The sequence below is a fragment of the Rhodococcus sp. JVH1 genome, from assembly GCF_000280725.2.
In the GTDB taxonomy this organism is placed as follows: Bacteria; Actinomycetota; Actinomycetes; order Mycobacteriales; family Mycobacteriaceae; genus Rhodococcus_F; species Rhodococcus_F jostii_A.
In genome coordinates this window covers 7,852,264-7,965,543 of record NZ_CP166289.1, presented here as the reverse complement: position 1 = coordinate 7,965,543, position 113,280 = coordinate 7,852,264, and the positions used below count along the sequence as shown (strand labels likewise).

Sequence of the window (113,280 nt, the reverse complement as noted above, 5' to 3'; positions counted from 1 at the left end):
ACCGGAAAGTCCACGCTGTCGCGCAAGTTGGCTGACGTCACCGGATCCGTCGTCATCTCCAGCGACCACGTCCGCAAGGAACTCGACGGCCTCGATCCGCATTCCCGTCAAGTGGCCGGATTCGGTGAGGGCTTGTACAGCGGCACCATGACCGACCGCACCTACGCCGAGGTGCTGCGGCGCGCTCGCGACCATCTCACGGCGGGAAGGTCGGTCGTGCTGGATGCGTCGTGGACACAACCGATGCGCCGGGAGCGCGCTGCGCTCGTCGCTTCCTGCACCCACAGCGATCTCGTCGAACTCGAGTGCAGGGCACCACGCGCCATGGCGATCGCGAGAATCGGGAGCCGTCCAACCGGCGACTCGGACGCCACCCCCGCCGTGTACGACGCGATGGCCGCGAGTGCCGCGGCGTGGCCCTCGGCCACCGCGGTCGACACGGACACGGCCGCCGGGGACAGCGTGCAGACGGCGGAGCGGATCTGGCATTCCACGTCGGGGTGGCGAGATGAGTAGTCACAGCTACCGTTCGCCGGTAACGGTTTGCCCGACGACAGGAGAGCCCATGCCCGACATCGTGACGTTGACGATGAATCCTGCGCTCGACATCACCACGAGCACGAACCGGGTGGTGCCGACCGACAAGGTGCGCTGCGGCGCGCCTCGCCGAGATCCCGGCGGCGGCGGACTGAACGTGGCCCGGGTACTGCACGTTCTCGGAACTCCCGCGACGGCGGTGTTTCCTTCGGGCGGCCATACAGGCCGGGCCCTCGAGGATCTCGTGGCCACCGAGGGCGTCGAGATCCGGAGTCTGACGATCCGCGGTTCCACACGGGAGAGCCTGACGATCAACGAGAACGAGACGGGTCTGCAGTACCGTTTCGTCCTGCCGGGACCAACAGTGACCGCAAGGGAACAGGTGGCCTGTCTCGACCTGGTCATCGAGGTCGCGTCGGGCGCCGACTATGTGGTGGTGAGCGGAAGTCTGCCACCGGGTGTGCCCGCCGATTTCTACCAGCAGGTGGCAGACGTCGTCGGCGACCTCGGTGCGCGAGTCATCGTCGATACGTCCGGTCCGGCCCTGAGACAACTTCGGGGTGGTGTGTTTCTCGTCAAACCGAGCATTCGCGAACTCCGGGACTGGACGGGGCGGGAGTTGTCGGCGATCGACGACCAGGTGGCAGCGGCTCGGGAAGTCATCGACCGGGGGGTCTCCCAGATCGTCGTCCTCTCGCTCGGTGCCGATGGCGCTCTGCTGGTCACACGGGACCGCGACGAGTATTTCCCGTCGGTCCAAGTCCCGGTGGTCAGCGGTGTCGGTGCAGGCGACAGCATGGTCGCCGGTGTGGTGTGCGGCCTGGCACACGGTCGTTCGTTGAGCGACTCGGTGCGGTACGGGATCGCCGCGGGGGCGGCCATGCTGCAGACACCGGGCACCGCCCTGTGCCGGCGACCCGACGTCGAGCGGTTCTATCAACTGCTCACCGACGGATCCGCCGCGGGCACCATCGTCGGATAGTCAGGCGTGTGCGAGATGGAGACCGGCCGCGCTCAGTTCCGCGTAGTTCGGATCGCATCGTGAACCATCCAGCGCGAGTTGACAGTACACGGCGTCGTAAGCTCGTGGGTCACCTGTCGAGGCGATGGGACTGGTGCGACGCTCCAGCATGGTAGTGCCGGGCCATCTCGACTGGATCGCCTCGGCGAGCTGCGCCCCGTCGATATCGGCGACGATGAGCGGACCGCCCTCCCCCACGACTACAACCTGACGGGCGTCGGGCAGCTGCCACACGGCGACCGGCAGCACCGTGTCGGTGCCACCAGGACCGTGCACGGTGACGGAGTCGCCGGTGCTGCTGATCAGTGTCGCGACGGGTTCGCTCATCGGGTTCCTCCTCGCCGGTCCCCATCCGCGGACGTTCGCAGGTCTGACCTCGCTCGGTCGAGCAGGATCCTGCGTTCCGCAGCCGCGATGTTGTGGCGCGTAATGGCGGCGACGTCCGGTGCCACGGACACCGAGGTGATGCCTTTGCGTACGAGATGTTCCGCCAGAGCGGGGTTGGTCGACACTGCCTGCCCGCACAGGGAGGTGGTGAGCCCGGCACGTGTGGCACGCTCGATGATGACGTCGATGGCGTCGAGTACGGCCGGGTCCATGGTGTCGAACAGGTCCCGGCAGATCTCGGAATCCCGATCGACTCCCAGCACGAGTTGGGTGAGGTCGTTGGTACCGATGGAGACGCCATCGATGCCGAGGGCCGCGTACTCCGGAATCCAATACGCGACGGAGGGGACCTCCGCCATGATCCATCGGTGCATGCGGTGATCGGCGCCCAGTGGATGGGAGTCGAGGTCCGCGAGGCACTGTGCGAGCTCCCACCGGGTGCGGACGAACGGGATCATCAGATGCACATTCGGGTACCGCTTCCTGACGGTGAACAGCACGTCGAGATCGAGACGGAATAGTTCGGGTTCGCGCACGTAGCGGAAGCAGCCGCGGTAGCCGATCATCGGGTTGTCTTCGTGAGGCTCCACATCGCCGCCGGAAAGGTTGGCGAATTCGTTGGTGCGTAGATCGATCGCCCGGTAGATGACGGGGCGCGGCGTGAACGCGGCGGCGATGCGTTCGACCGCCGCCGCCATCTCGGCCACGTACTCGTCGCGGCGTCCCTGCGCGATCATCGCTGCCGGGTGTGTCCCACCCAGCGCGTCCATGATCATGAACTCGGCGCGAAGCAACCCCACTCCGTCGACGTCGGAAGCGGCCACACGGTCGGCGGCGTCCGGTGTGGCGAGGTTGACGTACACGGAGGTGGCCGTCACCTCCCGTGCGGACCCCGCACTCGTCCGCTCCGTCGCCGGTCGCGGTGAGGAAACGGCACCCTTCGCCGACGACTCCGGTGCAGAGGCGGATACCGCTCCGTCGTAGACCACCCCCGAATCACCGTCGACCGTGACGATCGCCCCCTCCACCAGTTCGGTGGTGGCGGTCCGGGTACCGACGACCACGGGACGTCCCAGCTCGCGACCGACGATGGCGGCGTGACAGGTGATCCCGCCGCCGTCCGTGACGATCGCCGCCGCACGGCGCAGCACGGGAAGCCAGTCGGGGCGTGTCATGGGTGCGACGAGTATCTCTCCGTCGGACAACCGGTGAGCGTCGGACACGGACCGCAGGATGCGGACGCGGCCAGTCGCGGTTCCGGGGCCTGCGCCGAGCCCGTGGACGAGGGCCTTGCTCGTCGATTCGCGGTGGTCCTCCGTGCGAGCCCGGGGCTGTCCCAGAGTCGTGATGGGGCGCGTCTGGACGATCCACAACCGATTTGCGGCGAACGCGAATTCGAGGTCCTGGGGGACGTGATAGTGGTCTTCGACAGCGACGGCGAGCAACGCCAATCGTTCGAGTTGCTGGTCGGTGAGAACGCGACGGCCTCGTGCCGTGGCGGGAATCTCTACCGAATGCTCCCCTTCGTCATCCGCGGTGATGGAGAAGGACTGTGACCCGATGTGGGCGTCGATCACTGCGAATCCCGACTTCGCCACCACATAGGTGTCCGGCTCCACCTGGCCTCCCACCACGACCTCGCCCAGTCCGGTCGCGGCTTCGACGACGATGCGATCGCGTGCGCCGGTTCTGGGATCTGCGGTGAAGACCACGCCCGACTGGTCGGCGTCCACCATCAACTGGACGACGACCGCGATCGACGGCTCGTCGGTCACTCCCTGAACGCTGCGATAGGTGAGTGCGCGCTCGGACCACAGCGACGCCCAGCATTTGCCGATTGCCTCGATCAGCGCGTCGTCACCGGCCACTCCGACGAAGCTGTCGTGGATACCTGCGAACGAGGTGTCGGCCGCGTCTTCGGCGGGGGCGGATGAGCGGACCGCGACCCTCGGCGCCCCCGCGCCGAGCTCACGATACGCAGCGAGAATTTCCGCTCGCAGGGCAGCGGGCATCGGAACGCCGAGTACGGTCGACCGCAACTCGTGCGACGCTGCGGTGAGGGTGTTGTCGTCGGTCCCGGCTTTCGGCAACCCGTGCTCCCGAAGGGTATCGCGCACTCCCGCCTCGTCCATCGCCCCCAGGTAGCCTTCCGCGGTGACGGCAAATCCGGGTGGGACCGGATAGCGGGCGCGCGTCAGCTCACCGAGATTGGCCGCCTTGCCCCCTACCGATGGTGCGTCCGCCAATCCGAGTTGATCGATCGGCTTGACCCAACGGTGTTCGACCACCGTCTGTTGCACGTTCATGAGGTCTCCTCGTCGTCATGATCCAGCGAACACCGTCGACTTCGGACCGCACAGGGTCCAAAGTCACCGCCACTTCGCGCGGGGCCGAAATACCCTGTCGAACTCTGGTCTGCGGCTCGATGATGGGACGTAACCTCGACCGACAGGAGGCACCGTCGTGACGCGCTCGGCCGTCATCCGGCAGTCCCTCGGCGGCGCGGTGCTGATTGCGGTACATGTGATCCTGACCAAACCGCTGCGCCGGCGTCGCACGACGTGGGGCGCGACCGCTGTGGAGGCCGCGGCAACGCTGCTCGGAGACGAGCTGATCGCCGACCCCGCGTGGGGTTACACGCACGCCGTGACGGTCGATGCGCCCCCGGAGCTGGTGTGGCCCTGGATCGTCCAGCTGGGACAGGGGCGCGGAGGCTTCTACAGCTACGTCGGACTCGAGAACCTCATCGGCTGCCGCGTGCGCAACACCGAGAAGGTTCTTCCCGACTACCAGACCCTCGACACAGGCGACGAGGTGCGGCTGCACCCGAAGGCGCCGCCGATGACTGTGGCGTCGGTCGAAACGAACGCACGCCTGGTCCTGTATGCCCGCGACCCCCGCACCGGTGACGCCTTCAGCTGGGCGTTTCATCTCCTTCCCGACCAGGCTGGCCGCACCCGGTTGATCGAGCGGGGCCGCAGTTCCTGCGGCCCCGGACTCGCCAGCCGTCTGTTCTTCGGTCCGCTGCTGACGGAGCCGATCGGCTTCGTCATGAGCCGGAAGATGCTTCTCACGATCCGAGCGCTCGCATCGGCCACCGGTACCGAAGCTGCACGGCCGACCTGAAGCGAACACTCGCCGCACCCATCTGGAGGAGAACCTCGTGAGAACAGGTGCAAACCCGACATCTCCCGGCACGGATCGCAGCACTCCACTTCCGCCGCCCATCTCCCTCGGTGGGGCCGCGACGAGCGACAGCGACAGTGTCCTTCGCGAGGTGGCTTCTTCACTTCACGGATTGACCTCGGCCGACGCCGAGCGGCGGCTGGGTCTGTGCGGACCGAACACCGTGCGAACCTTTCGCGTCAACGCACTCGCCGTCCTCGGACGCCAACTTCGCAGCGCCCTGCTGCTCCTGCTCGCGGCGACGGCCGTCGCGTCCTACTTCCTGGGCGACCACAACGATGCCGTCATCATCGGAACGATTCTGGCGGCGAGCATCGGGGTGGGGTTCGCCAACGAATATCGCGCCGAACGCGCAACGGCGGCACTCCATTCACGCATGCGGCACACCGCGGTGGTTCTCCGAGACGGCACCCCGAGCCGGGTGGACGTCATCACCCTGGTGCCGGGTGACGTGGTGCGGCTCGTGCTCGGCGAGGTCGTTCCCGCCGATCTGCGGCTCCTGAGCGCGGTGAACCTCGAGTGCGATGAGAGCGTACTCACCGGCGAGTCCGAACCGGCCGCGAAGTCGACTGCTCCCGTCCCGGCCTCACGCTCCCTGGCGGACTGGTCGAACTGCGCGTTCATGGGGACCGTCGTGCACGCCGGGACGGGTACCGGGGTGGTCGTCGCCACCGGGGCCGACGCCGAATTCGGGCGCATCGCAGTGGGACTCGGTGAGCGTGAGCCGGAAACCGAGTTCCAGACGGGTCTGCGGCGGTTCTCCGTCCTCCTACTTCAGGTCGCGGTCGCCCTGACCACGATGATCATGGTCATCAATCTGTCGTTGCACCGCTCGCTCATCGACTCGCTGCTGTTCTCGCTCGCGATCGCGGTGGGGGTGACCCCACAACTGCTCCCCGCTGTGGTGAGCACGGCGCTCGCCGAGGGGTCCCGCCGGCTCGCCAAGCGAAAGGTGCTGGTCAAACGGCTGGTGTGCATCGAGGATCTCGGTGATATCGATGTTCTCGTCACCGACAAGACCGGCACCCTCACCGATGGCCGGATCGGCTTCGTCGCTGCCCTGGATTCACGCGGCGCCCCGTGCCCGGACGCCCTTCTGCACGGGCTGCTCGCCACTGAGGTCGAGGAGGCCGGAACCGACCATCTGGGTACGAACCCCTTGGACACCGCACTCTGGGCGGCTGCGGGGGCCGCCGGGTCTGTGGCCGATGCGTACACGAGGGTGGCGAGCTGTCCTTTCGACCACCAGCGGCGGATGTCGTCGACACTGGTGTGTGCACCGAGCGGTCGGCGAATGGCTCTGGCAGTCTGAAGTGGTTCTGGCCCACTTTCCGTGATGGTTTCTGAGTGTGTCAGTGGCTGAGGAGTATTCGTTTGCGTAGGAGGTCGAATCCGGCGCGTCCGTACATCTGTCGTTTGAGCATTTTGATTCTATTTACGTTGCCCTCGACAGCACCGGAGTTGTAGGGCAGGGTCAGCCCGTTGAGGACGGCGGCGTGGTCGCGTTCGATTCCCCGGACAAATCGGTGCAGGTGCGGCAGATCGTCCGATGCGGCGGCCGTCATCCAGGAGCCCAGACGGTCGCCGTGGCGGCCGGTCAGCATCTCGGCGAACGAGGTGACGTGCGCGGCGGTGGTCTCGAGGTGCTGGCAGCTGGCGAGGACTTGTTTGAGTCCGAGTTGCTCGTCGTCGGTGAGGTTGTCGGGATGGTGCAGCATCCACGAGGTGATGGTCCGAACTTTCGGGATCTTCGGTGTGGCCGGCGGGGCGGCACCGACGTCGCGGAACGGGCGGAGGTAGTCGCGGACGGTGGCGTAGCTGCCGCGATAGCCCACGGCCCGGATCTCGTCGAAGAGGGTGAGGGCGGTCGTGCATCCGTCGTTCCATCGCTCGTGCAGGTGCTCGGTGAATTCGTCTAACACGGTGCGCCGGCCTGCCCGCGGTGTGGCCAGCAGTTCGTCGACGCTGCCGGCGCGGTAGTACCGGCGCACGGTTTCCTTGGCGAGTCCGAGCTCCCGCTGGATCGGTTTGATCCCCTTGCCCTGGGCTTTGAGCGCGGCGACGGCCTCGTAGCGGCGCTTGGTGCGGGCGACGAGGACGGATTGTTCTCGGCGTGCGGTGTGCGCCTGTTCGGCGGCCCGCCGGAGGTCCTCCGCGGCGGTGCGTTCGATGATGGGTTCGAGGTCGACTGCGGCGTTGGCGCGGAGGCAACCGTGATGGGCGGCAACGGTTTTCTCCACGGCTTCGGCCAGGTTGTGCCATAGGTGCCAGCGGTCGGCGACCTCGATCGCGTCGGGGGCTCCGGTGCGCGCCCCTTCGGCGTACGCGCCGGCGCGATCGCGGCACACCACGGTCGTGCCCGGGTGTGCGGTCAGCCAGTCGGCGAAGGTGTCGGCCTTCCGGTCGGCGAGGACGTCGACGGGCCGGTGGGTGGCCATGTCGATCAGGACGGTGCCATATCGGTGCCGTCGGCGCAGGGCGAAGTCGTCGACACCGAGGACCTCCACCGTTGCCGCCGGCGGGTCCGGAAGCGCACGGACAAGTCGTAGCAGGGTGCTGCGTCCGACGTGCACGCCCAGTGCTGTCGCCAGTCGGGCTCCGGCGCGGCCGGCCAGCGCCAGCCCGATCCTTTCGAGGGTTCCCCGCAGCAGTGGGGTGCGTCGCGCATATCGCGTGGTCACACCGTCGATCTGCTCGGCGAAGGTGCGGCGCTCGCAGTCGGCGGTCAAACACAGGAAGCGCCGTACCCGCAGGACGAGGCGACTCGGCCGATTCCCGATCGCGGTGTCGGCCACCGTGCGTTCGTATCGGCTGTGCACCCGATCGGAGGTGTCACCGCAGGCCGGGCAGGACGCCGACACCGACAGTGCGGATGCGCGAATGCTCACCCCGCCCCCAGCGACGTCGATTGAATCGATCGCCACACCCACCAGGTGGGGAATCAAAACACGCAGGTCACAACAGCTTCCAGAACACCGGCAAGATCATCTCCCGCGCATTCCACGTCTCACCGGCACGACACGCCGCCACGATGGACCATCACGGAAAGTGGGCCAGAACCAGATCGAGTTGACAGAGCCACGGCGAATGATCGTCGTGAAGGGCGCACCGGAAAGCGTGCTCGACCGTTGTATGGCCCTCGATTCCTCCGCGCAGGTCACGCTGAACACCCTGTTCACCGAGGGAAGTCGCGTCGTCGCCGTCGCGACCAAGGGTGCGGACGAGGACGACCGGCTCGACGTCGATCACGAGAACGCGCTGATCCTCACGGGTTTCCTGGTGTTCCTGGACCGCCCCAAGGCCTCCGCCGCAGCGTCATTGCGGCGGCTCGCCGAACTGGGTATCACCGTGAAGGTGGCGACGGGTGACAACCCGCGAGTGGCCGAGAAGATCTGCGGAGAACTCGGTGTGGTGTCCGGCGGCAGCGTGACAGGTCCGGAATTGGACGCTCTCGACGAGAAGGCGTTCAGTGCGACCGCCGCGCGGAGCACAGCGTTCGCCCGAGTCTCCCCGGAACAGAAGGCGCGCCTCGTCGCTACCCTGCGCACGCACGGTCGGGCAGTGGGATTCGTCGGTGACGGCGTGAACGATGCGCTGGCCCTGCACGCTGCGGACGTCGGCATCTCGGTCGATTCCGCCACCGACGTGGCCAAGGACGCCGCGGACGTGATCCTGCTCGAGAAGGACCTCGGGGTGCTCGCCGACGGCGTCGTGGAAGGGCGCCGCACCTTCACCAACACCATCAAGTACGTCCTGATGAGCACATCGAGCAACTTCGGAAACATGTTCAGCGCTGCCGCAGCCTCTGCTGTGCTGAAGTTCTTGCCGATGCTGCCGGGGCAGATCCTTCTCAACAATCTGCTGTACGACACGAGCCAACTCGCAATCCCCAGCGATCGTGTCGATCCGGAGCAGTTGCACGCGCCGTCACATTGGGACATAGCGTTCATCCGACGTTTCATGTTGTTCTTCGGGCCGATCAGTTCACTGTTCGACTTCGTGACGTTCGCGATCATGCTGGGTGTGTTCCACGCCGGCCCGGAGTTGTTCCGCACAGGGTGGTTCGTCGAGTCGCTCGCCACTCAGACACTGATCGTCTTCGCGATCCGGACGCGGCGGATCCCCTTTCTGCGCAGCCGCCCGAGTCCGGGTCTGGTGGCGACCGTCGCCGGGGTCCTCGCCGCCGGTATCGCGGTTCCCCTGTCGCCCTGGGCCACGAGTCTCGGATTCGTTGCTCTTCCGGTCGGGTTCTTCCTCGTCCTGGTCGCCCTGGTTGCCGGGTATCTGGTGTTGATCGAATTCGGGAAGCGGATCTTCTACTCCGAGCCGATTCGGCACGCACCGCCGCCGCGATGGCGCGACCATCGGCACCGCGTACATCGGCGCGCGGCACGGTTCAGCTCGGCCGGTCCCGTCACCGCTGCTCCGGGGTCCCCGTCGGGCATCGACCGCACACGTGACGAGTGAGCGCGCCGGGTCGGACCTCGGGCGCGGACGCTGCCGGTAACAGAGGCCTTTTGATCCTTGTCGCCGAGTCTGCCGCCGGACGAGCATCGAGAGCAGGCCGCCTACCCAGAACCGGCGACACCGAAGACGGGGAGTCCTCATGAGTGAAGACAACGCGCTGGTCCTGGTCGCCGGCTATCAGGACCGCGACCGTGCACGTGAGGACTTCGACGCGCTCACCGGTCAGGTGCGCGGCAAGCAGATCACGCTTCGGGGTGCAGTCCTGGTAACGAAGGACCCGGACGGGAACCTCACCGTGATCGACACGGGCGACCATCTGGGCCGTAAAGGCGCCGGCTGGGGTGCGGGCGTCGGCCTGGTGGTGGGGTTGTTCGCTCCGCCGATGCTGGCTGCAGCCGCCGTCGGCGCCGGTGCCGGCGCGCTGGCAGGCAAGTTCGCCTCACACCGCATCAAGAGCGGCCTCGAGACCAAGATCGGTGAGGCGCTGGCCTCCGGGACATGCGTGGTGATCGCGGTCCTGCCGTCGGGCAGCCGGCTGCCGGTGGAGCAGGCGCTCGGCGGCGCCCCCCTGAAGTCGGTCGCGGAATTGGATGGTTCGAGCCTGAGGGACCTCGAGGCGTCCCTGGCCGCGGCGATGGGGAAGTTCGATCCGGATCGCACGCGGCTACCGATCCCCAACCGAACCTTCGGGGGCACCATTGGCCGCACGGTGCAGGACTCCGTACCGGATTGGACGATCGTGCCCGGGCCGAAGCCACCGGACGGTGCTCCGAACGTGCTGATCGTGCTGATCGACGACGCCGGTTTCGGTGGCCCGGACACCTTCGGCGGTGCGATCCGCACCCCCACCTTGAGCCGGGTTCAGCAAAAGGGATTGACCTACAATCGCTTTCACGTGACCGCGGTGTGCTCGCCCACCCGGGCGGGGCTTCTCACCGGCCGCAACCACCACCGCGTGGGATTCGGCTCGATTGCCGAGTACCCGGGCCCCTTCCCCGGATACACGGCCGTGCGGCCGAGAAGCTGCACCGCACTCCCCCGGATTCTCAGCGAGAACGGGTACGTGACCGGCGGGTTCGGCAAGTGGCACCTCACCCCGGACAACGTGCAGGGCGCCGCCGGACCCTTCGACAACTGGCCGCAGGGGTGGGGCTTCGACCATTGGTGGGGCTTCCTCAGTGGTGCGGCCGGACAATACGATCCGATCGTCACCCAGGACAACTCGATCCTCGGCGTCCCCCAGGGCAAAGACGGTCACGGCTACTACTTCCCCGACGACCTCACCGACAAGGCGGTGGAGTGGCTCCACGGTGTCCGGGCTCAGGACCCACAGAAACCGTGGTTCATGTACTACTCCACCGGGTGCAGCCACGCCCCGCACCATGTGGCCAAGGAATGGGCGGACAAATACAAGGGGCAATTCGACGACGGCTGGGACACCTACCGCGAGACGACGCTCGAGCGTCAGAAGGTGCTCGGGATCGTTCCCGCGGACACCGAACTGACCGAGCGACCGGACCTGTTTCCCGCCTGGGATACGTTGTCCGACTCCCAGAAGAAGCTTTATGCCCGACAGATGGAGGTGTTCGCCGGGTACTCCGAGAACGCCGACTGGAACGTCGGGCGGCTGCTCGACTCGATCGAGGACATGGGCGACCTCGACAACACGCTCGTCTTCTACATCTGGGGTGACAACGGCGCCAGCATGGAAGGCACGATCACCGGCTCCTTCAACGAGATGACCTTCCTCAACGGGGTGGTACTCGACGCCGAACACCAGTTGAAGCTGATCGACGAATACGGTGGGATCGAGGCGCTCGGCGGCGACCACACCGCTCCGCACTTCGCCGCCGCCTGGGCGCACGCGAACAACACCCCGTTCCAGTGGGGTAAGCAGATGGCCAGCCACCTCGGCGGCGACCGCGACCCGATGGTGATCGCGTGGCCGAACCGGATCACCCCCGACTCACAGGTGCGGGGGCAGTTCACCCACTGCATCGACATCACCCCCACCGTCCTCGCCGCGATAGGGCTGCCCGAACCGACCACCGTCGACGGGATCGACCAGGAACCCATGGACGGAACGAGCTTTCTCCCCACATTCGCCGACGCCGACGCCCCCGAACAGCACACGGTGCAGTACTTCGAGATGTTCGGCAGCCGCGCGATCTATCAGGACGGCTGGTGGGCGTGCACCCGCCTGGACAAGGCTCCCTGGGACTTCTCCCCGGAGACCATCAAACGGTTCGCACCGGGTGTCTACAACCCGGACGACGATGTCTGGGAGCTCTACTACCTGCCCGACGACTTCTCCCAGGCCCACAACGTCGCCGCCGATCACCCCGACAGACTGGAGGAGTTGAAGCAGCTGTGGTGGCGTGAGGCGGAACGCAACCGGGCACTCCCCCTGCTCGGGGGAATGTCGATCTTCTTCGGCCTGCTGCCGCCGATGCCGACGACCACCCGATTCACCTTCAAGGGCGACGTCCAGAACGTGCAGCGCGGCATGGTGCCTCGTGTGGCGGGACGCTCGTACGCCATCGAAGCGAACGTTCACGTACCCGATGACGGCGCCGAGGGTGTCATCGTTGCCAACGCCGACTTCATCGGCGGCTTCGCACTGTGGGTCGACGGCACCGGCATACTCCACCACACGTATTCCTTCCTCGGTGTGGAGACCTACAGGCAGGCGTCCGAGCGGAAGATTCCGACCGGTGACGTCACCGTGAAGATGCTGTTCGAGACCGATGAGCCCAAACAGGGCAGCGGTGGTCACGTGTCCTTGTGGGCGAACGACGAACTGATCGGGGAAGGTGACATGCCCCGGACGGTGCCCGTGGCCTTCAGTTCGTACGCGGGAATGGACGTGGGCCGCGACAACGGCCTGGTCGTCGACCGCAATTACGAGGACAAGGCCCCGTACCGGTTCACCGGAACCGTCCACGAGGTCGTGTTCGATCTCCAACCGGCAAACCACGAGGCCGAACTCGCGCTGCACGAGCACGCGGCGATGCAGGGTGTCGGGCACGGCGCGGCCGGCTGACCCGACGATGCCTTTGCCCGGGCGACGATGCCTTTGCCCGGGCTCAGGGGTGTTCGCTGTACAGGGCGGCGCCGGCGGTGACCCCTGCACCCACGGCGATGATCAGGACACGGTTCCCGGCCGGGATACCACCCGTCCGGCGGTCCAGGGCCGCCACGAGGGACGCGGTATGCATCCGTTCGTCATCCGCGACCACGATCCGCGGCACGGGGACACCCAGGTGCTCGGCGAGCGCCGCGCGGAACTTCGGCCGGGCGGGAGCGGCCACGATCAGATCGACATCGGCGAGCTCGAGGGAGGATGCCTCCAGGCATTCCCGCGCCGCCTGCGCTCCGGCGGTCGCGAATCGCTCGTCCATCGAATCCGACTCCCGGAATCGCAGTACGTTCCGGGAATCCTCGAGTCCGACGGTGGCACAGAAGCTTTCACCGGCGTCGGAGCAATTCACCCAATGGACGGGCCCCAGGCCGAATTCGTCGTCGGTCCAGCGGCAGAGGATGGCTCCACCCGTCGGCGCAAACGGAAAGTGCTCGCTCATCCCACGTCCGGGATCGGCATCACTGGCAACCACCAGCGCCCAGTCGATCGTGTGCGACCGCAGGAATCCGTCGACGATCTGCAGACCGTTGAGAGCCCCACAGGATCCGTTTGCGACATCGAAGGAAAAGGTCCCGTGCGTGTCGTCGTGGGGGTCCTCCGGGTGGGCACCGATATCTTCCTGGATGAGCGCCGCGAGGGCGGGCTCTCCCAGATTCCGGTCGCGGTACAATCCGACGTTGACGAGCAGGTCCAGGTCGTCGGCATTCCGACCGGCCCGTTCGAGGCAGGTCTGGGCGGCCGACACCGCGAGATGCAATGCACTGTGGCGGGTACGCCAGCCGCCTCGTGTGACGTCGAGCCGATCAATGACTGTGCCCATAGCGTGCCACCAATTCCTCGTCCAGGGTCAGCAGAACGACGCCGATCTCCAAACCCGATGCGAGGGCGATCAACGCCACGGTCTCACCCGCTCGGATGCGGCCTGCTTCGAGTTCCTCGACCAGCGCGACGGTGTGGGTCGTCGAGGCCGTATTTCCGTAGCGGTCGACGGTGATGACCGCGTCGTGCCGTGGAGAATCGCCCAGCGTGGCGGTCACCTCGGCCATCCCTTTGCGGATCGCTCGCGCCGAGGTTTGGTGTGTGATCACGTGATCGATGTCGTGGAGGGAGATCCCGGCGGCGTCGAGCACCTCGTGCAACAACAGCGGGGTGTCCGCGATCGCCGCCCGCTGGATCCCCCGCGAGTTGGTGAACATTCGGGCGCCGGGGTCGTCGCCCTTCGGGTACGCGAGACAGAGCCGACTGTAGTCGGCGACGGTGGTGAATCCGGCCAAACCGATTCCCGCCGATCCGGCAGGGGCACGTTCGAGGAGCAGCGCGGCCCCGGCGTCGCCGAGCGTGAGGCACGCAAGCTCCTTGCTCATGATGTTCCGGATGTGCTGGGCAGCATTCTGTCCGAGCTGCGAAATGTACTCACCACTGACGACAAGTGCCCGTTCGACGATTCCCTGACGGATCCAGTTGTTCATCACCGTCACACCGGTCAACATGCCGGCGCACGCGTTCGAGAGATCGAAGGTCATCGCCCCCGGCGCGCCGATCGCCTGGGCGACCGCACTACTCATCGTCGGTTCGAGCCATTGGGTGAGACCACCGTGAAACTTGGTGATGCTGCAGCTGACCACTACATCGATCGACGCGGCGTCCCGGTTCGACCGTTCCAGGCAATCCAGTGCCGCCGAGATCGCCAGTGTGTAGGAGTCTTCGTCCCCCACCGATACCCGGCGCTCGCGGATCCCGGTGAGCCGCTCGAGGTCGATGTGAGTCGAGTGACGGGTGGTCGACATCAGGTCCGTGGTCGTGAGATGTGTCGTGGGTAGATGCCGGCCGGCCCCGGCGAGACGCGTAGCGAACGGCATTCGCCGGTCGTCGTTCTCGGTCTCCATGACCAGCCAACGCTTGACCATTCTTCCCACCTCCGTGCTCACTCCACAATCGCGCATCGGCGATGTCGTCACCAGGGCATTTGGACCCTTCCGGGGGATCGTTCGAACCAGCACCGAGGAATGCGACGAGGTGAGGTCCTAGGACCCTTGTCCTGTGACAGTGGCACGCCGACGCTGAGGGACGAGGAGAGGAGTCGTCATGCAGGCACGACACGTCATGAGCAGCCCGGTCACCACGGTGGACCGATCCACCTCGGTGGACGAATGCCTTCGGTTGGTCGGAAGTTCGGGCTTCACGGTGCTTCCGGTCGTCGACGAACGGAAGCATCTCGTGGGCATCGTGTCCGAGGGTGATCTGCTCCGTGCACGATTCCGTGAGCTGGGCGGGGCGGACCGCGGGACCGACCCGCAGCCTGACGAGATGTCCGCAGGCGACGTCATGGCCAGTCCCGTGGTGGCGATGACGGCCGACGCGGAGGTCAGCGAACTCGCATCCGCCATGCTTCGATCTCGGCTGCGCGGCATCCCCATCGTCCACGATCACGACATCCTCGGGATCGTCACCCGTCCCGATCTCATCGCCGTCCTCACGACCGACGACGCTCAGGTCGCAAAGGAAGTGCAGCACCGCCTCGACGTCTACGGTGGAGCCGGCCGATGGCGCGTAGACGTCGCCCACGGCTCCGCCTCGATCTATGGTGTCACGCCTCACGACCCGGAACGAAATGTCATCGCCGCACTGGCCGATACCGTGCCGGGCATCGCCGAGGTGCATTTCCCGCCCGAGTAGCCGAACCTCGATGTCACACCGATCCTCGTTTTCTCCGGGCAGGAGCTGGCAATGCAGGCAAGGTATCTCGACGCCGGAGATCTGCGATGGCCATGGGTCGCGGCCGCCGCCGTCGTGGGCTTCGCCGCGTTGTCGATGACATCTCCCCTCACCGTCCTCGGGGGTGCAGCCGCGGTCGTCTTCATAGGACTCGGCGTCTTCCGTAATCCGCACCATCGGGTCGTCGGCGCCGCGATCGTGTCGGTCGGCGTCGGACTGATGGCCCCGGGCTTGCCCGCCCTACTTCTCCACGGTGTGAACTCGCTGTGAGCTCCGCTCCGCGATTCGGAGACTTTGTGCCCTGTCGAGACGGTCACGCGGCGGCACATTCTCTACGTGGCCGGCACGAACGAACAGAGACGAGGAATCGACATGACGACAGATTCACCGATCGTCGTGGGTGTGGACGGATCGGCGCAATCGCTCGACGCCGTCCGCTGGGCCGCCGACGCGGCCGTCCACCATCGGGCCCCGCTACTGCTGGTGTCGTCCCTCCTCACGGCGCCCGGAACGTTCGGCGACGCCGTCAACCTGTCCGCAGGCGCATTCAGCGGCGTGGAATATACGGGTACCCAGAGGCTTGCCACGGCAGCCGAACTCGCCCGGCGGAGCGTGCCCGGCAACCACCTCACCCTCCGGACGTCGCTGCGTCACGGCTCGGCCGTGCGGGCCCTGCTCGACGCCGCCGAGTCGGCTCGCATGCTGGTCGTCGGTTCCCGTGGCCTCGGAGAGTTCACCGGCGGACTGGTCGGATCGGTCAGCTCCGCGGCGGCCAGTCATGCAGCGTGCCCGGTGGCGGTGATCCGCGGAATGCCAGAAATGGACGCGCCGCCGTTGGACGGCCCGGTGGTGGTCGGGGTCGATGGTTCACCGAACAGCGAACCTGCCATCGCGGCCGCCTTCGAGGAAGCCTCTCTGCGCGGCGTCGACCTCGTGGCGGTGCACGCGTGGAGCGACTTCAGCCTGTTGACCGTTACCCCCGCCGATCTCAGCGACAACGAACTTCCCTGGTCGGCAATCGAAACCGCTGAACGGGCGGTCCTGTCGGAGAGACTTGCCGGATGGAAGGACAAATATCCGGACGTGTCCGTCCGCAAAGTTGTCGTCCGAGATCGACCGGTTCACCACCTGCTCCAGCAAGCGCGGGAATCGCAGTTGGTGGTGACCGGCAGCCGGGGGCGTGGTGGGTTCGCCTCACTGTTGCTCGGTTCGACCAGCCGGGCGCTTCTGCACTCCATCACCTGCCCACTGCTGATCGTGCGCCGATGACATAGGTCGGTGTGTCCACTGACAGGAACGACGTCGGTCCTGTCGCCTGTCGGCGCCCGATTGCAACGCCGGTTCGTCGGAAGGAAGGAGCTGTCATGCAAGCGCAACAGATCATGAGTAGCCCGGTTACCACTGTGACTCGATCGACCCCGGTCGACGAATGCCTCCGCATCATTGCGAGTTCGGGGTTCACCGTCCTGCCGGTCGTCGACGAGTCGCATCACCTGGTGGGCATCGTCTCCGAGGGCGATCTGCTCCGCGAAAAATTCAATAGGCTCCCCAGAGCCGATGTCACGGCGGCCGAGACGATGACCAGCCCGGTCGTCGCTATGACAGCGGACACCGACGTCAGCAACCTCGCTTCTGCGATGCTGCGCTCAGGTCTGCGCGGGATCCCCATCGTCCACGAACACGACGTCATCGGAATCGTCACCCGGCGTGATCTTCTCGAGATCCTGACGATGGACGACACGAACATAGCGAAGGAAGTGCAACACCGCCTGGATGTGTATGCGGGATCGCGGCGGTGGACGGTGCGGATCGCAGACGGCAAGGTGACGATTGCCGGGCTCGCGCTCGACGATCCGGAACGGGGGGTAGTGACTGCCCTGGCCGAGACCGTGCCGGGCGTCGCAGACGTTCAGCTCACCCAGTCCTGATAGACATCAGGACTTTCGGGGGCGGGTCCGGAGAGTCCGCTGCTCGATGTGCGGTTTCCCGCCAATGGCGTCTTGGAGCGCGGAAATGCGTCGCCGCTCGTGACTGTCCTCCTCGTTCTTCGCGGCGGCCGTCACCACATGCGCATCTGGGCCGGGGAACACGAGCGCCTCGTGATCGTCCCGTATCCACCTGACAAGGTACGGCGGTGCGCCGTCGGCGCGGCGGACCTCGACGATGTGCCCGACCTCGTCCGGGCTGTCGACGACCGTGCCTTTCACCACCAGCCAGTCCCCTGGTTCTGCATGCATGTCGATCTCCATTCGTCGCGATCCGACACGGGCGACCCGTGCGTGTGTCGTAGTTCGGTTGTTGTGGTCCGTGCGATTTCCGTGACGTTGCTTTCGAGGCGGGTGAGGTAGTGGGGGCCGACCCCCTTCAGAGTCCACTCGCCCTCGGGTGGTGACGGTAGGGCCGAGGGTCCTCGGTTTGGACTCGCACCACACCTGTCACCACCCGCTCCGCAGATCGGAGAGGTCAGTCCGGCGGATCGTCGACATGAGCGTCGACAGTCGCGGCCATAACTTCGCCGAAGTACGTGCTCGACGAGGCACGGCGGGCGATTTCGCTCCGAGCCGAATGTGCGAGACAAGGGTTGGGCCGCCGACCGCAGTCTGCGAATTGAGGACCGTCGGCCCTACTGTCACCACCCGAAGACGAGTGGACTCGAAGACGCCAGCAACCACGCCCGAATCCTCTGGAGTCAACCATGAGCATTCTGTCCCCCCGCCCACACCAGGCCCTGCTCCCGTCCCTGCCGGACTGGTCCGACCTGATGGCCAGATTCGAGGCGATGCCCCCCTGGACCTCCCTCGAAGGCCACATGATCCGCGTCGAGGAACACCTCGACAAGGGCCGCTACACCCTACGCGCCGAACTCCCCGGAGTCGACCCCGACAAAGACGTCGACATCAGCGTCCGCGACGGACAAATGACGATCAAAGCCGAACGCACCGAACAACACAAGGAAGGCGCCCGATCCGAATTCCACTACGGCAGCTTCTACCGATCCATGCCCCTGCCCACCGGCGCCAAGGAAGACGACATCGACGCCACCTACACCGACGGCATCCTGACCGTCACGATGCCCGTCACCGAATCCCCGACACCGGAAAAACACGTCGAAATCACGAAAACCACCCCCACCAGCGAAAAGACCACCTGACCGCCGGTTCGAACCCTCCCGGGCCCCATCGAGGACAGCATGCCCAAGACGATCATCCCCGTCATCGGAGCCCTGTGGCTTGCCCTCGCCGCGATCGGCGCCTGGAGCACCATCGCCTTCGCGATCGCCGCGCCGGTCGCCGTCCTCCTGGGCACGTACCTGCCGGCCAATGCCGTCACCGGTCCGGAGACCGCTGAACCCCCGGACCCCCGCTCATCGAACGTTCTGTATTGCAACCATTTTGGAGACCATCCGCCATGACCACAGCAAGCGACATCATGCACACCGGTGCGACCTGCATCGGCGAACACGACACCCTCACCACCGCTGCGCAACGCATGCGCGAACTCGACGTCGGGGCCCTGCCGATCTGTGGTGACGACGACCGCCTCCACGGCATCATCACCGACCGGGACATCGTCCTCAAATGCGTCGCCGCCGGCACAGATCCCAACACGATGACCGCCGGCGACCTCGCCCAGGGCAGCACCTACCACGTCGACGCTGCAGCCACCGTCGAACAAGTCGTCACCGTCATGGAAGAACACCAGATCCGCCGCCTCCCCGTCCTCGACGACCACCGCCTCGTCGGCATGATCAGCGAAGCCGACATCGCCCGCCACCTCCCCGAACACGCCGTCGGCGCGTTCGTCGAAGCCATCTGCGCCCCGAAAGCACTCCCCAGCCACTGAAACCCCTCTCGATGAGGAGGGCCCACAACAGCCCTCCCCCACGCCGGGCAGCCGAACAACTCAACGCTCAGGAACGCCGTGGCGCCATTCAGTGATCAGACGAATACGCCGTGGCAATCGGTCTCTACCTGCCCTCCGGCGGGAGTTCTTTGCCGCCGGGGGTGTCGGCGGCCCCGACGATCTGATCGACCCGCTCGTGGAAGATCCGCCAGCGTCGCTCGTTCTCGTGCGTGAGCACCGCGCTGTGAGCCGCGAGATGCGCGGCAAAATCGAGCATTTCCGAGGCAGAGAACAGATACCGCGGAACGACACGGTGCGCGGTGAGGTCCGCACGCAGGGCGGCCGGGGTGAAGTCGGCCCGCCCGAGGATCGCGACCGCGCGGTCGAGGTTGCGGGCGATGAGTTCGGCCATCGACGCGCACTGCCAGTCGTTGCTCACGATGCGGTGCCGTTCGGCCAGTGCCTTCAATGCCCGTGAGTTGCGTTGCAACCGGATCACGTCGTGAAATGGTGATTCGGAATAGAACTTCTCGTGTTCCCGGTGAAACCGTGCGAGGTTGCGCACCGTGAGCAGCAGCTGGTCTCGCTCCGTCTGCATTGTTCGAGCGTGGCATAGCGCGACGAGACATCGCCGGCGAATCGGAGAACTCTCGCATCGTCCGGGGTAATTCTCCTCGCGAGTGGATCAGCCCCGGTGCGGTGACGCCGCGAGTGACCGCAGCGTCTGTTCCATTCCGCGGGCGACCACGTCGACCTCGGGGCATACGGCACCGTCACCGACAACCGTGATCGTGAACTGCCCCGCATAGGAGAACGCGCCGGCACCCACCGAGATGTTTCCCATCAGGGCCACTACCGGGATGATTTCGCGCACGGCGGCCCCGAAGAGGTAGAGGGGGACGGGCGGGCCGGGCACGTCGGCGACGTACGTGTTCATCATTCGTTGCCGAGACAGCAGAGTCAGGGCAATCCACCGGACGGTCCGGCCGCCGACCACGGCCCCGCGGCGCGGACGGACACCCCGCTTACGGGTGTCGGTGTCGGCGGCTATCGACGCCAGTCGGCGGACGGGGTCGTCGATCCAGAGCGGGAGCGGCACGATCATCTGCCCAAGCAGATTCCCGCGCGCCGGCCCCGGCAGCTCCCGATGCAGCGACACGGGCACGACCGCACGCAACTCGAGGTTGTCGACCGGTTCCCCTCGACTGCGTAACAGTTCACGCAGGCCACCGGCGAAGACGGCAAGCAGCACATCGTTGACCTTCACATCGTGCCGATCGGAGATCCTCCGCATCGTTGCGAGTTCGGTTCGTACGATGGCAAACTCACGAGCAGCACCGATCGGCCGATTCAGGCTGCATCGCGGCGCCCGTCCCCCGGCGACCATCTCCCGCACCGATGCCCACGCACGCCGGGTACGACACACAATCGTCGCCGGCCGTGTGCACGCCGTCAGCACGCGAGCCGCCGCGGCCCGGCGACGCCGGAGGTTGTCGACGATCAGCTCGTTCGCCGCCGGCACCGGGGCCGGCATCCACGGCTCGACCCGAGGAGCCGGACCGTCGGGCGCAGAGTCGAACAGTGCACCGAGCATTGCCACCCCGGCCGGGCCGTCGGCGATCACGTGGTGGACCCGGAGATAGACCGCGGTCCGGCCGCCCGCCAGGCCGGGTACGAACCACATCTCCCACAGCGGCCGGGAGCGGTCGAGCGGACGCCGACGCAACTCCTCGACCACCTCGAGTAGCCGCGCCTCGTCAGCGCGATGCACCGGCGGGACGGCACACACGTGGTCTCGAACATCGAAGGCTGCCGCATCCACCCACAGTGGCCGTCCCAGACCCCAGCGAGGCACGTAGACCACCTGCCGCAGACGCGGCGCCAGTTGCAACCGCGCCTCGATCGATGTCCGGACATCGCCGAGTACGATCCGCCCGTCCGTGTCGACGAGGTCACAGGCGTCGAGCAGGGCCACGAGACCGATTTCCTGCGACCACCCGGCCTCGTCCGGCCACAGAGTCATCACGTCCTGTGCGGTCAACCGCTCCATGAGCCTCACCCCATCAGTGCAGGAACGTCGATCCCGGACCGACCACGACTACCACGGCCTCGCGAGGTGTCGTCCTTCCACCAGTGTCGATCCGGGAGTGCGCGGGAAAATAGGGTCACAGGTCAACGCCCACAGTCGTCACTCGATGACCATCGGCCCTAATCGTGAGCTCCCAACCGGCGAACACTGAAAACGGAATGCCCCGGGCCGTCAGAGCAACTCGGGCAGGCGGTCGAGGAGACGACTATGCAGCCTACTGTCCCCGATGACGATCTCATTCGGATAGCCGTCGGCCTTGCCTGCCGAGCGCCGTCGGTACACAACACCCAACCGTGGCGGTGGCGCTATGACGGTGGTGTGCTCGATTTGTCTGCCGATTCCCACCGCCGACTCGCCTCGGCGGACCCGTCGGAGCGGCAACTGGTGGTCAGCTGTGGAGCGGCCCTGCATCATCTGGGCACCGCATTGACCGCGCTGGGCTGGTTGGCCGACATACGCCGCCTACCCGACCAGGCGAGCCCGTCCCATGTCGCCCAGATCCGGTTCCACCATTGCACCCGGAGCCCGCAGTCGCACGATCTCGATCTGCTCTCCGCGATTCGGCGCCGCTATTCGGATCGGGGCCCGTTTGATCCGGTCGATCCGAAAACACTGTCACCGGCCTCGCTGAAGGACATAGTTCGCCGGCACGGCGTTCACCTGACGGTATTGCCGCACAGCGCCCGACCAGTGCTTGCGGCCGCCACCGAGCTCACCGCCGCCTCCCGGCAGCTCGACCCCACTTACCAAACCGAACTCTACTGGTGGGCAGGACATTCCCTGCCCGAGGACGGAATCCCGACAGAGGCACTGGCCACCGCAGACAATCAGGCCCGCGTCGACATCGGGCGCCGATTCCCCATCGGCTCCGACAGCGGTTCCATCCTCCATCCCGACCAAGCGACGGTGCTCGTCCTCAGCACCGACGGCGACGACCGTGGAGCGTGGGTGCGCACCGGCGAAGCCCTGTCGGCCGTACTGCTCGACGCCACGGCCACCGGACACGCAACATGCCCGCTGACCCACATGACCGAGTTTCCGCAGAGTCGAAGAATGATCGGCAGCCTGCTGCCGGACTCGGGTCTACCGCAAGTCCTGATTCGAATCGGTTCGACCGACACGCAGGATCCTCCACGACAGACACCCCGCCGCCCGATCGACTCGGTTCTCACCATCGTCCCGCGACCCGGTCACCGTTGCTGACGCGGTTCGCAGTTCGGGCCAGGTGGGCGACTCCCACACCGCGCGCGGGTCGCGCAGCCGGGACAGTACCCCTGAACCCGGGAAGCGCCGGGGCATGGCCCGCATCCAGAGGCGGGCCGAATCAGTGACCTATTGCCCTGTGCAGCGGGGACACCTGCACGTAATCCTTGCGGGGGTGGAGCACCGTATCGCTGATAACCGTCGGTGGCCGGCCCCAGCCGTCCACGCGTCGATCTGAAAGATGCCGTCCTGGCGATGAGCAGTATCCGATTACCGAACTTCCGGCGCCGCCCGAGGGCCGACGCGACCATCGGACGACCATCGGGCACCGGATCAGCGTGGGTGGCGGCCAGCGCCGCCGTCCTCGTGGCGGGCTGTGTCGCGCTCGCCGCGGTGCTGATCTGACCCACCCGCGGTGGTGCCTCGCGCACCGCCCCGACCTGAGGCCTGAACATATGAGCAACCATCCGATACACCGGCTCGACCGACTCCTGCCACCCCTGCGATCGATCAGTAGCGAGGAGATCAAGACTCGCATCGACGCGATGCTCGCCGCCTCCGGTACCCCACGACGGTCGGAGCCGAGAGGCGACAGGCGACGCCGGAACCCGGCGACCGCGGAGGATTACCTCGAGCAACTTCCCACTCTCGTGTTGTTGCGACGGCTACCGGTGCCCGCTCTCGCGGTGGACAGGCATGGTGTGATCTCGCATGCGAATCGGGCGCTGGAGCGGATGCTGGGTTACGGCGAGGGCGGGCTCGGTGGTGGTTCGGTCGCGGATTTCGTTGATCCGCAGTCGTCGCCGAACGGTGCCGAGGCGGTGGCCATCCTGCACGACTTCGCCGGGAAGGTGATCGAACTCGCGAATCAGGACGGGTTCGTCGTTCGTGCACTGGTGAGCAGATCGGTACTGCTCCGGCACGACGATCCGATCACGCTGGTGTGCTTCGAGGACGTCACCGAACGACTGTGGGACGGCGGTCGGGCTCGCGCATTCGATTGAACGCCGGTGCACCTGGGACACCCCTCACGCGAGCGCGACAGCTGCTGGTACGCCGCACCGCCGCTACGAGTAACTCACCCGCGGCCTAGAGGTGACGGGTGACCCTACCGGCCCACCTTCCCTCCGAGGTTCACTCGAATCGTGAGAGCCGTGCGATACAAGCAAGGGCACCGGACCCGGATGCTGGGAGCGAGTGCATAAGAGACTGGATGTCGTCGCTGCCTCGGCAGGACAGCGTCGTGTCGTTCGACACCCGCGCGCTTCGGCCGGAAGCCAGATCGAATACGAGGAGCCTCGCATGGCGAATCACGTAAACCTCACTTTTCACGGTGCTGCGAAGACAGTGACCGGCTCATGCATGGAGATCGAGTCGGAGGGCACGCGCATCCTGGTGGACTGCGGCCTGTTTCAGGGATCGCGCACCCTCGAGACCTTGAACTTCGGTGCCTTCACCTTCGCGCCGGACAAGATCGATGCAGTCGTTCTCACCCACGCGCACATCGATCATTGCGGCCTGTTACCCAAGTTGGTGGCGCAAGGCTTCGAAGGGCCGATCTTCTGCACCGACCAAACCTCCGACCTGCTGCAATACATGCTCGCCGACGCCGGGCGTATCCAGGAGTTCGAGGCGCAACACCGAAACCAACGACGCGATCGTGCTGGCGAGGCGACAATTGCCCCGCTCTACACCGAACACGATGGGCTCACGGCGTGGCGGCAGACCCGTCCTGTGCCATCGAAGGAATGGTTCGAGCCCGCCGCAGGCTTTCGAGCGCGGCTGTGGAATGCCGGTCATATTCTGGGCGCAACATCGGCGGAGGTCGACGCCGGGGGCGTGCGCCTGCTCTGTTCCGGTGATCTCGGCCCCCAGAACAAGGCGTTTCACGCCGATCCGGCGGGTCCTTCAACGTTGGACTACGTCATCTGTGAATCGACGTACGGGAGCCGAACCCGTGTGCGACTGAGCATCGACCAGCGACGTGACCTGTTGGAACAGGAGGTCAACAAGGCCATTTCGCGTGGTGGAAATCTCGTGATCCCTGCCTTCGCGCTGGAACGAACGCAGGAACTGCTGCTCGACATTACGTATCTCGCCGACGCGAACCGCATCCCTGACGTTCCGGTCTTCGTCGACTCACCGCTGGCCAACCGCGCGACCAGCGTCTTCGCCAGGCATGCAGGCGAACTCGAGGATCTCGGCGGCAAGGACACCTTCCACCATCCCGCGATCCACTATGTCGACGATGCTTCCGTCTCGATGCGGATCAATAGCATGTCGGGGGTCATCATCATCGCGGCCTCGGGAATGTGCGAGGCGGGACGCATCCGCCATCACCTCGCGCACAATCTGCATCGCCGGGATTCGACGATACTGTTCGTCGGATTCCAGGCCCAAGGCTCGCTGGGACGCGTCATCCTCGAAGGCGCGCGGCACGTGAAAATTTCCGGCACCGACGTCGATGTGCGAGCCCATATTCGGCGGATCGACAGCTATTCCGCCCACGCAGATCAGGCCGAACTGCTGGACTGGATCAAGGGGCGGAAGCCTATCTCGGGCAGCCTGTTCCTGACCCACGGTGAACCGGGGGCAATCTCGGCGCTGACCGAACTGGCGTCGGCGGACGACCCTTCCCTTTCGATCATCACCCCGGACATCGGGGAGAGCTACCAGCTGCGGTCCGGCACCCCCGCGAAGCTGATCGGTACCGCCCGCACGGATGCTGCGCAACTGATCGGGCGCGATTGGCAGAACGACTACGCCGACTTTGCGGTGAGCCTCAAGCGTCGACTCGCCCAGATCCCGGATGCGATGAACCGCCAGAAGGCCGTCGCGGAAATGCGCAAAGTTCTGGAACGGTACGGAATGTGAGGACCTTCTCCTCTACGGCGCCGATCACGGGTGCGGCGACGATGGTGGGTACCGGATGATCCGTGCGATCCCGAGGAGACATCATGACCGTTCGCCGCCCGATCGTCGTCGGAGTCGACGGATCGGAGTCGTCCTCGCAGGCCGTGGCGTGGGCGGCGCACGAAGCCGTGTTGCGGAGTGCACCGCTGACATTGGTGACCACCAGGTACGTCCCCGGCGCCTACGGTGCGCCGATCGGGGTGCCTGCCAGTTTTTTCGAGGAGGAGGAACTGGAAGGCAAGAAACGGCTCGTCCGGGCCGAGGAGGTGGCCGTCCGGGCCGTGCCGGGGCACACCCTCAAGGTCGACACGGCGTTCTGCATGGGCGCGCCCTCCGGTGAGCTGATCGAGCGGTCGAAGTCTGCCTTGATGGTGGTCGTCGGTGCGAACCGACACGGAATCCTCGACCGGGCGGTGCCGGGATCGGTCAGTGCGGCGGTCGTGACGCACGCGCACGCACCCGTCGCTGTCGTGCGGGGCCTGCCGCACACCGAGATCAACGACGTTTCGGGGCCCGTCGTGGTCGGTGTCGACGGCTCGGCGAACAGCGAGCCGGCGATCTCGGCGGCGTTCGAAGAGGCGGCATTGCGGCAGGTCGAACTTGTCGCGGTTCACGCCTGGTCGGATATCGACCTGTACGCCCCGTTCCCCAGCGACGTCGACTGGGCGCAGGTCGAAAGCCACGAGCGGGCGATACTGTCCGAGAGCCTGGCCGGTCGCGCCGAGGACTTCCCCGACGTGCAGGTCCGTCCGGTTGTGATCATGGACCAACCTGCTCAGAATCTGCGTGAGCAGGCCGAGCGGGCGCAACTCCTGGTGGTCGGGAGCCGTGGGCGAGGTGGATTCGCGAGCATGCTGCTGGGTTCGACCAGCAGAGCGTTGCTGCACACCGTCACGTGCCCCCTGCTCGTCGTCCGTTCAGTGCTCCCGAGTTCCGCGACGTAGACCTGCCGGTGTCCGCGCGGGCCCGACGGCAGAGGTCGGACGACCTGGCAGGCGAAGCGCGGGATCAGCGCGCCACAATCCGGGTCGAAACTGGATGGTTCGCAGGGATTCTGGAGGAAGGTGGTGCCGATGACCGAGCAGGGAGAGACGCACCGATACAGCTTGCTTCACTCGGCGATGGACGAATTGCTGGAGGGAACACGCGCCGTGCCCCGCCTCATGGGAACAATGTGAGGCGAGGCGGTCAGCGCAATACCTGGCCCGTCGCGGTGCCGGTGACCCGGATGCTGGAGTCGCTCCAGAAGTTGGTCGAGCTGGACCCATCAGTGGTCCCGTCTGCGTCAATCGCTGATCCAGACACCACACGCGGATGCACCGGAACCCGGCTTGCCGGAGAACTGATCACGGCCGATGTTCGGGGCCAGAGGCGGTGGTCGGACCAGCAGCTACGTTCAGAGACGGCCTTTTCGGATGGCCCGGCCTGCGGTTCCTTCTTGCGGAATGTCGGGAAGGTCGGGGTGCAACTCCCGGTGTGAGATCAGTTCGAGGTCGAAGTGCACCGCGGCCCCGTGATCGTGCAGTGCGTCGGTCCAGCCCTGTTCGGTGATGATCGCGAGCATGAGGGTGTTCTCCGCGAGGATCTCGGCCGTCAGGTGTGCCACACCGTGGAAGTAGGCGGCGATCCCGAGTTGCCGGACCAGCGTGGTACCGATGCCGTGTTGTTGTTCGTGCCGGGCCACGATGAGTGCAATTTCGGCGCTGATGTGTCCGGGAGTGGTGTCGGTGACGACGTAGTTGGCGACGCCGACGAGTTCGTGAGCTTCGAAGGCGCCGAGCGCGAGATGCGCGTAATCCTGTCGGCAGAGCTGGGTGGCGAACTCGCCGAGGTGTTTCGGGCGCGGGGCGAAGAAACGCAGGTGGGCGGACATCTGCTGGTGCAGTCGCACGACCGCGTCACGGTCGCCTGGGCCGAGGGTGCGGATGGTGACGCCGGGGATCGCGGTCTCAGTCGCTGACGTGGGTGCCGTCCTGGTATACGCGGTCGGCCCGCGTGTCGGCCGGGCCGAGGGCGGCCGCGGTGGGCAGACCATTGTCGGGCAGGGGCTGTGGTGGAACAGATGCGGGCTCACGGATTCTCCGGTCACAGCTACTGCGCGCCTTCGGCCATGGGTACCGATGACCACCAGCTGCGCATCCGCAGCCCGTTCGATCAGCGCCTGACGTGGCGGGGTGGATACGACGGCGGCGGTGACGGCCACGTCGGGGAACGCCCGACGTGCCGCGGACAGGATGTCCTCGACAGGCGTCGCCCTTTCGGCGGGGTGCTCCCGTCCCGTACCCGGCTCTGTGACATGGTCGGTGGATTGCGCGTATACGGCGATCAGCGGGGCGGCGAACAGGTGGGCGTATTCGAACGCTGTGAGTGCAGCTTCGGCGCTGTCGGCGTCGTCGTCGATACCGAGGACCACCGGGCGCCGATCGGGCAGCTGTCCGGGTTGTCCCCGCCAGACAGTGACAGGGCAGGAGGTGTGTCCGGTGACAGTGCCGGCCCGAGAGGTCGCTGCCAGAACGTCGGTGGTTCCGACGTCGGGATGCCCGAGTACCACCATCCGCGCGCCCTGTGCTGCGGTTGCCAATGCATCTGCGAGGGGCTCCTCCACCAGTCCACCGCTCACGTCGACATCGGGAAACCGTTGGCGGACGGACGCAATCGCGTCGTCGACGACACCTGTCGCGCTCGCATACGGTGCACCGACGATCGGGGGTGGTGACAGTAGGGCCGACGGTCCTCAATTCGAGGACTCACGTCGATGTCTGTCCGCGGATTCGGGTTCTATCGTTGCGTACTGCGGCGCAGGGGTGACAACGTGGACGCGAGGTGGGTGGTGAACCATTCGCGGGCCAGTACTGCAGCCCGTTCGAGGGTGCCGGGTTCTTCGAACAGGTGGGTGGCACCGGGCACGATCTCGATCCGGCACGTGCCCGGGATCACGGCCTGCGCGCGGCGATTGAGGTCGAGGACGGTTTCGTCGCGGGAGCCGACGATCAACAGCGTGGGGGTGCGAACCTCGGTCAGACGCTCACCGGCGAGGTCGGCTCGACCACCGCGGGAGACGATCGCCTTGATATCGACGTGGGAGTCGGAGCCCGCACGCAGTGCTGCTGCGGCGCCGGTGCTGGCCCCGAAGTACCCGACCGGCAGACCGGCGGTACCCGGTTGCGTCGTCAGCCAGCGGGTGACCTCGACCAACCGCTCGGCGAGCAGGTCGATGTCGAACACCAGGGCCCGGTCGCCTTCTTCGACGGGGGTGAGTAGGTCGAACAACAGGGTGGCGAGTCCGGCCCGATTCAGCACGTCGGCGACGTAGCGGTTGCGGGGGCTGTGCCGGCTGCTGCCGCTGCCGTGGGCGAACACGACCATCCCGATGGGGTTTTCCGGAACGACGAGGTGCCCGGCAAGCCGGACCCGGCCCACGTCGACCTCGATGTCGTCGTCGCGAATCGGCGGATCGCCGCCGGTGTCCGGTGCCGTCACGGCGGGTTCCCGGAAGCCGCTGCGTGCACGCTGCAATAGTTCGGTCACGTCGTCGTCGGTGATCTCGGAAAACTCGTAGTAACCCTGTCCGACCGCGGACAATCCTTTCGGGGTCTGCATGCACACGACCTCGTCGGCGTCCTCGGCGAGGTCGTCGATTCGGCGCGGTGACCCGATCGGGACTGCGACGACAACCCGCGCGGCACCCTGCGCGCGCGCGACCTGGCACGCGGCGCGCGCGGTCGCACCGGTCGCCACGCCGTCGTCGACGATCAACGCAATCCGTCCCCCCAGCGGGATCCGGCCGAACTTCCCCCGCAATCGTTCAGCGCGGTGACGAAGCTCCGCCGACTGGGTGCGTTCGACGGCGGCGATGTCGGTGACGGTCAGACCGACCCGACTCACGACTTCGGTGTTGATCACCCGTACGCCGCCTTCGCCGATCGCGCCGAAGGCCAGTTCGGGCTGGTATGGGACACCGAGCTTGCGGACCACGATCACGTCGAGAGGGGCGTGCAATGACTTCGCGACCTCGAATGCGACCGGCACTCCCCCTCGGGGTAATCCCAGCACCACGACGTCGCGTCCGCGAAACTCGCGCAGGCGTCTGACCAGGCGCCGTCCCGCATCAGCACGATCGGCGAATCCCATCAGAACCTCCTCGGGCCCGGAACATTCTCAGGCCTGTTCCGAACCTACTTCCGTCCGATCCAGGCATTCCAGGGCCATTGGTCGCCAATCGCCGGTCCTCAGCCGGCGCCCGGAGATGCCACCACTTCACGTCGAGCGTGCCGAAGACGCTCCGACCAGTTCCAGCCACTCGGCGGCCCCCTGAGTGCCGGAGCCGCTCCGAAACCCGACGTATCCGTCTGGTCGAACGATCACGATGCCCGTACCCGACCAGCTGCGAATTCGGTGGACCCGCAGCCGTCCGTCAGGCGCCGGCGGCATTCCCCACTGCGTGTCCCGATGCAGGAGCACATGCACTGCCGGCGTCGCGATCAGGTCGTGCAGACGTTGCCGGCCGCCGTCGACGGCCACCTCCTCGTCCGGGATCCGCTCACCGGCCGGGGCGGCGACACCGGAATCGCCGGACCCCTCGACCGACAGTGGACCGTGCCGATAGTGCCGGCGAAGCTGGGCGAGCACTCGTACCGCGTGCGCGACGAGCCGACGCCGCCGCAGCAGCACCGGGACCAGCGGCGCCCCTGCGGAGGAGAAGGCGCCGCGTAGAAGCGAGGGCACCCGACCGCGGCCGGCCTCGGCCCAGAACAGCACGTGGGTCAGCAGCAGCACCTGCTGGGCGGCGCGCCGACGTTCCTCCGCATACGACCGCACCAGGGCGGCGTCGCCACCGGGCCGGAGCCGTGCCGCGAACGCTAGTTTCCACCCCAGGTCCGCAGAGTCCTGGATGCCGGTGTTCATGCCCTGGCCGCCCGCCGGGGAGAAGGCATGCGCGGCGTCCCCCGCGAGAAAAATCGGCCCGCATCGATACCGGGACGCGACGCGGTGCTGGACCCGTACCCGCTCCGACCACGCGATCCGGGTGATGCGGGCAGGCACGTCAGCCCGGTCGAGGATCTTCTGCAGGTGCTGTCGGTCGGTCGGGGCCTGCGCGCGGTTCGGGGGTTGGGCGGTGAGCACCCGCCAGCGAGCGGTTTCGCCCAGTGGGAGCAGGAACAGCAGGCCCTCACGGTGGACCGCGACGTGTGTGACGCCGATCTGGACCTCACCCTCGAGTTCGATGTCGGCGAGGAGAATCTCGTGCGGGTACACCGACCCGTCCCAGGAGATGCCGGCCGTCGCGCGCACCGTGCTGGTGCTGCCGTCGCACCCGACGAGGAACCGGGTCGCGATTTGTCGGCGGATGCCGTGATGCGTCACATCGCAGACGACTCCGTCGTCTGCCCGGAAGGACTCGCACTGCGTCTCCCACTCCACCTCGACGCCACGGCCGCGGAGTGCTCGTCGCAGAACGGCTTCCACGTCGGCTTGCCGCACGAGCAGAAAATTCGGGAATGCGGTGTCCGGCAGCCGGATTTCACCCACGTCGACGGGCACACAGCGCCGACGCAGGTGGAGGTGCACCTGCGGGTTGGAGTCTCCGAGCGCGAGGAGTTCATCGGTCACACCGTGCGGCCGCAGTACTTCGAGGGTCCGGGGCTGGACGAGGAAGGCCCGCGAGAATCGGGGTGCGTCGGGTCTGCGGTCGACGATGCGCACGTGTGCGCCGTGATCGTGAGCAATCAGGGCCGCGGCGAGTCCGGTCGGGCCCGCGCCGACGACGAGCACGTCGAGAAGCTGCCCGTCCGGCGCGGTCATCTCGGTTTCGTCTCCGTCCGGACGAGCCGCCACCACGCCTCGTCGGGCGGTGCGGTGCCCTCTCCTGACTCGGCGCGTTCGAGAACGTCGTCGCGAAGCCGACCGGGCAAGATGCAGTATCGGATCGAGGACCGATGGCTCACCAGCGCGAGAGGCCACCACAACACCCGGACGTACTCCTCGGCGGAGCGTGCGCCGTCCCACTGGTAGAAACCACGGTACCGGTCCTCTTCGTCCGCGGTGAGCCACAGTTTCGACACGAATCCGGGGAACCCCGCGAACAATGGTGTGTTGAGCAGGCTTTCGGCCCTGAACAGCGTGTGACCCCAGCCGTGGACACCGCGCAGTCGGAAGGAGACGACGAGAACCGCCGGATCGGGTAGAGACTCACCGCTCATGACGGTTTCGCGGTAGACGACTCCGGTGGTGCCGTCAGCGAAGGTCATTCTCCGGCCCCTGTGCCGTTTCGGTTGGTGAAGGCGGCGGCGGGCGAGGAGGTTCGCCGTACGCGCGGCACACCGGGCCAATCGTGGTGCCGCAACCCGCAGGGGCACTGGTCGTGGTTCGGAGTCACGGATGGATTGCTCTGCAACAGGATTGGAGACCGTCGTCGTCTCGTCCTCGCGCGCGACGGCATCGCCGCCTCGCCCCTGATCCCGGTTCACGGCGGGGTTCCGAATGCAGAGCATGAACAGCTCGGTGTGGGGCGCCGCGGCGCCGGACCCGTCCAGTTAGGACTCCCACGGGTCTCCGGACGGGACGTAGCCGTGCTCGGCCTGGCGGTACCGCGCGAACGGGGCACCGGGTGTGCCTCGATCTCGACGAGTTCGACTTCGTATGCCATACGTCTACCATCGACGCTGCCTGCGGGGCGGCGCGAGGGCCGAAGGTCCCCGGCGGCCAGTTTTCCGTCAGAAGACACCGAGATGTCGTTCGTCCGGGCTGTTCCCGGTGCGGGCGTCGCCAGGGTAGGACTCCTCACGGAGGGTATCCAGGACGACGGAGCCGTCCACGGTTTCTCGCTCCTCCAGCAGCGCGGTGAGGCGATCCAGGGTGGTGATGGCGAACGAGAAGATCGGTCGCCCGGGCTTCCGCCGCCTTGAGCAGCGCCGCCACGTCTTCGTCCACGACGCGCTACGTCTGCCCGGAGTAGGGCCTGGTCAGCGCGTTGGCCGGGGCGTCGGCATGCAGGTACTCGGAGCTCTCCGACGCATTTCCGACCGGGCCCAAGGCTTTCGACAGACCGAACTCACGCACCATCCGTGTAGCGACGGGTACGAAGGGGTCAAGCAGGAAGTCAGCGCAGGGGCCCAGGGGAGTCCTCATGATCGGACCGCCCGGAACGGATAAGACGTTGATGGCGCGCGGTCGCCGGGGAGGCGAGCGTCCGGTTCCTCTCGGTCACCGGGTCCGAATTCGTCGGCGGCGACGTCGGCGAAACGGGTGGTTGGGCGTTTCGCCTCGATCACTCGCGCCTTGGAGCGGCCGAATGCACCGGCACCACCGACTCCTCCGCTGAACGCGTGCTGCGCCCGCCGGGTGACCCAGAAGAACAGTGCGCCGAGAAGCACGAGCGGAAGCAGGCCACCCAACAGGGCCCCCACCCGTTGCCGGTCGCCTTCTTTGCGGTGATCTGGATGTTCTTGGCCTGCAGGCGCTGGTCGAGACCGGTCACGTTCAGGGCCGTCGGGAGTTGGGTCACGAAGGATGTGCCGTGGGTGAGCGTTCCGTCGACACCGCCGTCGCCGTCGATGGTCACCGCCTTGACCGATCCCGAGTCGACCCTGCCCAGGAAATCGCTGTAGGACAGTGTCTGGCCGCCCGAGCTTGCCAGCGAGGCCACCAGGACCACTGCAAGCAGCATCGCGAAGAAGGCGAGCACCGGCCACCACGAACCCGCAGACGGGGCCGGCGGCGGACCGGGGTCGGGTGGTGGGCCCGATCGTGCCGAACGGGACAGATTCCGGGGGAGAATCGCAGTCGAGTGATCACGTCCGCTCCCGTTGCTCGTCCGAGCGTGGTCGCCCACGACCCAGAGCTGATCGGGTGCACGCCGCGACCCCTTGTTCGTTTTCCGGTGCCTTCTCAGCGTCGCCGGACCGCGGCCTGGAAGACAGGGCCGAATGTGATGCCTCGGCCGAGGACGTCTCCGGTCGGATCGCGTGGCGGGCGCCACAAGTCGGTGGCTGGTGGCCTCTCGGTAAAGGATCCAGTCCTCCCGTCCGGGAGATACGTGAGGCGCTCGGCTCGGCTGAGGGAGATGGGATCGATGTTGCTGTTGCACCTTCTCGGCGGCTCGACCGACGAGGAAGTCGTTGTCGCAGAGGACTCGAACTCCTCGGATTCCCTGCCTGACAGACCAGCTCACGGGCTCGCCCCGTTCGCACTGCACGGCCTACACATGGACGACCGGGACCGGTTGCTAGAACGCCGAGGGATAGGTCTCCGGTGTTTCGCCTGCAACCCAGCGACTTGTGCGTTCGAGGGGCTCGACCGCCCTGGTCGTGTCGATATGGATTACCGCATCGAACTGATCCGAGATCCGAGTGTGGAAGTAGTGACTCTGCCGCTCGGTCTCGGGTCGGTAGATCACCCCTATCGCCCGCTGCAGTCTCGCAGCCCGCAGTGTCCTCGCGGCAGCGTTCCCCTCGTCTGTGCGCACGAGGAAGGACGGCTCTCCGAGTTCGTGGAAGAGTTCCTCGACGCTACCGGGCAACGCCGGGCGCACTTCCTTGCGTTCGGCCGGTCCACCCCACTGACTCGCCGCGGTGACCGAACCCTCGAACGTGGTGAACCCGATCAGCCGACAGTCGTCGGGATACGCTTCCCGCACCAGTTGCCCCACGGTCACTTCGCCGTGGGTTCCGGCCTCGGTTGCGCGCGCGTCGCCGGCGTGCGAGTTGTGTGCCCACACCACTATCCGAGACGCCCAACCCGAGTGTCGGTCGAGGTGCGAGAGGAGGGCTTCCAGTGTCTGAACCATATGACGATCCCGCAGGTTCCACGAGGCCACGCGGCCACTGAACATCGTTCGGTAATAGCCCTCGGCATCGCACACACTCACCGCGTTGCGTTCGGCGTAGAACTGCTCGTCCTCGGCGGCCATTCCGTCGCGCCGAACATACTCCAGGGAATGGCGTTGCAGCTCGACGAGTTGTTCGACAACCTGCTGCTCGCACGATTGCCCTGCACCGAATGCCGCTGCGTAGCCATATGATTGGCCATCGTCGCCACTGAGGTGATCGAGGCAGGAGTAGCGGTCGCGCGCACGCTGAGCGGCCGCGGGGTCCACCCGATCGAGGTATTCCACGACCTCACGCATCGATCTGTGCAGGCTGTACAGATCGAGACCGTAGAACCCGGTGAGGGTCCGTCCTAGCGCCCTCGAGCGGTCGTTGTGTTCCTTCAACCATCCGACGAAGTCCAGTACCGGGGCATTCCGCCACATCCACGACGGGAACCGCTCGAACCCACGGAGAGCTTCTTCGGCGGTCGTGTCGCGACCACCACCGCGCACGTAGCGGTTGACGCGGTAGGCGTCCGGCCAGTCGGCCTCCGCAGCAATCGCCGAGAATCCCTTGTCCTCGACGAGCCGTTTGGTGATTTCCGCGCGCGCCGCATGAACTCGTGAGTGCCGTGCGAGCTTTCGCCGATCACCACGATCCGGGCGTCACCCACCAGATCGAGAAGCACGTTGAGCGAGGGGACACCGTCCGGGGCATCGTGCGCCGCGATACGCACAGCTGTTGCTGCCGAACCGAATTCGAGCGCCTTCGCATCACGAGCTGTCCCAGCGGAAGTGGGCGTGCGCAGAAGCGTCAGGACCTCGCTGTCGGTGACCTGCGCGAAGTTCCAGAACGACTCGCCGACTGCGTGGAAGGGAAACGGCATCGTTGCGCACACCACGTCGTCGACCATGGCGCCGAGGTCGCGGCAGGTGGACTCCGGTGCGGCGGGCACCGCCACCACGATCTGGGCAGGTCCCTGTCGGCGCAGTGAGTCGACGGCAGCGAACATACTCGCGCCGGTGGCGAGGCCGTCGTCGACGAGGATGACGATCTTGTCGGCGACGTCGGGAGGCGGTCGGCTCTCTCGGTAGACGGCTTCCCGCCGCAGCAGTTCCCGACCCTCGCGATCGAGCTCCCGGCGAATCTATTCCGGCGAGATTCGCAGGTCTCGTATCAAGTCGTCGTTGACCACGACGGTTCCGCCGCTGGCCAGTGCGCCCATCGCGAACTCCGCGTGGCCCGGCACACCGAGCTTACGCACGACGAAGGCGTCGAGCGGGGCACCCAACGAGGCTGCCACCTCCCACGCCACGGGGATGCCTCCCCGCGCCAAACCGAGCACGGTGACCTTGGGGTTGCCGCGAAAGCCCTCGAGGAGTCCTGCCAGAACCCGTCCGGCCTCCCGTCGGTCTTGAAAGACTTGCTCCGGCCGCTCCGCCGGCGTCGCTGTGGTCGCGCTCATGTCACCCTGCTTCCCCGTGTCCGGACGCGTGTGTATTCCGTGCCCCAGTCCGATCCTTGCGGTGTCGATCCGCGAGGGAACAGGGCCGAAGTGCCCCTCTCCGCGAACGGCTACACCCCTTGACCAAATGCCCCAACTAGTGACCGTCGGCCCTACTGCCATGCCGCCCAGCCGCCTTCGATGTAGAGGTAACCTTCGTCGACGTCGGAGCCGTCATGCCTGCCGTGATCATTCTCGTCGTAGTCGTTTCACTCGGGCTTCTCCTCGCCCTCTCCATGCGTGTCGTGAATCAGTACGAGCGAGGTGTTCATTTCCGACTCGGCAGGATCATCGGGGTGCGCGAGCCCGGTGTGACGCTGACAGTCCCGATCGTCGATCGACTGACCAAGGTGTCCATGCGGATCGGGACGATGCCGATCCAGTCTCAGACTGCCCAGACCACGCTTTCGCCCCGAGCCGATCCGGAGAAACGGAAAATGGAATGAGTGACGCCGCCCATCATCCTCGTCACATCGTTGTCGGGATCGACGGTTCGCGCGGTGCGCTGAACGCTGCCGCGTGGGCGACGGAGGTTGCTGCCCTTCATCGTGTTCCAGTGCGGCTTCTCTTCGTGCACGATCCCTCCGAAGGTGGGCGACGGGGCGAGGCACACCACGGGGAGCACGAGCGACAGCGAGCCCAGGACGCGCACATGCACCTCACCGAGGCCGCAGAAGTCGCCCGCCACGTCGCTGCCTCCGGACCCACGCGGCCCGGGACCACCGAAATCAGAATGGAGATGCGGGCGGGAACGTCCTTCTCAACACTCCTCGAGGCCGCGGACGCGGCCGAACTGCTGGTGCTCGGCGCCAGGAGCGACTCGTCCTCCGCAACCGCGTCGCTCGTGACGACGGCGGCGCTGATTTCACGCTCCGCCTGTCACGTTGCGGTGGTCAGGCCTGGATTTCGCCGCACCGGAGGGTCGATTGTGACAGGAATACGGTCGGACAGCGAACCGGAAGTCTTGCACTATGCATTTCGGCACGCACAACTGAGCGGGACCGTGCTGCGCGCTGTGCACTCCGTCGCTACCGGACCGAATTCGTCGATACCGGACACCGCAGGTTCGGACGAGCCGCGAGATCTTCTCGAGGCGTGGTTGGAGCCGGAGCAGGCCCGCTTCCCCGACGTCGTGGTGGACCCGATCACCACAGATGCGCCGGCGGATGAAGTGTTGGTCCGCTACTCGTCGTCGGCCGGGTTGCTGATCGTCGGACGCGGCGCCCCCGGTGGACCGCGCGGACTTCTCGGCCGCACGGCCACGGGCGTCCTCATGCACGCGACGTGCCCCGTCATTTTTGTCGGTCCGCACCGCCACCCTCGGCACGCAGGCGAGTGACCGTGGCACCCCACGACGGGCAGGGCGGGCGGACCGTGATGAGTTCCCCTTCTGAGGATCGGCCGCGCATCGGGGGCCTTCGGGTTCGTCGTCGTTGCAGGCGCGCTCGGATATGTCGTCCTGGGCTTCGGCATTCTGGATGCGCTGTACCAAACCGTGACGACGATAAGCACGGTCGGGTTTCGTGAGGTTCACCCACTCGGTGCGGTGGGCCAGATCTTCACGATCCTGCTCATACTGGCAGGTGCCGGTACGGCGCTGTACACGTTCGGAGTAATCCTCGAAGCTCTGATCGAGGGGCATCTACGGCAGCACATGGAGCGTCGGCGAATGGACAGACACATCAGCAGGATGACCGGGCACGCGATCGTCTGTGGTTTCGGCCGGGTCGGACGGGCCGGAGTGCAGTATCTGGCCACGCTCGGGATGCCGGTCGTCGTCGTCGATCGCGATCCGGAGCGCCTCGCCGAGCTCGACGTCCCGACAGTCGTCGGGGATGTCACCGACGATCAAGTTCTCGAAGCGGCGGGAATCGGCCATGCCCACGCTCTGATCCGGGCGGGAGCAAACCGCGTCGTCACCCTCATCTCATCGGGGGCGCCGGATGGGTGCCTTCGCGCTCCAGCCACACGTCGCCGAGTTCTCGCACGTCGTGATGCACGACGAGACGCTGGATTACCGGATCGAGGAGGTCGAGGTCTCGCCTGCCTCGCCGCTGGCCGGGCGAACACTGGCGGAAGCGGGCCTCGCGGCGGCAACCGGCTCACTGTTGATGGCGTTGCGGTCACCGACGGGGCAGTTCGTCGCGCATCCCACGATGGAGCAACGTCTGGACCCGGGCACCATTCTCATTGCACTCGGAACTGCGCCGCAACTCGATGCGCTTCGGCGCGAGGTCAGGCAGAGTGAGGGAATCTACTCACCCTGAACAGTTTCCGCCCTCACCGAGCCTGCGCCGGGGCACGGCGGGCCCACCGGAAGTACGCGATCGGTCCGATGAAGTTCACGGCAATCGCAGCAGCCCATGTCGTTCTGCTCCCCCTGATCTCGCGTGGATCACGTTTCGCGAGATCTGCCCAGGCCGCCACGGCCAGCCCCACTTGCACCGCCGCCATCACCACCAGCGCGCCGCGCTGCGACGCTGTCAGACTCGACCACGTCACACGCCTCTTCCATGGACTCATCGCTGCTCCTCCGATCTCACTTCACCGGCCCGGCACCCGCGAGAGTAGTGCCTCCTCGGCGCCCGACCACCGGATTCAGGTCCGTCTTTCCGTATCCCGGGTCGATTCGGCGGCGATGGCGCCTGCCCACGCGCACACGTCCGCCCAGTCGCGGGCGTCGCCGTAGTGCCCACCCATGAGCGTGAAGACGACTCGCCCGAATCCCGGCCAGTCGCCCGGTGCGATCACGCCGGCGAAGAATCGGTGGTCGCGCACATCGGCCGCATCCCGCAGTATCCGCACTGCTCCGGGCTCCGGTGTCACGCGACGCAGAAAACGCGCCAGTCGTTTCGACAGGGTGGTGCTGGTGACGCCGACCGACGACACCGAGAACGCCCATACGCGCCTTCCCTCGAACTGGGACCGCAGGCGCCCGACGGCGTCGGAGGCCTCGGCGAGCCACTGTCCGTTGTGGATCGCGCTTCCGAAAACGATCACGTCGTAGGAGTGCACGTCAGACACGTCTGCGACCGGCCGGACGTCGACCGACTGCCCGAGGCCTTCGATGCACGATCCGAGCCGCTCCGCGATCCCGCGGGTCGAGCCTTTCGCCGTCGCGTACGCCACCAGTATCGTCATGTGCGTGGCCTTTCCGGAGAGGTCTCGCCGGAATCGTCTCCGCCCGAGTGCGGCGTGGGCTCGTGCGGCTCGAATGGTCCCTGATCGAGACGGAACGGTGGGTATTCATCTCGCATCAGGGTCGCGTACGCCGCGACGCGGAACGCCCAACGATTGATTCCCATCACGAAGTCGAACAAACCGTGTGGGTATCGCCCGGTGAAGAGAAGCGCAATCGCCGAGAAAGTCACCGCGAGACCGAGCACAGAACCGAGGAGCCACGGCTGCCCGTAGTGCGTACCGTCGGTGACGGTCACTCCGGCACGCCAGCTCCCGAACCACCCTCCCGCGAGTAGCGCCAGGATCAGGTAGTGCGGGATCGCCAACAGCCACCACTTCACGAGGACCAGTCCGCGGGACAACCGCACGGGGTAGTCGACGTCGAAGTCCGCGGGATAGTCGGTACGGTTCAGGGTGAAGGGCGGGTAGCGGTCCGTGGCCAGGGCCGAGTAGGTGTAGAACTGCACTCGCCACACCCACCGGAGAACTCCGACGTTGAAGTCGAACAGGGTTCGCGGATACCGCGCGGTGAACAGGATCGCGAATCCGGACACCAGGGTGGTGACGACGAACGCGATTCCGAGGAAGAAGAGCACGAAGTAGTGCGGGAGCGCCAGGAGCCATTTCACCAGCCACAGCCATCGCGACAGCGGCGCGTCGAGTTCACCCACGAGGCGAGCGGGATAGACGGTCCACGGAACGTGTGCGTCGCCGGCGATCGTGCCGTCGCCCGCGATCTGCGCGACGGGATGCGGTTGTGGCGGGCCGTGCCGGCCCAACCCGATTGCTCCTGCCACGATCAACGGGATTCCGATGATCAGAAGGACGACCGCGCCGACCAGGACGCTCAGTGCGAGTGGTCCGAGGAAAGTGAGGCGTGCGCCGGCCTGAATGTCGACGGACAGGCCTGGAGTTGCGTCTGCCTTCATGACGACAGCCGTCCAGGACCCCTGCTGTAGCTCCCACCGCACTTCCTGCGTGCCAGTACCCGAGGAAGAGGCGGACCAGAATGGTTGTGTCCCAGGTAATGCTGCCGGTCGGGTTCCAGGAATCTGCCGATAGGTCGGCCGGAACGGATCGAACTGCACGTCTGTCATTTCGGTGCGAGCAACGTCGGTGAAGTACTTGTCGACCTCGTCACGAGGGCCGATCCCGATGAAGATCTCTTGGTCGGGATCGGTGGCGGTGGCGGTGGCTCGCAGCAGTACCCGGCCGAGGTCCTCGGTGCTGAAGCCTTTCGGCAAGTCCGCGCCCTCGAAGAGATCGACCTTCTCCGATACCAGGGCACTCTCACTCGTCTCGAAGTGCTCACGCGGCGAGGTGAAGTGCCCACCGTCGCGTTGCATGAAGTAGGCCCACCCCAGAAACACCGCGGCAGTGAGCAGCGCGAACCCGGTCAGGGCGCTCAGACAGCCCAGGACGAGAACGGCTACTCTGCCGGTTCGCACAGGCGCATCCTCCTGGTCCGGGATCCCCGAAAACTCAGTGTGCGGCGTCCCTCCAGCCGCGCGTCAGGGTCATTGGTCACCACTCGGTCGACCGGTCGTGTGTGTTGCGGCTACGAAACCAACTGGTGGAGCGTTGGGTACCGATCGTGTGGGAATCGGCCATCGCGGTCGCACTCGTCACGGCCGGATCGACCGGCTTCCGCCGCCGCGACCTGAGGTGTCGAATCACCGGTGACGTGAGCGGGGCGTCAGCTCACCGCGGCCCGCACCACCAGTTCGAACGTCGGCCGCGGATCCGCGGTGTCGTGTCGGGCGATGCGATGCAGGATCAGGCCTTCTGCGCACGCCATGACTGCGGTGGCGGCGGTCTGCGGATCCCGTGCTCCCAGCCGGTGGAATGCCGAGACGGCGGACGCCTCCATTGCCGCGCGCCCCCGTGCCAGCGCCTCCCGGAGAGCGGGGTCGTGGCTGGCTTCGAGGAACAGGACCAGCCGTGCGGCGGTGACGGTTCGGTTGGCGACGGTCGTGTAGTCGATCAGACCGCAGAGCGCGTCGACGAGGTCTTCTGCGGATGTCGGTGCCAGTACACCGACTTCGGACATCTCGCGTTCCACGATCGCGTCGACGGTGCCGGTGAGGAGCGCCGCCCGGGTGCGGAAGTAATTGGACGTCGTTCCCTTCGGGAGGCCGGCGCGTTCGTCGACCCGGGCATGGGTGAGCGATCGCAGTCCCTCGGTTCCGACCAGGTCGATTGCTGCGTCGAGCGCTGCCGTTCTCGTTGGCGTCACACGAACACTATAAACATAGTGACTGGGTACTATGATCGTAGTGCCGTGGGGTCATGAGACACGAGGCCCGCGAAAACGGCAGAGTTTCCGGCCCGAACGGCGAGCCGGACAACATCTTTCCCGCACTGGACGGTGTCCGGCACCGCTACCTCCGACTCCCCGGCCTGCGCATGCACGTGGCCGAGGCCGGCCACGGCGAACCCGTGGTGCTACGCCTGCTCGGACGGGGGCGTCAACGCCTGACCTACCACCTGCTGCGGGATTTCACCACGAACCGGAACACCTATTCGGAGAACGACATCGAGCTGTTCGCCGCCAGCTGCGCGCACCGGCCCGCGCCGCCGCCGCGTCCGCTCTCTACCGCTGCGGATGCTCATCGGCGCCGAAGACCCCATCGTGCGCCCGGAGTTCCTCGGCGGATGCGAGGAGCGCACCGATGACTTCGGTGTCGAGTTCGTCGACGGCGCCTCACACTTCATTGTCGACGAGAGGCCGGAGGCAGTGCTCGAACGCGCGCTCGCATTCTTCGCGCCGCCGGGCCCGGTCACGAGGCGGCGACGGGCACCTGACGGACGGGATCGATGCTCCCCGAACGTTCGAGCTCGCCCAGGGCGAACCCCACGCCGCGCACGGTGTGGACGACGTACGGCGATCCGACGGCCACCAGCTTCCGTCGCAGGGAGCAGATATAGGCATTGAGGACGTTCGTCTTCGATTCGACCGTCACACCCCACACCATGAGCATGAGGTCGCGGCGGGTGACGACTCGATCGACATTCTGCGCGAGCACGGTGAAGAGGACGAATTCCGTCCTGGTCAGCGTGGTGCGGAGCCCGTCGTGGTCGGGTTCGTGGGGTTCCTCGCACTGGCAGACGTCCTGCGCGTCGTCGGGCGCCTGCGCGGGCACCGCGGGCTTCACCCGGCGGAGGATCGCGCGGAGCCGTGCGACGAGCTCGTCCGCCCCGACCGGCATCTCCATCACGTCGTCGGCGCCGGCCTCCAGGAGGTCGCTGCGCCGGTTGCCGGAGCGGAACGTGCCGATCACCACAACGGCGAGCGCGAATCGCATCGCTTTCAACGCCCGCACCGTGGTGTCCGCGTCGAGATGTGGCGATCGCGCGTCGACGATCACCACATCAGGGGGTTCGATCCGCGACCGCACCGGCTCCGCATATGTCCTCGTGACGAAGAACCCCGCGTCCCGAAGGCGCTCGACGAGGGATCTCTCGACGTCCGCGTCGATCAGGAGGACGCGCGGACGGGCGATGGCCGAACTCGACACAGCGTTCATGCGGGTTCCTCCTGTTTTCGAGCCTCGCGTCGGTGTGCCTGTTAGATCAACCGGGGGCAGAGATCAAGTTCCCACGCCGCAGTTGATGACGATATCGGGCGAAACTCCCCTATCGTTACCGAGAGACCGCTGCATCACCCGATCGGGAGGTCGTTGTATGTCCCAACTCCAGCACCTCGCACTGCACGGGGACGCAGTCGCATACCGGCTGAGCGGTGAGGGCGAGACATTGCTGCTCGTGCACGGGATGGCGGGAAGTTCCGCGACGTGGCGCGCGGTTCTCCCGCAGTTGGCCCGGCGGTACCGGGTCCTGGCGCCGGACCTGCCCGGCCATGGTGATTCCGCCAAGCCGCGCGGCGACTACTCGCTGGGCGCGTTCGCCGCGTGGCTGCGCGACCTCCTGAACGAACTGGACATCGAACGGGTGACGGTGATCGGTCAATCCCTCGGCGGAGGGGTGGCGATGCAGTTCAGCTATCAGCATCCCGAACTGTGTGACCGGCTGGTCCTCATCGGCAGCGGCGGACTGGGACCGGATGTGAACTGGACCCTGCGGTTGCTGGCGGCACCGGGGTCCGAGTTCGTCCTGCCGTTGGTGGCGCCCTCCGCGGTTCGTGACGCCGGCAACAAGGTCCGCGGCTGGCTGGCGGCGGTCGGGATCCACTCGGTCCGCGGCGACGAGATGTGGAACGCCTACTCGTCGCTGTCCGATTCGGACACCCGGCAGGCGTTTCTGCGGACGCTCCGCGCCGTCGTCGACCATCGGGGGCAGGCGGTGAGCGCGCTGAGCCGTCTGTACCTGAACGAGGGTCTCCCGACGCAACTGATCTGGGGCGATTCCGACGGCATCATCCCGGTCGCGCACGGATACGCGGCGCACGAGGCGATTCCCGGGAGTCGGCTCGCCGTCCTCGACGGTGTCGGGCACTATCCACACCTCGAGGATCCCGCCGCGGTGGTCGAGATCATCGACGACTTCGTCTCCACGACACCGGCGCGGACCTGAATGATCGGTCGGCTGCGCTCGCGCGGCGCCCGGTGACGAGGATGTAGACGCTGATCAGCAGCACCCATGCCGGGAAAGCCAACGTCGACCACAGGCTGAAGTCGACGATCGCCAGCAGCGCCAGGGCCAGCAGATACGTGGTCATGACGAGCCATCGCGGCATCAGGCCGGTCCGCAGCCAGATCGTCCCCAGCGAGATCATGAACACCGCGGCCATGCGCAGCGCGTAGACGTGGTTGATCTGCAGCATGATCTCGCGGCCGAAATAGACGATGTCGTTCGCGGAGCTGCCCGAGTGGCGGGCAATGGCGAGCACGCCGCCCGCCACCCCCATCGAGACGAATCCCATCGCGAGAAACAGCAATCCGCTGCCGAGGAACACCGTCGCGAAGAACCGGTCCTCGAGGTCGCCGAGACGGTCGCGGATGACGCCGATGAACCAGAGGAAGGCGATCCCCGCGAACGGAGCGAGGAGCAGGGCCGTCTTGATCCGCGTCTCGCCGCTGCCCACCCAGGGGGTTTCGTCGAACGGGTCCGCCGGCAGCGCGGTCCGCAGAAGGACGAGGCTGGCGGCGAACAGCACGGCGAAGACGATTCCCGCGACGGCCGCCGAGCGTGGCGTCCTCAGCCGGCGGAACTCCTGCGCGCGCTGCGTTTCGGCCATGAGTCAATCCTCGCTCGAGGAGCGATCGGGATTCACCGATTCGCGTCTACCCGGTGAACACCCGCCGGTCGGTTTCCCGCTGGGCGGAACGCCGCATGGCGTGCCGCATCCCCGAGAACTGTGATGTCAATTACACATTCACGAGACTTCGACCACCGAATGTGACCACCCACCCCTACCGCCCGGCTCGGGCCGCGCCGCAGTGCGGCGCCGCCCCGAGTTCCCGTGCAGGTATTCGAAAGGACCCGATGATGGTCACCCATGCGACTACCGAGCGATGGACACCGCGCCTGATCTTCTCGCTCGCCTCGATCGTGTTGCTGCTGGAGATGCTCGCGGTCAGCTACATGATGATCTCGATCGCGTTGCCGCAGATCGTCACCCACTACCAGACGACGCAGGGCGCATGGTTGCTCACGGCGTTCCTGCTGGTGGGAGCGATCACCTGCCCACTGATCGGCAAGCTCGCCGATACCCACGGCAAACGGAGACTCCTGCTGACGGCCGTGGGCCTGTCGGCGCTCGGGTCGCTGATCTCGGCGATCGCACCGACATACGCGGTGCTGATCGCCGGCCGCGCCCTCACCGGTCTGCTCGTGCCCTGCCTGTTCCTGAGCTATTCGCTCATCCGCGACGTCTTCCCCGCCCGGACGGTGGCGTTGGCGGTCAGCATCGCCACGAGCGGCATGGGCCTCATCGCGATCCCCGCACCGTTCTTCACCGGGTGGCTGATCGACAATTTCGGCTTCCGGAGCATCTTCTGGTTCTTCGTGGCCGGTCTGGTGATCCTCGCCGTCCTGATCCGGGCGACGACCGGCGAATCGACCGTGCGGCTGCGCTCCCGCATCGACCTGATCGGCGCGGCGCTCCTGGGCGCCGGACTCGCCGGCATCCTCGTCGGGGTGAGCTTCGGGCCCTCGTGGGGCTGGACGTCGGGGTCGACGATCGGTTTCCTCGCCGGCGGTGCCGCCCTGCTGGTGGCGTGGATGGTGTCCGCACGACTGCTCGCGGACCCGCTGATCGACATCCGGTTCTTCGGTAAGCGGCCGGTGTTCCTGACGGCGCTCGGCGCGGGATTCTGCTACGGCACGTCCGCGGTGTTCACGATCATGCTCCCGATGATGTGCATGACCCCGGCGATCCTGGGGCTCGGCTACGGATTCGGTATCAGCGCAGAGGGATTCGCGATCTTCCAGGCGCCGCTCGGTGGCGCCGTGGTGATCGGCGGACTGATCGTCGGAACCCTGGTCCCCCGGAACGTCCGTCCGCGGATCCTGATGGTCGTGGGCATGCTCGTGATGGCCGCCGCCTGCCTGCTCACGGCGATGGTCCACGACGACAAGGCCCTCCTGATCGGCTTCGCCGCGCTCCTCGGCGTGGGAATGGGCATGGGGTACGCCTCCGTCCCGAACCTGCTCATCGCCGCGGTGCCGCCGCAGTTGCAGGCGACGACGGCGAGCATGGTGGCGGTGTTCCAGAGCATCCTGCCCGCCATCCTCCCGGTGATCGTCTTCTCCGTGTTGAACTCGCACATCGCGACCGTCGTGCAGGGTGCGGTCTTCTACACCGACACCGGCATCACCATCGCGTTCGTGATCGGCGCGGTCTCGGCGCTGCTGGGCGCGGTCGTGGCCTTCGCGTTGCCCCGCCGGATTTCGCAACTGAGCGCACCCGGTTCGGGGGCCGCGGCCGCGGCCGACACGGACGGGGCCGTCGTCCTCGCCCACTGAGCCGCCGGTCTCACACCGTCGTCGCCGCGACTCCCCCGTGGGGTCGCGGCGACGACGGCCCTCAGCGATTTCACAGCGCGCGTGTGTCACCATCAGCGGTCGTCCCGTCCCTGGGCTCGGTCGTGGTGAGGAGGCATTGATGCGGGTGCGAATACCCGGGCGGGTCGTCCCGCTGACCGAGGCGCAGCACGCTATTTGGTTCGCACAGCAGCTCACACCCGAGATTCCCTACGTGATCGCCCAGTACGTGGACCTGCGTGGTCCGGTACGCCTGGACCTGCTGACGGAGGCGTCCGCACGAGCCGTCCACGAACTGGGATCGTTCACCGTGCGGGAGGTGGATGGTCGGCCCCACCAGGTTTTCGGCGCCGGAACGTCGGAGCGGGTGCCGGTGGTCGATCTGCGGGACGAACACGATCCGGTCGATGCGGCCGAGCGGTGGATGCGGAAGGACTGCATCGCCCCCGTCGACATGTACGGCGAGTCACTCGTCCTATCGACGATTCTGCAGGTGGGCGACGAGCGCACCTACTGGTACTCGCGTGCCCACCACGTCGCGATGGATGGTTATGCGGCGATGATGCTGATGCGCCGCACCGCCGAACTGTACGTGGCGGGAGTCGACGGCGACCGGCCTCCGGAATTCCGGGCGGTCGATCCGGGACGGATCGCGGCGGACGACGCCGGCTACCGGTCTTCGCCCCGCTTCCAACGCGATCGCGCCTACTGGCGGGAGCAGGTCCGCGACCTGCCGCCGACGGTCGGCCTCAGCGGACGACGTACCCCGAATCCCGGCGCCTCGGTGCTGGTGGCACGGGGCAGCGCGGACCGCAGCAGCGACCTCTTGCGTCCCACCGGCGACGGGAACGCGTACAGCCCGACCGTCGTGGTGGTGGCGGCGTTCGCCGCGTATCTCGCCCGCATGACCGGCGCCGACCACGTGATCCTGTCACTTCCGGTGTCCGCCAGGACGTCTGCGCGTCTGCGCGGCACCGGTGGTTCCGTGTCGAACGTCCTCCCACTCCCCTTGCGCGGTGTCGGCACCGGCACGGTGCGGGACGCGGTGCGGGCGGCCCGAACGGCCTTGACCGGAGCACTGCGTCATCAGCGGTACCGCCGCGAGGACATCGGTAAGGACATCGCCTCTGCCGGAACGGGTCTCACCCACTTCGGTCCGGTCCTCAACCTGATGCTGTTCAAGCAGGAGATCACTCTCGGTCCGGTCACCGGACGCGTGCAGGTGCTGACGACCGGTCCGACGGCCGACCTGGCGGTCAACATCTATCCGGGACCACCCGGCTCGGTTCCGCGCATCGACGTCGAGGCGAACCCGGCGCTATACGACGAGGACGAGGTCACCGGGCACCATCGACGGTTCACCATGTTTCTCGCACGCTTCCATGCCGCCGCCGGAACGGACCGCTCGGTCGCCGAACTCGACGTGTTCCACGATGCCGAACGGGAGGCGTTTTCTCCCGCCTGCGGACGGCCGGATTCGGAACCGGCAACGTTGGATCGGATCCTCGCCGCGACCGTCGTCACCCGCCCGGACGCCGTCGCGGTGCGGGACCGAGGACGGGTGGTGACGTACCGCGAACTCGACGAGGCCGCCGACCGGTGGGCGCGGGTGCTGACAGGTCACGGCGTCGGACCCGAGGACCTGATGGCGGTGTCGATTCCGCGGTCGTACGAATCGGTGCTGGCCTTGTGGGCGGTGGCCAGGACCGGCGCGGCGTATGTGCCCGTCGATCCCACCCACCCCACCGACCGGATCGCGTACACCCTCGGCGACTCCGGTGCGGCGCTGGGTCTCACCGTCCGCTCGGCGCGCGATCGTCTTCCCACCACCATCCGCTGGCTGAGCATCGACGACGGTGACGACCACCCGCCGACCGTGGAACGCGACCGTCCCGTGCATCTCGGGCACCCGGCCTACGTGATCTACACCTCCGGCTCCACCGGGGTCCCGAAAGGGGCCGTGGTCACACACGACGGTCTCGCCAACCTCGTGCAGGAGATTCGGGACAAGTACGCGGTCGCAGCGGATTCGCGGGTGCTGCATTTCGCGTCGCCCAGCTTCGACACCGCACTGGTCGAGGTGCTCGCGGCGTGCATCGGCGGCGCCACCCTGGTGATCGCGCCGACCGACGTGTACGGCGGGGCTGAACTGCGAGAACTGCTGCGCGCCGAACGCATCACCCATCTGCTGTCGACGCCGTCTGCGTTGGCGACCGTGGACCCCGACGGACTCGACTCCCTGGAACTGGTCCTCGTCGGAGGCGAGGTGTGCCCGCAGGACCTCGCGGATCGGTGGGCGGTCGGCCGGACGATGCGGAATGCGTACGGACCCACCGAAACCACGTGCAGCGTCACCCTCACCGACCCCCTCGACCCGGGCGGACGGGTGACGATCGGGTCCCTGATGCGCGGTGTGCGGGCGACGGTCTGCGATCCCCTGCTACGCCCCCTCCCACCGGGAGCTGTCGGCGAGCTGTACCTCGCGACGCCGGCACTCGCCCGCGGATACCACCGACGACCGGCATTGACCGCCACACGGTTCGTCGCGGACCCGTCCGGTAAGCCGGGCTCCCGCATGTTCCGCACCGGTGATCGGGTCCGGTGGACGAACTCGGCCACCCTCGAGTTCCTCGAACGCACCGACGATCAGGTGAAGGTCCGCGGATTCCGCATCGAGCTCGGCGAGATCGATGCCGCGCTGCGCAGGAACCCGGACATCGACTTCGCCACCACGATCGTGCACCGCACTCCGGGCGGAGACCCGGTCCTGGTCTCCTACATCATGGTGCGGCGCGAGTCGCAGACCACGCCCGAGTCGGCGAGACACGCCATCGCACGGTTCCTGCCGGAGTACATGATTCCGGGATCGATCACGGTGCTCGACGCGGTTCCCCTGACACCGACGAAGAAGCTGGACCGCGGCGCGCTCCCCGCCCCCGACTTCGGCACGACGACCGTCCCTCGGCGCGATCCGGAAACGACGACCGAGCGCACGGTCGCCGACGTGTTCGGCCGACTGCTCGGTGTTCCCACCGTCGCGGCGGGCGATTCGTTCTTCGACCTCGGCGGAGACTCCCTGTCGGCCACGAGGGTGGTCGCGACATTGAACGCCGAACTCGACGCGACGCTCGGTGTGCGTGAGCTGTTCGAGACCCCGACCGTGTCGGCGCTCGCGGAGCGGATCGACGACCGGGACGCTTCCCGATCCGGCGCGGTGCGTGCCCCGCGCATCGCCGCCACCGCCGTGCCTGACCGGGTGCCGCTGTCGCCGTCGCAGCAGTTCATCGATCGCAGTGCCACCACCCCGCCGCTGTACAGCATTCCGTTCACGGTGCGGGTGGCGGGGGCGGTGGACGTCGACGCACTGCGCTCCGCAGTCGCGGACGTCCTGGCGCGCCACGGTGCGTTGCGCACCGTGTTTCCGGACTCGGCGTCGGGGCCGTATCAGCGTCTGCTGTCCGTCGACGATGCCCTACCAGATCTGGCGCCGATCCCCGCCGGACCCGACGACGTCGGCGACAAGGTGGACCGGGTGCTCGGGGCGCCGTTCGATGTGCGGACCGAACCCCCTTTGCGCGCAACGCTCTTCGCGTTGGACGCACGCGATCACCTCCTCGCGTGTGTCCTCCACCACATCGCCGCGGACGGATGGTCGCTGGCGCTGGTCGCCCGCGATCTCGTCACCGCGTATGCGAGCCGGACCGCGGGTGCGCCCCCGGGCTGGGAGCCGCCCCGGGTGACGTACCCGCAGTACAGTGTGTGGCGCCGCGACATGCTGGGCGCCGAGGACGATCCGGGAAGCGTCGCGTCGCAGCAACTCGCGTACTGGACCGAGGAACTGTCGGGGCTACCCGGCGCGGTGGGGTTGCCCCTCGACCGCCGCCGGCCACACCACTGGACCTACGGCGCCGGCCGCGCCACGTTCCGGATCGACCACACCGCGCATCACACGCTCGCGTCGCTCGCACACCGGCATCACGCCACGGTGTTCACCGCACTGAGATCTGCGGTCGCGATCCTGCTCGCCCGACTGAGCGGGGACACCGACATCGCCGTCGGCACCCCGGTCGCCGGTCGGAACGACCCTGAACTGGACGACGTCGTCGGGATGTTCGTCAACACCGTCGTCCTGCGGACCCGGGTCGATCCCGGGGACACGCTCGCGGACGTGATCCGCGACTCCCATGACATCGAACTGCGTGCCTTCGCGCATGCGGATGTACAATTCGAGCGACTCGTCGAGGTGATCGACCCGCCCCGGTCGTCGTCACTGCACCCGTTCTTCCAGGTCGCGCTGTCGCTGAACAACTTCACCCCGGCGACCCTGGACGTCGCCGGCCTGCGCTTCGACATCACCCCGCGTCCCCTCGACGTGGCGAAATGCGATCTCCACTTTCATTTCACCGAACGGCACGACACCACCGGCCGGCCGGCGGGAATCGACGCCGAACTGGTGTACGCCACCGACCTCTTCGACGGGGCCACCGCAACGTCCTTCGTCGACGCCCTGCTGGCGGTCATCGGAGGCGATCCCGGTGCGTGAGCAACACTGAACCCCATGGATCGGAATCTGCTCCACCCGAGGTCGTGGAACGTGCGCGCCCGGTCCGCGGCGGCCGCCGCCCTGGTGGTCACCATCTGCCTCGTCCTCGCGGGCGGAGCATTACTGCTGGTGCTGTACCGGACACTGGAGCACTCGGCGCGCGACGCCGCGGACGCCCGCGCCCGGCAAATCGTCGAGCAACTCCGGACCACGGCACCCGGGGGCCTCGACAGCTCGCTGTTCGCGACCGACGGCCAGGTCGGCACCATCCAGGTCATCGACTCGGCCGGCACCGTCGTAGCCACCTCCCCCGGCGCCGACCGTCTCCCTGTCACGTTCGAGCCGGTGCCGCCCGGCGAATCCCGGTACCTCGGCAACATCGACCTCGGCGACGAACCCGACTACTGGATCGTCGAACGGGGCGCGCAGTCACCGCAGGGTCCCGCGACCGTGGTGGTGGGGGCGGACCGCGAACCCATCGAGGGCATCCTCGGCACCGTGGCCCTCCTGATGGCGATCGGTGGCCCCGTCGTGGTCGCGATGGTGGCGGTGGCGAGCTACCGTCTCGTCGGCGCGGCCCTGCTGCCCGTCGAACGAATCCGGGCGCGAGTGGCCGCCATCTCCACCGACCGACTCGATGAACGAGTCCCGGTGCCGGACACCCAGGACGAGATCGCGCGGCTCGCCGAAACGATGAACAGCATGCTCGGCCGGCTCGAGTCCGGTCACCGCGCGCAGCAACGATTCGTCTCCGACGCGTCGCACGAACTGCGGAGTCCGCTCGCCACGATCACGGCCGCTCTGGAGTTGGCGCACACCCGGCCCGAACTCGTCGACACGTCGCTGGTCGACGAGTCGTTGCTACCGGAGGCGCGCCGCATGAACCATCTCCTCGCGGACCTGCTGCTCCTCGCCCGGGCCGACGAGAACGGGCTCACCCACACGTCGGTGGACGTGGACATCGACGACCTGATGTACGCCGAGAGTGCCCGCGTGCGCGACATGTCGCCGGAGTTGGTGGTGCGGACGGCGATCGCGCCGGTCCGCGTGGTCGGCGACCCGCAGCAACTGGCGCGGGTGGTGCGCAATCTCGTCGACAACGCGCGGCGTCACGCCCGGCGTGAGATCCGCCTGAACTGCCGGACGTCGTCCGACGGCGCCGTCCTCGAGGTCGCCGACGACGGGCCGGGGATCGCTGTGCCGGATCGGCAGCGGATATTCGAACGGTTCGTCCGCCTCGATACCCCCCGTACCCGCGACTCGGGCGGTGCGGGACTGGGCCTGGCAATCGTCGCCGAGATCGTCGCGACACACGGTGGCACGATCGACGTCACCGACAGCGGCACGGGCGGAGCGCGATTCGTGATCACCCTCCCCGCGGACGGTACCCGTCAGTCGTCTCCGGACTTCAGCCGGTAACCGACCCCGCGCACGGTGTCGATGCTGTTTCTGCCGAACGGGGTATCCACCTTGCGTCGCAGGTAACCGATGTACACCTCGACGATGTTGTCGTCGCCCTCGTAGTGGGTGTCCCACACCGACTGCAGAATCTCCTGCTTGGTGACCGCGGATCCGGCGTTCCGCATCAAGAACTCCAGGACGCTGTATTCGCGGGGCGTCAGCGCGAGCGCGGTGCCGTCCCGGGTGACCCGATGCCGGGCGGGGTCCAGCTCCAGGCCGTCCGCCGTCAGGACGGTGGGACGCCGCGGTGCGCCGCGGCGGACCAGCGCCCGCAGCCGGGCCACCAGCACCACGAACGAGAACGGTTTGATCAGATAGTCGTCGGCGCCGAGGTCGAACGCGTCCGCCAGGTCGTATTCGCCGTCCTTGGCCGACAACATCAGCACCGGAGTCCACACTTCACGACGCCGCAGGTCCCGTACGATGTCGTACCCGTGTTTCCCGGGCAGCATGATGTCGAGGACGACCACGTCGAAGTCGCCGCTGAGCGCCGCCTCGAAACCCGACAGGCCATCGTGCTCGACGTCGACGACGAACCCCTCGGCCGTCAGTCCACGGCGCACCGTCTCGGCGAGACGCCGTTCGTCCTCGACCAGAAGAACTCGCACACGCGCTCCTCCCTGTGCCCCGCGACTTTCAGTACAACAGACCGCCGCGGGGTGGGCCACGCGCTCTCAGCGTTCCCACAGCGGGCGGTGACGACACTGGCCGGATGCCCCACACCTCCGCCGCCACCGCCGGGCTTCGTGTGTCCGCGCTGACGCTGATCCTGGCCGTGCTCTGTGTGCAGGTCCGCGACGGCGGCCCACTGACCGGTGCCGACGTGCCCGCGACGTCGTGGGTCGTCGGTCACCGCTCCGCCACCCTTGACCATGTGGCTCTCCTCGTCACCGCCCTCGGCAGCCCCGTCGCCACCGTGGCCCTCGCCGTGATCTGCGGGCTCGCCCTCGCCTGGCGCCGGCGTTCCGCGATCCCCGCGGCCGTCGTCGTCGGGACGGTCGGGGCCGCCACCGCGGCGAGCACGGCCCTGAAGCTGGTCGTCGAACGCAGCCGGCCGGCCGTCGACCTGCAGGAGGTCCTGGAGACGGACTACTCGTTCCCGTCCGGGCACGTCACGGGCACCGCGGCCCTGCTCGGGGTCACGGCGGCGATCCTACTCGGCCGCCGGCATCTCCGCGTCCGGGTGTGCGGCGCGGCGGTGGCCGGGTGCGGGGTGGTGATCGTTGCCGTGACCCGCGTCTACCTCGGTGTCCACTGGATGTCCGACGTCGTCGCCGGCGCGATCCTCGGCGCGGTGTTCGTGACGGTAGGCGCCGCCACGTACGAGCGTGTCCACCGTCTGCTCGCCGCCGTCGCTCCGCCGAAACCGCTCGCGGTCCTCGACCGAGTGGGAGGCTGAGGTGGGGAACAGTTCTCTGGTTCGACCCGGACGACAGGAGACCACCATGCGACTGACCACACTCGGCGACCTTCCCGCGCGCATCGCGACCGGGGGTTTCATCCTCCATGCGGGGATACAGAAATGGTCGGCGGACGAGCAGACCGCCCAGGGCATTCACGGTATGGCGGCGGGGGCGTTCCCGTTCTTGAACGCGATTCCGCCGGAACGGTTCATCAAGTTGCTGTCGGTCGCCGAGATCGGCACGGGCGCAGCGCTGCTCACACCGTTCGTACCCTCCGCCGTGGCCGGGGCGGCGCTCGCCGGGTTCTCCGGCGGCCTCGTGGCCATGTACGCGAGGACGCCTGCACTGCGTAACCCCGGCAGCATCTGGCCGAACGAGAACGGCATCGCCGTCGCCAAGGACGTGTGGCTGCTCGGCATCGGGCTGGGTTTCGTGCTCGACGGGTTGTCGCGTTCCCGCTGCCGCTGACTGTCTGACGTCGATCGGACCTCGTTCGGAGACTCCGCTGGCTACTGCTCGGGCACGACGCAGAAGTCGCTGTCGGAGAAACCCGAGGGACGCACACCGAGCGCCTGATTGAGACGTCCCCGGTGGTTCTCCCAGGCGATGGCCGCGGCGAGTTCGGTCAGCTGCGCCTCGGAGAACTCGGCGAGCAGTGAGCGCCGCAGGCCCTCGCCGATGTGGGCGGGCGTGCGGGTGATAGCTTCGGCGAATTCCAGCACCAGCTTCTCGGTGTCGTCGAATTCGCTGCTCTCCCGAAACTTCGGGAGGGCGCGCAACTGCGCGTCGCTCACTCCGAGCGCGCGGCTGAACGCCGATCCGATGTCGAGGCAGTACTCGCAGTTGGTCAGCGCGGCCGCCTTGATCTCGCCGAGCGCCTTGAGGCGGGGGTCGACCGTGGCGCTGGTCGCGAGCGCGAACTCGTGGAACCCGACGGCGGCGAGTAGCTGCGGTCGGCGCCGCAACCAGCGCAACAGGTCTGCCCGGTTGCGGCGGGCGGTGGGAAAGACACGGCGAAACGAGTCCATCTGACCGAGGACGCTCATGCTGTCGGTCTACACCCGTCGCCGGGGCGGGACAACCCTGAAGCCGTTCGGCAATCGTGGTGTCTCGGCGACGGGAGTGTTCTACGTTCGGAACGGAGGCCCACCGCACCCCGAGGAGTCGGCATGAAGGCTGTCATCTGCACCGAGACTCGCCTGGAGGTGGGTGACATCCCGGCTCCGATCCCGGCGAGGGGTCAGGTGCTGATCGATGTGTCCCGGTGCGGGATCTGCGGCTCGGACCTGCACGCCCGCGTGCACGCCGACGCGATGGCGGAACTGGCGGCCGAAACCGGCTACCGCGACTTCATGCGCTCCCACCAGCGGGTCGTGCTCGGGCACGAGTTCAGCGGCACCGTCGCCGGCTACGGGCCCGGTTGCCGGAAGCGGTGGCCGGTGGGTACCGCGGTGGTTGCGTTGCCCATCGTCCGCACCGGGTCGGACATCCACCTGACCGGGCTGTCGGCCTCGGCGCCGGGCGGCTACGCGGAACAGGTGGTGGTGCAGGAGTCGATGACCCTGCCGGTGCCCAACGGGCTGTCGGAGGAGGCGGCCGCGCTGACCGAGCCGATGGCGGTGGCGTGGCACGCGGTGCGGAAGGGCGACGTCGGCACGCGCCGGACCGCGATCGTCATCGGATGCGGCCCGATCGGTCTCGCCGTGATCAGCATGCTGAAGGCATCCGGTGTCCGCACCGTCGTGGCCGCCGACTTCTCCACCCGACGGCGGGAGCTCGCCCGGCAATGCGGTGCCGACGTCGTCGTCGACGCTGCCGCGGCGTCGCCCTGGACGTCCTATCCGCGACGCAGGGAGACGACCTCCATCACGGAGGTGCTCGCCCTCGGACTGGACACCATGGAGAGGCTGCGTCGAATCCCGAAGCTGCCGTGGTGGCATGCCTTCGCCCTCGCTGACGCGGTGGGCGCGACACCGTCCGGGCCGGTCGTCTTCGAGTGCGTCGGCATGCCCGGAGTCATCGACGGCATACTGGCCGGCGCGCCGCTGCGGTCACGTGTCGTCGTGGTCGGGGTCTGCATGGAGACCGACACCTTCCGGCCAGCCCTGGCGATCAACAAGGAGATCGACCTGCGCTTCGCCATCGCCTACGACCCCCGCGAGTTCCGCGACACACTCCACATGCTCGCCGACGGAAGGGTCGATCCGGCGCCGCTGATCACCGGAACGGTCGGGTTGGCCGGTGTCGAATCCGCGTTCACCGCGCTCGGCAGCCCCGAGGTGCACGCGAAGATCTTGATCGACCCCGAGAACACGACCGCCGCGCTGTGATTCGCCGATGCCCATGACATCCCACCACCCCCGGCTCCAGTGGGCCGTCCCGGCGCTTCTCCTCGCGCTGATCTACGCCGCGTCGCTCACCGTGTACGGGTTGAGCAGCCGCACCGACGACGACGGACCGTTCGAGATCGGTAGCGACGAGGTCGTGGTCCTCGTGACGGCGAAGTCGCTGCAGCCGACGACCGACCGGGTGCAGGCCGAGGTGACCATCACCGTCGGTGAGGATTTCCTCCACGCCAACGGCGACACACTGAACCGGGACATCACGCTGCTGCTCGTCCCGAGCACCAGCCACGAGGAGATCGTCTTCCGGGCGGGCGCCTCGGCCACGACCTTCGACACCGAGTTCATCGCCACCGGCAACGCGGCCTATTGGCCGTTCGACCGGTTCGAGGTGAATCCAATGGTGGTGGAGGCGTATCAGGGGCTCGGCGCCGACCGTGAACTGGTGCCCACGGCCCTCCTGCTGGAGGGCCGTGTCGACGGGTGGAAGGCACGCGCCGAGGAGGTTGCGGTCGATACGGACCTGTCCCGGAACGGTACCGGCGCCGCGCTGATGTTCGCGCGCACGGGCGGGAACCTGATCTACGCCGGAATCCTGTTGCTGATGATGACGATCCTCGCGGGCCTCGCCGCCTTCGTCGCGTTGCAGACGTTCCGCCGTAAGCGCGCCGTCAACACGGACATGCTGGGCTGGATGGCCGCGATGCTGTTCGCCGTCGTGCCGTTGCGTGGCATCCTGCCGGGAAGCCCGCCGATCGGGTCGTGGGTCGACATCGCCCTCACGGTGTGGGTGGTCTCCACACTCGTCGCGTCGCTGGCCCTGTTCGTGTTCTGCTGGTGGCGGGACAGCGAAGCGCCCGGACAGCACGAGGTGGTTGCCACGAGAGCGCCGGGTTCGGAATAGTCGAGGACATGGTGCGCCGGACCGGAAGAGTGCGGCCGCCCTGGTATCTCGCCCACGTGAACAAGGTGATCGTGGGCCTGCACCGCCTGGGCGTTCCGATGCCGATGCCGGCGCTCACCGTCCCCGGCCGGAAGACGGGCGTGCTCCGGTCGACCCCCGTGTCACCGTACGAGGTGGATGGCCGGCGCTACGTCGTCGCGGGATACGCCGAATCGGACTGGGCGAAGAATGCCCTGGCCGCCGGGCGCGGTGAGCTGACGCGGGGGCGTCGCCGCGAACGCGTCCGGCTGGTCGCCCTGCCCGTGTCGGAGCGGGGCCGGATCCTCCGCGAGTTCCCGATCCGGGTGCCGCACGGAGTCACCATGTTCCTGAAGGCCGGGACGGTCGCGAACTCCTCGCCGGAGGCGTTCGCGGCCGCCGCGGACCGGTGCGAGGTGTTCCGCATCGAGCCGCTCGACTGACGGGTCACCGAACCTCGAGCGTGCCCACCATGTTCGGGTGATACGTGCAGTGGAACGCGAAGGTGCCCGGCTGACCGGGGACGGTGAACGTCGCGGTCGCACCCGGTTCGACCTCCACGTCGAACAGGTCGCCGGTGTCTGCCGTCACGGTGTGTTCGGCGGTGTCGTCGTTGCGGACGGTGACCTCTTCTCCCGGCGCGAACGTGCCGGGCAGGGTGTATTTGAAATCGGAGATCAGGATCTCCTGCCCGCCCGCTTGACCCGCCCCCGCAGGCATGGACATCGGCATCGACATGGACATCGACGGCATGCCGGACATGGGATGGTCGCCGCCGTGCGCCGATTCCGCCGAACCGGACGAGTCGTCACCGTCACTTCCGCACGCGGCCAGCGCGAAGACGGCCAGCAGGATCGGCAGGACAAGTGTCAGAACGCGTTTCATGGTGGTCGCCTCCGGATGACGATGAGAACGGATGCCCGACGCCCCGCTCCTCGCGGGAGTAGTACCCGTTTTCACGGCAGGCACCCCTCGGCGCACCCGGCGACCCGTCAGCCGCCGTTCAGCGCCTCCTGCGACTCGAGGTTCGCCACCGGGGTGCGGAGCGAGGCGACGGCGTCCGCGTAGAGGGACGACTTGATCTCACCGAGTGTGCGTCCGCGGGTCGCGACGAGCCCCTGCGCGTGTTCGACGGCCCTGGTGAGCACCTGCTGCTCGGGGGCGACCTCGTCGACGAACCCGAGTTCGCTTGCCGCGACGCCGCCGTACCGACGGCCGGTCACCAGGGCGGTGTGCACGGCCTGCGCGGGCAGGCGGGCCGCGAGCAGCGCGATGCTGCCCGGCGCGTAACTCGCCCCGATGGTGATGCCCGGCAGGCAGAAGTAGCCGCGGTCCTCACGCATCACCCGGTGATCGTGGGCGGCCGCGAGGATGGCGCCGCCACCGAAGGTGTGCCCGGTCAGCGCGGCCACGGTCGGCAGGGGGAAGGTGAGGATCCGGGCGAACAGGGCCTGCACCCGGTCGATGTAGGAGTTCAGCTTGTCGGTGTTGGCGACGACCCAGGCGGTGTCGAGACCGGTGGAGTAGAACTTTCCGAGTCCCGTCGTCACCAGGGCGGCGGGACCCTCGTGCTGCTCGATGCAGTCGAGGAGGCTGTCGACCCTGTCGATCCAATCCGGGTGGAAGGCGTTCTCGCTGTCCGGTTCCCCCTCCTCGCCGAAGTACAGGACGAACACATCTTCCGAGCGCTCCACGTAAGGCATGCGGCGAGGCTACCCGGAGACGGGCGGGTCGCGCCGCTCGAGCACACACACCTCGGTGGGTGAAGTTTCAACTGTCGCGGGGCCGGGTATGTCGATCGTCAAACAGCTGAGGCGGTGGACGATGAAGAGCGGAACAGGCATTGCCGACACCCGCACCGTTCGGGACTATATCCACACGGTGGCCAGAACCGTTCACGCCGACTCCATCGACTGGTGGGACAGCGACGGCATCGAAGCGGTCCTCGTTCTGCCGCTCCGGTTGCACTATCTGCCCGGACGCAACGCGGTGCTCGCGTGGAACCGCACGTTCGGCTGGTCACTCGGCGTCGAAGGACTGGGCCGCCGCAGTGTCATCGTGATCGACGGCCTCGGCATCGGGCGGATGCCGTCGCCCGCCGTCTGCGCGGAACGTGCAGTGGAGTTGATCGACGACTATTGCCGCTCGACACCCGTATCGCCGGGAGTGCCGAGCACCGGACCCGGCACGACCGCCGCGGACCGGTGTCCCCGCATCGGCCGGGACACCGCCGGCAGCGGACGGCGGGACAGAGTCGTCAGACGACCGTGACCACGGGCGCCGGGGGCCACGACGACAGCGTGGCCCAACCGCATTCCCCCGCGCAGGAGCAGCCGATCGTCGCCGCGGAGGAGGGCGCGGCGCGCATCAGCACGGCGGCGCATCCGCTCGGGAAGCCCGGACCGCGCTTCGATCGCCGGTCACCGTTCTTCATCGGGATGGCGGGGGCCGCCGGTGTCGCCGTCACGTACGCCCTGATCGAGGTCGTTCTCGCGGCCCGCGGGGTGCTGGTCCTCATCGCCGTCGCCGCATTCCTCGCGATCGGCCTCGAACCTGCGGTGTCCTGGCTGGTGCGGCGCGGTTTTCCCCGATGGGCCGCGGTCGCAACGGTTTTCGTCCTCGCCTTCGCCGTGCTGGCCGGGTTCCTGGCCGCCGCGATCCCGCCCATGGTGACGCAGGGCGGCGCACTCGTGCACAACGCCCCGGACTACCTGGGACACCTCGAGCAGCGCTACCCGGTATTGGAGGAGCTCAGCACCCGCTTCCACCTGCAGGACGAACTGCGGCGGGCACTCGACGCGAGCAACGCGCCGATGGTGGTCGGCGGGCTCGTGGGTGCGGGCAAGTTCGTGTTCAGCGCCATCAGCGGCACCGTGATCGTGGTCGTGCTCACCGCCTATTTCCTGGCCGACTTCGCACACATCCGGTCGTCGATCTACCGCCTGGCCCCGAACTCACGGCGACCCCGCACGATCCTGATCGGTGACGAAATCTTCGCGAAGGTCGGCGGATACGTGCTCGGGAATCTCCTGATCTCGTTGATCACCGCCGTCCTCACGTTCGTGTGGCTGGTCGCCTTCGACGTCCCCTACCCGTTGCTGCTGGCCGTCCTGGTCGCCGTGCTGGATCTGATTCCGGTGGTCGGCTCCACCCTCGCCGGCGTGGTGGTGGCGCTGGTCGCCCTCACCGTCTCCCTGCCGGTGTCACTGGCCACCATCGTCTTCTTCATTGCCCTCCGCCTGTTCGAGGACTATCTTCTCGTTCCCCGCATCATCGGCCGCACCGTCAAGGTGCCCCCGATGGTCACCGTCGTCGCCGTCCTCATCGGTGGCGCGCTGCTGGGGATCGTGGGGGCGCTGCTCGCGATCCCCGTCGCCGCCGCCGTTCTGCTCCTCGCCCGTGAGACGGTGTTTCCGCAGCTCGACCGCGGCTGAGGAGGCAGGGCACGAAAACGGCCTTGCGGAAGAAGTTTCCGTGTTCTGCTTACCCTGGAGACGTGGGATGCGCCGGGGCATGCTCGGGCCGTGTCCCGAGCATGAGAAAGAGGCGCTGGATGTCGGTGATGAGTCCCACCGAGGCGATGTTCGTGCTGTTCGAGACGCCGTCGCATCCCATGCACGTGGGTGCGCTCGAACTGTTCGAACCGCCGCGCGAGTCGGGGCCCGATCATGCCCGGGCCATGTTCGAGGCGCTGATCTCGCACGAGGGCGCGTCGGACACGTTCCGCCGGCGCGCCGTACGCCCGCTCCGCGGGGCCAGTTACCCCTGGTGGTCGTTCGACGACCGCATCGATCTCGGCTACCACGTGCGGCACACCGCGGTCCCGGGCCGGGGCCGGATGGAGGACCTGCTGTCGCTGGTGTCCCAGATGCACGGCATGCCGCTCGATCCGCAGCACCCGATGTGGGAGATGCACGTCATCGAGGGGCTCGCCGACGGACGGACGGCCGTGTTCTCGAAGATTCACCTGTCGTTGATGGACGGACCGGCGGGGCTGCGACTTCTCCACCACGCGCTGTCGACCGACCCCGATGCCCGCGACTGCCCCGCACCGTGGACTCCCGGGGTCGCCGGTGTGCCGCGGCGCGAATCCGTGTTGCCGGTGGCCGTGGTCCGGGCCGGGGTGCGGGCCGCCACCAGCATCGTCGGGGTACTGCCCGCGCTCGCGAAAGTCGCCTACGACGGCGTCCGCGAGCAGCATCTGACCCTTCCCCTGCAGTCGCCGCCCACGATGCTCAACGTTCCGGTCGGCCGGGCCCGGAAACTGGCGGCACGATCGTGGCCGATCCGGCGCCTGGTGTCGGTGGCCACCGCGGCCCACACCACGATCAACGCGGTGGTGCTCGCGATGTGTTCGGGGGCTTTGCGCCGGTATCTTCTCGAGCAGTACGCGCTGCCGGACGCGCCGTTGACGGCGATGCTGCCCGTGCCCCTCGACCTCGGCGGCACGATGATCGGACCGCGCGGCCGCGATCACGGCGTCGGCGCCATGGTCGTCGGCCTGGCCACCGACGAAGCTGATCCGGCGGCACGCCTCGCCCGCATCAGCGAGTCGGTCGAGCACACCAACCGGGTGTTCGGCGCGCTGAGCCACACCCAGTTCCAATTGATGAGCGCGCTGGCGATCAGCCCGATCCTGCTCGAGCCGGTCCGCCGGTTCGTCGACGACACTCCCCCGCCGTTCAACGTGATGATCTCGTACATGCCGGGCCCGTCGAGGCCGCGATACTGGAACGGGGCCCGCCTCGACGCGGTGTATCCGGCGCCGACGGTCCTCGGGGGTCAGGCACTCAGCATCACCCTCACCAGCCGGTCCGGTCAGCTCGACGTCGGCGTGGTGGGCGATCGGCACGCCGTCCCGCATCTGCAGCGGATCATCACGCACCTGGAGACGTCGCTCAGCGATCTCGAGCACGCGGTCGCCGCGTCCGGCACCTGATCCCTAACCTGGCGGCTGCCGCAGCGACGTGCGGTTCTCCTCCCAGCATCGTGCGACGTGGTCGCCGACGAGGTCGTCGAAGGCGAGGCAGGCCGCAGCCCCCAGCAGGATGTCGCCGGCCACGTCGGGCCGGGCCGCGACCAGTCCGCCGGCGAGGTCGCGGCAGACGATCTGTTCGTGCACGGAGTCGGCCTCCACGTGCTCGTCGAAGAAAAGGGTGGCCGCCTTCCCGAATCCGAGGCGGCGCAGTCCGGCGGCGTATTTCTTGCTCGGCAACGCGGACGTGGTCTCCACCGCGCACAGGTGTCCCACCAGGGCCCCGAGACGGCTGCGGTGCAGGCCGAACAGGGACAGCGCATTGAGGGACGCCAGCGTCACGGCGGGGACCGCGTCGATGTAGTGCGCGTAGTCGTCGGACAACCCGAGTTCACGCATGGTGGTGGCGAACAGCGCCGAGTGCATCCGCTCGGGTCTGCCGCCGCCGTATTCGTCGGACTGCACCTCCACCAGCGCCGCCTTCGGCGCGCCCGCGAGCCGCGGAATGCCGAGCGTGTGCACGTCGGCCTCACGCAACTGGTTCAGGGAACGGTGGATCAGCAGTTCCCGGAACTGGGTGAGATCCGCCTCGTGAGCCATGTGACCGGACAGCCCCGGCGCCGTGCTGGGGGCGGTCATCGCCCACAGTGCCGCCACCACGTCGTCGGCGCCGGTCGGCGCGTCGGCGACGTCACGGATCGCGGCGTCGAACGGAACCTCGAGCGCCGACCGGGCGGCGATCAGGTCGCTGTTCCACTCCCATTCGTCGCCGACACCGGTGATCCCCTGCAGGTGCAATTCGTAGAGCGCGGTCAGGCAGATCTGCGCGTCCTCGTCGAAGAGGAACGCCCGCGGACTGTCGCGCGCCGACGAGGCGAGGGAGCGTGCCGCCGCCACGAACGGTTCGGCATCGGCGACGTCTGCGCGCAGAATGGAGAACAGGAGGTCGCTGACAGGCCCACGCGGCTTCGGAAAGGGCATGGACGTTCCCGATTGCGCGACCGTGTCCGACATCGACCGAGAGTGCAAAGTAGTCATATGAACTCCATTCCCATTGCCGGGGCCGACGAATCCGACGTCACGATCACGGTCTGCCCTGATGGTCCACTGCTGGTGCGCGGTGCTGCGCGGATCCTCGACCCCGAAGGTAACCCGCTCGGCACCGATCGGGCCACCGTGGCGCTGTGCCGGTGCGGGCGGACAAGCATCGCTCCGTTCTGCGACTCGTCGCACAAGAAGCGGCGCCGCCCGTAGGGCCGACCCGCATCAGTTGCGCTTCCGGTTGTGCGCGCGGCGGCGCGCGATCACGAACGTCACGACGCCGACAAGGATCACGATGGCGATGATTTCCATCCGCTCCGATTACCCACTCCGCGGGCAAGCTACGCCGCGCCCCGGTTGCCTCCCCCGGTTCGATGGCGAGAAGTGCAGTGGGACAACCGGAAACGACGACAGCCCGCCGTTGGCGGCGGTCCGCGGGCAGAAACGTTCGCCGCTGTCGTTGACACGATGGGGTAACGTCAGAGTCCTGCACGGTTGAGCCCCCAGCCGCAATGGACGGGCACGGTTCACGCGCCTTATTTCGTGCCTGTCTCCTAACGTCGCTCGACCGTGAGGAAACGACATGAAATCTGTTCTCAGTGCGCTGCCGACACGCTACGGCCCTGCCGACAGTTCGACGCTGTTCAGCTGGGCCGTCGAGCCCGAGCACGGGCGGCTCTCCGTCGTCAGTGCGCCCGGTGCTGGCGGGATCCTCGTGGTCCGGATATCCGGTGACATCGACGTCACCACCCTGCACACCTTCGGGAATCATCTCGACGAGGCGATCAACGAACGACTTCCGTTCGTGCTCGACCTGACGGACGTGCAATTCTTCTGCGCGTCTGCCCTGCCGGTACTCGGCACCATGGCCGCCCGCGCCCGCCGGCTCACCGTGCCGTGGGCGGTGACCGGCAACAACGCACTCCGCAGGCCGTTGACGGCAATGAAGATGGCTGCACAGATCCCGTTCTGCGCCGACCTGGAGGACGCCTTCCTGCTGGTCGCCCAGGGAGTTCACCAGGGTGGGCGCTCAGCGTGAAGGATTCCGTTCCGCACGGCACGTCCGACTTCGTGGTGGTCGCCAACCGGCTGCCCGTGGACATGGAAACACTCGACGACGGGACGACACGCTGGAAGCGGAGCCCCGGCGGCCTCGTCACAGCACTGGAGCCGATCCTTCACGACCGGGAACGCGGTTCCTGGGTGGGCTGGCCCGGTGTGCCCGACACGAAGGTCGAACCGATCGTCTCCGGCGGAGTCGACCTGTACCCGGTGGAGCTGAGCTCGGACGAGGTCAAGCTGTATTACGAAGGATTCTCGAACGCGACGCTGTGGCCGCTGTACCACGACGTGCTGGTGGCACCGGTCTTCGACCGGGACTGGTGGCACTCGTACCTGGACGTGAACCGCCACTTCGCCGAGGAGACCGCGCGCACCGCGGCCGAGGGCGCAACCGTGTGGGTGCAGGACTACCAGTTGCAGCTGGTGCCCCGTCTGCTGCGGGAGATGCGCCCCGACCTGACCATCGGGTTCTTCCTCCACATCCCGTTCCCGCCCGTCGAACTGTTCATGCAGTTGCCGTGGCGCAAGGAGATCGTGGAGGGGCTGCTCGGCGCCGACCTCATCGGCTTCCACCTGCCCGGCGGCGCCAACAATTTCCTGTTCCTGGCGCGCCGGCTGCTGGGACTCGACACCACCACCGCAGGTGTCGGCGTGCGCAGCGCACTCGGCAAGGTGACACTCGACGGCCGGGTCGTGCAGGTCGGCGCGTTCCCCATTTCCGTCGACTCGCGGCAACTGGTCGAACAGGCAACCGATCCCGCCATCGTCGAACGGGCCGCCGAGATCCGCCGCGAACTCGGAAACCCCCGCAAGATTCTCCTCGGAGTCGACCGGCTCGACTACACGAAGGGCATCGACCTGCGGCTCTCGGCGCTCGGCGAACTGCTCGACGAGGGCCGCCTCGATCCGTCCGACACCGCGATGGTGCAACTCGCCACCCCCAGCCGTGAACGCGTCGAGCACTACATGAAGATGCGCAGTTCCATCGAGGAGCAGGTCAGCCACATCAACGGTGACCACGGTCAGATCGGCCGGCCATTCGTGCACTACCTCTATCAGCCGGTCGATCGCAGCGAACTGATCGCGCTGTTCCTGGCCGCCGACGTCATGCTGGTCACCCCCATGCGGGACGGGATGAACCTCGTCGCCAAGGAGTACGTGGCCTGTCGCGCGGACCTGGGCGGGGCGCTGGTGCTCAGCGAGTTCGCCGGTGCCGCCGCCGAACTCCGGGGCGCCTACCTGGTGAACCCGCACGACCTCGACGGAGTGAAGAACACGATCATGGCCGCGCTGGACCCGGAACGGGAGCAGGGACGGCGCCGCATGTCACGACTGCACCGTCAGGTGCTCGACCACGACGTGCACCGGTGGGCGCAGTCGTTCCTCGGCGCGTTGTAGCCGTCGCCCGCGACCGAGCGTCGCATCACACCCCTGTCCTGGATCGGCCGAGGCCGAGGCCGAAGGAGAACACATGATTCGCGTTGCCTCCGTCCCGGAGTCCCATGTCTACGTTCGTCATCTGGGCGAGCCGGACGGAGGCGGCGGCGACGTCGTCCGTCTCGCCGATCCCGTCCCGGCAGACGGTCGCAAGGTCCCGGGGGGATGGTGGCCACCGCTCATGCTCGATCCGGGCTGGATCAGCCGCCACCATCGCGAATTCGACGTATTCCACATTCATTTCGGATTCGACGCCATCGAACCGGCGGACATGAAGGACATCGTCCACGAGTTGTCCGCCCGCGGGAAGCCCTTGGTCTACACGGTGCACGACCTCCGCAACCCACACCACCCCGACGCCGGGCCGCACCTGGAGGTTCTCGACGTGCTGGTGCCCGCCGCTACCGAGTTGGCCACACTCACCGAGGGCGCCGCAGCCGTCATCGACGCGAACTGGGCCCGCACCGCGACGGTCCTCGCTCACCCGCACGTCGTGGAGCGCCCTCTGGTCGAGCGTCCCCGCCCGGACTCGGACGACTTCGTGGTCGGGGTGCACGTCAAGAGCCTGCGCGCCAACATGGATCCGTTCCCGGTCCTGGACGCGCTGACCCGCACGGTCGCCGCTCTCCGCGGAGCGCGTCTGCAGATCGATGTCCACGACGAGATCTTCCGACCGGACAGTTATTGGTACGCGCCGAACGCGGCGGCGCGACTCCTGCGCTACCGCGACGCCGATCGGGTCGACGTGCGCGTCCACCCGTACTTCACCGACGCCCAGTTGTGGAAGTACCTGTCGTCGCTGTCGGTCTCAGTGCTGCCCTACCGCTTCGGCACCCACTCCGGGTGGCTCGAGGCGTGCTACGACCTGGGTACCGCGGTGGTCGCCCCGACATGCGGCTTCTATGCGCAGCAACAGGACTGTGCCACTTTCGGATTCGACGAGGACTCCTTCGACGCCGCCTCGCTCGACCGGACCGTCCGCACCCTGCACCGATCCGCGACGGCCCGGGCGACGTGGCACGAGCGCGCAACCCAGCGGCGCCTGCTCGCGCAGGCGCACCACAACCTGTACGAAAGAGCACTGTCGTGGCGTGCGCTGCCGTGAACGTCGACGCCCTGCGCATCGCCCTGATCGCCTCCAGCCGGCACCCCATCCGCCAGCCCTTCCCCGGCGGCCTCGAATCGCACGTCTGGCACCTGGCGCGGAGCCTGTGCGCGGACGGGCATCGAGTCAGTCTGTTCGCCGGACCCGGATCCGATCCGGGTCTCGGTTGCGCGCAGCTGACGGTGGAGACCTTGGAAACGAGTGCGGCCGCCCGGCAGGACGTGTCGATGCCACCGATGGACTTCCTGCGGGACCACCACGCCTACCTGCGGTTGATGCTCGATCTCGCCGGACCGCTGGCGGATTCGTTCGACGTGGTGCACAACCACAGCCTGCACTACCTCCCCGTCGCCATGGCTCCCGCGGTCCCGACACCCGTGCTGTCGACATTGCACACTCCGCCCACCCCGTGGCTCGAGTCGGCTCTCGCCGTCCGGGCCGGCACCGACGCCCATTTCGTGGCCGTGAGCAAGCACACCGCCGCAGCGTGGAGTCACGCGATCGACCGCATCGACGTCGTGCCGAACGGGGTCGACGTCGACCGCTGGCCTCAGGGTGACGGCGGCCCGCACCTCATCTGGTTCGGCCGACTGGTAGCGGAGAAGGGTGCGCACGTCGCGATCGCGGCGGCGCGCCGAGCGGGCTTCGCGATCCGCCTTGCGGGGCCCATCAGCGATCCGGGCTACTTCGAGAGCACGATCGCACCCCTGCTGGGTCCCGGCGTGACCTATCTGGGCCACCTAGCCCAGCCCGAGTTGGCGACCGCGATCGGCGGTTCGGCGGCGGCGGTGATCACCCCGCTGTGGGACGAACCGTACGGTCTGGTCGTCGCCGAAGCGCTCGCCTGCGGAACGCCGGTCGCCGCGTTCGCGCGCGGCGGGATCCCCGAGGTCCTCTCCGCCGACTGCGGTCGCCTCGTCGTGCCCGACGACGTCGACGCCCTCGCCCGGGTGATACCGCAGGTCGTCGCGTTGCCGCGCCGGGTAGCCCGCGAACACGCACGGAGCCACTGCTCGGAACGTCGCATGGTGGACGCCTACGTGAACATCTACCGGCGGCTCGCGGCGAACCGGGTCCGCGCCGACGGCGACCGGAAAGTGGCATCGTGATCGGCTACTACATCCACCACCACGGGACGGGCCACCGGGTGCGCGCCTCGAGCATCTGCGCGGCCCTGGAGGCACCGGTCACCGCTCTCTCCTCGGCGCCGGTCGACCCCGGCGGTCCGTTCGCGGACCGTGTCCGGCTGGCGCGCGACGACCGGGGCTCCTCCCCCGAGAACCCCACCGCCGACGGCGCACTGCACTGGGTTCCCGCCCACGACGTCGGGCTGCGGACCCGCATGTCCCGGATAGCGTCGTGGGTCGACGCGACCCGACCCAGCCTGATGGTCGTCGACGTCTCGGTGGAGGTGGCTGCATTCGTTCGACTGCTGGGCGTGCCCGTGGTGATGATCGCGATGCCGGGAGAGCGCACAGATCCGGCCCATCGTCTCGGCTACCGGCTCGCCGACCACATCGTGGCCGCATGGCCGCAGGCGATGTACGACCCGGAATGGTTACGGGAATTCGCGCACAAGACCACATTCGTCGGCGGGATCAGTCGGTTCGACGGCCGCGCACCCGCCGCCGGTCCCGCCTCCTCCCGACCCCGGATCCTGGTGCTCAGCGGCGCCGGCGGCACCGCGGTGACGGTCGGGGACGTCCGTCGGTGCGCCCACGTGCATCGCGACTATCGATGGCAGGCACTCGGGGTTCCGGGCGCACCGTGGATCGAGGACCCCTGGCCGGAACTGTGCGGCGCCGACGTCGTCGTGTCCGACGCCGGGCAGAACTCGGTCGCAGAGATCGCCGCCGCCCGCCGTCCGGCCATCGTCATCGCGCAGCCGCGTCCGTTCGGTGAACAATCGGCCACGGCGCACTCGCTCGCGAGCGGTGGACTCGCCGTGTCGATACCGCAGTGGCCGGAGGTGACCAGATGGCCGGCGCTGCTCGACCGGGCACTCGCCCTCGGCGGCGACAGCTGGGTGCGTTGGCAGACCGCGGGCGCCGCCACCCGCGCAGCGGCAGTCATCGACAGCCTGGCGAAACGGGCGGAATCGGCGCCGTGAAGGTCGCGGTCGTGACGATCGCCGCACGCCGGGACCGTCATCTGCGGATGCAGTTGCGTTCCCTCGAACGGAGCCAGCGTACCTGCGACGACCACATCGTCGTCGCGATGGGTGACCCGCGGACGATGGACACTGTCTCCGAGAACGGACACGCACGGGGGATCTGGCTCGACCACGACGACGGCCCGCTGCCCCTGGCGGCCGCACGCAATGCGGGTGCGGATGCCGCACTCGCCGCCGGCGCCGATCTGCTGGTCTTCCTCGACGTCGACTGCCTGGCGTCCGAGGGTCTTCTCGGCTGCTACGTGTCGGCGGCCGAGCATCCGGACAACCGGTCGGCCCTGCTGTCCGGCCCCGTGACGTACCTTCCGCCTCCAGAACCCGCAGGGTACGACCTCGCCGGGCTCGGGCGGCTGCGATCCCCTCACCCGGCCCGCCCGGCGCCGCCGCCCGGGACCGTCACAGCGGGAAGCGACTTCGATCTGTTCTGGTCACTGTCCTTCGCCGTCGGCCGGGCGACCTGGCAGCACATCGGCGGGTTCTGCACCGACTACACCGGCTACGGCGGCGAGGACACCGACTTCGCGCAGACCGCCCGCGCCGCGGGGGTCGGTCTGCGATGGGTGGGCGGAGCCGACGCGTTTCACCAGTATCACCCCGTGTCGGATCCACCCGTCGAGCACCTGCGGGACATCCTCACCAACGCCCACACCTTCCACCGGCGCTGGGGGTGGTGGCCGATGCAAGGCTGGCTGAGGGCGTTCGAAGCCGACGGCCTGATCGAGTACGACCGCGATCGCCGCACGTGGGTGAGGAGTTGACCTCACTCGGGATTCGTCGTCACCGACTCGACGATGCGGCGCGCCACCTCGGCCAACTTGACGTGCTCCTGCTGCGACTGCGCGACGAGGATCTCGAACGCCTGGTCCGCGGGCACGCCCCGCAGCGCCATCACGATTCCCTTGGCCTGCTCGATGACCGCACGGGACTTCATGGCCTTCGTGAGACCCGAAACCTCGTTCCTGGCCAACTCCACGCTGCGGGCGCTCCTCAGCAAACCCTCGATCGCCGTCGTGTAGACGAGCAGCACCACGGCGTCGAGTTCGCTGAACCCGTGATCCCCCTGCCCGTAGATGTTGAGTGTGCCGGCGAGGGCCTCGTCGACGGCGAGCGGCGCGGACAGGAAACTGCGCATGCCGGCCTGGTCGAGATTGTCCGCGACCGACGGCCACCGGGCCGCGGCCTCCCCGAGCCGGGCCTTGACGACCTTCCGCGTTCCGGCGACACCGAAGTAGTCGCCGTCGAGGGCCTGAAAGTTCGGAATGTCGATCTCACGGACCGCCTCGTCCGTGTACGCGACGGTCACCACCCGTCCGTCGCGCAGCAGCGATATCCCGGCCATGTCGGCGTCGGCGATCGCGTCTACCACCTGGTCGCAGACCCGCTGAAGCAGCAGGCTCATCTCCACCTGCGAGCCAGAATTGCGATTGAACTCGTCCAACGCGGTTGCCAAGGAGCCCAATTGGGCGGCGATCGTCGCGTTGTCGAGCTCGGGGGACATCGACTCGGGGCGCTCACCCACAGTCTCGGCCATTCTCGGATACACCTCAAAATTCCGGGTGTAACCGACAGGACACCCACTGAACGAACGCAGCAGTTGTCTCTACCGTCGAGAAGACTTTACTCGACCCCGGGACCGCCTCCGTCCACCGATCCCGTCCCGGACGGTGAGGCGGGAGATTCCCCGGTCAGCAAACTCAGCGCCGCCGCGGACGGCCGGAGGATGCTTCCGGCGCTCATCGACGAACCCCGGGTCAGACCGCTGTGGGAGGACACCGTGTCCTCGAAGTTGCGGAGCCGCTCCTCCGCCGTCCGGCAGGCGGCGACCGGAGCGTCGCGGCTGTCGGCGAAGGCGAATTCGGCTCGGATCACGTCTGCCAGTGCGTCCACGAACGCGGCCGCACTCTCCCGGATCTCCGGGTCGAGCGGGCCGAACGGGGGTTGCGGCGCCAGCGCCAGCGAGGTGGCGCGGACGATCTCCGTGCACTGGGGCCAGCCCTCGGACAGCGCCACGACCGCCGGTTTCCATTTCCTTCCGGCGGCGGCCGGACCGGCGGCGCGTCGCATATTGGCGCGCGCGCTCTCATCCGTCCAGGCCACGGCGTCCAGGGCGTCGTCCAGTTGCACCCGCACGTGCGCCGCCCGTTCAGCCCAACGATCGGGCTGTCCACCGGTTCCCGGTTCCCGCAACTCCCGGGCCGCGTCGCACAACAGCGACGTGGCCGTCGAACCCAGCCCCGTCACTGCGCGTTCGGACCGCCTCAGGTACAGCGGAGGCAGGAGCAGCGCGTTCACGGCCACCCCGGTCCACCCACACCCCGCTCGAACCGAATCGGTGCCACCGGCCGAGCAGGAGACCCGTCAGCACCGCCACACCGACACCGACGGTGACCGAATCGAGCAGCATTCCGACCGCCGCGGCCAGCAACACCCCGAGCGAGACCGCCGCGAGTTGCTCGCCGGCCACCCGCAGTGATCGCGACACGGTGACCTCGATCATGAACACCGCTGCGTAGGGCGCGAGGAACGGCTGCGGCAGCCCGAGAAGGCGCTCGGCCAGAATCCACGCGAGCACCGCAGCGGTCGCGGCCTTCGCCGACTGCACCACCACGGTGTTTCGCTGACCGTCCCCCGCCCACGAGCGCAGACGTCGGAGTGTGGTGACGTGCAAGACCCCTTCTCTCCCTTCGTGCGACGACAAGTGCCGTGTGCCCGAGTCGCGGCAGCACCAACCGACACGGTTCGAACGCGGCGCGTCCGGGTATGCCGGGCACTATGAACACCCACGTGACCGCGACGCACCTGCAGACACTTCTCGATTCGCCACTGCCGGATCCCGCCCTGATCCTGCAGGGCGGCGCCCCCACCATCGTTGATTCGGGTGAGCTGGGCGACGAGCATCAGTCTCTGATCATCGTGACCCGGACCGAACTGCGCGAGCAACTCCCGCAGGACCGCGACTGCTCGCAGAGCGATCTGGAGTTCCACGCCGCGTCGCTCGAATCGACGGTCGCGGGTTTGGGTGGCTGACCCGGGGTGATCAGCCGTCGCCCAGCTGCGCCCGCAGTCCGGAGAGGGTGCGCGCCAGGATCCTCGACACCTGCATCTGCGAGACGCCCACGCGCTGGGCGATTTCCGTCTGGGTCATCGATCCGAAGAACCGCAACATCAGCACGCGGCGTTCGAGCGGCGGAAGTTTCTGCAGCGCCGGCCGCACGGCGGCGTGACTCTCCACGTTCGCGAGCTCCGGATCCTCCTCGCCGAGCGTCTCCGCGAGGGGAAGGTCGTCGGGATCATCACCCATGGCTGCATCCATCGACAAGGTTTGGTAAGCGTTCTTCGCGAGCAGGCCCTCGGATACTTCACGGACGTCGAGTTCGAGTTGGGCGGCGATCTCACTGGCCGACGGTGACCGACCCAGTTCCTGCGACAGCTCGTCGACGGCCTTGGTGATCAACGCGTGAAGTTCCTGCATGCGGCGGGGCACCCGCATCGACCAGCCGGTGTCGCGGAAATACCGGCGAACCTCGCCCATGATCGTGGGCACCGCGTAGGACACGAAGTCGAAGCCCCGGTCCGGATCGAAGCGGTCGACGGCCTTGACCAGTCCGAGCCGGGCGACCTGCAGCAGATCCTCGTGCGCCTCGCCGCGCCCGCCGAATCGGCGGGCGATGTGATCGGCGAGCGGAAGGCAGCGTGTGATGACTTCGTCGCGCAGCGCGGACGCCTCCCCGGACGACGCGTCCAAGGCTCGCAGGCGCGCCACCGTGGGCGCCACGTCCTTGTAGTCGTCTCTGCCGGGACGGTGCCGCTCGCCACGTTCCGAAACCGGTGACACTAGATGGTGCCCCGGTATTTGACCAGTTCCACCGCCACGGTCCGTTCGACGGACCCGTTGCCGACGGGTCCCTCCGATACCGAAACCGCATTCATCAACGTCTCGAGCACGTGCCAGCCGAAGCTTTCCCGGTTGGGCACTCCGCCGCGGGTGAGGGGTGCACTGATCGTCACATGCAACCCCGGCTCCGTGACGACGAACGAACACGTCAGTTCGGCACTTCCCGGCGCAGCCGCGATCAGTTCCGAACACACCTCGTCCACGGCAAGTTTGATATCGGCCACGTCGTCGAGCGTGAAGTCTCCCAGAACGGCGAGAGTTTCCGCGACGGCGCGCACCACAGGCAACTGTTCGAACTCCGCCGCCACACGAAGCTCCACGGGCACACCGGATCTCGTTCTCATTCGTCTAACCTCGTCGACCTCGGCCATCTGCACTCCACGTCTGTGTCGTCGGTTTCTGCGACTCTCGGCAGCGTACCCAGCTGCCGCGACCCTCAACCCGCCGGCGAACGAAAGTGCGAGCGCGTGCCGAATGCGTCCCGACGTGCGGGTTCGACGAACTCGATTCGGTGGGCTCAGGCGATCCGGACGTCGCGTGCCTGGTCGCCGGTCTCGGTGCGGCAGACGGCGAAGCTGACGCGCTGCCCTTCCTCGAGAATGCGGTGACCGTCGCCGGCGATTTCGGAGACGTGCACGAAGATGTCGTCGGATCCGTCGGCCGGGGCGAGGAAACCGAAACCCTGTTCGGCGTTGAACCATCGCACCGTGCCCGTGCGCAGTGCCGTCGACTGCCGGGCCGGCAGCGTGTGCCCGGCGCTCATCGTGCCGCCCTTCGATCGGCCAGGCCGTGGAGCGCAGCGCCGCCCCCCAGACTCGCAACGAGCAGAACCACAAGCAGAGCCACGTTGAGCATTGCTCCTCCTCGGCGTGCGCACGGTCGACCCCTGGTCGAATCAGACCGAAGGTAGTGCCTCTCGTACGGATGTGGGGCGATTCGGGCGGAGCGTTTGCACAATCGAGATCTGCCGACCACAGCGCATCCGCGCTCCACACCGCAGAAGATCTGATTTGCTCGGCATAGATTTTGTAGTACGGTCGAGTTGTCGGAACTTCGGCGATCGAGTCAGGAACGTTGTTCGACACGACCGCAGGTTGCGGCGAGGCAGGGTCACGGTGATTCGAGACTTCTCACCACGGGTACGCGGTGAGTTCATCCGGCCCCGCCTCCCCGGCAATCGAGGGGGCACCCAATGCCTCGAAGTTCCGCCGGCAGGTAGTAGCGAAAGAGAGGACCGAGAATGTCGAAGTTCACCGTGCCAGGTCTTTCCGACGATCAGGGCGCGCGAGTCGCCGACATACTTCAGAAGCGGCTCAGCGCATACAACGATCTGCATCTGACGCTCAAGCACATTCACTGGAATGTGGTGGGTCCGAATTTCATCGGCGTGCACGAGATGATCGACCCGCAGGTCGAGTTGGTGCGGGGCTACGCGGACGCCGTCGCCGAACGCATCGCCGCGCTGGGGAATTCGCCCGACGGCACCCCGGCCGCGATCGCCCGCGACCGCACCTGGGACGACTACTCGGTGAAGCGGGACACGGCGCAGGCGCATCTCGGTGCCCTCGACCTCGTCTACAGCGGCGTCGTCGGGGACAACCGCAAGGCGATCGCTGAGACGGGCGACCTCGACCCGATCACCGAGGACCTTCTCATCGGGCAGACCGGCGAACTCGAGAAGTTCCAGTGGTTCGTCCGCGCCCATCTCGAGAACTCCGGCGGCAGCCTCTCGAACAACGGCGCGCACTCCGAGAAGCAGGCAGCCGCGCAAGCGCGGTGAGCACGGTCGATCTCCCGTCCACAACGAAAGGTGACGAACATGGCTGACAACAACAGCGGTCCGGCAGAGGCCGTCAAGGGCGTCGTCGAAGACGTCAAGGGTAAAGCGAAGGAAGCCGCGGGTGCGGTGTCCGGCCAGGACGATCTCACCCGCGAGGGCAAGGCGCAGCAGGACAAGGCCGCCGCCCAACGCGAGGCCGCCGCAAAGGAAGCCGAAGCCGAGAAGGCCCGCGGCAAGGCCGAAGCGCAGGAAGCACGCCAGCGCGCCGAACAGTGAGACGGTGCGGGCCGGATCACGACCGGCCCGCACCGAGCGTCTCTTCTCCGAGCGGAATCGGCAATCGCCGGTCACCACTCTCCCCCGAAAGGACTGATACGTGCTAGGACTGGGAATTCTGGGCTGGATCATCATCGGCGGCCTCGCCGGGTGGATCGGCAGCAAGATCATGAAGACCGACGCCCAGATGGGCATCATCCTCAACATCGTCGTCGGAATCGTCGGCGGTCTCCTCGGCGGCTTCATCCTCCGCCTCTTCGGCACCGACGTCGAGGGCGGCGGTCTCTGGTTCAGCTTCTTCACCTGCCTCCTCGGTGCGGTGATTCTCCTGTTCCTGGTCAAGCTCGTGACCGGGCGAAGCACGGCCGGGCGACGCTAGTCCCCCGCACTCCGGAACCGGGCCTGCCCACCTCACGATGGGCAGGCCCGGTTTCGTCGCGTATTCCACACGAAATCGTGGCCTCGACGCCGGCGGTGGGGTACTCGTGGGGGATGGACAGTCGAGGACCGGCTCGGGACGATGCGAACTGGAACTTCCGTGCCCGGCACGAGACCGAGACTCAACGACTCGACCGGAACTGGAGCGGCCTTCTCCAGGAACTGCGCGTCGTGCAGACCGGGGTGCAACTACTCACCGGCTTCCTGTTGACGTTGCCGTTCCAGCAACGGTTCGAGGACCTCTCGGACAGTGAGGTTGCCATCTATCTGGCGACCGTCGCACTGTCGGTGACGTCGACCATGCTCCTGGTGGCCCCGGCCGGCCTGCACCGCATGCTCTTCCGTCGGCACGCGCTCCCGGATCTCGTCTCCGCATCGCATCGCCTCGCGATCTGTGGCATCGCCACCCTCGCGCTGGCGCTGATCGGTGTGGTGGCGTTGATCTTCAGCTTCGTGATCTCACCCATCGCCGGAGTTGTCGCCGCCGCGGTGGCCCTCGCGATGTTTTGCGGACTCTGGGTCTTCGCCGCGATCCTGCGGTCGCGGCATCGCTCGACCGACGGCGATTCCGCCGATCGATGAGCACGGCGGGCGCGCGCCCTGTTTCGCCCGGAACGCTCCCGGGTAGGCGGAGCGGAGACGAGGAAGGAGCACGGACATGACCGATATCCATCGCGGCGATACCCCGCGGGTCCAGCCGCCCGGTGCCGCACACGATCTCGACGATCTGTCGACGGCCCAACTCGTCGAACGACTCACCGATCAGGTGACGGGACTCGTGCGGACCGAGATGACCCATGCCCTCACCGAAGTGAAAGACAAGGGAACGCGCTTCGGGATCGGAGCGGGTGTCTCCGGAGCGGGTGTGCTGCTCCTGCTGTACGGATTCGGGGCCCTCGTCGCCACCGCAATTCTGGGACTGGCGACGGCACTCGATCCGTGGCTGGCCGCGTTGATCGTGGCCGCCGTACTGATCGTGGTGGGCAGCGTCGTGGCGGCGGTCGGAGCCCGCCGCGCCAAGAACGCGCTGCCGCCTGTACCCGCGCGGACGGCGAACAGCGTGCGCGCCGACGTCGACACCGTCAAGGAAGGCCTTCGATGACCGACCCCCAGCCCGAACAGGAACTTTCGGTCGCCGAACAACGAGCCGCGCTCGCATCCACTGTGGATGCGCTGCACCGCAAAGTGGACGTGCCCGCACGCGCGAAAGCCGGCGCGCGCCACGAACTCGACAGGGTCCGGCAGCAACCCCGCGGGGTCGCGGCCGCCGGACTCGTGACCGCATTCGTCGTTGCCTACTTCGCCGTGCGACAACGCCGTCGGCACCGCCACTGAAGGAGAGCAAAAACATGACCAAGGACACTCACGGAGAGACGGACGAGCCCAAGGGTGGCCGTCCCGGTCCCGTCGATCACGGCAAGAACGGCGGCATGGCCACGCGTGAGAACGCGCCCGAGTTGGCGGAGGACTCCGCCGATGCCGACACCGAGACAGAGACCGACTGATGAAACTCAGATCACCACTCGCGCACAGGAGGACTGTAGTGACGTATCAGCCGGACAACGGACCCAGCCGCGAATTGAACTCCGAGCATCACCCCCAGGACGATGCGCACACCATGCGCAATCACGCCGGTGAGGCGATCACCGACAGCCGGAACTGGCCGGGATACATCCTGATCGCCGCCGGAATCGCCGTGCTCGGTCTGACACTGGTCGCGGCCGGCTACGGATTCGAGGGCTGGGCGCTGATCGGTGGCATCGCCTGCGTCCTGTGCCTCGTCGTCGGCACGGGTCTCGTTCTCCTCGAACGGCGGCGCGTCAAGGCCCTCGAAGGCAAGGAACTGACCGATCAGGAAGGGCATTGACAGATCCGAAGGTGGACCTTCACCAGTACCTCCAAGCCGCCCGCGACGCTCTGCTGTGGAAGCTTGACGGGCTGTCCGAATACGACGTTCGTCGGCCGATGACCCCGACCGGCACGAACCTGCTGGGGTTGGTCAAACACCTGACGGGCGTCGAGATCGGCTACTTCGGCGAGACCTTCGGCCGATCCGTCGAATACCCACCGTGGGTGACCGACGCCGCCGAAGACAACGTGGACATGTGGGCGACCCCCGGCGAGTCACGCGAGTACATCGTCGGGCAGTACCGGACAGCGTGGGCGCACGCCGACCACACCATCCGGGCTCTACCCCTCGACGCGCCCGGCCGGGTACCGCACTGGCCGGGCGACCGCCGCGACGTCACCCTGCACCGGATTCTCGTGCACGTGATCGCCGAAACCCACCGGCACGCAGGGCACGCCGACATCGTCCGCGAACTCGTCGACGGCACGGTCGGCATGCGCGCGGACAACACCAACGTGCCCGCAGAAGACCGGATGTGGTGGGAGACCTACCGGACCCGTCTCGAACGTGCCGCACGCGAAGCCGGCCAGGGCTGATCGCGCGTCACCCGGCCGCCGGTTGACGCGTCGTCGTGGTGACGACCGGCGTGGTGGTCGTCGGTGACTCCGATTCAGTGGTCGTAGTGGGTTCCGCCGCGGTGGTAGTCACCACGGATGTGCCCGGTGTTCCGGCGACGGCCTGAGGCGCCGACACCGAGGTCGTGGTTTCTGCGGCCACTTCCACAGCCGTCGTGGGTTCCGGCGACGTCGTCGTCGCGACCGTCGTCGTGGGGGTCGGCGAATTGCTGGTCGTGGTGGTCGCGCTGACCGGGTTGCCCGCCAACTGAGCCTTTTTCGCGCTGTCCGTGGTGGTGGGTGCGACCCGAGCCGCTTCCGTTTCCGTTTCCTTCGTGGAGGCAGCGGCAAGTTTCGCGGTCGACGCTTCCGCCGCGGCCGCGCGCGACTCGCCCTTCTCCGCCTCCTGCGCCAGGTGGGTCAACCACGCTGCGGCGTACTGGGCAGACGTCAGCGGCTTCCCGCTGCCGGCATTCGCATCACGCCAGTAGTCGAAGTGATGGCCGATCCCCTCCCCCAGCGTCTGCTGATACGGGTCGCTCATCGCCACCTGGATCGTGTTCTGATTGTCCGCGATGAACCCGATGATCTCGTTTCGCACCTTCGCAGGCAGGTAGACCAGGTCGACCGCCTGATTCGACGAGATCGGCCCAGTTGACGTGTCCGATTGCGCCGCACCGCTATCGGGCTTGTACGCCGGATCCGACACCTTGATCAGAACGTCGAGGAACGTCTCGTCGGACTGCATCCAATCGCCTTGCGACTGGATGTCCGCGAACGCGGCGAGGGCGATCTGCCCGAGCACCACCGCGAGATCCTGTCCCGTCGCGGGTGTCAGCCCATCCTTCTGCAGCGAGTCGACGTTCAGTTGCCGTCCCACGTTGATCGCGAGCTGCAGTAGCGCAATGTTCTCGGGTGCGGAGCAGGTCAGGTCGCCTTCCGAGCAGAACGATGCCACCTTCCCGTCCAGGGCACCGAAGCTGCCCGACGTGCCGGGCAACGCTCCCCGCCCGGACGTGCCCGTCTGCCCCGACTGGTAGGCAAGGTCGAAGCCGTCGGGATTGCGGAATTCGTTCTCCGAACCGGGAAATGGCCCTCCCCCGAGGTTGCGGCCGGCATCCGCCAGGATGACCACACCGACCACGGCCGCCGGATCGAGGATGTCGTACGAGCCGTCCCGGCCGTCCTGGTTGCCGACCTCCATCGCAACCCGCCGTGCCACATCGGCGCCCTCGCTGTAGCCGACGATCGAGAACTTCGTGTCCGGGCACGACGCGTGAATCGACCGCATCACGGTCTCGGTGTTGTCGACGCCGGCGTTCACGGCGTCCTCGTACGAGTTCATGTTGGCCGGATACTCGATGTAGACCGCGGCATAGGATCCACCGCCGACAGATTGCTGCGGCGCATTCACCACCTCGTCGATCCATGGACTGCTGTAGTCGCTGGAGTACGACGCGGGAAGCCGTGTGCCATCGGGTGCCACGAGCATTCGGGTCCCGTCGCGCGGGGTGTCACCGCGGCCGGCGACGGCGATGCTGACCATGTCGTAGCACGCGTCCGAGGCCGCCGCCGTCAAGGCTGTCGCCGTCGTGGCCGGTGAACCCGGGTTCGACCACGGAGTCGCGAGCAGCGCCGCCAACCCCAACGCGCCGGGCGCGATCAGACTGCCTACGATCCTTCGTCGATGCGCGACCTTGCGTGCCGAAACGCGACGTTCCATGGTCTACCCCATCCGTTCGTAGCCCGTGTCGAAAACCCGAGTAGGTGTCAACGCGTTAACAGACAAGTCGCACATTGCAGCAAGGGCGTTACACGTCCGCCTCGGAAGGCGTCGTTCACGAGGCGCGGAGGTGTGTGATCAGAAGGGTCTCGACCGCCGAATCTCGGGCCGCGGCCGGGTCCGAGCACAACCGGCGGTCGACGATCGCCCGATCCGCGGCCGACAGACACGCTGTCTCCCGCACCAGCAGGGTGGCTCGCCATTCGTTCAGCCGACCGGTTTGCAGCAGAACCAGGGTGTGCGGCATCTCGTGCACCAGCGCCTGCGCGAATCTGCGACGCGATACCCCGGTCCCGCTCCACCTGCGGTAAACCCCCGCAGCCTTCCGCTCCGCGCGAGTACGGGTGGCGACGTCGTCGGTGATCAGCGCCTGCGCCGCGTACCCGACCGACTTCAACCCCTCTGCGCTCTAGTGGTCGTTGCCGTTCTGGCAGAATTGATCGGACGTCGCGAGTCTTGCGACGTCGGTTCACGCCGCGTTGGTGCACGTCGGGAGGCGAACAATGCCGAATGGTCCTTCGGAGATGACGCATACCGGAGGCGACGGGCCCAGTGCCGTCTTCGCGAGGCTGGCCGAGATGGTCTACGACGGCGACGACTTCACTCAGGTCTACCAGGCCATCTGCGATGCCGCTGCCACTTTGGTTCCCGGGTGTGCCCACGCCAGCCTCATGCTGAAGGAGAACGATCGCCACGTCACCGTGGCCGCGAGCGATGACATCGCAGCCCAGGTAGACGCGCTCGAGCGAGCCGAGCAGGAGGGGCCCTGCCTCGATGCGATCGAGAACGACGCACCGCAGGTCGAGAGCGAGCTCGCCCGTTCGACGCAGTGGCCGCGCCTTGCCCGTCGGGCCATTGCCGAAACCCCGGTCCGGGGCGCTGCCGGTTTCCGGCTCATGATCCGTGGACGCAAGGTCGGCGCCCTCAATCTGTTCTCGGACAACGCCGGAGAATTCACCGACAAATCGATCGATCAGGCGATTCTGATCACGGCCTTCGCGGCGGTGACGCTGACAGCGCTCCACGAACATCAGGAAGCACAGACCTTGCGTGAGGGCCTGGCCAGCAACCGCGAGATCGGAAAAGCGATCGGACTGTTGATGGCCTTCCACGACATCTCCGAAGGGAGAGCATTCGACTTGCTGCGCAAGACGTCGCAGGACATGAACATCAAGCTCACGGGTGTCGCACGGGAAGTCATCGCGCATCACAATTCGAAGTTCGACTGACGAGACCTCCCCGCTCGACCACGTTGGCAATCGGTTGATGCCCATCTGCTGTAGACGTAATGTTTATCGCGCGTGGTTGAGAACACAGCCGCAGATTGTCCGGAGGCCACAGCAGTGCGCGGTGGACAGATATTGTGTGCACTCCCACTGCGGTCTCGGTGCCGCTGCGCTCCTTGCGGCGCACGGACTCGCACAGAGTGCCCGCGATCGGAGGGTCATGAGACTATTACGCACGTCGTTCCGGGTCACTCCCGTCACCGCGCGGGCCACCCGCCACCGCACTCGGAATGCGCACACCAATAATAGTGGAGTGCGGATGGCCGTCGAATTCGCGCCGGACGCCACTGTGGGACGAATTTCCGGCGATATCGACGTGCTCGCCGCACCTTCGTTCGCGCTCGCCCTCGCGCACCTGACCGACGGGACCCCGTCACGCATCATCGTCGACATGACCGCAGTCGACTTCGTCGGAACCTCGGGATTGTCGATACTGTCCGAGTTTGCGGAATCTGCTCGGCGGCAGCACATTACCTGGGCGCTGGCGGGCAATCGAGCGGTGCTCCGGCCCGTCGAGGCCATCGGCCTCGACGCGATGATCCCCACGTGCCGCACGGTTCGCGACGCCTTCGACACGGTGGAGAAGATCGCACACGGCTGATCGGAGTCGACATGTCCGGGAGGCAGCCTCCTCGTGGGCATCCGACGGCAAGCGTCGCGGAGACCGGTGCGTGTGCTTCTCGACACGGCCGGTCCGACGTACGTGTCCGAGTCCCACGTGACCTTGAAGGACACCCCGACGCTTCTTTTTCAACTGCTGACGCCGGCACACCGTCGCACGATCATCTCCGCACTCGGCAAAGCTGGTTACGTGCGCTATGACGGGAGCACGGCTACCCGGCTGCACGCCGCCGCGGTTCGAGTCGACGACGAGTACGGCGGTGACCTGCGCCGGCCGGCCCGCGCCTGTGATCAGGAGACCTCCGCCACTTCGTGAGGAAGTGCGCGCCGATACGTGCTGAGAGCCGGCGGCGGCACTACTACTCCGCTCGGACTGCCTTCGACTCGCGCTCGTCGTCCTCGCGGAACATTGCTTCGATGCGGTTCTTGATCTCGACCGTGCTCATCGAGCCACGGGAGGCAGCGAAGCCGCGATTACGGGCGGAGGTGGGCGTGGTGAAGGTGTTCATGTGAAGTGCTTTCTGTCTTTGGCGCCGGCGAGTGCCGCGTGGTGGTCGAAAGGTGCGTCTGTGAGGCGGACGGTTAGATCAGGAGCGCGGCGAGTACTACAGCGGCGAGCACTGACACGGAGGTGGCGACGGCGACGAGGACGGATCCCGTCACGACGGCGGCGGGCGCAGTTGCGGTTGCCGCCGAGACAGAGGCGATGTATGCGATCGGACGGAGCGTGTGGCGGTGCGGCGGCTCCTCGGCAGAGGGCGGCGACATTGTGCGCTGGTCGTCCTGGTGCACCGTGGTGCGGGTCATGTGTTGGCGTACCCCGTTGTAGCAGCTGAGTGACGTGAGTCACAAACTTACGAGTATGTTGTACATCACAACAAGCCCCACGCGCCAGTCGGTGTTATCTGCACCATGTGCAGGCCGAAGGGATCATCGTCGAACGGTGGAGCAGTTGACCGTCCGTCACGGAAAGCGACGATCGAGAAAATCCGTGCAGGGATGTCGAGAAGCCGCGCGCGGCTTCGTCCCCGGAGTGAACACGGCCAGAATGGGCCGTACCGCACCAAGGAGAACACGATGGCCAAGTACCTGCTGCTCAAGCACTACCGGGGCGCGCCCGCATCGGTCAACGACGTGCCCATGGACCAGTGGACGCCGGAGGAGATCTCCGCCCACGTGCAGTACATGAACGACTTCGCCGCTCGGCTCGACAGCACCGGCGAGTTCGTCGACAGCCAGGCACTCTCCCCGGAGGGCACGTTCGTCCGCTACGACGGCGAGGGACGACCGCCGATCACCGACGGCCCGTTCGCGGAGACCAAGGACCTGATCGCCGGCTGGATGGTGATCGACGTCGAGACCCACGAGCGGGCACTCGAGCTGGCCGGCGAGCTGTCCGCGGCCCCGGGTGCGGAGGGGAAACCGATCCACGAATGGCTCGAGGTGCGCCCATTCCTGGCCGCGCACCCGACCATCACGGAGTGATGCACGGTGGACGACGCCCTTCTGCGGACCCTCACCCCCACCGTGATCGGCGTCCTCGTCCGTCGCGGGGCAGACTTCGCGGCGGCCGAGGACGCCGTGCAGGACGCTCTGATCGAGGCCGTGCGCGCGTGGCCGGACGACCCACCGCGCGACCCCAAGGGCTGGCTGGTCACCGTGGCCTGGCGCAAGTTCCTCGACGCCACCCGCTCCGATTCCTCGCGGCGGTACCGCGAGGTACGCGTCGATGCCGAGCCCTCCCCCGACCCTGGCGAGGCGGTGGACGACACACTCCAGCTGTACTTCCTGTGCGCGCACCCATCGCTGACACCTGCTTCGGCTGTCGCGCTCACGCTGCGCGCGGTCAGCGGCCTGACCACGCGTCAGATCGCGCAGGCCTACCTCGTGCCCGAGTCGACGATGGCCCAACGGATAAGCAGGGCCAAGCGGACCGTCTCGGACGTGCGGTTCAACCAGCCCGGTGACGTCGCCACGGTGTTGCGCGTGCTCTACCTGGTCTACAACGAGGGCTACGGCGGCAGTATCGATCTCGCCGCCGAGGCGATCCGGCTCACTCGCCAGCTGGCGGCCAAGACCAACCACGAGGAGGTCGCGGGCCTGCTCGCGCTCATGCTGCTCCACCACGCACGGCGCCCGGCGCGGACCCGCACCGACGGCAGCCTCGTGCCTCTTGCCGAGCAGGACCGCAGTCTGTGGGACACCCGCCTGATCGCCGAGGGCGTCGTCGTGCTCCAGTCAGCCCTCGCCCGCGACCGACTGGGCGAGTTCCAGGCCCAAGCCGCCATCGCTGCGCTCCATGCCGACGCCCGGACTTCCGCGGAGACCGACTGGGTGCAGATCGTCGAGTGGTACGACGAACTGGTGCGCCTCACCGACAGCCCGGTGGCCCGCCTCAACCGGGCCGTCGCCGTCGGAGAGGCAGACGGCCCGAGGGCGGGCCTGGCCGCCCTGTCGGGGCTCGACCCCACCCTCCCCCGGTACTCCGCGGCCGCGGCGTACCTACATGAGCGTGACGGGGACCCGGTCACCGCAGCACAGCTCTACGCCGAAGCTGCCCGGTCGGCGCCCAACCTCCCCGAACGGGACCACCTCACGCGACAGGCCGCTCGGCTCAACGCTCAGCTGCGCAGTTGAGCAGCGACCACGCCACCGCTTAAGAGCTGGTTAGGGGGTGATTGGCTCAGGAAAGGATCGGTGCTGATTGTGGTGAGGACGGTTGGTTGATGCTGTGGCGACTCGCTGAATTCGGTAAATCACGGTATTCCGTCACGGCCCGATTCAAGTATCGGCGATGGAACACTATCAAGGCCGATGACGGGATGGCTACATACGCGATTCCTGCTCGCTGCCGACCGCTACTCGACTGACGACTGCCGGGCGTGCGGCTCCACACTCCCCCTGGCCGCTCGGCCGGCCCCGCAGCGTCCTCTCTCCTACTCCGGCATCGGCCTGAAGGCCTCAGCGTCCAAGCAGTCCGAACAGGTTTTGAACGAGTCGAGAGGTGCAGACAGGGTCCCACCACCCCGACGCCGTGCGGCGACCACCTGAATTCGGGTAATATCGGCGTTCCGTCCGAGCCAGAGTCTTACCCATCGAATTATTGGGAAACTGATGCGGCGATTTCCGACGAGCCTGCAGGAGTCGGAGATGGTGGGAATGCCACGAGCTGCTTACGTGTCCTCCCCCACACCAGGCACGCCCATGCCGCCGAGTCCACCACTCCCCCGCTGAACGCAACTACAGGCTTCAGAACCAGCCTTTACGCTTCGCCCAGACGAGTAGTGCCCCGGACATCGCGAGCATCACGAGCACGATCGCGGCAACCGAGAGCCATTGCGTCCGTTCGTTCACGATCACATTCATGCCGATGATCGAAGACAACGCCGTGATCGGCAACGTGACGGCCGCGATGACGGCGAGTCGCTCGGCGGCAATGGTCATTTTGGTGTTCGTGCGTGCCTGGTAGAACTCGATCGTGCCCTGGAGGTAGTCCTTCTGGCCCTTGGCCATCACGGTCAGATGCTGGAACTGGTCGACCGCGTCGAGGAGGAGGTCCTGCCCCTTGCCGGCGCCGAACGCCTCGATGGTGACCATGCGGCCGTAGACCTCTCGGCTCAGCGCGGCCATGGTGCCGACCGTGAGCAGACCGTGTCGGACCCGGAACATCTCGTCGAGAAAGGTTTCCGGATTACCGAGGTGCCCGCCGGTGACCTGTTGCTCGAGCTTCCACACGTCCTTGGTCAACTCGGCGGTGTACGCCCGCATCCGAGCCGTCAATGCGGCGAGCAGTGCGAAGGACAACTCGAATGCGTTGCTCGGCTGCAACTTTCCCGACTTCAACCGGCCCAGCACCGCATTCACCTCGACCATTGCGGTCGCGGGATCGATCGCTGGATTCACCGGGCCGTGCACGGTGACCAGGTACCGGCCGCCGATGAACTGGTCCAGTTCGACGTAGTGCACGTGCCCGTGCGCTCCCGACTGCGGCGCGTGCAGAACCACGAAGAAGTGGTCCTCATACCTGTGCACCTTCGGCACCTGATTGCGGTTCATCGAATCCCGCACGGCGAGAGGATGGAAGCCGAAAATCGTGGTCAATGCGTCGTTCGCCTGCTCGTCCCAGGTCGGGACATCCACCCAGACCAATCCGTCGGGCCGGTCGAGCAACGCCCTCAGTTCTGTCACCGCACACGAACGCACACCGTCACGGGAGATGAAGCGGACGTCCACATCGGCCTCCTCTCCACGACGGACAGACCGTCTCCTCTGTCATAGCACCCACACGGCGGGTGCGAGGAGAGAGGAGACTGAGGGCGTGGTTGACGACAAAATTGCGCTGGTTGTGGTGGATGCTGCGAACGTCGTCGGCTCGCGACCCGACGGTTGGTGGCGTGATCGTGCCGGTGCGGCCCGACAATTGCTCGCCAAGCTCGGCACCCTCGAACAGCGCCTGGACCGGCCGACCGAGGTGGTGGTCGTCCTCGAGGGCGCGGCGAAGGCCGCGGTCACCGGTGAGACCAACCCGGAATTCGAGGGCCTGCACGTGGTGTCGGCGGTCGGTTCGGGCGACGACGCGATCGTCGATGTGGTGGCCGCAGCCGCCGAGGAGGACGGCGACCGGCCGATCACCGTCGTCACCGCAGACCGAGAACTCCGCGACCGAGTCGAGGCGCTCGGGGCCACCACGATCGGTCCGCGCTGGCTCCTGGACCGCATCAACACCTAGCGGTGGTGCGGCGACCGCTTACCGTCGGGGGTGACCACGAGGTCGAGGATGCGGCCGCGGACCTTCCGCCGCACCAACCCCCACCGCCCGTGGTCGGCCAGGGCGGCACGGGCCGCGTTGTACCCACACATACCGTGGACGCCGCCGCCCGGATGGGCGGCCGAGCTGGCCAGGTACAGCCGGTCGATGGACGTGTAGGGCCCGGACGAACCTGGGGTCGGGCGGAAGACGAGCTGCTGGTACAGCTGGGCGGTGCCGCCGTTGACGGCGCCGCCGTGCAGGTTCGCGTTGCTCGCCTCGAGGTCACCCGGACGCTGCACATTGCGCCCCACCACCCGCTCGGCGAACCCCGGCGCATGCGATTCGAGCATCGCGTCCACTCGGTGCGCCAGCAACTCGGCCGATTCGTCGTCCGTGATTCCCCGCGGAAGATGCGTGTAAGCCCAGGCGCTTTCGGTTCCCTCGGGCGAACGGCTGGGGTCCGACGTCGTCATCTGACCGAACAGCAGGAACGGGTCTGTCGGGATCACGCCTGTGGTCAGGTCGGCCATCCACCGGACCAGTCCGTTGTCGTCGGCGCCCAGATGCACCGTTCCGGCGGATTCGAGGCTCCGCGACCGCCACGGAATCTTGCGGTCGAGAGCGTAGTTCACCTTGACGACGGGGGTATCCCACTCGAACTTCTCGAGGTCTGCACGGACGCCGGCGGGGACCACGGAGGAATCCAGCAGCCGTCCGTAGAGTGCGGGCGCGGAGACATCGGCGAGCACCGCGCGCTTGACCAGATAACGGTCGCCGCCCGCCGTCCGAACCTCTGTCGCCACTCCCCCGGTTGCCTCGATCGACGTCACCTCCTCGCCGCACCGAATTTCCGCGCCGTTTCGTCTCGCTCGTTCCGCCATTGCGGCGGAGAGGGCGCCGGCCCCACCGACCGGGACGACGTACCCGTCGTCCTGCGCGAGCATGGTCAGGAGATATCCCATGACTCCGCTCCCCGGTGCGTCGACCGGTGTGTCGGCGTGCATTGCGTTGCCCAGCAACAGCACCCGGGCGGATTCGCCGTCGAACAACTCGTGCGTCATCCGGCGCGCGGGCAGCATGAGGAAGCGGACGAGCCGGAGGGCTTCCGCGGTGCCGAGCTGCGACAACAGTCGCCGCGGTCCACGGACGGGAGGAAACGGGCTGAACAGCGTGTCGAGGAACGGTTCCTTCACATCCTTCCACTGCTCGAAGAGCCGGAGCCATGCCTGTCCGTCCCCCGGTTGCCTGCGCTCGAGGTCGGCGGCGGTGTCGGTCGGATCCCGGTGGATCAGTGGGGCATCGTCGTCGTGCGGGTGCCTGGGGTGCCCGACCGCGGCGGGCGCCTGACTCCATCGCAGACCGACACCTTCGAGGTCGAGGTGCCGGATCGCCGGCGACACCGCAGCCAAGGGATAGAACGCACTGAACAGGTCGGTGCGGAAACCAGGGAAGAGCTCGGCCGACCTGACGGCGCCACCCGGTTCGGGTTGTTGTTCGAGAAGTACGACATCCCAGCCGGCCTCCGCCAGGGTGGCCGTTGCGGCGAGACCATTGGGCCCGGCCCCGATGACGACGGCGTCGACAGTCCGCACTGTCACGGCGTCAGGGTTTCGTGTTTCGCTCGGCCAGGAACGAGAGCCGGCGTAGACATTCCAGGTTGCGCGGGAGGACCGCGAGGTCTTGCGCCGTCTGCGGAACCCACTTCAACGGTACGGAGGCTGCTGCCTCCGACATGCGGAGGTGGCAGCCGGATCCACGCGGCTCGAGTCGCAGTCGCACGACAGCCTTCGTGGGCGTCACCTGGGCGAGCAGCCGAAGTTCACGATTCTCTTCGGCGAAGAGGACCTCGGTGGAGTCGTCGATCAACGCGGGCCAGGCGCCGACGGAATGGTGCAGACGGCTCCCGACGGCGGGCCATTCGGCGGAGACGGCACGCATGCGTGACGCCCCGACCACCCAGGACGGGTACAGCCACCCGTTGGCGAGAACGGACCACACGTCCGAAACCGACGCCGACGTGTCGTGTTGTGCCTCGATGACGACCACTCCTTCGGATGAGTACCTGACGGACTCTCCGCGCTTACCCACGTTCACCGCATCGAAAACTGTGGTTTGCTCGAGCCTATGTCTGAGAAATCCCCGTCCACCGCCCGAGCAGTGCTGTTCGACGTCGACGGCACCCTGGTCGACTCCAACTACCTGCACGTGCGAGCGTGGCAGCGGGCCTTCCGGGAGGTCGGGCACGACGTGGACGCGTGGCGGGTGCACCGTGCGATCGGACTGGATTCGTCGCTTCTCCTGCAATCGCTTCTCGGTGACGACGCGGACGAGCTCGGGGACCGCGCGAAGGATCTCCACACGACGTACTACCTCGGCGCGCGGGACAGCATGCGGCCGCTGTCCGGGGCACGGGAACTGATCCGGGAACTGCACGGGCGCGGTGTGCAGGTCGTCCTCGCCACCTCCGCCCCCGAGGAGGAACTCGACGTGCTGCGGGAGATCTTGTCGGTCGACTCGTACATCGCTCACACGACGTCGTCCGAGGACGTCGATAAGGCCAAGCCGGATCCTGGGGTGGTTCGCGCCGCGATGGACCGCGCGTCCACGTCGCCCGACACTGCCGTGATGGTGGGCGACGCCGTGTGGGACGGCAAGGCGGCCTCGCGGGCCGGCGTCACCTTCGTCGGACTCCTCAGTGGGGGCATTTCCCGCGCCGACTTGACGGAGGCCGGCGCGGCGGCGGTGTTCGAGGACGCACAGGACCTGCTGGACAACCTCGAGTCCAGTCCGCTGGCGAAGCTGCTGGTGTCCTAGACGCCGCGCGACGACCACGCCTGCGCAATCACGGGATACGCCTCGGCGATCTCGTCGACACGCTCGTCGGTCGCGGTGTCCATCTCGGCCCGGTGGCGCTGCGCTGTGACCAACGGACTCTCCGATCCCGCGGATCCCGAACCACCGGCAGGCGCGTCCGCCTCCCATTCGTGGATCACTTCGTCGAGGCGTAGTGCGACGAATTCCTTCTTGCTCTCAGCCATCATCAGTTCCTTAGTTGCGTTCGCAGGCGGCGTGCTCTCAGTGCTGCGCTCCTACGCCCTCGCCGGCCGCGAACCGCGATTCCGAATCGGTGACCAGTCCGATCGACACGAGTGGGCGGGGGAAGAGCAGATCGGTGAGATAGGCGAGGGCGACCGCCCAGCGATTGGCCGTGTTGGGCATGGCGTACAGGTGGTAGGCGCGCGTGACCACCTTCGCGAGGAACCCCGACAGCTGGATGCCGAGAGGGTTCGCGACGGCGAACCCCGGGCCGAGATCCACGACGAGACCCATGTCGCGGTGGCTGTACGGTTTCGGGTCGCCGACGCCCAGGCTGGCCGCGACGTTACGGGCCAGGGTCTGCCCTTGCCGGACGGCGTGCTGGGCGGTGGGTGGGGTGATCGACCCGCTGTTCTTCGGATCGGGAACAGCCGCGGCGTCGCCGCCCGCGAAGACGTCGGGATGCCCGTCCACCGAGAGGTCGGGGCGGACCGTCAACCTTCCCTTCTCGGTGGGTAATCCGAGCGTGTCGATGAGCGGGCTTGCGGTCACGCCCGTCACCCAGGCGACGGTGCGGGTGGGGATCACGGTGCCGTCGTCGAGCGTGACGTGTTCGGGTCCGAGTTCGGTCAGGGTGGTTTCCAGTCGCACGTCGATGCCGCGGGAACGCAGCACGTCCAACACCTTGCCGCCCAGCTTCTCGCCCACCTCCGGCATCACCGTGTCGGCGGCGTCGAGCAGCAGGAACCGGATCTTCGCGGGGTCGAGGTTTCGCCGCGCGGCCGCCTCGTCGGCGAGGGCGCGCAGTTGGGCGGTGAGTTCCGTGCCCGCGTAGGACGCCCCCACCACGACGACCGTCCGGCGGGCGTCGGCGACCGAAGGGTCGGTGTCCCGCTCGGCGAGTTCGATCTGGGTGAGCAGCTGGTCGCGGAAGTACAGCGCTTCGGCCGGCGTCTTGAGTCCCCTGGCGTGCTCGGCGAGACCGGGAATGTCGAACAGGCGGGTCACCGACCCCGGGGTGAGCACCACCCGGTCCCAGGCCACGTCCTCGACACCGTGCTCGCAGTCGGTCACGTGCACGGTGCGGGCCTCGAAGTCGACGGAATCGACGTTGCCCTTCACCAGTTCGACGTTCGGCAGCGCCTCGGCCAGCGGAACCGTGACGAACCGTGCGTCCAGGATTCCGCCCGCCACCTCGGGCAGGAGCGGTGTGTAGAGCATGTAGTCGTGCGCCGAGATCAGGGTGATGCGGGTATCGGTCCCCCGGAGGCGCCGCGTGAGAGCGCGTGCGCATTCGAATCCGGCGAAGCCGCTTCCCACCACGACGATGCGAGTTGGCTCTCCAGCTGATTCGTTGGTCATACAGAACACTGTCCCCAACCGGGCGTCGAACCAAACAACACCGGCGGCGCGGCATCGCGGTGTGAGGACGGCGAATACGGGTACTCGCCGTACGAGAGCGATCGACGGGATCGAATGCGAAGGGCGGGAACATGAGTGCCGTGTCGAAGGCAATGTACAAACCGTTGGCGCTGGCCGCGAGTGTCGCCGGCGGAATCGCGGCAAGCGCGCTCTTCGGTCAGGTGTGGAAGCGCGTCGCCGGCGAAGCCGAGGCTCCCGACCCCAAGGATCTCTCACGCAGCACCCGCGAGGTGCTGATCGCGGCGGCCGTGCAGGGCACCGTATTCGGCCTGGTCAAGGCAGCGGTAGACCGTGCAGGCGCGCAGGGATACCGGAAGCTCGCCCACGCCGACCCCCGGTAGATCGAGGCAGTTGTCACAGAACACCCCTAGGCTGAGCCGATGCGTACTCGTTTCGCGGAGAATCTCGACAGCCTGTCCGGCGATCTGGCCTCCATGTGCCGGCTGTCCGTTACCGCGATGTCGGAGGCGAGCGACGCACTGCTGCAGGCTGACCTCGAGCTCGCCGAGCACGTCATCGATGTGAGCGGCGAGCTCGACGATGCCGCGGCGCACTGGGAGAAGCGTGCCTTCGCCCTGCTGGCGCTGCAGGCGCCGGTCGCGCACGACCTCCGGTTCATGGTCGGCGGCCTCCACATCTCCGCGGATCTGCACCGCATGGGCGGTCTCGCGGTGCACATCGCGAAGATCGCGCGCCGACGGCATCCCGACCACGTCGTTCCCGACGAGGTCTTGGGCGTGTTCACCGAGATGGGCGCCGTCGCCGTCGCGCAGGCAAAGGAAACCGAGCAGGTTCTGCAGCACCGCGATCCCGAGCGCGCACGCGGTTTGCTGACGGCGGACGAGGCGATGGACGATCTCCATCGGAGCCTGTTCACGATCACCCAGGCCGAGGACTGGCCGCACGGTGTCCAGTCGGCCGTCGACATCACCCTGCTCGGCCGTTTCTACGAGCGGTTCTGCGACCACACGGTGGAGATCGGCAGGCGCGTCATCTTCCTCGAGACGGGCAGCCTGCCCGAACAGTGAGTGCGACGCCCGGTCAGCTCAACCCTTCCGCCGCGGCCACCGAGGGCACCGGGCCCCGGGTGTAGACGTCGAGGTGGAAGTCCGCGTCCTGGTACGACCCGGCACGGTGGAGGCCGTCCGTCGCGGCGACCGTCTCGTGCACCGCGCGGCCGGTCTGCGGGTACTCGGGTACCGGATGCTGCCAGTGGACCGCCACGAGGGTGCCACCGACTTCCAGGGCGTCGACAGCACGTCCGAGCGTGGTGGCGAGGTCGGCGGGTGTCAGGTAATACAGCACCTCACTGAGCACGACGAGGTCGAAGGCGCCGGGTGGCCACGGGTCGAGCAGCGATGCCCGGCCGAGTTCCACCCGGTCGGCCACTCCTTCGCGCCGCAGACGGTCCCGTGCGCTCTCCAGGGCGCGCGGAACCACGTCCGTTGCGACGACCCGGTCGCAACGCCGCGCCAGGTGCACCGTGAGGACGCCGATCGAACACCCCGGTTCGAACGCCCGCCGATAATGCGGACGGGGCAGGGCCGCGAGAGTGAGCGCGTACTTGCGGCGCTCGTACCACCGCTCGTCAAAGCCCCACGGGTCCGCCGATTCCGCGTACATCGTCTCGAAGTAGCCGGGATCCATTGCGCTCACCACAGCACCCATTCCGTTGTCCGCATCAGTCTCGCGAGCACCCACGGCGGGAGGATCGCGGCGTCCCGCGGGTCCTCGGACAGCGGGAGGATCTGGGTCCGGAATTCGTCGACGGCACCGCGTTTGCGTGCCAGGATCTCGGCGGCCGGGGTCAGGACGCGTATCCGGTTCCAGGGCACCGCCGGATCGGCGGGCCGGGCCCAGTGCCACATCCAGACCGGATATTCGATCAGTCGGTGACCGGTGATCGAACATGCTGCTGCTGCAGCTCTTCCGGTGGCTTCGTGATCGGGATGGCCGTCGTCTCGCCAGGTCGCGAGCACCCACACTCTCTCCCCCGCCCCGGAGGTCGCGGTGAGCACGTCGACGAGGCGGGTGGTGAGTTCGTGCTCGTGCGCGCTCACCCCGCCGTCCGGTATTCCGAGTCGCAGTGGTTCGCCGACACCCAGCAGTGCTGTCGCCTGGGTCGATTCCGCGATCCGTGCGACGGCCAGCGCGTCGGGCGACAGGGTCGGCGAGTCCGGGTGGGACGCCGCACCGTCCGTCACCGCCACCACCACGACGGGTATGCCGGCGGCCGCGGCGGTGGCCATCAGCGCGCCCACGCCGAGTACCTCGTCGTCGGGATGTGGTGCGACGACGACCAACCGGTCGCATTCCGCGAGTGGTACCGGCAGGAAACGGGTGGACTGGAGCCACGACTGCCATTCGTCCTCCGGTGTGCCGCGCGCGGCCACGGGGATCTCCCGGAATCTGGTGCCGTTGTCCACTGTCAGTCCTCCCCCGCGACGAGTGCGCCGAGTGCCGCGAGATCGCGCTCGGCGTGGGATTGCCGGATGTAGACGAGCAGGTCCGCGACGTTGCGGGCATGGTCGGCATCCGTCGCGAGCGGCGCGGCGCCCAGCGCCCGGCCGACGCGGTCGATCACCTCGCTCGCGGTCCGTTCGATCAGCGCCCGCACCCGGAACGCGCGCACCTGGGCGGATCTCCGGTCGAGGGGATTCGCGTCCACCTCCCCGGCCGCCGATTCGAGTGCCCATCGTGCCGCGCTGACGGCGACGTCGATCGCGCCGAGGTGCGCGAGCTGGTGACCGTCCGCGCGGCCACTGCGGGCCCGCACCCGCAGCGGTTCCGCGACGGCGAGTGCGCCCCCGAACCAGCAGGCCGCCACCCCGATGCCACCGTGCCAGAACCCGGGACGGTCGAGGTACTCGTCGGGCGCGCCGACCGGTCGTGCGGGAACGCCGTCGAACGTCACCGACTCGGTGTCGGTGGCCGCCATGCCCGGATTTCGCCAGCCGCCGCGGCCCGCCGTGACCCCCGGTTCCCGCAGATCGACGGCGAACAGGCGGGGTTGCTCGTCGACTCGCGCCGTGACCAGGGCGTGCGTGCACATCGACGCCCCGGAGCACCATGCCTTCGTCCCCCGCAGGCGCCACCCGGCAGCGTCGTGGGACGCGTGCAGGACGGGGTGCGGTGGCTCGCTGGCCCACACGCCCCAGAATTCGTTCCGGCCGGCGCGGGTGCCGTCGACTTCGGCGAGGATTGCGTCCGCGTCGGCGTGTGCCTCGAGGAGCCGGCCGACCGAGAGGTCGTGGCGGCACCATTGCGTCAGCCGGGCCCACCGGGCTGCGGTCGAGCCGCCGCCGGGCAGCGGCAGTTCCGCGTCCCCCGAACCGATGATCGCCCGCACTGCGGCGTCGGTGGGGCTGCTGTCGTGGGTGACGTCGGTGCTCATCGGTCCTGCAGTCCTTCGAGGTACGTGGCGAAACCTTGCGGCGCTCGGGCGTCGGCTCGCGCCGATGTCTCCACCGGGGCATCGATACTCCACACCACGTTCGCTCCCCGCTCGACCATCCGCTGCACCAGATCCACGTCTTCGTGCGCGGGCAGTGCGGCGAACCCTCCCGCCGCCCGATACAGGTCCGCCGAGAATCCGAGGGACGCGCCGTGCACGTGCCCGTGGGCGGAGCCGGACCGGTAGGCGCTGCCGTACCGCGACCGGACATGGTCGGGCCACCCCGACCAGTCGGTCACCGCCACCGTGCCCGCCACCAACTGCGCCCCTCGACGCGCGTGCTGCAGGTGGGACGACAGCCAGTGCGCGGGGACGCGCGAGTCGGCGTCTGTCGTGGCGAACCACTCGTGGGGGCGCGGGGCGACCGACTCGAAACCCGCACGCCGGGCCGCTCCGACGTTCCGCGCACCCAGGACCACGACGTCGACACCCGCCCTGCGGACGACGGCTTCGCTGCCGTCGGTGCACCCGTCGAGCACCACCACCGTCGTGACCGGCACGGACACGGCCCGGGCGGCGGTATGGAGGCCCTCCAGGCAGCGCGGCAGCAGCGCTTCCTCGTCGTGGGCGGGCACGACCACCGTGATGTGCTCGACGCGCATGACGTCCCTTCCTTATCACTCACTGTTTCCGGGTTGAGCAAGTACCCAGTCCGTCGTCAGGGGAACCACGATCGTTCGGCGTTGCCGACGGCGACATCGGGGCCGTCGACGATCCGGTCCAACAGCACCCACGACAGTTCGACGGTCAAGTTCGGGTGCCGCAGCAAAAGTTCGCGGACCAGGTCCAACTGTCCGTTGGGGCCCACCCGGCGGGACACCCCTGCGTGACACCACACGACGGAGGTCGACCGATGCCGTTCGAGAGCTCGCTCGAGCGCGCCGATGTATTCGTGCCGCCCTGGCAGCCCCATCGACGCGGAATCGTGGTGGATCGAGATCGGCACCTCCTTCTCGGAGCAGAAGTCGAGGACGTCGTCCATCGCTGCGTGATCGGGAGAGTGTACTTCGCCGACGGTGAGACTCGTGAGGTCGTCGTGGCGGAACATCACCTCACCGACACCGACACCGGCCCAGCGACCGGTGCGGTTCCACACGAATTCGATCCGACCGCGAGGGCGATCGGTGGGATCGAACCCGCAGACGAGCGGCGCCACCGTCAACCGGCCGTCCGATTCGAGTTCGGGTAGCAGATCGAGGACGATGGCGTCGGTCAGCGAGTGGTAATGGCACGGCACGCTGCACGCCGGCCCCGACCAAGCTGTCTCGCAAATCGGTCACAGCCGCGGGATGCTGAAGAAAGTCCACCAGATGTACGTGCGTGTCGATCCACTGAGCAGACGCCATATCGTCCGATATACCAGCAATTCCCGAGTCGGCCGACTGTGATTCGGGATCAGTGCCCGCGGGTAACCTCCCGCCATGAATGTCGCGGACAGCCCCCGCTACCGGAAGATCACCCTCACCGTGGACGGTGAGGAACGAAACCTCGAAGTCGACACCCGCACGACGCTGCTCGACGCGCTCCGCGACCACCTCGGGGTGACCGCGCCGAAGAAGGGCTGCGACCACGGCCAGTGCGGCTCGTGCACCGTCCTCCTCGACGGCAGACGGGCCACGTCCTGCCTCACATTCGCCGTCGCCCACGACGGGGAACGCGTCGTCACGGCACACGGACTGGCCGACGGCGAGGTGCTGCATGCCGTTCAGCAGGCGTTCGTCGAGCAGGACGGACTGCAATGCGGTTACTGCACGCCCGGTCAGATCTGTTCGGTGATCGGGATGCTCGACGAGTTCCTGGCCCTGCACCCGAGCGCCGTCACCGAGAACCTGACCGCTCCGCCCGAACTCACCGACGACGAGATACGCGAGCGGATGAACGGAAACCTCTGCCGGTGCGGCGCGTATCCGAACATCCTCGCGGCGATCAGGCAGGCGGCGGAGGCGTGATTCCCTTCGACTACGAGCGGGCCACCGACGTCGACAGTGCCGTCGCCACGGTCACGGGTGATCCGCGGGCGTCGTTCCTCGCCGGCGGCACCAACCTCGTCGACCACATGAAGCTCGGGGTGGCGCAACCGCATCTCCTCGTCGATGTGAGCCGGCTTCCCCTGGGCGACGTCGTCGAACTCCCGGACGGCGGGCTCCGAATCGGGGCGGCCGTCCGCAACAGCGACCTCGCCGCGCACGACGTCGTCCGCGCCCGGTACCCGATGCTGTCGCGCGCCCTCCTCTCCGGTGCGTCGGGCCAGCTGCGCAACCTCGCGACCACGGCGGGAAATCTGCTTCAGCGGACTCGCTGCGTGTACTTCCAGGACGTCACGACGCCCTGCAACAAGCGGGAGCCCGGCACCGGGTGTTCCGCGATCGGCGGTTACGTCCGCTACCACGCCATTCTCGGTGCCTCGGAGCACTGCGTCGCGGTGCACCCGTCCGACATGGCCGTCGCGATGACGGCGCTCGACGGTGTCGTGGTGGTGCGCGGTGCCGACGGTGAACGGCGAATCCCGCTGAGCGAGTTCTACCGGCTTCCCGGGGACCGGCCCGACCGCGACACCGTCCTCGCGCACGGTGATCTCGTGACGGCCGTGGAGCTGCCCCCGCCGCCTTCCGGGAACCGGTCCGCGTACCGGAAGGTGCGTGACCGTGCCTCCTTCGCGTTCGCAGTGGTGTCGGTGGCCGCCGAGCTGACGATCGAGGATGCGTCGATCACGTCGGCGCGGGTCGCGCTCGGTGGGGTCGCGCACCGACCCTGGCGTGCCACGCTCGCCGAGGAGGTCCTCGTCGGGTCGCCGCCCACGGAGGCCACGTACACCGAGGCCGCTGCAGCGGAACTCGCTGCGGCACAACCGCTTCCTGGAAACGAATTCAAGGTTGCACTGACCCGGCGGGTGCTGGCGTCGGTACTTCGTTCCCTCGCCGAGGAGGCGCGCCGATGACCCTCGTCGATCCGAAGGTGATCGGAACCTCCGCCGAACGGCTGGACGCCCACGACAAGGTGACCGGCACGGCGCTGTACGCGTTCGAGTACCCGGTGGACGAGCCGACCTATCTGCACCCGATCCTGTCGACGATCGGACGCGGCCGGGTCACCGCGATGCACACGGCCGACGCGGAAGCCCTGGACGGGGTGCTCGCGGTCCTGACGGTGTTCGATGCGCCCCGCCTGACGGACACCTCGGACGGTGAACTCGCGATCCTGCAGGACGCCGAGGTTCATTTCCGCGGCCAATTCGTGGGTGCGGTGGTGGCGGAGTCACCGGAAGTCGCCCGCCACGGCGCGAGCCTCGTGCGCGTCGACTACGACGTGGAATCCCACGACACCGACTTCCGTTCCGGTAGGGGCGATCTGTACACCCCCGAGGATGTCAACGCGGGATTCCCGACCGACACCGAGGACGGCGACGTCGACGCGGCACTTTCCGCCGCCGCGGTCACGGTCGATCAGGTGTACTCCACCGCGATGGAACACAACAACCCGATGGAACCGCACGCCGCCATCGCCCGGTGGACCCCAGGCGGCAGCGGACCGGTTCTGACGCTGCACGATTCGACCCAGGGCGTCCACTCCGTGCGGCAGACGCTCGCACCGCTGTTCGGACTCGAAGTCGAGCAGATGCGGGTGATCGCCCCGTACGTCGGCGGCGGGTTCGGCTCCAAAGGACTGCCGCACGCGCACGACGTGCTCGTGGTGATGGCGGCGCAGCGGGTGGAAGGCCGGCCGGTGAAGTTCGCGCTCACCCGGCAGCAGATGTTCGCCCTCTCCGCGTATCGCACGCCGACGGTGCAGCACATCCGGCTCGGGGCGGACGCCGACGGACGGCTGACCGCGCTCTCCCACGAGGCGGTCGTGCAGTCCGCGAAGATCAAGGAGTTCGCCGAACAGGCGGCGGTCCCGTCGCGGCTGATGTACTCCACGCCCACCCGGTACACCACTCACCGTCTCGCGTCCCTCGACGTGCCCGCCCCCTCCTGGATGCGTGCCCCCGGCGAGACCCCGGGCATGTTCGCGGCCGAGGTGGCGATGGACGAACTGGCCGAAGCTTGCGGGCTCGACCCGATCGAATTGCGGATCCGCAACGAACCCGAGGTCGACCCGAGTACCGGCCGCCCGTGGTCGGGGCGGCGCCTCACCGACTGTCTGCGGGAGGGCGCCCGGCGTTTCGGGTGGGCGGACCGCGACGCGACGGCGCGGGCCCGGTCGGACTCGCAGTGGCAGGTGGGGATGGGCGTCGCGTCCGCGACGTATCCCGCCAACACGTCACCCGGATCGGTTGCCCGGATCGTGTACGACTCCGACGGCACGTACACCGTGCAGATCGGGTCGGTCGACATCGGTACCGGCGCGTGGACCGCGCTCACCCAGATCGCCGCCGACGCGCTGGGCTGCCCGCTGGACGCGATCGTCCTGCAGATCGGTGACACGAATCTTCCGTCGGCGACCGTCGCAGGCGGCTCCACGGGAACCAGTTCCTGGGGCAGTGCGATCGTCGCGGCGGCCCGCGCGTTCCGGGATGAGCACGGCACGTCCCCCGACCCGGGGGCGGAGGCGCGTGCGGGGACGCCCGACAACCCCGACGCGGAAAAGTTCGCGCTCCATTCGTTCGGTGCCCACTTCGTGGAGGCGCATGTGCACCGCGATTCCTGCGAGATCCGAGTCGAACGCATGCTCGGGGTGTTCGCGATCGGCCGGGTGATCAACGCCCGCACCGTTCGATCGCAACTCCTCGGCGGGATGACGATGGGGATCTCGATGGCGCTGCACGAGAGCAGCGTGAACGACCCCCGGTTCGGTCACGTCGTGACCCAGGACCTTGCCTCCTATCACGTCAGCACCCACGCCGACATCAGGTACCTCGACGCGGTGTGCCTCGACGACGTCGACGAGCACGCCAATCCGATGGGAGCGAAGGGCGCCGGTGAGATCGGCATCGTCGGGGCCGCGGCCGCGGTGGCGAACGCTGTTCGTCACGCCACCGGGGTGCGGGTCCGGAAGGTGCCGATCCACCTGGACGACCTGCTGCCCGGGTGATCGACCGGGGCTACTGCACGCCCCACGCCTGCGCGAGGGACGTGCGCAGGTGACTTTTCATCGCACGGATCTTCTGGACATCGGTGGACTTCGGTGCGAGTCCCTCGAATACGAGTTCCATGAAGCGTCGGCGGCTGACACCGAATCGCTCCAGCAGTTCCGCCGCGCTGGCACCACCGAACGGTGCCCACTGGATAGCGAAGCTGATCATCCATCGGGCATCCGAGCTCACCGAGTGCATCTGCGCGAGCAGATCGCATCGGCGAAGCGCCAGGCGTAGCCAATCGGTGCCGAACGCTTCCTCCGGGTCCTCTGTGGTCTGGGTCGTCATGCCGCTCACCGCTGACCGGCGGAGCGGACCGCGAACACCGGCAACTGTTCCGCCGTCGACGCGGGACGGAACTCGACGCGAACCGGACAGTCGGACGGAGCCGGGACGTCGCCGTCGATCCAGGTGTACACCCACGGCCCCTCGTCGAGTTCGACGATCGCGATCGTGCAGGGGACGAGACCACGGTCGGTCTCGTTCACTTCACGGTGGACCACCTTCGAGGACACGATCGATCCGACGCCGCACGACGGGACCCGCTCGAGGTTCGAACCCTGACACGCGGAGCAGGTGGCCATCAACGGCGCGAGCAGGGTCGTGCAGTTGAGGCAGCGCTGGATCATCAGTTCGCATTTCTGGGCAAGTCCCTGCCAGCGGGTCATGCCGTCCGTGGTCATGCCGTCACCCCCGTGAGTTCCTGCCCCACCACGTCGTCTGCCATTCGGTTTCCCCCGATCCACACAAGACACCGGTCGGTGTGCGCCCGACGGAGAATCGGGGGCCGTGGAAGTTGGGGGTCGGGCTTTCGGTGTGTTCGGGGATCACTGGACATCGGGGGCCTCGGTCTGGAGCCGGATTGGGGGGACGCGTATGAGCATCCCGTCCGCGGCGGGGAAGTACAGCGGCTGAACGACCCGGGGACATACCTATTTCGTCCCGTGCGGGTGCCCGGTCAGGGGTGCGGGTCCTGTGCGTGTTCGACGATCCACGCCGCGATCTGGGTGCGCGAGTTGAATCCCAGTTTCGCGAGAATGTGCTCGACATGCCCCTGCGCCGTGCGCTGCGAGATCACCAACCGGGCGGCGATCGCCTTGTTGGTGAGCCCGTCGGCGACCAGTTCCGCGACCTGCCATTCACGTCGGGTCAGGTGCGTCGCCCCGTTCGACGCCGACACCGTCTCCGGTCGCTGCTCGTCGAGCGCGTGGGCGACCGCATCGTCGAACGACGTGCGCATACCGTGGTCGAAGGCGTCGTCGAATGCGCGGTCCCCGATCACGGCGCGTGCCTGCTGCTCGCATTCCGCGTGGTGGACGAGCAGATTGGGGTAGACGGTGCTCGGGTTGCCGACGGTCTGCGCGACGGCCTCCGCGGCGCCCATCAGTTCGGCGGCCTGCTGGGCCCGGCCGGAGCCGACGGCCACCCAGGCGAGCACCTCGAGTGCCCCGCAGGCGCTGATCCGGTCGTCGACCAGGTGGGACAGCCGCAGCCCCTGCTTCACGTAGTCGTCGGCGAGGGCGAGGTGTCCGCGCTGCCACGCCGCCATTCCCGCCGCCCACAGCGACCAGCCCCGGTAGACGGACTCGCCGTGGGCCTCGGTGAGCGCGAAGATCTCGGATCCGCACATCTTCGCCACCGCCCCGTCGCCCTGCATGCCGCTGACCAGTGCCACCCCGAGCAGTCCCCACGTCAGTTGGAGCAGGTTGCCCTTGTCGCGGAACTCGGCGAGTGCCTCCTCGAAGCAGACCCGTGCGCGGGGTAGGTCCCCGGCGAACATGGCACAGCACCCGGCGGCGTGGACCACCAGGGCACGCATCAGTGTGTCCCCGTGCCGCTCGGCGAGGAGGACCCCCTCGTCGACCAGCGCTTTCGCGGCCTCGCGGTCGCCGTGCATGCCTGCGAGCACGCTGTCGACGTACAGCGCCTCGATCCGTTCCCTGCTTGCGCCGCCCGGGTGCCGTCCCAGCAGCTGGCCGAGCCAGCGGCGACCCTCGCGGAGCAGTCCCCTGGCACGCCAGTACGGGTACAGTGCGGCGGCGATCCGCAGCCCCGTCTCGGCCTCCCCCGGCTCGGTCAGGCAGAAATGGAGGGCCGCCCGCACGTTCAGCGTCTCCGCGTCGAGCCGGCTGATCCACATCGCCTGCCGGGGTCCGATCCATTCGGCCTCGCACCGCACCACCAACTGCTCGTACCAGTCGCGGTGCCGCCGGCGCAGCGACTGGTACTCCCCGGTCTCCTGCAATTTCTCGCGGCCGTAGTCGCGCACCGTCTCGAGCAGGTGGTATCGCACCGCCGGCCCGGACTCCTCGCGGATCAGGATCGACTTGTCGATCAACGACGCGACCACGTCGAGGACGTTCTCCACCGGCAGGTCGCCGGCGCAGATTCCCTCCACCGCGTCCAGTTCGAAGCCGCCGGCGAACACCGACAGTCTCGCCCACAGCTCCCGTTCCTCCTCGGTGCACAGTTCGTGGCTCCAGTCGACGCACAGCCGCAGGGTCTGCTGCCGGCTCGGCGCGCCCCGCGATCCGACCGTCAGCAACCGGTAGCGGTCGGTCAGTCGCTGCAGGATCTGTTCCGCCGACATCACCCGCAGCCGCACCGCCGCCAGCTCGATCGCCAACGGCAACCCGTCCAGCTGGCGGCAGATCCGGGCCACCGCGACATGGTTGTCCTCGGTGAGTTCGAACTCCGGCACTGCCGTGGCCGCCCGCTCGACGAACAACGTCACCGCCTCGTACTGCGGCAGGCCCTGCAGTGACGAGCGTTCGGGTTCGGGCACGGTCAACGGCGGCACCCGCAGTACCGCCTCACCGCCGATGGCCAGCGGTTCGCGGCTCGTCGCGAGGATCCGTAACTCCGGGCAGCTCCGCAACAACGTCTCCGACAACGCGGCCGCCGCGGCGACCACGTGCTCGCAGTTGTCGAGCACCAGCAGCAGTTGCCGGGTGGCGAGGTACTCGGTCAGCAGCACCTCCGGGTTCCCGGAGCGCTGCTCGCGCAGTCGCAGTGCCGCCGAGACGGCGTCGACGAGTGTCGTGTCGTCGTCGAGCTCCCCCAGTTCGACCAACCACACGCCGTCCTCGAATGCGCGACTCGCATCGGCGGCCACCCGCAACGCCAGCCGGGTCTTCCCGACCCCGCCGATCCCGGCGAGCGTCACCAGACGGGACACGGACAGCAGGCGTCGCGCCTCGGTCACCTCACGGCGACGGCCGACGAAACTCGTCAGTTCGTGGGGCAGATTTCCCACTGTGCCCTTCACTGCCGCCGGCATCGCACCGTCACTCTCGACTCGCAGCCCCCTGCGCACACGGTACTCCCGGTGCGCGGCGGCAACGACGCTTTCGGCTGCGGGTCCGCGAGTTTCGGGGCCCCGCAAACGGGGTCACCGCGTCCAGCGGGTCGGCGCCCAGCGGCCGGTGTAGGACCGGATGCGGTTGGCGCGGCGAGCAGGCCGCCGCGTGCCGGCCTCGGTCAGGCTGTGCGGGATCATGGCGATCCGGGTGCCGTCGACCACGTAGGCGGCCCCGGTGACGAACATTGCGGCCGGCGCGGTCAGGTACGACGCGACGGCGGCGACTTCCCGGTCGTCGGGGCCGGGGGATGCGAAGTCCGGTTCGACCGCGGGCACCACGACCGAATTGACCGTGATCGAGTATCGCGCCAATTCGGCGGCGAGCAGACCGGTGAGTCCGCCGAGCCCGGACGACGACGGGATGACGTTGACGATCCGGCCGCCTCCGCCGCTTGCGATCATGTACCGCACGGCGCGCTGGATGCACTCGACGGCCGTACTGCCCGGACAGCTGACGAGAACGCCGATTCCGCCCAGCTCACGGGCGAACTCGTCGACGGCGGCCGCGGAGTCGGGCAGGTCGGCCAGGTCCATGCGCTGCACGGCCGCGTTCACCGATCTGGACCGGACGTCGGCGGCAGTGGCTTCGGCGCTGTCCCGGTCCGCGGCGTAGGCGAGGCCGAGGTGGAACCCGTCGTCCGCGAGTGCCAATGCGACCGCCCGGCCCATCGGCGAGTCCGATCCCGTCACGACAGCGGTGCGTGTGCTGGGGTGCATGGAGTCGGAATACCCCCTGGTAGATCTGCTCAAACGCTCAACTTTCGGACTGTGCACGGGCAGAACACAATCCGGCGACGTGCCGCACAGGCGACCCGTCGCGGATCGGCGCCCACCGATCAGCAGTTGGACGGTGCGGGGTCGCCGCGGAACCGGGCGTCGAGGTAGTCCAGGGCGGTCGGCAGGCCCAGCACGGCGGTGGTCAGATGGTCGGGACTCGGGAACAGATCGGACTGCACCTTGGCGCCGGCGGCGCAGTATCGCGCGACGGTCGCCTCGATCGAGTCGATCGGAATGAGTACGTCTGTCGGGCTGTGCCATTCGAAGATCGGCGCGGTCGGTACCCCCGGATACAGCTCGACACTGTTCTCGTTCAGCACCTCCCAGGCCTGCGGGCTGCTCATGAGGTCGGTGGTCCTGGCGACCTCCGTCGCGCTGCGCCCTGCGCCTGCCGCGAGAATGCCGTTGGTGCACGCGTTGACCATCTCGTCGCGCATCGCCAGGCCGCGATCGTTGAGTTGCTCGCTGATCGGCAGGCGGTCCGGGTACTCACGCTCGAGTCCGAGTGCCGCCGCCATCGCGAGACCGAACGCCGGATGCGGCTGCATGCCGAGACCGTTGGCCATCTTGCCGATGTTCATGGGCACACCGCCCTCGGCGACACCGACGATGTTCAGTTCCGGCGCGTACGTGGGTGCGAGCGCCGCGGCCCACGCCGACGCCATGCCGCCGCCGGAGTACCCGGCCAGCGCGACCGGGCTCTCCGCCACGGCGAGTTCGGGCACCCGCTGAACCGCGCGGATGCCGTCCAGGGTGATGGTTCCGCCGAGTCGCGCGGCACCGTACGCACTGTTCGGGCCGAGGTGATCGGGAAGCGCGACCGTCCAGCCGCGTTGCAGTGCGAGGTTCAGTGCCGGCGCCTCCTTGATCTGGAGGTCGGGGTCGTTCGAGTACAGGGTCCGAGACGGCGCGCACCTCGGTCCGAGCGCGTTGATGATGTGCTGATACGACAGCAGCGGCCCGTTCACCGGCCGGGTGCGGGGTACCAGCACGGTGGTGACCGACGAGATCGGGTGGTCCTCCGAGTTGGTGGTGCGGTACTTCACCTGCCAGACGTCGGTGTCGGGGAAGGCGAGCAACGGCGGCATCGGCCGGACCGCGAGCGGCTCGCCGACCGCCGTATCCGCCAGACCCTGCGGCTGCAGGTAGAAGGGATCAGGGTCGGAGGCGGGATAGATCGGCACGGCGGCCGCGACTCCGACGTTCGCGACGGTGGCGCAGGCGACGAATGCGGCACACAGTGCACCCGCGGTGAGGCTCGAGATACGTGAGCGCTTCATGCCGCCTCCTAGTTTGCGTAGAGATCGATTGTTACCGAGTTCGCAGGAGATATCGGTATTCGGGCCCGCCCGTTACGCCACTGCAATGCATGGCGGGCCCGCCGCAACGAAAACGGGTCAATGCGCACTCAGATAGTCCTCGAGGACGGGCCCCACCACGGCCAGGACCTCGGGTTCGATCATCTGATTGTGCTCGCACTCGATCTTCACTTCCCGGATGCCGCCGGTGACGGAACTCCGCCACTCCTCCGGTGAATGCTGGTCCGTCGACGCCGATCCGGCGGCGGTGAAGAACAGCAGATCCCCGTCGAACACCTGCGGGCGGAAGTTGTTCATGATCCGCGACGAGTTGGTGAATCCGGCGCTGATCCGCTCCAGGTGCTGCGGGGTCAGTCCCGTCTTCTGCCCGAACGCGTCGTCCAGCAACTCGACTGCCCGCTCGTAGGTGAGTTCCTCCCCGGAGACGGACTCGAGGTCCAGTCCGAGCCCGTGGAGCAACTCGGGCACGGTGAGGCTCTCCGGGCCCTGGTCGGTCCCGTCGGTCACGTAGCTGTCCATGACGGCCAGCGTGTCGACCGCCTCCCCTTCCCGCCGCAGTTCGACGGCCATCGCGTGGGCGATGACGCCGCCGAGCGACCAGCCCAGCAGGTGGTAGGGCCCGTGCGCCTGGACCTTTCGCATCTCCAGCACGTACTGGTGCGCCAGCTGCTCGATCGACTCGAAGCTCGGGCCACCGCTGATGATCGGCAACTGCAGGCCGAACGCCGGCCGGTCCTGCGATAGGTGCTGCAGGAGACCCGCGTAACCCCACGACAGGCCGATCCCGGGATGGATGCAGAACAGGGGCGGCTTGTCCCCCGTCGGCCGCAATGGGATGACCACGCCGAGCGCCTCGTCCACCGGCGACCCGGCCGCGTTCTCCGTGTCGACCCGCAGCGCCAGGCCCGCGGGGGTCGGGTCCAGGAACATGGACTGCAACGGAATCTGCCGTCCGAGGCGTTCCTGCAGCACCGTGATCACCCGGGTGGCGACGATCGAGTTGCCGCCGAGGTCGAAGAAACTGTCGGCGGTGCCGACGCGGTCCACGCCCAGCACCTCGGCGAAGGCCTCGACGATGATCCGCTCGGTCGCCGTCGTCGGGGCCCGGAAGGCCGCGCCGGTGGTGCCGAACTCGGGCGCGGGCAGCGCCTTGCGGTCGAGTTTGCCGACCGGGGTCATCGGGATCTGATCGAGGACGACCACCGCGGACGGGACCATGTGCGCGGGCAGGCGGTCGGCCGCGTGGGTACGCAACTCCGCCGGCTCGAGATCGTGTCCCTCCGCCGCCCGCACGTACGACGCGAGGAGCGTGTCGCCGGACGGTCCGGTGTGACCGATGGTGGCGGCGAACGCGACCGCGGGGTGGCGGGCGAGGACGGCGTCGATCTCACCGAGTTCGATCCGGAAGCCGCGGACCTTCACCTGGAAGTCGGTGCGGCCGATGTACTCGATGGTGTGGTCGCCGCGCCAGCGCACCACGTCGCCGGTGCGGTACATCCGGCGACCGGGCTCGCCGAACGGGCAGGCGACGAACCGTTCCGACGTCAGCGCCGACCGGTTGTGGTACCCACGTGCCAGTCCGGGTCCGGTGATGTACAGCTCGCCGGGCACACCGACCGGGACCGGCTGCAGGCGCTCGTCGAGGACCAGCGAACCGAATCCCAGCGCGGGGGCGCCGATGTTCACGACCCCACCCGGACGCATCGGAGCACTGACGCTCGCCTGGATGGTCGTCTCCGTGGGCCCGTACCCGTTGTGCATGTTGCGGTGCTTACCCCAGATCTCCACCAGCTCCGGCGGGCAGGCCTCACCGGCCACCGCGAGGACGCGGAGCGATTCGAGTCCCACGTCCTCGATGGACGACAGCGCGGTGGGCGTGATGAACGCGTGCGTCACCGCGTTGCGCCGGAACAGGTCCGCCAGCTCCGTGCCACCGAAGACGGTGGGCGGCACGATCACGACCCGGGCCGACGCACCGAACGCCATCATCAGCTCGAAGATCGACGCGTCGAAGCTCGGGGACGCCAGATGCGAGACCCGGGACTCGTGCGTGACCTGGAACCGTTCGTGTTCCTCCGCGGTGAGATTGGCCATGCCGCGGTGAGTGACGATGACACCCTTCGGTTTACCGGTCGATCCCGACGTGTAGATCAGGTACGCCGGGTGGGCCAGATGGAGCGGGCGCGTGCGGTCGGCGTCGGTGACCGGCGACGAGGAGACGGCCGCGACCTGCTCGGCGAAGGACTCGTCGTCGAGCACCAGCCACGGCACGGTGTCCGGCAGGTTGTCGCGACGGCCGGCGACGGTCAGGCCGACGGACGCCCGGCAGTCGGTCAGCATGTAGTCGATGCGGTCCCGCGGGTAGGTCGGGTCGACGGGCACGAACGCCGCACCCGACTTCGCGACCGACCAGATCGACACGACTTCCTCGATCGATCGCGGCATTCCGATGGCCACGAACGTCTCCGGCCCGACTCCCTGGGCGCACAGCACCCGCGCCAGCCGGTTGGACCATTCGTCGAGTTCGCGGTAGGTGACCTGCCGGTCCTCGAAGGACAACGCCACCGAATCGGGGTCGAGTGCCGCGGCGGCCGTCAGCAGGTCGGGCCACACCTCGGGGCGCACGTCGGGCTTGCCGCGCGCCGGGACCATCTCCTCGATCTCCGCCTCGTCGAGCAGCGGGAGGGTGCCGATCGGCCGGTCCGGATCGGCGGTGACAGCCGCGAGGATCCGGACGAACCGGTCCGCGATCGAGCGTGCGGTCCCGCGGTCGAACAGGGAGACGGCGAAGTCGAGACCGCCGGCGACACCCGCAGGCGCGCCGTCCTGGTCGAACTGCTCGGCCAGGATCACCTCGAGGTCTTCTTTCACCACCTTGGTTTCGAGGTCCACGTTCTCGACCCGCAGATCCGGCAGTTCCAGCGTCGGGTTCTCGTTGTTCTGGAACTCGAGGGCCACCTGGAACAGGGGCGAGTACGACGTGGACCGGGTCGGGTTGAGCTCCTCGACGAGGCGCTCGAACGGCAGATCCGAGTGCTGGAACGCGGCCAGATCCGTTTCCCGGATCCGCTGCACCAGTTCGGTGAACGTCGACGCCGGGTCGATCCGGTTCCGCAGGACCAGGGTGTTGACGAACATGCCGACCATGTCGTCGAGGGCGGCTTCACCGCGCCCGGCGACGGGGGTGCCGATGACGACGTCGTCGGTGCTGCCGAGCCTCGACAGCAGCACCGCCAGCGCGGCGTGGACGGCCATGAACATGGTGGCGTTGTTGGCCCGGGCCAGTGCCGTGAGCCGCTGATGGAGGTCGGCGTCGATCGCGAACTCGACCCGATCACCCTCGAACGTCTGCTGGATCGGGCGCGGCCGGTCGGTCGGCAGCTGGATGACGTCCGGCACCCCGGCCAGGGTCTCGGACCAGAACCGCAACTGCTGGTTGATCATCGATTCGGGATCGTTCTCCGAGCCGAGTCCGGCATGCTGCCACAGCGTGTAGTCGGCGTACTGGACGTGCAGCGGATCCCACTGCGGGCCGTCGCCGCCGAGCCGTGACGTGTACGCCACCATGACGTCGCGGGCGAGCGGCGCGAGGGAGAATCCGTCCGCGCTGATGTGGTGCACCACGATCGTCAGCACGTGATGGTCGGGCGCGATCCGGAACAGGGCCGCCCGGACCGGCACGTCGGTGCTGACGTCGAACCCGCGGGACACCAGGTCCATGATGTGCCGCGGCAAGTCCTCCGCCGCCACCGAGACGGTGTCGACGCCCGGTTGCGCATCGGCGGCGGGCAGGATCCGCTGGGTCGGTTCGTTGTCGACCGTCGGGAAGACGGTGCGCAGCGTCTCGTGCCGTTCGAGGACGTCGGCCATCGCCAGCCGCAGGGCGTCCTCGTCCAGGGTTCCGGTCAGCCGGACGGCCAACGGAATGTTGTAGGCCGGTGAGGACGTGTCGAACTGGTTGAGGAACCACATCCGCTTCTGCGCCAGCGACAGCGGAATCCGGTCGGGCCGTTCGACCGGCGCGAGGGCCGGGCGGGCACCGCCGCTCACACTGTCGGCGACGCGTGCGGCCAGCGACCGGACGTCGGGCGCCTCGAACAGGGCGCGCACACCGATGTCGGTGTCGAGGGCGTCCCGCAACCGCGCCGTGACCCGGGTGGCGACCAGCGAGTTTCCACCGAGATCGAAGAAGTTGTCGTCGATGCCGATCCGTTCGATACCGAGGACATCGGCGAAGATGTCCACGATCTTGCGTTCGAGATCGTTGGTCGGCGGCTGGAACTCGGTGGTGGTGACGTGGAACTCGGGTGCGGGCAGCGCCGACCGGTCCAGTTTGCCCACCGGGGTCAACGGGATCTCGTCCAGGAACATGACGCTCGTCGGCACCATGTGCGCGGGGAGCCGGGTCGACAGGTGCGCGGTCAGTTCGGCCGGATCGACGCCGCCGGCCGTGTTGGGCAGCAGGTAGGTCACCAGCACCGTGTCACCGGACGGGCCGGGAACACCGAGGGTCGCGGCGAAGCTGACCCCGGGGAACGTGGCGATCTCGTTGTCGATCTCGCCGAGTTCGATGCGGAAACCGCGGATCTTCACCTGGAAGTCGCTGCGGCCCACGTACTCGACGGTGTGGTCGGCGCGCCACCGGACGATGTCGCCGGTGCGGTACATCCGCTCCCCCGCCTCCCCGAACGGGTTGGCGACGAACCGCTGGCTGCTCAGTTCCGGGCGCCGGTGGTAGCCGCGGGCGAGCCCGGCACCGGTGATGTACAGCTCGCCGGGAACTCCGACGGGCACCGGCTGGAGACGTGAATCCAGCACGAGCTCACCGACGCCGCGGATCGGGCCGCCGAGGGTGATGGGGTCGCCCACCGTCATCGGGTCGCTGATGTTGGCCATCACCGTGGTCTCGGTGGGGCCGTACGCGTTGGACAGTTGCCGGCCGGGCGCCCAGCGGGTCACCAGTTCCGGCGGGCACGCCTCGCCGCCGAACACGACGTGCTGGAATTCGTCGAGCCCCGTCGGGTCGACCGTGGACAGCGCCGCGGTGGTGACGAACGCGTGGGTGACGTGTTCGGACCTGATCAGTTCGGCCAGTTCCGCTCCGCCGTACACCGTCGGCGGTGCGATCACCATCGTGGCACCGACCCCGAAGGCCTGCAGGTACTCGAACACCGACCCGTCGAAGCTGGGCGTCGAGAAGTGCAGGGTCCGGGACGTCTGCGCCGCGGCGAAACGCTGCCGCTGGTCCTCGGCGAAGTTGTCGAGGCCCTCGTGGGTGACCACGACGCCCTTCGGCTTCCCCGTCGAACCGGAGGTGTAGACGATGTAGGCGGCGTTGTCGAGGCTTATCGGCGACCGTCGATCCGAATCGGCCACCGGCAGAGCCGGTTTCGACTGGCAGGCCTTCTCGAACTTGGGCGAGTCGAGCTGCAGCCACGGCACCGAGTCGGGCAGCGCCTTCTCGTACGCGGCCATGGTCAGTCCGATGGTGGCACCCGAATCGGTGAGCATGTGCTCGATGCGGTCCATCGGGTAGTTCGGGTCGACGGGGACGAATGCGGCGCCCGTCTTGGCCACTGCCCACACGGCGAGGACCGACTCGATCGATCGGGGAATGCCGAGCGCCACGAACGTCTCCGGGCCGGCGCCGCGGGAGATGAGCACCCGGGCGAGCTGGTTGGAGCGTTCGTTGAGTTCCCGGTAGGAGACGTTGCGGCCTTCGAACGTCAGCGCCGTGCGGTTCGGATCCAGGGCGGCCGCGTCCTCGAAGATCTGCGGCAGCGTCCGGACGGAGAACCCGGGGCGGCCGCGCACCGGCGCGAACTCGGCGAGTTCGGCCTCGGTGAGCAGTTGCATGTGGGCGAGCGGAATCTCGGGCCGGTCCGCGAGGGCGTCGAGCACCCGCTGCAGCCGGTCCGCGATCTCGTCGACCGCACTTTCCTCGAAGACCTCGGGGAGGTACTCGAACTTGAAGTTCAGCCGCGCGTCCCCGGAGGCGACGACGGCGAGCGGGTAGTGCGCGGAGTCCTTGCCGTCGATGCCGGTGACGAACATCCCGGCGATGTCGGTCTGTTCCGTCAGCCCCGCCTCGTCCACCGGGTACGACTCGAACACGGTCAGCGTGTCGAAGGCGCCGCCGCCGCCGACCGCCGACTGGATGTCGGTCAGACCCACGTAGTGGTGATCGAGCAGTGCGGCCTGTTCGCTCTGCACACGTTCGAGCAGCTCGCCCAGCGACTCCCACGGGTCGAGGGTCACCCGCACCGGCAGGGTGTTGATGAACAGACCCACCATCGATTCGATGCCCGCGATCTGCGGCGGCCGGCCCGAAACCGTCCCACCGAACACCACGTCGGAGCGGCCGACCAAGCCGCCCAGCACGATTCCCCACGCCGTCTGGACGACGGTGTTGAGGGTGAGCCCGCGTTCCCGGCTCAGGTCCCGCAACCGGGTGGTCTGCTCCTCCGACAGCGTGAAGGCGGTTTCCTCCGCCACGGCGGAGTGCGCTTCACCCCGCTCCAGCGGCGCGAGGAGGGTCGGCTCCTCGACACCGTCGAGCGCGGTGCGCCAGGCGTCGAGGGAGTCCGTGGTGTCGTGCCGCTTCATCCACGACAGGTAGTCGCGGTAGGAGTGGACCCGGGGCAGCAGGCTGCCGTCGGCGTCCAACGCGTACAGCGTCAGCAGGTCGCGAATGACCAGCGGAGTCGACCAGCCGTCGAGCAGGATGTGGTGGTTGGTCAGGATCAGCCGGTAGTCCTCCTCGGTGAGCCGGACGAGGGCAAGCCGCAGCAGCGGCGCGTTCGCCATGTCGAACTTCACCGACCGGTCCCGTGCCACGATCCGGTCGTATTCGCGGGTGGTCTCGTCCGGGTCGAGTGCCGAGAGGTCGAACTCCGACCACGGCAGTTCCACGTGCTGCTGGATGATTTGCGCGGAGGCGCCCGCGCTGTCGTGGACGAACGCGGCCCGCAGGTTGGGGTGCCGGTCCAGCAGGGCCTGCCCGGCCCGGCGGATCCGGTCCGGGTCGATGTTGCCGCGCAGTTTCAGCGCCAGCTGCACCAGGTACGGGTCGACCGAGGCGTCCGAGAACTGGGCGTGGAACAGCAGCCCGGACTGCAGCGGTGACAGCGACCAGATGTCCGACAGCGCCGGGAACCGGGCCTCGAGCCGGTCGATCGCGTCCTGGTCGAGGGTGACCAGGTCCAGATCGGACGGGGTCACACCGCCGGCGTCGGGCCGCGCGACGTGGGTGGTCAGCGCGGTCAGCGCCTGCACCCACAGGTCGGCGAGTGCGCGGACCTCGGACGGGGTGAGGACCCCGGTCGGGAACGCCCAGGTGGCCCGCAGCCGGTTGCCGTCGGCCCCGGTGCCGGTGACGGCATTGATGTCGAGCGCCGACGCCACCGGGATGTCGGAGGCGGGGATGTCGTCGAGCTTCGTGTCCGTCACCGGAACCCAGGCGTGACCGTGGATGTCGGTGGACGTCGCGCCGCCCAGCCGGCCCAGGTAGTTGAACGTGACCTGCGGCTTCGCCAGCGCCCGCAGCTGATCCGCGCTCTCCGGGTCCAGGTAGCGGAGCATGCCGTAGCCGATGCCGTGGTCCGGAATGGCCAGCAGCTGTTCCTTGATCGCCTTGACCGCGGACCCGGCGGCCTTGCCACCGGCGAACGCGTCGTCGAGGTCGATCCCCGACAGGTCCAGGCGCACCGGGAACATCGCCGTGAACCAGCCGACGGTGCGGCCCAGATCGGCGCCCGGCAGCACCTGGTCCTCGCGGCCGTGGCCTTCGAGACTGACCAGCGATTCGCGCGTGAAGTCGCCGTGGGTGCGCCGCCACTGGGCCAGCGCCAGCGCCAGCGCGGTGAGCAGCCCGTCGTTGACGCCGCCGTGGAACGCCTCGGGGACACGGGTGAGCAGGGCGTCCGTGACGTCGGCGGGCACCTCCACGGTGACCTTCTCGACGGTCCCGGCCACGTCGATCGCCGCGTCGAGCGGACGCGATCCGATGAGCGGGTCGTCGGCCTCGAGCACCCGCCGCCACAGTTCGATCTCGCCGGCGCGTTCGCGCGTCGCCTCGACGAGGCCGTGCGACCAGCGCCGCATCGACGTGCCGACCGGTTCGAGGGTCGGTTCCTGACCCGCGGAGACCTGCGCCCACGCGGTCGCCAGGTCGGGGACGAGGATCCGCCACGACACACCGTCGACCACCAGGTGGTGGGCCACGACCAGCAGCCGCCCGCCCTGATCGCCCGCGTCGAACCACACCATCTGCAGCATGACCCCGGCCTCGGGGTCCAGTCGTCCTGCCGCGGCGTCGAGTTCACGGGTCGCGACCTCCGCGAACCCGGAACCGACCACCGACGCGACCTCGACGCGGTGCAGCACGTCGTCGACGTCGACCGCGCCCACGGCCTGCACCTCGATCCGCCACTGCGGCTCGGCGCCGAGGAGACGGGCCCGCAGCATGTCGTGGTGATCCACGACGGCCGCGATCGTGCGCTTCAGCAACGTCTCGTCGGCCGCGGCGGGCAGGGAGAGCAGCGCGGTCTGGGTGTAGCGGCGGAAGTCGCCGCCGCGTTCGAGCAGCCACGCGGTGATCGGGGTGACCGGCATCTCGCCGATCCCGCCGCCCGGCAGTTCGTCGAGGACGACGACGTCGGCGGTACCCGCCCAGGAGGCGGCCTCGGCCAGCGCGGCAACGGTTTTGGCCTCGAACACGTCCCGCGGGGTGAGCACCACACCGGCGGCCTTCGCCCGGGCCACCAACTGGATCGACATGATGCTGTCGCCGCCGAGCGCGAAGAACGAGTCGTCCACACCCACCGATTCCAGACCGAGCACCTCGGCGAACAGACCGGCGAGGACGGTTTCCATCTCCGTGGCCGGGGCGCGGCCCGCCGACACCCGGGCCCCGAAGTCGGGTTCCGGCAGCGCGCGGCGGTCGAGTTTGCCGTTGCTCGTCAACGGCAGCGCGTCCAGCACCACGAGGGTGGCGGGCACCATGTACGAGGTGAGCTGGGTACCCACGAATTCGAGCGCCGACGACACCTCGACGGTTGCGCCGGATTCCGGAACCACGTAGCCGATCAGCCGGTGACCGCCGTGCCCGTCGTCGCGGGTGAGGACGACGGCCTGGGCGATG

General features: G+C 67.8%; 109 protein-coding genes and 7 pseudogenes (2 of these 116 cut by a window edge). 64 read left to right on the top strand and 52 right to left on the bottom strand.

Annotation, left to right across the window (positions count from 1 at the left end; genetic code table 11):
• Positions 1–516 carry the end of an AAA family ATPase gene (locus JVH1_RS37330; RefSeq protein WP_043777303.1) on the top strand. It extends 996 nt beyond the left edge of the window, so only the last 516 of its 1,512 coding nucleotides appear in the window; the start codon falls outside the window, past its left edge; it ends in the stop codon at positions 514–516.
• A 49-nt stretch (positions 517–565) separates the two neighbouring features.
• Positions 566–1,519, top strand: a complete 954-nt coding sequence (locus tag JVH1_RS37325) for a 1-phosphofructokinase family hexose kinase (protein WP_009472564.1) — start codon at positions 566–568, stop codon at positions 1,517–1,519.
• Here JVH1_RS37325 and JVH1_RS37320 read toward each other — a convergent pair whose 3' ends face one another.
• Together JVH1_RS37320 and ppsA are read right to left on the bottom strand one after the other, a co-directional pair.
• The gene (locus JVH1_RS37320) at positions 1,520–1,885 is read right to left on the bottom strand and encodes a hypothetical protein (protein ID WP_009472565.1); all 366 of its coding nucleotides are present in this window, start codon (positions 1,883–1,885) and stop codon (positions 1,520–1,522) included.
• Positions 1,882–4,251, bottom strand: coding sequence for a phosphoenolpyruvate synthase (gene ppsA, locus JVH1_RS37315; protein WP_009472566.1), 2,370 nt, complete (start codon positions 4,249–4,251; stop codon positions 1,882–1,884). The genes JVH1_RS37320 and ppsA overlap by 4 nt, the downstream gene beginning before the upstream one ends.
• Before the next feature lie 157 nt (positions 4,252–4,408).
• Here ppsA and JVH1_RS37310 point away from each other — a divergent pair, with 157 nt between their 5' ends.
• Positions 4,409–5,071, top strand: coding sequence for a hypothetical protein (locus JVH1_RS37310; protein WP_009472567.1), 663 nt, complete (start codon positions 4,409–4,411; stop codon positions 5,069–5,071).
• 100 nt (positions 5,072–5,171) lie between these two features.
• Positions 5,172–6,428, top strand: a pseudogene (locus tag JVH1_RS37305) (HAD-IC family P-type ATPase); the annotation flags it as partial.
• 55 nt (positions 6,429–6,483) lie between these two features.
• Here the strand turns inward: JVH1_RS37305 and JVH1_RS37300 are convergent.
• Positions 6,484–8,055, bottom strand: coding sequence for an ISL3 family transposase (locus JVH1_RS37300; protein ID WP_371113079.1), 1,572 nt, complete (start codon positions 8,053–8,055; stop codon positions 6,484–6,486).
• Between the two features lie 157 nt (positions 8,056–8,212).
• Between JVH1_RS37300 and JVH1_RS37295 the strand changes: the two are divergent.
• Positions 8,213–9,598: pseudogene (locus JVH1_RS37295) on the top strand (HAD-IC family P-type ATPase); the annotation flags it as partial.
• Positions 9,599–9,737: 139 nt separating this feature from the next.
• Positions 9,738–12,641, top strand: coding sequence for an arylsulfatase (locus tag JVH1_RS37290; RefSeq protein ID WP_009472571.1), 2,904 nt, complete (start codon positions 9,738–9,740; stop codon positions 12,639–12,641).
• A 43-nt stretch (positions 12,642–12,684) separates the two neighbouring features.
• Here JVH1_RS37290 and JVH1_RS37285 read toward each other — a convergent pair whose 3' ends face one another.
• Both JVH1_RS37285 and JVH1_RS37280 read right to left on the bottom strand, forming a co-directional pair.
• Positions 12,685–13,560 (bottom strand): 3-oxoacyl-ACP synthase III family protein, encoded by an 876-nt coding sequence (locus tag JVH1_RS37285; RefSeq protein WP_043777307.1) that lies wholly within the window; start codon positions 13,558–13,560, stop codon positions 12,685–12,687.
• Positions 13,544–14,647 carry a 3-oxoacyl-ACP synthase III family protein gene (locus JVH1_RS37280; protein WP_016884270.1) on the bottom strand — a complete coding sequence of 368 codons (1,104 nt, stop codon included), beginning with the start codon at positions 14,645–14,647 and terminating at the stop codon, positions 13,544–13,546. Before JVH1_RS37280 ends, JVH1_RS37285 begins: the two co-directional genes overlap by 17 nt.
• A gap of 178 nt (positions 14,648–14,825) precedes the next feature.
• On the opposite strand from JVH1_RS37280, the gene JVH1_RS37275 reads away from it, so the two are divergent.
• The 4 genes from JVH1_RS37275 (at position 14,826) to JVH1_RS37260 (ending at position 17,383) form a co-directional block, all read left to right on the top strand.
• Positions 14,826–15,416: an HPP family protein gene (locus tag JVH1_RS37275; protein WP_009472572.1), complete on the top strand. Its 591-nt coding sequence runs from the start codon at positions 14,826–14,828 to the stop codon at positions 15,414–15,416.
• A gap of 51 nt (positions 15,417–15,467) precedes the next feature.
• Positions 15,468–15,725, top strand: a complete 258-nt coding sequence (locus JVH1_RS37270) for a hypothetical protein (protein WP_009472573.1) — start codon at positions 15,468–15,470, stop codon at positions 15,723–15,725.
• 102 nt (positions 15,726–15,827) lie between these two features.
• A complete protein-coding gene (locus JVH1_RS37265) occupies positions 15,828–16,724 on the top strand; it encodes a universal stress protein (RefSeq protein ID WP_009472574.1) in 897 nt (298 codons plus the stop codon).
• 95 nt (positions 16,725–16,819) lie between these two features.
• On the top strand, positions 16,820–17,383 hold the full coding sequence (locus JVH1_RS37260) for a CBS domain-containing protein (protein WP_009472575.1): 564 nt from the start codon (positions 16,820–16,822) through the stop codon (positions 17,381–17,383).
• A gap of 6 nt (positions 17,384–17,389) precedes the next feature.
• Here the strand turns inward: JVH1_RS37260 and JVH1_RS37255 are convergent, their stop codons facing one another.
• Positions 17,390–17,704, bottom strand: a complete 315-nt coding sequence (locus JVH1_RS37255) for a DUF1918 domain-containing protein (RefSeq protein WP_009472576.1) — start codon at positions 17,702–17,704, stop codon at positions 17,390–17,392.
• Between the two features lie 446 nt (positions 17,705–18,150).
• Here JVH1_RS37255 and JVH1_RS37250 point away from each other — a divergent pair, with 446 nt between their 5' ends.
• Genes JVH1_RS37250 through JVH1_RS37240 form a run of 3 tightly spaced genes read left to right on the top strand, consistent with a single transcriptional unit; the run spans position 18,151 to position 19,298 of the window.
• On the top strand, positions 18,151–18,606 hold the full coding sequence (locus JVH1_RS37250) for an Hsp20/alpha crystallin family protein (protein WP_043777311.1): 456 nt from the start codon (positions 18,151–18,153) through the stop codon (positions 18,604–18,606).
• Between the two features lie 39 nt (positions 18,607–18,645).
• Positions 18,646–18,867 carry a hypothetical protein gene (locus tag JVH1_RS37245; protein WP_009472578.1) on the top strand — a complete coding sequence of 74 codons (222 nt, stop codon included), beginning with the start codon at positions 18,646–18,648 and terminating at the stop codon, positions 18,865–18,867.
• Positions 18,864–19,298, top strand: a complete 435-nt coding sequence (locus tag JVH1_RS37240) for a CBS domain-containing protein (RefSeq protein ID WP_007298891.1) — start codon at positions 18,864–18,866, stop codon at positions 19,296–19,298. Before JVH1_RS37245 ends, JVH1_RS37240 begins: the two co-directional genes overlap by 4 nt.
• Before the next feature lie 124 nt (positions 19,299–19,422).
• Here JVH1_RS37240 and JVH1_RS37235 read toward each other — a convergent pair whose 3' ends face one another.
• Positions 19,423–19,896, bottom strand: coding sequence for a hypothetical protein (locus tag JVH1_RS37235; protein WP_009472579.1), 474 nt, complete (start codon positions 19,894–19,896; stop codon positions 19,423–19,425).
• 87 nt (positions 19,897–19,983) lie between these two features.
• On the bottom strand, positions 19,984–21,348 hold the full coding sequence (locus JVH1_RS37230; protein ID WP_009472580.1) for a wax ester/triacylglycerol synthase family O-acyltransferase: 1,365 nt from the start codon (positions 21,346–21,348) through the stop codon (positions 19,984–19,986).
• 246 nt (positions 21,349–21,594) lie between these two features.
• On the opposite strand from JVH1_RS37230, the gene JVH1_RS37225 reads away from it, so the two are divergent.
• From JVH1_RS37225 to JVH1_RS37205, 5 genes are all read left to right on the top strand, one after another.
• The gene (locus JVH1_RS37225; protein WP_043777316.1) at positions 21,595–22,590 is read left to right on the top strand and encodes a hypothetical protein; all 996 of its coding nucleotides are present in this window, start codon (positions 21,595–21,597) and stop codon (positions 22,588–22,590) included.
• A gap of 255 nt (positions 22,591–22,845) precedes the next feature.
• Positions 22,846–22,995, top strand: a complete 150-nt coding sequence (locus tag JVH1_RS37220) for a hypothetical protein (RefSeq protein ID WP_157173902.1) — start codon at positions 22,846–22,848, stop codon at positions 22,993–22,995.
• Positions 22,996–23,045: 50 nt separating this feature from the next.
• A complete protein-coding gene (locus tag JVH1_RS37215) occupies positions 23,046–23,594 on the top strand; it encodes a PAS domain S-box protein (RefSeq protein ID WP_009472585.1) in 549 nt (182 codons plus the stop codon).
• 298 nt (positions 23,595–23,892) lie between these two features.
• Positions 23,893–25,464 carry an MBL fold metallo-hydrolase RNA specificity domain-containing protein gene (locus JVH1_RS37210; RefSeq protein ID WP_009472586.1) on the top strand — a complete coding sequence of 524 codons (1,572 nt, stop codon included), beginning with the start codon at positions 23,893–23,895 and terminating at the stop codon, positions 25,462–25,464.
• A gap of 83 nt (positions 25,465–25,547) precedes the next feature.
• Entirely contained in the window at positions 25,548–26,447 is a 900-nt protein-coding gene (locus JVH1_RS37205; RefSeq protein ID WP_009472587.1) for a universal stress protein, read from the top strand.
• 452 nt (positions 26,448–26,899) lie between these two features.
• Here the strand turns inward: JVH1_RS37205 and JVH1_RS37200 are convergent, their stop codons facing one another.
• From JVH1_RS37200 to JVH1_RS37185, 4 genes are all read right to left on the bottom strand, one after another.
• Positions 26,900–28,123 (bottom strand): GNAT family N-acetyltransferase, encoded by a 1,224-nt coding sequence (locus tag JVH1_RS37200; RefSeq protein WP_237735065.1) that lies wholly within the window; start codon positions 28,121–28,123, stop codon positions 26,900–26,902.
• Positions 28,124–28,281: 158 nt separating this feature from the next.
• Positions 28,282–29,634, bottom strand: a complete 1,353-nt coding sequence (locus JVH1_RS37195) for an alpha/beta family hydrolase (RefSeq protein ID WP_009472590.1) — start codon at positions 29,632–29,634, stop codon at positions 28,282–28,284.
• Positions 29,635–29,760: 126 nt separating this feature from the next.
• Positions 29,761–31,305: an FAD-dependent monooxygenase gene (locus tag JVH1_RS37190; protein ID WP_009472591.1), complete on the bottom strand. Its 1,545-nt coding sequence runs from the start codon at positions 31,303–31,305 to the stop codon at positions 29,761–29,763.
• On the bottom strand, positions 31,302–31,751 hold the full coding sequence (locus JVH1_RS37185) for a hypothetical protein (protein ID WP_043777319.1): 450 nt from the start codon (positions 31,749–31,751) through the stop codon (positions 31,302–31,304). Before JVH1_RS37185 ends, JVH1_RS37190 begins: the two co-directional genes overlap by 4 nt.
• A gap of 860 nt (positions 31,752–32,611) precedes the next feature.
• Here JVH1_RS37185 and JVH1_RS37180 point away from each other — a divergent pair.
• Positions 32,612–32,741: pseudogene (locus JVH1_RS37180) on the top strand (AAA family ATPase); the annotation flags it as partial.
• A gap of 29 nt (positions 32,742–32,770) precedes the next feature.
• Here the strand turns inward: JVH1_RS37180 and JVH1_RS37175 are convergent.
• Positions 32,771–33,187 carry an ATP-dependent metallopeptidase FtsH/Yme1/Tma family protein gene (locus JVH1_RS37175; protein WP_009472596.1) on the bottom strand — a complete coding sequence of 139 codons (417 nt, stop codon included), beginning with the start codon at positions 33,185–33,187 and terminating at the stop codon, positions 32,771–32,773.
• Positions 33,188–33,727: 540 nt separating this feature from the next.
• Positions 33,728–35,775: pseudogene (locus JVH1_RS37170) on the bottom strand (erythromycin esterase family protein).
• Positions 35,776–35,990: 215 nt separating this feature from the next.
• Between JVH1_RS37170 and JVH1_RS37165 the strand changes: the two are divergent.
• Positions 35,991–36,203: pseudogene (locus JVH1_RS37165) on the top strand (SPFH domain-containing protein); the annotation flags it as partial.
• On the opposite strand, the gene JVH1_RS37160 reads toward JVH1_RS37165, so the two are convergent.
• The gene (locus JVH1_RS37160; RefSeq protein WP_371113105.1) at positions 36,200–36,427 is read right to left on the bottom strand and encodes a hypothetical protein; all 228 of its coding nucleotides are present in this window, start codon (positions 36,425–36,427) and stop codon (positions 36,200–36,202) included. The pseudogene JVH1_RS37165 and the gene JVH1_RS37160 sit on opposite strands and share 4 nt — an antisense overlap.
• Here JVH1_RS37160 and JVH1_RS37155 point away from each other — a divergent pair.
• A complete protein-coding gene (locus JVH1_RS37155) occupies positions 36,320–37,153 on the top strand; it encodes a universal stress protein (RefSeq protein WP_237735070.1) in 834 nt (277 codons plus the stop codon). The two genes, JVH1_RS37160 and JVH1_RS37155, sit on opposite strands and share 108 nt — an antisense overlap.
• Before the next feature lie 51 nt (positions 37,154–37,204).
• Positions 37,205–38,081 (top strand): annotated as a pseudogene (locus JVH1_RS37150) (TrkA family potassium uptake protein).
• Between the two features lie 13 nt (positions 38,082–38,094).
• On the opposite strand, the gene JVH1_RS37145 reads toward JVH1_RS37150, so the two are convergent.
• The 4 genes from JVH1_RS37145 to JVH1_RS37130 all read right to left on the bottom strand — a co-directional run bounded on the left by JVH1_RS37145 (position 38,095) and on the right by JVH1_RS37130 (position 41,230).
• The gene (locus tag JVH1_RS37145; protein ID WP_043777326.1) at positions 38,095–38,337 is read right to left on the bottom strand and encodes a PLDc N-terminal domain-containing protein; all 243 of its coding nucleotides are present in this window, start codon (positions 38,335–38,337) and stop codon (positions 38,095–38,097) included.
• A gap of 75 nt (positions 38,338–38,412) precedes the next feature.
• Complete coding sequence (locus JVH1_RS37140) at positions 38,413–38,955, bottom strand: flavodoxin domain-containing protein (protein WP_043777330.1); 543 nt, start codon at positions 38,953–38,955, stop codon at positions 38,413–38,415.
• Positions 38,952–40,442 carry a DUF4389 domain-containing protein gene (locus JVH1_RS37135; protein ID WP_009472606.1) on the bottom strand — a complete coding sequence of 497 codons (1,491 nt, stop codon included), beginning with the start codon at positions 40,440–40,442 and terminating at the stop codon, positions 38,952–38,954. Before JVH1_RS37135 ends, JVH1_RS37140 begins: the two co-directional genes overlap by 4 nt.
• Before the next feature lie 248 nt (positions 40,443–40,690).
• Complete coding sequence (locus JVH1_RS37130) at positions 40,691–41,230, bottom strand: TetR/AcrR family transcriptional regulator (protein ID WP_009472607.1); 540 nt, start codon at positions 41,228–41,230, stop codon at positions 40,691–40,693.
• 53 nt (positions 41,231–41,283) lie between these two features.
• On the opposite strand from JVH1_RS37130, the gene JVH1_RS37125 reads away from it, so the two are divergent.
• Positions 41,284–41,670, top strand: a complete 387-nt coding sequence (locus tag JVH1_RS37125) for a hypothetical protein (RefSeq protein WP_009472608.1) — start codon at positions 41,284–41,286, stop codon at positions 41,668–41,670.
• Positions 41,671–41,774: 104 nt separating this feature from the next.
• Here JVH1_RS37125 and JVH1_RS37120 read toward each other — a convergent pair whose 3' ends face one another.
• Positions 41,775–42,521 (bottom strand): response regulator transcription factor, encoded by a 747-nt coding sequence (locus JVH1_RS37120; protein ID WP_009472609.1) that lies wholly within the window; start codon positions 42,519–42,521, stop codon positions 41,775–41,777.
• Positions 42,522–42,678: 157 nt separating this feature from the next.
• Between JVH1_RS37120 and JVH1_RS37115 the strand changes: the two genes are divergently transcribed.
• Positions 42,679–43,527, top strand: a complete 849-nt coding sequence (locus JVH1_RS37115; protein ID WP_009472610.1) for an alpha/beta fold hydrolase — start codon at positions 42,679–42,681, stop codon at positions 43,525–43,527.
• Here JVH1_RS37115 and JVH1_RS37110 read toward each other — a convergent pair.
• Complete coding sequence (locus tag JVH1_RS37110) at positions 43,487–44,191, bottom strand: hypothetical protein (protein WP_009472611.1); 705 nt, start codon at positions 44,189–44,191, stop codon at positions 43,487–43,489. The genes JVH1_RS37115 and JVH1_RS37110 overlap by 41 nt on opposite strands.
• Positions 44,192–44,439: 248 nt before the next feature.
• Here JVH1_RS37110 and JVH1_RS37105 point away from each other — a divergent pair, with 248 nt between their 5' ends.
• The 3 genes from JVH1_RS37105 (at position 44,440) to JVH1_RS37095 (ending at position 51,901) form a co-directional block, all read left to right on the top strand.
• Positions 44,440–45,921, top strand: coding sequence for an MFS transporter (locus tag JVH1_RS37105; RefSeq protein WP_043777334.1), 1,482 nt, complete (start codon positions 44,440–44,442; stop codon positions 45,919–45,921).
• Between the two features lie 139 nt (positions 45,922–46,060).
• Positions 46,061–50,482, top strand: coding sequence for a non-ribosomal peptide synthetase (locus JVH1_RS37100; RefSeq protein ID WP_009472614.1), 4,422 nt, complete (start codon positions 46,061–46,063; stop codon positions 50,480–50,482).
• A gap of 15 nt (positions 50,483–50,497) precedes the next feature.
• Complete coding sequence (locus JVH1_RS37095) at positions 50,498–51,901, top strand: cell wall metabolism sensor histidine kinase WalK (RefSeq protein WP_009472615.1); 1,404 nt, start codon at positions 50,498–50,500, stop codon at positions 51,899–51,901.
• Here the strand turns inward: JVH1_RS37095 and JVH1_RS37090 are convergent.
• Positions 51,874–52,551: a response regulator transcription factor gene (locus JVH1_RS37090; RefSeq protein WP_009472616.1), complete on the bottom strand. Its 678-nt coding sequence runs from the start codon at positions 52,549–52,551 to the stop codon at positions 51,874–51,876. The two genes, JVH1_RS37095 and JVH1_RS37090, sit on opposite strands and share 28 nt — an antisense overlap.
• A 104-nt stretch (positions 52,552–52,655) precedes the next feature.
• Between JVH1_RS37090 and JVH1_RS37085 the strand changes: the two genes are divergently transcribed.
• Together JVH1_RS37085 and JVH1_RS37080 are read left to right on the top strand one after the other, a co-directional pair.
• Positions 52,656–53,342: a phosphatase PAP2 family protein gene (locus tag JVH1_RS37085; protein ID WP_009472617.1), complete on the top strand. Its 687-nt coding sequence runs from the start codon at positions 52,656–52,658 to the stop codon at positions 53,340–53,342.
• 46 nt (positions 53,343–53,388) lie between these two features.
• Entirely contained in the window at positions 53,389–53,814 is a 426-nt protein-coding gene (locus JVH1_RS37080; RefSeq protein ID WP_009472618.1) for a hypothetical protein, read from the top strand.
• Positions 53,815–53,855: 41 nt separating this feature from the next.
• Here JVH1_RS37080 and JVH1_RS37075 read toward each other — a convergent pair whose 3' ends face one another.
• Positions 53,856–54,392 carry a carboxymuconolactone decarboxylase family protein gene (locus JVH1_RS37075; RefSeq protein ID WP_009472619.1) on the bottom strand — a complete coding sequence of 179 codons (537 nt, stop codon included), beginning with the start codon at positions 54,390–54,392 and terminating at the stop codon, positions 53,856–53,858.
• Positions 54,393–54,515: 123 nt separating this feature from the next.
• On the opposite strand from JVH1_RS37075, the gene JVH1_RS37070 reads away from it, so the two are divergent.
• From JVH1_RS37070 to JVH1_RS37060, 3 genes are read left to right on the top strand one after another with little or no spacing between them, the layout of a single operon-like run.
• Entirely contained in the window at positions 54,516–55,676 is a 1,161-nt protein-coding gene (locus tag JVH1_RS37070) for a zinc-binding dehydrogenase (RefSeq protein ID WP_009472621.1), read from the top strand.
• 13 nt (positions 55,677–55,689) lie between these two features.
• A complete protein-coding gene (locus JVH1_RS37065; protein WP_009472622.1) occupies positions 55,690–56,592 on the top strand; it encodes a DUF4436 family protein in 903 nt (300 codons plus the stop codon).
• A gap of 8 nt (positions 56,593–56,600) precedes the next feature.
• Positions 56,601–57,053: a nitroreductase/quinone reductase family protein gene (locus JVH1_RS37060; RefSeq protein WP_043777344.1), complete on the top strand. Its 453-nt coding sequence runs from the start codon at positions 56,601–56,603 to the stop codon at positions 57,051–57,053.
• A 4-nt stretch (positions 57,054–57,057) separates the two neighbouring features.
• On the opposite strand, the gene JVH1_RS37055 is transcribed toward JVH1_RS37060, so the two are convergent.
• Both JVH1_RS37055 and JVH1_RS37050 read right to left on the bottom strand, forming a co-directional pair.
• Positions 57,058–57,495 (bottom strand): cupredoxin domain-containing protein, encoded by a 438-nt coding sequence (locus JVH1_RS37055; RefSeq protein ID WP_009472624.1) that lies wholly within the window; start codon positions 57,493–57,495, stop codon positions 57,058–57,060.
• A gap of 107 nt (positions 57,496–57,602) precedes the next feature.
• Entirely contained in the window at positions 57,603–58,313 is a 711-nt protein-coding gene (locus tag JVH1_RS37050; RefSeq protein WP_043777346.1) for an enoyl-CoA hydratase/isomerase family protein, read from the bottom strand.
• Between the two features lie 121 nt (positions 58,314–58,434).
• On the opposite strand from JVH1_RS37050, the gene JVH1_RS37045 reads away from it, so the two are divergent.
• The 3 genes from JVH1_RS37045 (at position 58,435) to JVH1_RS37035 (ending at position 61,549) form a co-directional block, all read left to right on the top strand.
• Positions 58,435–58,881: a DUF6292 family protein gene (locus tag JVH1_RS37045; RefSeq protein ID WP_043777387.1), complete on the top strand. Its 447-nt coding sequence runs from the start codon at positions 58,435–58,437 to the stop codon at positions 58,879–58,881.
• A complete protein-coding gene (locus JVH1_RS37040; protein WP_051033622.1) occupies positions 58,878–60,044 on the top strand; it encodes an AI-2E family transporter in 1,167 nt (388 codons plus the stop codon). Before JVH1_RS37045 ends, JVH1_RS37040 begins: the two co-directional genes overlap by 4 nt.
• Positions 60,045–60,163: 119 nt before the next feature.
• A complete protein-coding gene (locus JVH1_RS37035; RefSeq protein ID WP_009472628.1) occupies positions 60,164–61,549 on the top strand; it encodes a wax ester/triacylglycerol synthase family O-acyltransferase in 1,386 nt (461 codons plus the stop codon).
• Positions 61,550–61,552: 3 nt separating this feature from the next.
• Here the strand turns inward: JVH1_RS37035 and JVH1_RS37030 are convergent, their stop codons facing one another.
• Positions 61,553–62,599 carry an iron-containing redox enzyme family protein gene (locus JVH1_RS37030; protein ID WP_043777349.1) on the bottom strand — a complete coding sequence of 349 codons (1,047 nt, stop codon included), beginning with the start codon at positions 62,597–62,599 and terminating at the stop codon, positions 61,553–61,555.
• Positions 62,600–62,623: 24 nt separating this feature from the next.
• Here JVH1_RS37030 and JVH1_RS37025 point away from each other — a divergent pair, with 24 nt between their 5' ends.
• From JVH1_RS37025 to JVH1_RS36995, 7 genes are all read left to right on the top strand, one after another.
• On the top strand, positions 62,624–62,839 hold the full coding sequence (locus tag JVH1_RS37025; protein ID WP_016884251.1) for a CDGSH iron-sulfur domain-containing protein: 216 nt from the start codon (positions 62,624–62,626) through the stop codon (positions 62,837–62,839).
• Between the two features lie 370 nt (positions 62,840–63,209).
• Positions 63,210–63,665, top strand: coding sequence for an STAS domain-containing protein (locus tag JVH1_RS37020; RefSeq protein ID WP_009472631.1), 456 nt, complete (start codon positions 63,210–63,212; stop codon positions 63,663–63,665).
• Positions 63,662–65,086: a trehalose-6-phosphate synthase gene (locus JVH1_RS37015; RefSeq protein ID WP_009472632.1), complete on the top strand. Its 1,425-nt coding sequence runs from the start codon at positions 63,662–63,664 to the stop codon at positions 65,084–65,086. The genes JVH1_RS37020 and JVH1_RS37015 overlap by 4 nt, the downstream gene beginning before the upstream one ends.
• Before the next feature lie 73 nt (positions 65,087–65,159).
• Positions 65,160–66,230 (top strand): hypothetical protein, encoded by a 1,071-nt coding sequence (locus JVH1_RS37010; protein ID WP_009472633.1) that lies wholly within the window; start codon positions 65,160–65,162, stop codon positions 66,228–66,230.
• The gene (locus tag JVH1_RS37005; RefSeq protein ID WP_009472634.1) at positions 66,212–67,339 is read left to right on the top strand and encodes a glycosyltransferase family 4 protein; all 1,128 of its coding nucleotides are present in this window, start codon (positions 66,212–66,214) and stop codon (positions 67,337–67,339) included. The genes JVH1_RS37010 and JVH1_RS37005 overlap by 19 nt, the downstream gene beginning before the upstream one ends.
• A complete protein-coding gene (locus JVH1_RS37000; RefSeq protein WP_009472635.1) occupies positions 67,336–68,340 on the top strand; it encodes a glycosyltransferase in 1,005 nt (334 codons plus the stop codon). The genes JVH1_RS37005 and JVH1_RS37000 overlap by 4 nt, the downstream gene beginning before the upstream one ends.
• On the top strand, positions 68,337–69,161 hold the full coding sequence (locus tag JVH1_RS36995; RefSeq protein ID WP_009472636.1) for a glycosyltransferase family 2 protein: 825 nt from the start codon (positions 68,337–68,339) through the stop codon (positions 69,159–69,161). The genes JVH1_RS37000 and JVH1_RS36995 overlap by 4 nt, the downstream gene beginning before the upstream one ends.
• A gap of 2 nt (positions 69,162–69,163) precedes the next feature.
• On the opposite strand, the gene JVH1_RS36990 is transcribed toward JVH1_RS36995, so the two are convergent.
• The 3 genes from JVH1_RS36990 to JVH1_RS36980 all read right to left on the bottom strand — a co-directional run bounded on the left by JVH1_RS36990 (position 69,164) and on the right by JVH1_RS36980 (position 71,071).
• Entirely contained in the window at positions 69,164–69,934 is a 771-nt protein-coding gene (locus JVH1_RS36990; protein WP_009472637.1) for a GAF and ANTAR domain-containing protein, read from the bottom strand.
• A gap of 86 nt (positions 69,935–70,020) precedes the next feature.
• Entirely contained in the window at positions 70,021–70,533 is a 513-nt protein-coding gene (locus JVH1_RS36985) for a hypothetical protein (protein ID WP_237735066.1), read from the bottom strand.
• 13 nt (positions 70,534–70,546) lie between these two features.
• Positions 70,547–71,071 carry an aromatic acid exporter family protein gene (locus tag JVH1_RS36980; RefSeq protein ID WP_009472639.1) on the bottom strand — a complete coding sequence of 175 codons (525 nt, stop codon included), beginning with the start codon at positions 71,069–71,071 and terminating at the stop codon, positions 70,547–70,549.
• 104 nt (positions 71,072–71,175) lie between these two features.
• On the opposite strand from JVH1_RS36980, the gene JVH1_RS36975 reads away from it, so the two are divergent.
• Positions 71,176–71,430, top strand: coding sequence for a hypothetical protein (locus JVH1_RS36975; RefSeq protein WP_009472640.1), 255 nt, complete (start codon positions 71,176–71,178; stop codon positions 71,428–71,430).
• Positions 71,431–71,440: 10 nt separating this feature from the next.
• Here JVH1_RS36975 and JVH1_RS36970 read toward each other — a convergent pair whose 3' ends face one another.
• The 3 genes from JVH1_RS36970 to JVH1_RS36960 all read right to left on the bottom strand — a co-directional run bounded on the left by JVH1_RS36970 (position 71,441) and on the right by JVH1_RS36960 (position 73,061).
• Positions 71,441–72,238 carry a SigB/SigF/SigG family RNA polymerase sigma factor gene (locus tag JVH1_RS36970; protein WP_011593425.1) on the bottom strand — a complete coding sequence of 266 codons (798 nt, stop codon included), beginning with the start codon at positions 72,236–72,238 and terminating at the stop codon, positions 71,441–71,443.
• On the bottom strand, positions 72,238–72,669 hold the full coding sequence (locus JVH1_RS36965) for an ATP-binding protein (RefSeq protein ID WP_009472642.1): 432 nt from the start codon (positions 72,667–72,669) through the stop codon (positions 72,238–72,240). Before JVH1_RS36965 ends, JVH1_RS36970 begins: the two co-directional genes overlap by 1 nt.
• A gap of 146 nt (positions 72,670–72,815) precedes the next feature.
• Complete coding sequence (locus tag JVH1_RS36960) at positions 72,816–73,061, bottom strand: cold-shock protein (protein WP_009472643.1); 246 nt, start codon at positions 73,059–73,061, stop codon at positions 72,816–72,818.
• A gap of 477 nt (positions 73,062–73,538) precedes the next feature.
• Between JVH1_RS36960 and JVH1_RS36955 the strand changes: the two genes are divergently transcribed.
• The 9 genes from JVH1_RS36955 to JVH1_RS36915 all read left to right on the top strand — a co-directional run bounded on the left by JVH1_RS36955 (position 73,539) and on the right by JVH1_RS36915 (position 77,237).
• Positions 73,539–74,078 (top strand): Dps family protein, encoded by a 540-nt coding sequence (locus tag JVH1_RS36955; protein ID WP_009472645.1) that lies wholly within the window; start codon positions 73,539–73,541, stop codon positions 74,076–74,078.
• 39 nt (positions 74,079–74,117) lie between these two features.
• Complete coding sequence (locus JVH1_RS36950) at positions 74,118–74,354, top strand: csbD family protein (RefSeq protein ID WP_009472646.1); 237 nt, start codon at positions 74,118–74,120, stop codon at positions 74,352–74,354.
• A gap of 100 nt (positions 74,355–74,454) precedes the next feature.
• The gene (locus JVH1_RS36945; RefSeq protein WP_009472647.1) at positions 74,455–74,733 is read left to right on the top strand and encodes a GlsB/YeaQ/YmgE family stress response membrane protein; all 279 of its coding nucleotides are present in this window, start codon (positions 74,455–74,457) and stop codon (positions 74,731–74,733) included.
• A 113-nt stretch (positions 74,734–74,846) separates the two neighbouring features.
• Complete coding sequence (locus tag JVH1_RS36940) at positions 74,847–75,374, top strand: DUF6328 family protein (protein ID WP_009472648.1); 528 nt, start codon at positions 74,847–74,849, stop codon at positions 75,372–75,374.
• Positions 75,375–75,450: 76 nt separating this feature from the next.
• A complete protein-coding gene (locus JVH1_RS36935) occupies positions 75,451–75,894 on the top strand; it encodes a phage holin family protein (protein ID WP_009472649.1) in 444 nt (147 codons plus the stop codon).
• Positions 75,891–76,127 (top strand): DUF3618 domain-containing protein, encoded by a 237-nt coding sequence (locus JVH1_RS36930; RefSeq protein WP_009472650.1) that lies wholly within the window; start codon positions 75,891–75,893, stop codon positions 76,125–76,127. The genes JVH1_RS36935 and JVH1_RS36930 overlap by 4 nt, the downstream gene beginning before the upstream one ends.
• Before the next feature lie 14 nt (positions 76,128–76,141).
• A complete protein-coding gene (locus tag JVH1_RS36925) occupies positions 76,142–76,297 on the top strand; it encodes a hypothetical protein (RefSeq protein WP_009472651.1) in 156 nt (51 codons plus the stop codon).
• Between the two features lie 38 nt (positions 76,298–76,335).
• Complete coding sequence (locus JVH1_RS36920; protein ID WP_009472652.1) at positions 76,336–76,659, top strand: membrane protein; 324 nt, start codon at positions 76,336–76,338, stop codon at positions 76,657–76,659.
• The gene (locus JVH1_RS36915; protein ID WP_009472653.1) at positions 76,656–77,237 is read left to right on the top strand and encodes a DinB family protein; all 582 of its coding nucleotides are present in this window, start codon (positions 76,656–76,658) and stop codon (positions 77,235–77,237) included. The genes JVH1_RS36920 and JVH1_RS36915 overlap by 4 nt, the downstream gene beginning before the upstream one ends.
• A gap of 7 nt (positions 77,238–77,244) precedes the next feature.
• Here the strand turns inward: JVH1_RS36915 and JVH1_RS36910 are convergent, their stop codons facing one another.
• Complete coding sequence (locus JVH1_RS36910; protein ID WP_009472654.1) at positions 77,245–78,978, bottom strand: cutinase family protein; 1,734 nt, start codon at positions 78,976–78,978, stop codon at positions 77,245–77,247.
• Positions 78,979–79,150: 172 nt separating this feature from the next.
• Positions 79,151–79,441 (bottom strand): annotated as a pseudogene (locus JVH1_RS36905) (HNH endonuclease); the annotation flags it as partial.
• A 100-nt stretch (positions 79,442–79,541) separates the two neighbouring features.
• Here JVH1_RS36905 and JVH1_RS36900 point away from each other — a divergent pair.
• The 3 genes from JVH1_RS36900 (at position 79,542) to JVH1_RS36890 (ending at position 81,261) form a co-directional block, all read left to right on the top strand.
• Positions 79,542–80,267 carry a GAF and ANTAR domain-containing protein gene (locus JVH1_RS36900; protein ID WP_009472656.1) on the top strand — a complete coding sequence of 242 codons (726 nt, stop codon included), beginning with the start codon at positions 79,542–79,544 and terminating at the stop codon, positions 80,265–80,267.
• 316 nt (positions 80,268–80,583) lie between these two features.
• The gene (locus JVH1_RS36895; RefSeq protein WP_009472657.1) at positions 80,584–80,925 is read left to right on the top strand and encodes an STAS domain-containing protein; all 342 of its coding nucleotides are present in this window, start codon (positions 80,584–80,586) and stop codon (positions 80,923–80,925) included.
• A gap of 66 nt (positions 80,926–80,991) precedes the next feature.
• Positions 80,992–81,261 (top strand): endonuclease, encoded by a 270-nt coding sequence (locus tag JVH1_RS36890; RefSeq protein WP_237735067.1) that lies wholly within the window; start codon positions 80,992–80,994, stop codon positions 81,259–81,261.
• Between the two features lie 43 nt (positions 81,262–81,304).
• On the opposite strand, the gene JVH1_RS36885 is transcribed toward JVH1_RS36890, so the two are convergent.
• Both JVH1_RS36885 and JVH1_RS36880 read right to left on the bottom strand, forming a co-directional pair.
• A complete protein-coding gene (locus JVH1_RS36885) occupies positions 81,305–81,454 on the bottom strand; it encodes a hypothetical protein (protein ID WP_009472659.1) in 150 nt (49 codons plus the stop codon).
• A 73-nt stretch (positions 81,455–81,527) separates the two neighbouring features.
• Positions 81,528–81,752 (bottom strand): hypothetical protein, encoded by a 225-nt coding sequence (locus JVH1_RS36880; RefSeq protein ID WP_009472660.1) that lies wholly within the window; start codon positions 81,750–81,752, stop codon positions 81,528–81,530.
• A 270-nt stretch (positions 81,753–82,022) separates the two neighbouring features.
• Between JVH1_RS36880 and JVH1_RS36875 the strand changes: the two genes are divergently transcribed.
• Both JVH1_RS36875 and JVH1_RS36870 read left to right on the top strand, forming a co-directional pair.
• Positions 82,023–82,430: a YciI family protein gene (locus tag JVH1_RS36875; protein ID WP_371113078.1), complete on the top strand. Its 408-nt coding sequence runs from the start codon at positions 82,023–82,025 to the stop codon at positions 82,428–82,430.
• A gap of 6 nt (positions 82,431–82,436) precedes the next feature.
• A complete protein-coding gene (locus JVH1_RS36870; RefSeq protein ID WP_009472662.1) occupies positions 82,437–83,582 on the top strand; it encodes an RNA polymerase sigma factor in 1,146 nt (381 codons plus the stop codon).
• 612 nt (positions 83,583–84,194) lie between these two features.
• Here the strand turns inward: JVH1_RS36870 and JVH1_RS36865 are convergent.
• Positions 84,195–85,178: a magnesium transporter CorA family protein gene (locus JVH1_RS36865; RefSeq protein ID WP_009472664.1), complete on the bottom strand. Its 984-nt coding sequence runs from the start codon at positions 85,176–85,178 to the stop codon at positions 84,195–84,197.
• 85 nt (positions 85,179–85,263) lie between these two features.
• On the opposite strand from JVH1_RS36865, the gene JVH1_RS36860 reads away from it, so the two are divergent.
• The gene (locus JVH1_RS36860; RefSeq protein WP_009472665.1) at positions 85,264–85,674 is read left to right on the top strand and encodes an NYN domain-containing protein; all 411 of its coding nucleotides are present in this window, start codon (positions 85,264–85,266) and stop codon (positions 85,672–85,674) included.
• Here JVH1_RS36860 and JVH1_RS36855 read toward each other — a convergent pair.
• Both JVH1_RS36855 and JVH1_RS36850 read right to left on the bottom strand, forming a co-directional pair.
• Positions 85,671–87,293: an NAD(P)/FAD-dependent oxidoreductase gene (locus tag JVH1_RS36855; RefSeq protein WP_009472666.1), complete on the bottom strand. Its 1,623-nt coding sequence runs from the start codon at positions 87,291–87,293 to the stop codon at positions 85,671–85,673. The two genes, JVH1_RS36860 and JVH1_RS36855, sit on opposite strands and share 4 nt — an antisense overlap.
• A 4-nt stretch (positions 87,294–87,297) precedes the next feature.
• Positions 87,298–87,741, bottom strand: coding sequence for an SRPBCC family protein (locus JVH1_RS36850; RefSeq protein WP_009472667.1), 444 nt, complete (start codon positions 87,739–87,741; stop codon positions 87,298–87,300).
• A gap of 78 nt (positions 87,742–87,819) precedes the next feature.
• Between JVH1_RS36850 and JVH1_RS36845 the strand changes: the two genes are divergently transcribed.
• Positions 87,820–88,509, top strand: a complete 690-nt coding sequence (locus tag JVH1_RS36845) for an HAD family hydrolase (protein WP_009472668.1) — start codon at positions 87,820–87,822, stop codon at positions 88,507–88,509.
• On the opposite strand, the gene JVH1_RS36840 is transcribed toward JVH1_RS36845, so the two are convergent.
• Positions 88,506–88,733: a hypothetical protein gene (locus JVH1_RS36840; RefSeq protein WP_009472669.1), complete on the bottom strand. Its 228-nt coding sequence runs from the start codon at positions 88,731–88,733 to the stop codon at positions 88,506–88,508. The genes JVH1_RS36845 and JVH1_RS36840 overlap by 4 nt on opposite strands.
• Before the next feature lie 37 nt (positions 88,734–88,770).
• Positions 88,771–90,093 (bottom strand): NAD(P)/FAD-dependent oxidoreductase, encoded by a 1,323-nt coding sequence (locus tag JVH1_RS36835; protein WP_009472670.1) that lies wholly within the window; start codon positions 90,091–90,093, stop codon positions 88,771–88,773.
• A 131-nt stretch (positions 90,094–90,224) separates the two neighbouring features.
• Between JVH1_RS36835 and JVH1_RS36830 the strand changes: the two genes are divergently transcribed.
• Positions 90,225–90,494: a DUF4235 domain-containing protein gene (locus tag JVH1_RS36830; RefSeq protein WP_043777418.1), complete on the top strand. Its 270-nt coding sequence runs from the start codon at positions 90,225–90,227 to the stop codon at positions 90,492–90,494.
• Positions 90,495–90,533: 39 nt separating this feature from the next.
• Positions 90,534–91,181 (top strand): phosphate signaling complex protein PhoU, encoded by a 648-nt coding sequence (gene phoU, locus JVH1_RS36825; RefSeq protein ID WP_009472672.1) that lies wholly within the window; start codon positions 90,534–90,536, stop codon positions 91,179–91,181.
• 13 nt (positions 91,182–91,194) lie between these two features.
• Here the strand turns inward: phoU and JVH1_RS36820 are convergent, their stop codons facing one another.
• The 5 genes from JVH1_RS36820 to JVH1_RS36800 are packed head-to-tail and all read right to left on the bottom strand — an operon-like array spanning position 91,195 to position 94,844.
• A complete protein-coding gene (locus JVH1_RS36820; protein WP_009472673.1) occupies positions 91,195–91,812 on the bottom strand; it encodes a class I SAM-dependent methyltransferase in 618 nt (205 codons plus the stop codon).
• Positions 91,806–92,579 carry a PIG-L deacetylase family protein gene (locus JVH1_RS36815; protein WP_009472674.1) on the bottom strand — a complete coding sequence of 258 codons (774 nt, stop codon included), beginning with the start codon at positions 92,577–92,579 and terminating at the stop codon, positions 91,806–91,808. The genes JVH1_RS36820 and JVH1_RS36815 overlap by 7 nt, the downstream gene beginning before the upstream one ends.
• Before the next feature lie 2 nt (positions 92,580–92,581).
• The gene (locus JVH1_RS36810; RefSeq protein WP_009472675.1) at positions 92,582–93,547 is read right to left on the bottom strand and encodes an acyl-CoA dehydrogenase family protein; all 966 of its coding nucleotides are present in this window, start codon (positions 93,545–93,547) and stop codon (positions 92,582–92,584) included.
• Positions 93,544–94,209: a glycosyltransferase family 2 protein gene (locus tag JVH1_RS36805; RefSeq protein WP_009472676.1), complete on the bottom strand. Its 666-nt coding sequence runs from the start codon at positions 94,207–94,209 to the stop codon at positions 93,544–93,546. The genes JVH1_RS36810 and JVH1_RS36805 overlap by 4 nt, the downstream gene beginning before the upstream one ends.
• Before the next feature lie 56 nt (positions 94,210–94,265).
• Positions 94,266–94,844 carry an amidohydrolase family protein gene (locus JVH1_RS36800; RefSeq protein WP_009472677.1) on the bottom strand — a complete coding sequence of 193 codons (579 nt, stop codon included), beginning with the start codon at positions 94,842–94,844 and terminating at the stop codon, positions 94,266–94,268.
• A gap of 184 nt (positions 94,845–95,028) precedes the next feature.
• On the opposite strand from JVH1_RS36800, the gene JVH1_RS36795 reads away from it, so the two are divergent.
• The 3 genes from JVH1_RS36795 to JVH1_RS36785 are packed head-to-tail and all read left to right on the top strand — an operon-like array spanning position 95,029 to position 98,638.
• On the top strand, positions 95,029–95,556 hold the full coding sequence (locus JVH1_RS36795; protein ID WP_009472678.1) for a 2Fe-2S iron-sulfur cluster-binding protein: 528 nt from the start codon (positions 95,029–95,031) through the stop codon (positions 95,554–95,556).
• A complete protein-coding gene (locus tag JVH1_RS36790) occupies positions 95,553–96,545 on the top strand; it encodes a xanthine dehydrogenase family protein subunit M (RefSeq protein WP_009472679.1) in 993 nt (330 codons plus the stop codon). Before JVH1_RS36795 ends, JVH1_RS36790 begins: the two co-directional genes overlap by 4 nt.
• Positions 96,542–98,638 carry a xanthine dehydrogenase family protein molybdopterin-binding subunit gene (locus tag JVH1_RS36785; protein ID WP_009472680.1) on the top strand — a complete coding sequence of 699 codons (2,097 nt, stop codon included), beginning with the start codon at positions 96,542–96,544 and terminating at the stop codon, positions 98,636–98,638. The genes JVH1_RS36790 and JVH1_RS36785 overlap by 4 nt, the downstream gene beginning before the upstream one ends.
• Before the next feature lie 10 nt (positions 98,639–98,648).
• Here JVH1_RS36785 and JVH1_RS36780 read toward each other — a convergent pair whose 3' ends face one another.
• The 6 genes from JVH1_RS36780 to JVH1_RS36755 all read right to left on the bottom strand — a co-directional run.
• Positions 98,649–98,969 (bottom strand): hypothetical protein, encoded by a 321-nt coding sequence (locus tag JVH1_RS36780; RefSeq protein ID WP_009472681.1) that lies wholly within the window; start codon positions 98,967–98,969, stop codon positions 98,649–98,651.
• Between the two features lie 5 nt (positions 98,970–98,974).
• Positions 98,975–99,364 (bottom strand): Zn-ribbon domain-containing OB-fold protein, encoded by a 390-nt coding sequence (locus JVH1_RS36775; protein WP_009472682.1) that lies wholly within the window; start codon positions 99,362–99,364, stop codon positions 98,975–98,977.
• Positions 99,365–99,639: 275 nt separating this feature from the next.
• On the bottom strand, positions 99,640–101,997 hold the full coding sequence (locus JVH1_RS36770; protein WP_009472683.1) for a LuxR C-terminal-related transcriptional regulator: 2,358 nt from the start codon (positions 101,995–101,997) through the stop codon (positions 99,640–99,642).
• Between the two features lie 75 nt (positions 101,998–102,072).
• Complete coding sequence (locus JVH1_RS36765) at positions 102,073–102,759, bottom strand: SDR family NAD(P)-dependent oxidoreductase (protein ID WP_009472684.1); 687 nt, start codon at positions 102,757–102,759, stop codon at positions 102,073–102,075.
• A 119-nt stretch (positions 102,760–102,878) separates the two neighbouring features.
• Positions 102,879–104,099, bottom strand: coding sequence for a lipase family protein (locus JVH1_RS36760; RefSeq protein ID WP_009472685.1), 1,221 nt, complete (start codon positions 104,097–104,099; stop codon positions 102,879–102,881).
• Between the two features lie 117 nt (positions 104,100–104,216).
• Positions 104,217–113,280 carry the 3' end of a non-ribosomal peptide synthase/polyketide synthase gene (locus JVH1_RS36755; protein ID WP_043777421.1) on the bottom strand. 17,723 nt of this gene lie beyond the right edge of the window, so only the last 9,064 of its 26,787 coding nucleotides appear in the window; its start codon lies off the right edge, out of view — the gene reads right to left on this strand; its stop codon occupies positions 104,217–104,219.

Bases quoted from the DNA above. Each gene is read 5' to 3' on its own strand.
- JVH1_RS37105 (WP_043777334.1), top strand. From the start codon at position 44,440: ATGATGGTCACCCATGCGACTACCGAGCGATGGACACCGCGCCTGATC.
- JVH1_RS36785 (WP_009472680.1), top strand. From the start codon at position 96,542: ATGACCCTCGTCGATCCGAAGGTGATCGGAACCTCCGCCGAACGGCTG.
- JVH1_RS37230 (WP_009472580.1), bottom strand. From the start codon at position 21,348: ATGGAGCGGTTGACCGCACAGGACGTGATGACTCTGTGGCCGGACGAG.
- JVH1_RS36900 (WP_009472656.1), top strand. From the start codon at position 79,542: ATGCCGAATGGTCCTTCGGAGATGACGCATACCGGAGGCGACGGGCCC.
- JVH1_RS37275 (WP_009472572.1), top strand. From the start codon at position 14,826: ATGCAGGCACGACACGTCATGAGCAGCCCGGTCACCACGGTGGACCGA.
- JVH1_RS37225 (WP_043777316.1), top strand. From the start codon at position 21,595: ATGCAGCCTACTGTCCCCGATGACGATCTCATTCGGATAGCCGTCGGC.
- JVH1_RS37095 (WP_009472615.1), top strand. From the start codon at position 50,498: ATGGATCGGAATCTGCTCCACCCGAGGTCGTGGAACGTGCGCGCCCGG.
- JVH1_RS37320 (WP_009472565.1), bottom strand. From the start codon at position 1,885: ATGAGCGAACCCGTCGCGACACTGATCAGCAGCACCGGCGACTCCGTC.
- JVH1_RS37195 (WP_009472590.1), bottom strand. From the start codon at position 29,634: ATGGGATTCGCCGATCGTGCTGATGCGGGACGGCGCCTGGTCAGACGC.
- JVH1_RS37210 (WP_009472586.1), top strand. From the start codon at position 23,893: ATGGCGAATCACGTAAACCTCACTTTTCACGGTGCTGCGAAGACAGTG.
- JVH1_RS36950 (WP_009472646.1), top strand. From the start codon at position 74,118: ATGGCTGACAACAACAGCGGTCCGGCAGAGGCCGTCAAGGGCGTCGTC.
- JVH1_RS36765 (WP_009472684.1), bottom strand. From the start codon at position 102,759: ATGCACCCCAGCACACGCACCGCTGTCGTGACGGGATCGGACTCGCCG.
- JVH1_RS36910 (WP_009472654.1), bottom strand. From the start codon at position 78,978: ATGGAACGTCGCGTTTCGGCACGCAAGGTCGCGCATCGACGAAGGATC.
- JVH1_RS36965 (WP_009472642.1), bottom strand. From the start codon at position 72,669: ATGGCCGAGGTCGACGAGGTTAGACGAATGAGAACGAGATCCGGTGTG.
- ppsA (WP_009472566.1), bottom strand. From the start codon at position 4,251: ATGAACGTGCAACAGACGGTGGTCGAACACCGTTGGGTCAAGCCGATC.
- JVH1_RS36805 (WP_009472676.1), bottom strand. From the start codon at position 94,209: ATGCGCGTCGAGCACATCACGGTGGTCGTGCCCGCCCACGACGAGGAA.
- JVH1_RS37030 (WP_043777349.1), bottom strand. From the start codon at position 62,599: ATGTCGGACACGGTCGCGCAATCGGGAACGTCCATGCCCTTTCCGAAG.
- JVH1_RS37325 (WP_009472564.1), top strand. From the start codon at position 566: ATGCCCGACATCGTGACGTTGACGATGAATCCTGCGCTCGACATCACC.
- JVH1_RS36795 (WP_009472678.1), top strand. From the start codon at position 95,029: ATGAATGTCGCGGACAGCCCCCGCTACCGGAAGATCACCCTCACCGTG.
- JVH1_RS37070 (WP_009472621.1), top strand. From the start codon at position 54,516: ATGAAGGCTGTCATCTGCACCGAGACTCGCCTGGAGGTGGGTGACATC.
- JVH1_RS36845 (WP_009472668.1), top strand. From the start codon at position 87,820: ATGTCTGAGAAATCCCCGTCCACCGCCCGAGCAGTGCTGTTCGACGTC.
- JVH1_RS36885 (WP_009472659.1), bottom strand. From the start codon at position 81,454: ATGAACACCTTCACCACGCCCACCTCCGCCCGTAATCGCGGCTTCGCT.
- JVH1_RS37240 (WP_007298891.1), top strand. From the start codon at position 18,864: ATGACCACAGCAAGCGACATCATGCACACCGGTGCGACCTGCATCGGC.
- JVH1_RS36955 (WP_009472645.1), top strand. From the start codon at position 73,539: ATGTCGAAGTTCACCGTGCCAGGTCTTTCCGACGATCAGGGCGCGCGA.
- JVH1_RS36935 (WP_009472649.1), top strand. From the start codon at position 75,451: ATGACCGATATCCATCGCGGCGATACCCCGCGGGTCCAGCCGCCCGGT.
- JVH1_RS37045 (WP_043777387.1), top strand. From the start codon at position 58,435: ATGAAGAGCGGAACAGGCATTGCCGACACCCGCACCGTTCGGGACTAT.
- JVH1_RS37120 (WP_009472609.1), bottom strand. From the start codon at position 42,521: ATGAACGCTGTGTCGAGTTCGGCCATCGCCCGTCCGCGCGTCCTCCTG.
- JVH1_RS36835 (WP_009472670.1), bottom strand. From the start codon at position 90,093: ATGACCAACGAATCAGCTGGAGAGCCAACTCGCATCGTCGTGGTGGGA.
- JVH1_RS37205 (WP_009472587.1), top strand. From the start codon at position 25,548: ATGACCGTTCGCCGCCCGATCGTCGTCGGAGTCGACGGATCGGAGTCG.
- JVH1_RS36775 (WP_009472682.1), bottom strand. From the start codon at position 99,364: ATGACCACGGACGGCATGACCCGCTGGCAGGGACTTGCCCAGAAATGC.
- JVH1_RS36960 (WP_009472643.1), bottom strand. From the start codon at position 73,061: ATGAGCGCCGGGCACACGCTGCCGGCCCGGCAGTCGACGGCACTGCGC.
- phoU (WP_009472672.1), top strand. From the start codon at position 90,534: ATGCGTACTCGTTTCGCGGAGAATCTCGACAGCCTGTCCGGCGATCTG.
- JVH1_RS37115 (WP_009472610.1), top strand. From the start codon at position 42,679: ATGTCCCAACTCCAGCACCTCGCACTGCACGGGGACGCAGTCGCATAC.
- JVH1_RS36830 (WP_043777418.1), top strand. From the start codon at position 90,225: ATGAGTGCCGTGTCGAAGGCAATGTACAAACCGTTGGCGCTGGCCGCG.
- JVH1_RS36990 (WP_009472637.1), bottom strand. From the start codon at position 69,934: ATGGCCGAGACTGTGGGTGAGCGCCCCGAGTCGATGTCCCCCGAGCTC.
- JVH1_RS37285 (WP_043777307.1), bottom strand. From the start codon at position 13,560: ATGGGCACAGTCATTGATCGGCTCGACGTCACACGAGGCGGCTGGCGT.
- JVH1_RS36925 (WP_009472651.1), top strand. From the start codon at position 76,142: ATGACCAAGGACACTCACGGAGAGACGGACGAGCCCAAGGGTGGCCGT.
- JVH1_RS36930 (WP_009472650.1), top strand. From the start codon at position 75,891: ATGACCGACCCCCAGCCCGAACAGGAACTTTCGGTCGCCGAACAACGA.
- JVH1_RS36880 (WP_009472660.1), bottom strand. From the start codon at position 81,752: ATGACCCGCACCACGGTGCACCAGGACGACCAGCGCACAATGTCGCCG.
- JVH1_RS37080 (WP_009472618.1), top strand. From the start codon at position 53,389: ATGCGACTGACCACACTCGGCGACCTTCCCGCGCGCATCGCGACCGGG.
- JVH1_RS37270 (WP_009472573.1), top strand. From the start codon at position 15,468: ATGCAGGCAAGGTATCTCGACGCCGGAGATCTGCGATGGCCATGGGTC.
- JVH1_RS37075 (WP_009472619.1), bottom strand. From the start codon at position 54,392: ATGAGCGTCCTCGGTCAGATGGACTCGTTTCGCCGTGTCTTTCCCACC.
- JVH1_RS36760 (WP_009472685.1), bottom strand. From the start codon at position 104,099: ATGAAGCGCTCACGTATCTCGAGCCTCACCGCGGGTGCACTGTGTGCC.
- JVH1_RS37140 (WP_043777330.1), bottom strand. From the start codon at position 38,955: ATGACGATACTGGTGGCGTACGCGACGGCGAAAGGCTCGACCCGCGGG.
- JVH1_RS36940 (WP_009472648.1), top strand. From the start codon at position 74,847: ATGGACAGTCGAGGACCGGCTCGGGACGATGCGAACTGGAACTTCCGT.
- JVH1_RS37280 (WP_016884270.1), bottom strand. From the start codon at position 14,647: ATGGTCAAGCGTTGGCTGGTCATGGAGACCGAGAACGACGACCGGCGA.
- JVH1_RS37050 (WP_043777346.1), bottom strand. From the start codon at position 58,313: ATGCCTTACGTGGAGCGCTCGGAAGATGTGTTCGTCCTGTACTTCGGC.
- JVH1_RS37060 (WP_043777344.1), top strand. From the start codon at position 56,601: ATGGTGCGCCGGACCGGAAGAGTGCGGCCGCCCTGGTATCTCGCCCAC.
- JVH1_RS37025 (WP_016884251.1), top strand. From the start codon at position 62,624: ATGAACTCCATTCCCATTGCCGGGGCCGACGAATCCGACGTCACGATC.
- JVH1_RS36780 (WP_009472681.1), bottom strand. From the start codon at position 98,969: ATGACGACCCAGACCACAGAGGACCCGGAGGAAGCGTTCGGCACCGAT.
- JVH1_RS37220 (WP_157173902.1), top strand. From the start codon at position 22,846: ATGAGCAGTATCCGATTACCGAACTTCCGGCGCCGCCCGAGGGCCGAC.
- JVH1_RS37255 (WP_009472576.1), bottom strand. From the start codon at position 17,704: ATGGAGATCGACATGCATGCAGAACCAGGGGACTGGCTGGTGGTGAAA.
- JVH1_RS36810 (WP_009472675.1), bottom strand. From the start codon at position 93,547: ATGAGCACCGACGTCACCCACGACAGCAGCCCCACCGACGCCGCAGTG.
- JVH1_RS37055 (WP_009472624.1), bottom strand. From the start codon at position 57,495: ATGAAACGCGTTCTGACACTTGTCCTGCCGATCCTGCTGGCCGTCTTC.
- JVH1_RS37035 (WP_009472628.1), top strand. From the start codon at position 60,164: ATGTCGGTGATGAGTCCCACCGAGGCGATGTTCGTGCTGTTCGAGACG.
- JVH1_RS37245 (WP_009472578.1), top strand. From the start codon at position 18,646: ATGCCCAAGACGATCATCCCCGTCATCGGAGCCCTGTGGCTTGCCCTC.
- JVH1_RS37020 (WP_009472631.1), top strand. From the start codon at position 63,210: ATGAAATCTGTTCTCAGTGCGCTGCCGACACGCTACGGCCCTGCCGAC.
- JVH1_RS37265 (WP_009472574.1), top strand. From the start codon at position 15,828: ATGACGACAGATTCACCGATCGTCGTGGGTGTGGACGGATCGGCGCAA.
- JVH1_RS37010 (WP_009472633.1), top strand. From the start codon at position 65,160: ATGATTCGCGTTGCCTCCGTCCCGGAGTCCCATGTCTACGTTCGTCAT.
- JVH1_RS37125 (WP_009472608.1), top strand. From the start codon at position 41,284: ATGAGACACGAGGCCCGCGAAAACGGCAGAGTTTCCGGCCCGAACGGC.
- JVH1_RS37085 (WP_009472617.1), top strand. From the start codon at position 52,656: ATGCCCCACACCTCCGCCGCCACCGCCGGGCTTCGTGTGTCCGCGCTG.
- JVH1_RS36895 (WP_009472657.1), top strand. From the start codon at position 80,584: ATGGCCGTCGAATTCGCGCCGGACGCCACTGTGGGACGAATTTCCGGC.
- JVH1_RS36875 (WP_371113078.1), top strand. From the start codon at position 82,023: ATGGCCAAGTACCTGCTGCTCAAGCACTACCGGGGCGCGCCCGCATCG.
- JVH1_RS37110 (WP_009472611.1), bottom strand. From the start codon at position 44,191: ATGGCCGAAACGCAGCGCGCGCAGGAGTTCCGCCGGCTGAGGACGCCA.
- JVH1_RS36840 (WP_009472669.1), bottom strand. From the start codon at position 88,733: ATGGCTGAGAGCAAGAAGGAATTCGTCGCACTACGCCTCGACGAAGTG.
- JVH1_RS37065 (WP_009472622.1), top strand. From the start codon at position 55,690: ATGACATCCCACCACCCCCGGCTCCAGTGGGCCGTCCCGGCGCTTCTC.
- JVH1_RS37145 (WP_043777326.1), bottom strand. From the start codon at position 38,337: ATGAGTCCATGGAAGAGGCGTGTGACGTGGTCGAGTCTGACAGCGTCG.
- JVH1_RS37100 (WP_009472614.1), top strand. From the start codon at position 46,061: ATGCGGGTGCGAATACCCGGGCGGGTCGTCCCGCTGACCGAGGCGCAG.
- JVH1_RS37250 (WP_043777311.1), top strand. From the start codon at position 18,151: ATGAGCATTCTGTCCCCCCGCCCACACCAGGCCCTGCTCCCGTCCCTG.
- JVH1_RS37235 (WP_009472579.1), bottom strand. From the start codon at position 19,896: ATGCAGACGGAGCGAGACCAGCTGCTGCTCACGGTGCGCAACCTCGCA.
- JVH1_RS37185 (WP_043777319.1), bottom strand. From the start codon at position 31,751: ATGACCTTCGCTGACGGCACCACCGGAGTCGTCTACCGCGAAACCGTC.
- JVH1_RS37290 (WP_009472571.1), top strand. From the start codon at position 9,738: ATGAGTGAAGACAACGCGCTGGTCCTGGTCGCCGGCTATCAGGACCGC.
- JVH1_RS37190 (WP_009472591.1), bottom strand. From the start codon at position 31,305: ATGACCGCGCCGGACGGGCAGCTTCTCGACGTGCTCGTCGTCGGCGCG.
- JVH1_RS37215 (WP_009472585.1), top strand. From the start codon at position 23,046: ATGAGCAACCATCCGATACACCGGCTCGACCGACTCCTGCCACCCCTG.
- JVH1_RS37260 (WP_009472575.1), top strand. From the start codon at position 16,820: ATGCAAGCGCAACAGATCATGAGTAGCCCGGTTACCACTGTGACTCGA.
- JVH1_RS36975 (WP_009472640.1), top strand. From the start codon at position 71,176: ATGAACACCCACGTGACCGCGACGCACCTGCAGACACTTCTCGATTCG.